General features: G+C 72.2%; 102 protein-coding genes, 1 tRNA gene and 2 riboswitches (1 of these 105 only partly in view). Of the genes, 70 read left to right on the forward strand and 33 right to left on the reverse strand.

Features of this window, described 5'->3' with window-relative positions; translation table 11 throughout:
* Both ABTZ99_RS01985 and ABTZ99_RS01990 read right to left on the reverse strand, forming a co-directional pair.
* Window positions 1-164, reverse strand: the 5' end (the start) of a protein-coding gene (locus tag ABTZ99_RS01985; RefSeq protein ID WP_498784396.1) for a PPOX class F420-dependent oxidoreductase. Its footprint begins 202 nt before the window's first position; 164 of the gene's 366 nt are visible here — the first part of the coding sequence; the start codon lies at window positions 162-164; the stop codon falls past the left edge of the window.
* Between the two features lie 79 nt (window positions 165-243).
* Entirely contained in the window at window positions 244-447 is a 204-nt protein-coding gene (locus ABTZ99_RS01990) for a cold-shock protein (RefSeq protein ID WP_033437808.1), read from the reverse strand.
* A gap of 330 nt (window positions 448-777) precedes the next feature.
* Between ABTZ99_RS01990 and hisF the strand changes: the two genes are divergently transcribed.
* From hisF to hisI, 3 genes are read left to right on the forward strand one after another with little or no spacing between them, the layout of a single operon-like run.
* Complete coding sequence (hisF, locus tag ABTZ99_RS01995; protein ID WP_498784395.1) at window positions 778-1,551, forward strand: imidazole glycerol phosphate synthase subunit HisF; 774 nt, start codon at window positions 778-780, stop codon at window positions 1,549-1,551.
* On the forward strand, window positions 1,551-1,928 hold the full coding sequence (locus ABTZ99_RS02000) for a hypothetical protein (protein WP_498784394.1): 378 nt from the start codon (window positions 1,551-1,553) through the stop codon (window positions 1,926-1,928). Before hisF ends, ABTZ99_RS02000 begins: the two co-directional genes overlap by 1 nt.
* Window positions 1,925-2,278, forward strand: a complete 354-nt coding sequence (gene hisI, locus ABTZ99_RS02005) for a phosphoribosyl-AMP cyclohydrolase (protein WP_498784393.1) — start codon at window positions 1,925-1,927, stop codon at window positions 2,276-2,278. Before ABTZ99_RS02000 ends, hisI begins: the two co-directional genes overlap by 4 nt.
* Before the next feature lie 4 nt (window positions 2,279-2,282).
* Here hisI and ABTZ99_RS02010 read toward each other — a convergent pair whose 3' ends face one another.
* Entirely contained in the window at window positions 2,283-2,897 is a 615-nt protein-coding gene (locus tag ABTZ99_RS02010) for a TetR/AcrR family transcriptional regulator (protein WP_498784392.1), read from the reverse strand.
* 96 nt (window positions 2,898-2,993) lie between these two features.
* On the opposite strand from ABTZ99_RS02010, the gene ABTZ99_RS02015 reads away from it, so the two are divergent.
* The 8 genes from ABTZ99_RS02015 (at window position 2,994) to ABTZ99_RS02050 (ending at window position 10,500) form a co-directional block, all read left to right on the forward strand.
* Complete coding sequence (locus tag ABTZ99_RS02015; RefSeq protein WP_498784391.1) at window positions 2,994-4,535, forward strand: anthranilate synthase component I; 1,542 nt, start codon at window positions 2,994-2,996, stop codon at window positions 4,533-4,535.
* Window positions 4,528-5,007, forward strand: a complete 480-nt coding sequence (locus tag ABTZ99_RS02020; RefSeq protein ID WP_499607411.1) for a Trp biosynthesis-associated membrane protein — start codon at window positions 4,528-4,530, stop codon at window positions 5,005-5,007. Before ABTZ99_RS02015 ends, ABTZ99_RS02020 begins: the two co-directional genes overlap by 8 nt.
* Window positions 5,008-5,217: 210 nt before the next feature.
* The gene (trpC, locus tag ABTZ99_RS02025; protein WP_498784389.1) at window positions 5,218-6,027 is read left to right on the forward strand and encodes an indole-3-glycerol phosphate synthase TrpC; all 810 of its coding nucleotides are present in this window, start codon (window positions 5,218-5,220) and stop codon (window positions 6,025-6,027) included.
* 20 nt (window positions 6,028-6,047) lie between these two features.
* Window positions 6,048-7,271, forward strand: coding sequence for a tryptophan synthase subunit beta (trpB, locus tag ABTZ99_RS02030; protein WP_498784388.1), 1,224 nt, complete (start codon window positions 6,048-6,050; stop codon window positions 7,269-7,271).
* The gene (gene trpA, locus ABTZ99_RS02035) at window positions 7,268-8,053 is read left to right on the forward strand and encodes a tryptophan synthase subunit alpha (RefSeq protein WP_499607415.1); all 786 of its coding nucleotides are present in this window, start codon (window positions 7,268-7,270) and stop codon (window positions 8,051-8,053) included. The genes trpB and trpA overlap by 4 nt, the downstream gene beginning before the upstream one ends.
* A 150-nt stretch (window positions 8,054-8,203) precedes the next feature.
* Window positions 8,204-8,788 carry a Uma2 family endonuclease gene (locus ABTZ99_RS02040; protein ID WP_498784386.1) on the forward strand — a complete coding sequence of 195 codons (585 nt, stop codon included), beginning with the start codon at window positions 8,204-8,206 and terminating at the stop codon, window positions 8,786-8,788.
* Between the two features lie 5 nt (window positions 8,789-8,793).
* Window positions 8,794-9,828, forward strand: a complete 1,035-nt coding sequence (gene lgt, locus ABTZ99_RS02045; protein WP_498784384.1) for a prolipoprotein diacylglyceryl transferase — start codon at window positions 8,794-8,796, stop codon at window positions 9,826-9,828.
* Between the two features lie 6 nt (window positions 9,829-9,834).
* On the forward strand, window positions 9,835-10,500 hold the full coding sequence (locus ABTZ99_RS02050) for a response regulator transcription factor (RefSeq protein ID WP_498784382.1): 666 nt from the start codon (window positions 9,835-9,837) through the stop codon (window positions 10,498-10,500).
* 7 nt (window positions 10,501-10,507) lie between these two features.
* On the opposite strand, the gene ABTZ99_RS02055 is transcribed toward ABTZ99_RS02050, so the two are convergent.
* Entirely contained in the window at window positions 10,508-11,008 is a 501-nt protein-coding gene (locus tag ABTZ99_RS02055) for an AMIN-like domain-containing (lipo)protein (protein ID WP_499607419.1), read from the reverse strand.
* Between the two features lie 109 nt (window positions 11,009-11,117).
* Here ABTZ99_RS02055 and ABTZ99_RS02060 point away from each other — a divergent pair, with 109 nt between their 5' ends.
* Window positions 11,118-12,485: a sensor histidine kinase gene (locus ABTZ99_RS02060; RefSeq protein ID WP_499607421.1), complete on the forward strand. Its 1,368-nt coding sequence runs from the start codon at window positions 11,118-11,120 to the stop codon at window positions 12,483-12,485.
* Between the two features lie 781 nt (window positions 12,486-13,266).
* Here the strand turns inward: ABTZ99_RS02060 and ABTZ99_RS02065 are convergent.
* Window positions 13,267-14,211 carry a TAXI family TRAP transporter solute-binding subunit gene (locus ABTZ99_RS02065; protein ID WP_498784376.1) on the reverse strand — a complete coding sequence of 315 codons (945 nt, stop codon included), beginning with the start codon at window positions 14,209-14,211 and terminating at the stop codon, window positions 13,267-13,269.
* A gap of 156 nt (window positions 14,212-14,367) precedes the next feature.
* Here ABTZ99_RS02065 and dctA point away from each other — a divergent pair, with 156 nt between their 5' ends.
* From dctA to ABTZ99_RS02090, 5 genes are all read left to right on the forward strand, one after another.
* Window positions 14,368-15,738: a C4-dicarboxylate transporter DctA gene (gene dctA / locus ABTZ99_RS02070; protein WP_499607424.1), complete on the forward strand. Its 1,371-nt coding sequence runs from the start codon at window positions 14,368-14,370 to the stop codon at window positions 15,736-15,738.
* Between the two features lie 360 nt (window positions 15,739-16,098).
* A complete protein-coding gene (gene gltB / locus ABTZ99_RS02075) occupies window positions 16,099-20,637 on the forward strand; it encodes a glutamate synthase large subunit (RefSeq protein ID WP_499607426.1) in 4,539 nt (1,512 codons plus the stop codon).
* Window positions 20,630-22,135 carry a glutamate synthase subunit beta gene (locus tag ABTZ99_RS02080; RefSeq protein WP_498784370.1) on the forward strand — a complete coding sequence of 502 codons (1,506 nt, stop codon included), beginning with the start codon at window positions 20,630-20,632 and terminating at the stop codon, window positions 22,133-22,135. Before gltB ends, ABTZ99_RS02080 begins: the two co-directional genes overlap by 8 nt.
* Before the next feature lie 86 nt (window positions 22,136-22,221).
* Window positions 22,222-22,467, forward strand: coding sequence for a hypothetical protein (locus ABTZ99_RS02085; RefSeq protein ID WP_499607429.1), 246 nt, complete (start codon window positions 22,222-22,224; stop codon window positions 22,465-22,467).
* Entirely contained in the window at window positions 22,445-22,729 is a 285-nt protein-coding gene (locus ABTZ99_RS02090; RefSeq protein ID WP_499607432.1) for a hypothetical protein, read from the forward strand. The genes ABTZ99_RS02085 and ABTZ99_RS02090 overlap by 23 nt, the downstream gene beginning before the upstream one ends.
* 44 nt (window positions 22,730-22,773) lie before the next feature.
* On the opposite strand, the gene ABTZ99_RS02095 is transcribed toward ABTZ99_RS02090, so the two are convergent.
* On the reverse strand, window positions 22,774-24,726 hold the full coding sequence (locus ABTZ99_RS02095) for a helicase-associated domain-containing protein (protein WP_499607434.1): 1,953 nt from the start codon (window positions 24,724-24,726) through the stop codon (window positions 22,774-22,776).
* A 68-nt stretch (window positions 24,727-24,794) separates the two neighbouring features.
* Between ABTZ99_RS02095 and ABTZ99_RS02100 the strand changes: the two genes are divergently transcribed.
* Window positions 24,795-25,475: a DUF2461 domain-containing protein gene (locus tag ABTZ99_RS02100; RefSeq protein WP_498784364.1), complete on the forward strand. Its 681-nt coding sequence runs from the start codon at window positions 24,795-24,797 to the stop codon at window positions 25,473-25,475.
* A gap of 398 nt (window positions 25,476-25,873) precedes the next feature.
* Here ABTZ99_RS02100 and ABTZ99_RS02105 read toward each other — a convergent pair whose 3' ends face one another.
* Complete coding sequence (locus tag ABTZ99_RS02105) at window positions 25,874-26,224, reverse strand: VanZ family protein (RefSeq protein ID WP_498784362.1); 351 nt, start codon at window positions 26,222-26,224, stop codon at window positions 25,874-25,876.
* Between the two features lie 82 nt (window positions 26,225-26,306).
* Between ABTZ99_RS02105 and pyk the strand changes: the two genes are divergently transcribed.
* From pyk to ABTZ99_RS02120, 3 genes are read left to right on the forward strand one after another with little or no spacing between them, the layout of a single operon-like run.
* A complete protein-coding gene (gene pyk, locus ABTZ99_RS02110; RefSeq protein ID WP_230567130.1) occupies window positions 26,307-27,731 on the forward strand; it encodes a pyruvate kinase in 1,425 nt (474 codons plus the stop codon).
* A gap of 8 nt (window positions 27,732-27,739) precedes the next feature.
* A complete protein-coding gene (tesB, locus tag ABTZ99_RS02115) occupies window positions 27,740-28,663 on the forward strand; it encodes an acyl-CoA thioesterase II (RefSeq protein WP_498784360.1) in 924 nt (307 codons plus the stop codon).
* A gap of 47 nt (window positions 28,664-28,710) precedes the next feature.
* Complete coding sequence (locus ABTZ99_RS02120) at window positions 28,711-29,271, forward strand: Uma2 family endonuclease (protein ID WP_498784415.1); 561 nt, start codon at window positions 28,711-28,713, stop codon at window positions 29,269-29,271.
* On the opposite strand, the gene ABTZ99_RS02125 is transcribed toward ABTZ99_RS02120, so the two are convergent.
* Window positions 29,261-30,646 carry a pyridoxal phosphate-dependent decarboxylase family protein gene (locus ABTZ99_RS02125; RefSeq protein WP_499607439.1) on the reverse strand — a complete coding sequence of 462 codons (1,386 nt, stop codon included), beginning with the start codon at window positions 30,644-30,646 and terminating at the stop codon, window positions 29,261-29,263. The two genes, ABTZ99_RS02120 and ABTZ99_RS02125, sit on opposite strands and share 11 nt — an antisense overlap.
* Before the next feature lie 9 nt (window positions 30,647-30,655).
* Window positions 30,656-31,162, reverse strand: coding sequence for an Lrp/AsnC family transcriptional regulator (locus ABTZ99_RS02130; RefSeq protein ID WP_461122022.1), 507 nt, complete (start codon window positions 31,160-31,162; stop codon window positions 30,656-30,658).
* A gap of 59 nt (window positions 31,163-31,221) precedes the next feature.
* On the opposite strand from ABTZ99_RS02130, the gene ABTZ99_RS02135 reads away from it, so the two are divergent.
* Both ABTZ99_RS02135 and ABTZ99_RS02140 read left to right on the forward strand, forming a co-directional pair.
* Window positions 31,222-31,824 carry a LysE family translocator gene (locus ABTZ99_RS02135; protein WP_498784356.1) on the forward strand — a complete coding sequence of 201 codons (603 nt, stop codon included), beginning with the start codon at window positions 31,222-31,224 and terminating at the stop codon, window positions 31,822-31,824.
* A gap of 67 nt (window positions 31,825-31,891) precedes the next feature.
* Window positions 31,892-33,661 (forward strand): sigma-70 family RNA polymerase sigma factor, encoded by a 1,770-nt coding sequence (locus tag ABTZ99_RS02140; RefSeq protein WP_499607443.1) that lies wholly within the window; start codon window positions 31,892-31,894, stop codon window positions 33,659-33,661.
* An 86-nt stretch (window positions 33,662-33,747) separates the two neighbouring features.
* Here ABTZ99_RS02140 and ABTZ99_RS02145 read toward each other — a convergent pair whose 3' ends face one another.
* From ABTZ99_RS02145 to ABTZ99_RS02155, 3 genes are all read right to left on the reverse strand, one after another.
* Window positions 33,748-35,133, reverse strand: coding sequence for a hypothetical protein (locus ABTZ99_RS02145; protein ID WP_499607446.1), 1,386 nt, complete (start codon window positions 35,131-35,133; stop codon window positions 33,748-33,750).
* Window positions 35,134-35,304: 171 nt separating this feature from the next.
* On the reverse strand, window positions 35,305-37,185 hold the full coding sequence (locus ABTZ99_RS02150) for a ricin-type beta-trefoil lectin domain protein (RefSeq protein ID WP_499607449.1): 1,881 nt from the start codon (window positions 37,183-37,185) through the stop codon (window positions 35,305-35,307).
* 167 nt (window positions 37,186-37,352) lie between these two features.
* Entirely contained in the window at window positions 37,353-38,360 is a 1,008-nt protein-coding gene (locus ABTZ99_RS02155; protein ID WP_499607451.1) for a LacI family DNA-binding transcriptional regulator, read from the reverse strand.
* Between the two features lie 123 nt (window positions 38,361-38,483).
* On the opposite strand from ABTZ99_RS02155, the gene gnd reads away from it, so the two are divergent.
* The 3 genes from gnd to ABTZ99_RS02170 all read left to right on the forward strand — a co-directional run bounded on the left by gnd (window position 38,484) and on the right by ABTZ99_RS02170 (window position 43,084).
* Window positions 38,484-39,923 (forward strand): NADP-dependent phosphogluconate dehydrogenase, encoded by a 1,440-nt coding sequence (gene gnd / locus ABTZ99_RS02160; protein ID WP_498785789.1) that lies wholly within the window; start codon window positions 38,484-38,486, stop codon window positions 39,921-39,923.
* 25 nt (window positions 39,924-39,948) lie between these two features.
* Window positions 39,949-40,566 (forward strand): rhomboid-like protein, encoded by a 618-nt coding sequence (locus ABTZ99_RS02165; RefSeq protein WP_498785792.1) that lies wholly within the window; start codon window positions 39,949-39,951, stop codon window positions 40,564-40,566.
* A gap of 313 nt (window positions 40,567-40,879) precedes the next feature.
* The gene (locus ABTZ99_RS02170; protein WP_499607454.1) at window positions 40,880-43,084 is read left to right on the forward strand and encodes a SulP family inorganic anion transporter; all 2,205 of its coding nucleotides are present in this window, start codon (window positions 40,880-40,882) and stop codon (window positions 43,082-43,084) included.
* Between the two features lie 412 nt (window positions 43,085-43,496).
* On the opposite strand, the gene ABTZ99_RS02175 is transcribed toward ABTZ99_RS02170, so the two are convergent.
* A complete protein-coding gene (locus ABTZ99_RS02175) occupies window positions 43,497-43,820 on the reverse strand; it encodes a hypothetical protein (RefSeq protein ID WP_499607457.1) in 324 nt (107 codons plus the stop codon).
* Window positions 43,821-43,988: 168 nt separating this feature from the next.
* On the opposite strand from ABTZ99_RS02175, the gene ABTZ99_RS02180 reads away from it, so the two are divergent.
* The 4 genes from ABTZ99_RS02180 (at window position 43,989) to ABTZ99_RS02195 (ending at window position 49,461) form a co-directional block, all read left to right on the forward strand.
* Window positions 43,989-44,837, forward strand: coding sequence for a helix-turn-helix domain-containing protein (locus ABTZ99_RS02180; RefSeq protein WP_498785801.1), 849 nt, complete (start codon window positions 43,989-43,991; stop codon window positions 44,835-44,837).
* 17 nt (window positions 44,838-44,854) lie between these two features.
* On the forward strand, window positions 44,855-45,046 hold the full coding sequence (locus ABTZ99_RS02185) for a DUF397 domain-containing protein (RefSeq protein ID WP_498785803.1): 192 nt from the start codon (window positions 44,855-44,857) through the stop codon (window positions 45,044-45,046).
* Window positions 45,047-45,231: 185 nt separating this feature from the next.
* The gene (locus tag ABTZ99_RS02190; protein WP_498785805.1) at window positions 45,232-45,882 is read left to right on the forward strand and encodes a DedA family protein; all 651 of its coding nucleotides are present in this window, start codon (window positions 45,232-45,234) and stop codon (window positions 45,880-45,882) included.
* Window positions 45,883-46,605: 723 nt separating this feature from the next.
* On the forward strand, window positions 46,606-49,461 hold the full coding sequence (locus ABTZ99_RS02195; RefSeq protein ID WP_498785807.1) for an AfsR/SARP family transcriptional regulator: 2,856 nt from the start codon (window positions 46,606-46,608) through the stop codon (window positions 49,459-49,461).
* Between the two features lie 10 nt (window positions 49,462-49,471).
* On the opposite strand, the gene ABTZ99_RS02200 is transcribed toward ABTZ99_RS02195, so the two are convergent.
* Window positions 49,472-50,140: a hypothetical protein gene (locus tag ABTZ99_RS02200; RefSeq protein WP_498785809.1), complete on the reverse strand. Its 669-nt coding sequence runs from the start codon at window positions 50,138-50,140 to the stop codon at window positions 49,472-49,474.
* A 275-nt stretch (window positions 50,141-50,415) separates the two neighbouring features.
* Here ABTZ99_RS02200 and ABTZ99_RS02205 point away from each other — a divergent pair, with 275 nt between their 5' ends.
* The 11 genes from ABTZ99_RS02205 (at window position 50,416) to ABTZ99_RS02255 (ending at window position 66,738) form a co-directional block, all read left to right on the forward strand.
* The gene (locus tag ABTZ99_RS02205) at window positions 50,416-52,743 is read left to right on the forward strand and encodes a chitinase C-terminal domain-containing protein (protein ID WP_499607462.1); all 2,328 of its coding nucleotides are present in this window, start codon (window positions 50,416-50,418) and stop codon (window positions 52,741-52,743) included.
* Window positions 52,744-52,925: 182 nt separating this feature from the next.
* A complete protein-coding gene (locus tag ABTZ99_RS02210) occupies window positions 52,926-53,114 on the forward strand; it encodes a hypothetical protein (RefSeq protein ID WP_498785813.1) in 189 nt (62 codons plus the stop codon).
* 11 nt (window positions 53,115-53,125) lie between these two features.
* The gene (locus ABTZ99_RS02215) at window positions 53,126-56,161 is read left to right on the forward strand and encodes a helix-turn-helix transcriptional regulator (protein WP_499607465.1); all 3,036 of its coding nucleotides are present in this window, start codon (window positions 53,126-53,128) and stop codon (window positions 56,159-56,161) included.
* A gap of 89 nt (window positions 56,162-56,250) precedes the next feature.
* Entirely contained in the window at window positions 56,251-57,003 is a 753-nt protein-coding gene (locus ABTZ99_RS02220; protein WP_498785817.1) for an ABC transporter ATP-binding protein, read from the forward strand.
* Window positions 56,996-59,533 carry an ABC transporter permease gene (locus ABTZ99_RS02225; RefSeq protein WP_499607468.1) on the forward strand — a complete coding sequence of 846 codons (2,538 nt, stop codon included), beginning with the start codon at window positions 56,996-56,998 and terminating at the stop codon, window positions 59,531-59,533. Before ABTZ99_RS02220 ends, ABTZ99_RS02225 begins: the two co-directional genes overlap by 8 nt.
* Before the next feature lie 216 nt (window positions 59,534-59,749).
* Window positions 59,750-61,165 carry a hypothetical protein gene (locus ABTZ99_RS02230; RefSeq protein WP_499607471.1) on the forward strand — a complete coding sequence of 472 codons (1,416 nt, stop codon included), beginning with the start codon at window positions 59,750-59,752 and terminating at the stop codon, window positions 61,163-61,165.
* Window positions 61,162-61,842, forward strand: coding sequence for a hypothetical protein (locus ABTZ99_RS02235; RefSeq protein WP_499607473.1), 681 nt, complete (start codon window positions 61,162-61,164; stop codon window positions 61,840-61,842). Before ABTZ99_RS02230 ends, ABTZ99_RS02235 begins: the two co-directional genes overlap by 4 nt.
* Window positions 61,843-62,208: 366 nt before the next feature.
* Window positions 62,209-63,492, forward strand: coding sequence for an extracellular solute-binding protein (locus tag ABTZ99_RS02240; RefSeq protein ID WP_499607475.1), 1,284 nt, complete (start codon window positions 62,209-62,211; stop codon window positions 63,490-63,492).
* Window positions 63,493-63,557: 65 nt separating this feature from the next.
* Window positions 63,558-64,472, forward strand: a complete 915-nt coding sequence (locus ABTZ99_RS02245) for a carbohydrate ABC transporter permease (protein ID WP_498785833.1) — start codon at window positions 63,558-63,560, stop codon at window positions 64,470-64,472.
* Between the two features lie 5 nt (window positions 64,473-64,477).
* The gene (locus ABTZ99_RS02250) at window positions 64,478-65,311 is read left to right on the forward strand and encodes a carbohydrate ABC transporter permease (RefSeq protein WP_498785825.1); all 834 of its coding nucleotides are present in this window, start codon (window positions 64,478-64,480) and stop codon (window positions 65,309-65,311) included.
* A gap of 8 nt (window positions 65,312-65,319) precedes the next feature.
* Complete coding sequence (locus tag ABTZ99_RS02255) at window positions 65,320-66,738, forward strand: GH1 family beta-glucosidase (RefSeq protein ID WP_499607479.1); 1,419 nt, start codon at window positions 65,320-65,322, stop codon at window positions 66,736-66,738.
* Between the two features lie 97 nt (window positions 66,739-66,835).
* On the opposite strand, the gene ABTZ99_RS02260 is transcribed toward ABTZ99_RS02255, so the two are convergent.
* Together ABTZ99_RS02260 and ABTZ99_RS02265 are read right to left on the reverse strand one after the other, a co-directional pair.
* On the reverse strand, window positions 66,836-67,867 hold the full coding sequence (locus ABTZ99_RS02260; RefSeq protein WP_498785829.1) for a LacI family DNA-binding transcriptional regulator: 1,032 nt from the start codon (window positions 67,865-67,867) through the stop codon (window positions 66,836-66,838).
* 38 nt (window positions 67,868-67,905) lie between these two features.
* A complete protein-coding gene (locus tag ABTZ99_RS02265) occupies window positions 67,906-69,084 on the reverse strand; it encodes a GNAT family N-acetyltransferase (protein ID WP_499607482.1) in 1,179 nt (392 codons plus the stop codon).
* A gap of 108 nt (window positions 69,085-69,192) precedes the next feature.
* Between ABTZ99_RS02265 and ABTZ99_RS02270 the strand changes: the two genes are divergently transcribed.
* Window positions 69,193-69,447 (forward strand): hypothetical protein, encoded by a 255-nt coding sequence (locus ABTZ99_RS02270; RefSeq protein ID WP_498782936.1) that lies wholly within the window; start codon window positions 69,193-69,195, stop codon window positions 69,445-69,447.
* A gap of 168 nt (window positions 69,448-69,615) precedes the next feature.
* On the opposite strand, the gene ABTZ99_RS02275 is transcribed toward ABTZ99_RS02270, so the two are convergent.
* Window positions 69,616-70,716, reverse strand: coding sequence for a winged helix DNA-binding domain-containing protein (locus tag ABTZ99_RS02275; protein ID WP_499607484.1), 1,101 nt, complete (start codon window positions 70,714-70,716; stop codon window positions 69,616-69,618).
* A complete protein-coding gene (locus ABTZ99_RS02280; protein WP_498782940.1) occupies window positions 70,713-71,108 on the reverse strand; it encodes a hypothetical protein in 396 nt (131 codons plus the stop codon). Before ABTZ99_RS02280 ends, ABTZ99_RS02275 begins: the two co-directional genes overlap by 4 nt.
* Before the next feature lie 124 nt (window positions 71,109-71,232).
* Here ABTZ99_RS02280 and ABTZ99_RS02285 point away from each other — a divergent pair, with 124 nt between their 5' ends.
* From ABTZ99_RS02285 to ABTZ99_RS02295, 3 genes are all read left to right on the forward strand, one after another.
* Window positions 71,233-71,787: a DM13 domain-containing protein gene (locus ABTZ99_RS02285; RefSeq protein WP_499607488.1), complete on the forward strand. Its 555-nt coding sequence runs from the start codon at window positions 71,233-71,235 to the stop codon at window positions 71,785-71,787.
* A gap of 248 nt (window positions 71,788-72,035) precedes the next feature.
* Window positions 72,036-73,028 (forward strand): AraC family transcriptional regulator, encoded by a 993-nt coding sequence (locus ABTZ99_RS02290; protein ID WP_499607492.1) that lies wholly within the window; start codon window positions 72,036-72,038, stop codon window positions 73,026-73,028.
* Between the two features lie 116 nt (window positions 73,029-73,144).
* Window positions 73,145-76,528, forward strand: coding sequence for a phosphodiester glycosidase family protein (locus tag ABTZ99_RS02295; protein WP_499607495.1), 3,384 nt, complete (start codon window positions 73,145-73,147; stop codon window positions 76,526-76,528).
* A 48-nt stretch (window positions 76,529-76,576) separates the two neighbouring features.
* Here ABTZ99_RS02295 and ABTZ99_RS02300 read toward each other — a convergent pair whose 3' ends face one another.
* From ABTZ99_RS02300 to ABTZ99_RS02310, 3 genes are read right to left on the reverse strand one after another with little or no spacing between them, the layout of a single operon-like run.
* Window positions 76,577-78,640, reverse strand: a complete 2,064-nt coding sequence (locus ABTZ99_RS02300) for a 3-hydroxyacyl-CoA dehydrogenase NAD-binding domain-containing protein (RefSeq protein WP_498782945.1) — start codon at window positions 78,638-78,640, stop codon at window positions 76,577-76,579.
* A complete protein-coding gene (locus ABTZ99_RS02305) occupies window positions 78,640-79,842 on the reverse strand; it encodes an acetyl-CoA C-acetyltransferase (RefSeq protein WP_498782947.1) in 1,203 nt (400 codons plus the stop codon). Before ABTZ99_RS02305 ends, ABTZ99_RS02300 begins: the two co-directional genes overlap by 1 nt.
* 56 nt (window positions 79,843-79,898) lie before the next feature.
* Window positions 79,899-80,351, reverse strand: coding sequence for a GNAT family N-acetyltransferase (locus ABTZ99_RS02310; protein WP_499607499.1), 453 nt, complete (start codon window positions 80,349-80,351; stop codon window positions 79,899-79,901).
* A 239-nt stretch (window positions 80,352-80,590) separates the two neighbouring features.
* Here ABTZ99_RS02310 and ABTZ99_RS02315 point away from each other — a divergent pair, with 239 nt between their 5' ends.
* The 9 genes from ABTZ99_RS02315 to ABTZ99_RS02355 all read left to right on the forward strand — a co-directional run bounded on the left by ABTZ99_RS02315 (window position 80,591) and on the right by ABTZ99_RS02355 (window position 88,400).
* Window positions 80,591-81,739, forward strand: coding sequence for an acyl-CoA dehydrogenase family protein (locus ABTZ99_RS02315; protein WP_498782950.1), 1,149 nt, complete (start codon window positions 80,591-80,593; stop codon window positions 81,737-81,739).
* Complete coding sequence (locus ABTZ99_RS02320) at window positions 81,739-82,863, forward strand: CaiB/BaiF CoA transferase family protein (protein WP_499607503.1); 1,125 nt, start codon at window positions 81,739-81,741, stop codon at window positions 82,861-82,863. The genes ABTZ99_RS02315 and ABTZ99_RS02320 overlap by 1 nt, the downstream gene beginning before the upstream one ends.
* A gap of 416 nt (window positions 82,864-83,279) precedes the next feature.
* Complete coding sequence (locus ABTZ99_RS02325) at window positions 83,280-83,441, forward strand: hypothetical protein (RefSeq protein WP_181319924.1); 162 nt, start codon at window positions 83,280-83,282, stop codon at window positions 83,439-83,441.
* A gap of 202 nt (window positions 83,442-83,643) precedes the next feature.
* Complete coding sequence (locus ABTZ99_RS02330; RefSeq protein WP_123746208.1) at window positions 83,644-84,132, forward strand: helix-turn-helix transcriptional regulator; 489 nt, start codon at window positions 83,644-83,646, stop codon at window positions 84,130-84,132.
* Between the two features lie 110 nt (window positions 84,133-84,242).
* A complete protein-coding gene (locus tag ABTZ99_RS02335; protein WP_498782954.1) occupies window positions 84,243-84,641 on the forward strand; it encodes a hypothetical protein in 399 nt (132 codons plus the stop codon).
* Window positions 84,642-84,655: 14 nt separating this feature from the next.
* Entirely contained in the window at window positions 84,656-84,958 is a 303-nt protein-coding gene (locus tag ABTZ99_RS02340; protein WP_498782955.1) for a DUF3817 domain-containing protein, read from the forward strand.
* Between the two features lie 63 nt (window positions 84,959-85,021).
* Window positions 85,022-85,109: riboswitch (glycine riboswitch) on the forward strand.
* Window position 85,110: 1 nt separating this feature from the next.
* Window positions 85,111-85,206, forward strand: a riboswitch (glycine riboswitch).
* A 128-nt stretch (window positions 85,207-85,334) separates the two neighbouring features.
* Window positions 85,335-86,435 carry a glycine cleavage system aminomethyltransferase GcvT gene (gene gcvT, locus ABTZ99_RS02345; RefSeq protein WP_499607507.1) on the forward strand — a complete coding sequence of 367 codons (1,101 nt, stop codon included), beginning with the start codon at window positions 85,335-85,337 and terminating at the stop codon, window positions 86,433-86,435.
* Window positions 86,436-86,449: 14 nt separating this feature from the next.
* Entirely contained in the window at window positions 86,450-87,715 is a 1,266-nt protein-coding gene (glyA, locus tag ABTZ99_RS02350; RefSeq protein ID WP_499607510.1) for a serine hydroxymethyltransferase, read from the forward strand.
* A gap of 79 nt (window positions 87,716-87,794) precedes the next feature.
* A complete protein-coding gene (locus tag ABTZ99_RS02355; RefSeq protein WP_499607513.1) occupies window positions 87,795-88,400 on the forward strand; it encodes a malonic semialdehyde reductase in 606 nt (201 codons plus the stop codon).
* Between the two features lie 87 nt (window positions 88,401-88,487).
* Here ABTZ99_RS02355 and ABTZ99_RS02360 read toward each other — a convergent pair whose 3' ends face one another.
* Complete coding sequence (locus ABTZ99_RS02360) at window positions 88,488-89,138, reverse strand: hypothetical protein (protein ID WP_498782963.1); 651 nt, start codon at window positions 89,136-89,138, stop codon at window positions 88,488-88,490.
* 239 nt (window positions 89,139-89,377) lie between these two features.
* Here ABTZ99_RS02360 and ABTZ99_RS02365 point away from each other — a divergent pair, with 239 nt between their 5' ends.
* Window positions 89,378-91,438 carry a S9 family peptidase gene (locus ABTZ99_RS02365; protein WP_498782965.1) on the forward strand — a complete coding sequence of 687 codons (2,061 nt, stop codon included), beginning with the start codon at window positions 89,378-89,380 and terminating at the stop codon, window positions 91,436-91,438.
* Between the two features lie 53 nt (window positions 91,439-91,491).
* Here ABTZ99_RS02365 and ABTZ99_RS02370 read toward each other — a convergent pair whose 3' ends face one another.
* The 4 genes from ABTZ99_RS02370 to ABTZ99_RS02385 all read right to left on the reverse strand — a co-directional run bounded on the left by ABTZ99_RS02370 (window position 91,492) and on the right by ABTZ99_RS02385 (window position 95,297).
* On the reverse strand, window positions 91,492-92,334 hold the full coding sequence (locus ABTZ99_RS02370) for a spermidine synthase (protein ID WP_498782967.1): 843 nt from the start codon (window positions 92,332-92,334) through the stop codon (window positions 91,492-91,494).
* Window positions 92,331-92,744, reverse strand: coding sequence for an adenosylmethionine decarboxylase (speD, locus tag ABTZ99_RS02375; protein ID WP_498782968.1), 414 nt, complete (start codon window positions 92,742-92,744; stop codon window positions 92,331-92,333). The genes ABTZ99_RS02370 and speD overlap by 4 nt, the downstream gene beginning before the upstream one ends.
* Before the next feature lie 55 nt (window positions 92,745-92,799).
* Entirely contained in the window at window positions 92,800-93,945 is a 1,146-nt protein-coding gene (locus ABTZ99_RS02380) for a type III PLP-dependent enzyme (protein ID WP_499607517.1), read from the reverse strand.
* Window positions 93,946-94,082: 137 nt separating this feature from the next.
* Window positions 94,083-95,297 carry a metallophosphoesterase gene (locus ABTZ99_RS02385; protein ID WP_499607521.1) on the reverse strand — a complete coding sequence of 405 codons (1,215 nt, stop codon included), beginning with the start codon at window positions 95,295-95,297 and terminating at the stop codon, window positions 94,083-94,085.
* A 118-nt stretch (window positions 95,298-95,415) separates the two neighbouring features.
* Between ABTZ99_RS02385 and ABTZ99_RS02390 the strand changes: the two genes are divergently transcribed.
* From ABTZ99_RS02390 to pabB, 3 genes are all read left to right on the forward strand, one after another.
* Window positions 95,416-95,919, forward strand: a complete 504-nt coding sequence (locus ABTZ99_RS02390) for a SigE family RNA polymerase sigma factor (protein ID WP_498782973.1) — start codon at window positions 95,416-95,418, stop codon at window positions 95,917-95,919.
* A complete protein-coding gene (locus tag ABTZ99_RS02395) occupies window positions 95,916-96,857 on the forward strand; it encodes a hypothetical protein (protein ID WP_499607524.1) in 942 nt (313 codons plus the stop codon). Before ABTZ99_RS02390 ends, ABTZ99_RS02395 begins: the two co-directional genes overlap by 4 nt.
* Before the next feature lie 139 nt (window positions 96,858-96,996).
* Window positions 96,997-99,021, forward strand: coding sequence for an aminodeoxychorismate synthase component I (gene pabB / locus ABTZ99_RS02400; protein WP_499607526.1), 2,025 nt, complete (start codon window positions 96,997-96,999; stop codon window positions 99,019-99,021).
* A 65-nt stretch (window positions 99,022-99,086) separates the two neighbouring features.
* Here pabB and ABTZ99_RS02405 read toward each other — a convergent pair whose 3' ends face one another.
* Window positions 99,087-99,428, reverse strand: coding sequence for a histone-like nucleoid-structuring protein Lsr2 (locus tag ABTZ99_RS02405; RefSeq protein ID WP_015104119.1), 342 nt, complete (start codon window positions 99,426-99,428; stop codon window positions 99,087-99,089).
* A gap of 273 nt (window positions 99,429-99,701) precedes the next feature.
* Between ABTZ99_RS02405 and ABTZ99_RS02410 the strand changes: the two genes are divergently transcribed.
* Both ABTZ99_RS02410 and ABTZ99_RS02415 read left to right on the forward strand, forming a co-directional pair.
* Window positions 99,702-99,983 (forward strand): metal-sensitive transcriptional regulator, encoded by a 282-nt coding sequence (locus ABTZ99_RS02410; protein WP_053722042.1) that lies wholly within the window; start codon window positions 99,702-99,704, stop codon window positions 99,981-99,983.
* A 68-nt stretch (window positions 99,984-100,051) separates the two neighbouring features.
* Window positions 100,052-100,125 (forward strand) — tRNA-Leu (locus ABTZ99_RS02415).
* 319 nt (window positions 100,126-100,444) lie between these two features.
* Here ABTZ99_RS02415 and ABTZ99_RS02420 read toward each other — a convergent pair.
* Both ABTZ99_RS02420 and ABTZ99_RS02425 read right to left on the reverse strand, forming a co-directional pair.
* On the reverse strand, window positions 100,445-101,326 hold the full coding sequence (locus ABTZ99_RS02420) for a sigma-70 family RNA polymerase sigma factor (RefSeq protein WP_499607530.1): 882 nt from the start codon (window positions 101,324-101,326) through the stop codon (window positions 100,445-100,447).
* Window positions 101,323-101,718: a VOC family protein gene (locus ABTZ99_RS02425; protein ID WP_498782981.1), complete on the reverse strand. Its 396-nt coding sequence runs from the start codon at window positions 101,716-101,718 to the stop codon at window positions 101,323-101,325. Before ABTZ99_RS02425 ends, ABTZ99_RS02420 begins: the two co-directional genes overlap by 4 nt.
* Window positions 101,719-101,899: 181 nt before the next feature.
* Here ABTZ99_RS02425 and ABTZ99_RS02430 point away from each other — a divergent pair, with 181 nt between their 5' ends.
* From ABTZ99_RS02430 to ABTZ99_RS02440, 3 genes are all read left to right on the forward strand, one after another.
* Window positions 101,900-103,273, forward strand: a complete 1,374-nt coding sequence (locus ABTZ99_RS02430) for a hypothetical protein (RefSeq protein WP_499607533.1) — start codon at window positions 101,900-101,902, stop codon at window positions 103,271-103,273.
* 68 nt (window positions 103,274-103,341) lie between these two features.
* Window positions 103,342-104,571 (forward strand): AAA family ATPase, encoded by a 1,230-nt coding sequence (locus ABTZ99_RS02435; RefSeq protein ID WP_498782985.1) that lies wholly within the window; start codon window positions 103,342-103,344, stop codon window positions 104,569-104,571.
* A complete protein-coding gene (locus ABTZ99_RS02440) occupies window positions 104,568-105,791 on the forward strand; it encodes a vWA domain-containing protein (protein ID WP_499607536.1) in 1,224 nt (407 codons plus the stop codon). Before ABTZ99_RS02435 ends, ABTZ99_RS02440 begins: the two co-directional genes overlap by 4 nt.
* Window positions 105,792-105,831: 40 nt before the next feature.
* On the opposite strand, the gene ABTZ99_RS02445 is transcribed toward ABTZ99_RS02440, so the two are convergent.
* Window positions 105,832-106,152, reverse strand: a complete 321-nt coding sequence (locus ABTZ99_RS02445) for a hypothetical protein (RefSeq protein WP_499607539.1) — start codon at window positions 106,150-106,152, stop codon at window positions 105,832-105,834.
* Between the two features lie 98 nt (window positions 106,153-106,250).
* Between ABTZ99_RS02445 and ABTZ99_RS02450 the strand changes: the two genes are divergently transcribed.
* Entirely contained in the window at window positions 106,251-106,820 is a 570-nt protein-coding gene (locus ABTZ99_RS02450; RefSeq protein ID WP_499607542.1) for a TetR/AcrR family transcriptional regulator, read from the forward strand.
* A gap of 5 nt (window positions 106,821-106,825) precedes the next feature.
* Window positions 106,826-108,982 (forward strand): MMPL family transporter, encoded by a 2,157-nt coding sequence (locus tag ABTZ99_RS02455; RefSeq protein WP_499607545.1) that lies wholly within the window; start codon window positions 106,826-106,828, stop codon window positions 108,980-108,982.
* A gap of 46 nt (window positions 108,983-109,028) precedes the next feature.
* On the opposite strand, the gene ABTZ99_RS02460 is transcribed toward ABTZ99_RS02455, so the two are convergent.
* Complete coding sequence (locus ABTZ99_RS02460; protein WP_498782994.1) at window positions 109,029-109,772, reverse strand: SDR family oxidoreductase; 744 nt, start codon at window positions 109,770-109,772, stop codon at window positions 109,029-109,031.
* A gap of 85 nt (window positions 109,773-109,857) precedes the next feature.
* Between ABTZ99_RS02460 and ABTZ99_RS02465 the strand changes: the two genes are divergently transcribed.
* The 5 genes from ABTZ99_RS02465 (at window position 109,858) to ABTZ99_RS02485 (ending at window position 113,152) form a co-directional block, all read left to right on the forward strand.
* Window positions 109,858-110,352, forward strand: coding sequence for an RrF2 family transcriptional regulator (locus tag ABTZ99_RS02465; RefSeq protein ID WP_498782996.1), 495 nt, complete (start codon window positions 109,858-109,860; stop codon window positions 110,350-110,352).
* 154 nt (window positions 110,353-110,506) lie between these two features.
* On the forward strand, window positions 110,507-110,806 hold the full coding sequence (locus ABTZ99_RS02470; RefSeq protein ID WP_499607548.1) for a hypothetical protein: 300 nt from the start codon (window positions 110,507-110,509) through the stop codon (window positions 110,804-110,806).
* Window positions 110,806-112,167, forward strand: coding sequence for a putative T7SS-secreted protein (locus tag ABTZ99_RS02475; protein ID WP_498782999.1), 1,362 nt, complete (start codon window positions 110,806-110,808; stop codon window positions 112,165-112,167). Before ABTZ99_RS02470 ends, ABTZ99_RS02475 begins: the two co-directional genes overlap by 1 nt.
* Before the next feature lie 23 nt (window positions 112,168-112,190).
* The gene (locus tag ABTZ99_RS02480; RefSeq protein WP_499607551.1) at window positions 112,191-112,676 is read left to right on the forward strand and encodes a hypothetical protein; all 486 of its coding nucleotides are present in this window, start codon (window positions 112,191-112,193) and stop codon (window positions 112,674-112,676) included.
* Window positions 112,673-113,152, forward strand: coding sequence for a YbaB/EbfC family nucleoid-associated protein (locus ABTZ99_RS02485; RefSeq protein WP_498783003.1), 480 nt, complete (start codon window positions 112,673-112,675; stop codon window positions 113,150-113,152). Before ABTZ99_RS02480 ends, ABTZ99_RS02485 begins: the two co-directional genes overlap by 4 nt.
* Window position 113,153: 1 nt before the next feature.
* Here the strand turns inward: ABTZ99_RS02485 and ABTZ99_RS02490 are convergent, their stop codons facing one another.
* Together ABTZ99_RS02490 and ABTZ99_RS02495 are read right to left on the reverse strand one after the other, a co-directional pair.
* Window positions 113,154-113,330 carry an RGCVC family protein gene (locus ABTZ99_RS02490; RefSeq protein WP_498783005.1) on the reverse strand — a complete coding sequence of 59 codons (177 nt, stop codon included), beginning with the start codon at window positions 113,328-113,330 and terminating at the stop codon, window positions 113,154-113,156.
* A 491-nt stretch (window positions 113,331-113,821) separates the two neighbouring features.
* Complete coding sequence (locus ABTZ99_RS02495) at window positions 113,822-114,022, reverse strand: cold-shock protein (protein WP_230566948.1); 201 nt, start codon at window positions 114,020-114,022, stop codon at window positions 113,822-113,824.
* Window positions 114,023-114,162 lie beyond the last annotated feature (140 nt).

Below are 114,162 nucleotides of genomic sequence, written 5' to 3' on the forward strand. Positions count from 1 at the left end.
CGCACGTCGCCGCTGCGGCGGATGCGCTTGACCTTGCCCGCGTCGGCGGCGGACCACACGTACAGCGCGCCGTCGGCGCCGGCCGCCCAGACGGGTGTCGGCACGGCGGTGCCGTCCTTGCGGAAGGTGGTCAACAAGAGGTACTTGCCGGCAGCGAGGTCCATGACCGGCAACGTTAGCCGCGAAATGCGGAAGAGCCCCGCTCCCACGAGGGGAACGGGGCTCTTCACGAGCAACGCCAGGTCAGATGACCGTCACGTTCGTCGCCTGGGGGCCCTTGGCGCCCTGGCCGACATCGAAGCTCACCCGCTGGTTCTCTTCCAGGCTGCGGTAGCCGCCGCTCTGGATCTCCGAGTAGTGCACGAACACGTCCGCGCCGCCATCCTCGGGGGAGATGAAGCCGAAGCCCTTCTCCGAGTTGAACCACTTCACGGTGCCCTGCGCCATCTTTGTACTCCTCATACAGCTACCAACGGGGCGAACGCACCCGCTGGGGCCGGTCCAAACGCTGACCCTGAGGAATCACACGCTCAAACAATGTTTCGCGAGCGTGGATGACACGAACACAAAACTTGCGACCTCCACAAGTGAACCACACTTTTCCCGCCGCGTCGCCCACCAGCGGCCGTGAATCCCACGTTCAGGTGTCGTGCGTCCCACGTTTGGGACCCGCGTGTCCCGCGTCCGGGTCGCGCGTGTCCTGCGTCCGGAACACCCGAGTCGAGCGCTCCGGCACCGGAAGTCGGCCGCTCAGGGCGTCCACGTAGGCTTTTGGCCATGTCAGTCGCGGTGCGCGTGATCCCCTGCCTGGACGTCGACCGGGGCAGGGTCGTGAAGGGTGTGAACTTCACCAACCTCGTCGACGCGGGCGACCCGGTCGAGCTGGCGCGGGCCTACGACGCGGAGGGCGCGGACGAGCTGACGTTCCTCGACGTGACGGCGTCCTCCAGCGACCGCGAGACCACCTTCGACGTGGTCCGCCGCACGGCGGAGCAGGTGTTCATCCCGCTCACGGTGGGCGGCGGCGTGCGCGCCGCGGACGACGTGGACAAGCTGCTGCGGGCGGGCGCGGACAAGGTGAGCGTGAACACGGCCGCGATCGCCCGGCCCGAGCTGCTCGGCGAGCTCTCCCGCCGGTTCGGCGCCCAGTGCATCGTGCTGTCGGTGGACGCGCGGCGCGTGCCCGAGGGCGAGCCGCCCACCCCGTCCGGGTTCGAGGTCACCACGCACGGCGGCCGCAAGGGCACCGGCATCGACGCGGTCGAGTGGGCCGCGCGGGGCCAGGAGCTGGGCGTCGGCGAGATCCTGCTGAACTCGATGGACGCCGACGGCACCAAGGCCGGGTTCGACCTGGAGCTGATCCGGCTCACCCGCGCGGTGGTCGACGTGCCGTTGATCGCCAGCGGCGGCGCGGGCGCGGTGGAGCACTTCCCGCCGGCCGTGGCCGAGGGCGCGGACGCGGTGCTCGCGGCCAGCGTGTTCCACTTCGGCACGCTGCGCATCGGCGACGTGAAGCAGAGCCTGCGCGACGCGGGCGTGGTGGTGCGCTGATGCCGAACCCGCGCAACGCGCCCGTCGAGGTGTTCCTCGCGACCCTGATCGGCGCGGCCGGCGGCCTGGCGTTCGTGCTCATGGGCCTGGTCCAGTGGCAGGTCGAGAACGACTCGAGCTGGGTCAGGTTCCCGGTGATCGTCGCCGTGCTGGAGCTGCTCGCGGTCGGCGGCCTGGTGGCGGGCCTGCGCCCGGCCCGGCTGACGGCGGCGCTCGTCTTCGGCCTGGTCGCGCTGATCCACCTGCTCGCGGTGCTCAACCAGGGGCCGGTGTGGCTCCGCGTGCTCTCCGGCCTGCTGTCCGCGGCCCACGTCTTCGGCGTGGTCATGCTCAACACCAAGCCCGCCCGGATCCACTTCTTCGGAGGACAGCGTTGACCAGCGCGCTCGACCCGTCCATCGCCTCACGGCTCAAGCGCACCGCCGACGGCCTGGTGTGCGCCGTGGCGCAGCGGCGCGGCACCGGGGAGGTGCTGATGGTGGCGTGGATGGACGACGAGGCCCTGCACCGCACGCTCACCACCCGCCGCGCCACGTACTACTCGCGCAGCCGGCAGCAGCTGTGGGTGAAGGGCGAGACGTCCGGGCACGCGCAGCACGTGCACGAGGTGCGGCTGGACTGCGACGGCGACACGGTGCTGCTGGTCGTGGACCAGGTGGGCGCCGCCTGCCACACCGGTGACGCGACGTGCTTCGACGCCACCGTGCTGCTCGGCCCCGAGGGCTGACCGCTCAGCCGATGTCCCCGGTCAGGTAGCGCTGGAGGTTGGGCGCGATGGCCTTGACCATCGTCTCCACGTCCGCCGAGGCGATCGGCTCGAACCTGAGCACGTACCGCACCATGCCCATGCCGAAGATCTGGCTGGCCACCAGCGTCGCGCGCAGCTCGCCGTCCGGCACGTCGAGGTGCGCGACGACCCGCTTGAGCAGGGTGCCCACGAAGAAGGCGCGCAGCACGTCGGCCACCTGGTCGTGCGACGTCACGCTGCGCACCATCGCGGCGAACTGGCCGCCGCCGATGGGGTCCCAGATGCCGAGGAAGTTGCGCACGATCCGCTCGCCGATCTCCTCGTCCGGGCCGTCGAGGATGCGGTCGACCAGCGCGTGGATGTCGACCGGCACCTGGAGCACGGCCTTGGCGAACAGGGCTTCCTTGCCGCCGAACCAGTGGTTGACCATGGCCGCGTCCACACCGGCCCGCGCCGCGATGGACCGGACGGTGGCGCCCTCGTAGCCGCGTTCGACGAAGATCTCGCGCGCGGCGGCCAGCAGCGCGGCCTTGGTGTCCTCGCCGCCCGCCCGTCGACCGCGGCGCTTGGGTTCGGTTTGGTTCGAGCCGGTGTTCACGCCATCATCATGCGGTAAGCCCCACCGTTTTTCAACGTGCGTTGAAATAGGGCCCGGCCGAACATCCGTATAGGCGCAACCGGCACAATGTCGCCCATGGTGAGCGTCATCGGTGCAGGTGCGGGTCTGGGCGAGGTCAGCCCGACGCGCGAGGAGTTCCGCGAGCTCGCCGCCCAGCGGCGGGTCATCCCGGTGGTGCGGCGGCTGCTGGCGGACGCGGAGACGCCCGTCGGGCTGTACCGCAAGCTCGCGGCGGACCGACCGGGCACGTTCCTGTTCGAGTCGGCCGAGAACGGCCGCTCCTGGTCGCGCTGGTCGTTCGTCGGCGCGCGCAGCGCGGGGGCGTTGACCGCGACCGGCGGCGAGGCGTTCTGGCTCGGGCCGCACCCCGTCGGCCTGCCCGAGGGCGGCGACCCGCTGGTGGCGCTGCGCGAGACCATCGAGGTGCTGCGCACCGACCCGCTGCCCGGCCTGCCGCCGCTGACCGGCGGGATGGTCGGCTACATCGGCTACGACGCCGTGCGGCGGCTGGAGCGGCTGCCGTCGCTGGCCGAGGACGACCTGAAGGTGCCGGAGCTGGTGATGCTGCTGGCCACCGACCTGGCCGCGCTGGACCACCACGAGGGCACCGTCACGCTCATCGCCAACGCCATCAACTGGGACGACTCGCCGGAACGCGTCGACGCGGCCTACGACGACGCGGTGGCCAGGCTCGACGCGATGACCCAGGACCTGCAGAGCCCCGCGCCGCCCACCGCCGCGGTGTTCGCCCGGCCCAAGCCGGAGTTCGTGCGCCGCCGCTCCCAGCAGGAGCACTACGCGGTCGTGGAGAAGGCCAAGGAGGCCATCCGGGCCGGTGAGGCGTTCCAGGTCGTGCTGTCGCAGCGGTTCGAGATGCGCACCACCGCCGACCCGCTCGACATCTACCGCGTGCTGCGCACGTCCAACCCGAGCCCGTACATGTACCTGCTGCGGCTGGACGACTTCGACATCGTCGGGTGCAGCCCGGAGTCGTTGGTGACGGTGCGCGACGGCAAGGCCACCACTCACCCGATCGCGGGCACCCGGTGGAGGGGCGTCGACGACGAGGAAGACGCCCTGCTGGAGAAGGACCTGCTGGCCGACCACAAGGAACGCGCCGAGCACCTGATGCTGGTCGACCTGGGCCGCAACGACCTGGGCCGGGTGTGCAAGCCCGGCTCGGTGACCGTGGTCGACTTCTTCAAGGTCGAGCGGTACAGCCACGTCATGCACATCGTGTCCACGGTGACCGGCGAGCTCGCGGAGGGCCGGACGGCGTTCGACGCGGTCGCGGCGTGCTTCCCGGCGGGCACCCTGTCCGGCGCGCCCAAGCCGCGCGCGATGGAGCTGATCGAGGAGCTGGAACCCACCCGCCGCGGCCTGTACGGCGGTGTCGTCGGCTACCTGGACTTCGCCGGCGACGCGGACACCGCCATCGCCATCCGCACCGCCCTGGTGCGCGACGGCGTGGCGTACGTGCAGGCGGGCGGCGGCATCGTGGCCGACTCGGACCCGGTCGCCGAGGACAACGAGTGCCTGAACAAGGCAGGCGCCGTGCTCTCGGCGATCGCGACCGCGCAGACCATGGCCCCGGCGGTGGACCCGGCCCGTGTCTGAGCGGTCCGCGGCCCGGCGTCCACTGTGGATCGTGGTGGCGCTCCTGCTGCTCGCCGCGGTGGCGTTGTGGGGCGCCTCCGCCCTGTCCTGGGACGCTTCGGCGGACCGAAGGGGCGGCGACGTCGTGCCCGCGCTGACCCCGTTGGCGCTGCTGTGCCTGGCCGCGATCGCCGCCGTGGTGGCGTTGAGCGGCTGGGTGCGGCGCGTGCTCGGCGTCGTGGTGCTGCTGGCGGGCGCGGCGGCGGCGTTCCAAGGAGTGGACGCCGAGGGGCCGGTGACCGGTCGCGGTCTCGTGCTGCTCGGCGCGGCGCTCGCGGTCGCGGCGGGAGTGCTGCTCGTCGTGCGCGGTTCGGCCATGCCCCGCTTGGGCGGCGGCTACCAGACGCCCGGCGCGGCCAAGCGGACCACCGACCCCGAGCGGGAGCTGTGGAACGCGCTGGAGCGCGGCGACGATCCCACGGACCGGGACTGACCTCGTGCTGACGGCCGGCTGACGCGCCGGCTCCGCACGTTTGCGCACGTCGGCTCGCAAGGGCCCTGGTCAACTGCGCGAACGGGCCTACCCCGGTGGCCGGACGGGGTTCGCTGCGGGGTTAGCATCCTCGTGGCGGGAAGGGGAGCATGACGTGCGGGAGCTTGCGACTGAACCGGAAGGTCTGACGGAGTCGAGCGAGGTGCGCGGATGACCGTGCTCGAGTCGATCATCGAAGGCGTCCGCGAGGACCTCGCCGAGCGCGAGGCGGCACTGCCCTTCGACGTGCTCAGGGAGAAGGCGACGAAGGTGCCGCCGCCGCAGGACGTGATGTCGATCCTGCGCGGACCGGGCGTCGGCGTGATCGCCGAGGTCAAGCGGCGCAGCCCGTCCAAGGGGCAGCTGGCCGACATCCCGGAGCCCGCGGAACTCGCCGCGCAGTACGAGCTCGGCGGCGCGCGGGCGATCAGCGTGCTGACCGAGGGCCGCCGGTTCGGCGGGTCGCTGGCGGACTTCGACGCGGTGCGCGCGGCGGTGGGCGTCCCCCTGTTGCGCAAGGACTTCATCGTCAGCCCGTACCAGGTGCACGAGGCGCGCCTGCACGGCGCGGACCTGGTGCTGCTGATCGTGGCGGCGCTGGAGCAGAACGCGCTGGTGTCGCTGCTCGACCGGGTGGAGTCGCTCGGCATGACGGCCCTGGTCGAGGTGCACACGGCCGAGGAGGCCGACCGCGCGCTGGAGGCGGGTGCGAGCGTCATCGGCGTGAACGCGCGCAACCTGCACACCCTGGAAGTGGACAAGGACGTGTTCGGGCGGATCGCGCCCGGCCTGCCCTTCGACACCATCAAGATCGCCGAGTCCGGCGTCACCGGACCGGGCGACCTGATGGCGTACGCGGGCGCGGGCGCCGACGCGGTGCTGGTCGGCGAGAGCCTGGTGACGAGCGGCGACCCCAAGGTCGCGGTGAACAAGCTGGTGACGGCGGGGTCGCACCCCGCCTGTCCCCGGCCGAGCCGGTAAGACCCGTAGGAGGAGAGCGCATGGCGCGCGGCCAGTTGGCTCCGACACCCCACGACCCGGATGAGCGGGGCCACTTCGGGCCGTGGGGCGGCCGGTTCATGCCGGAAGCGCTCATCGCCGCGGTGGACGAGCTCGCCGCCTTCTACGAGAAGGCGCGGGTCGACCCCGAGTTCCTCGACGAGTTCGCGCGCCTGCTGCGCGACTTCGCCGGACGGCCGTCGCTGCTCACGGAGGCGCCGAAGTTCGCCGCCCACGCGGGCGGCGCGCGGATCTTCCTCAAGCGCGAGGACCTCAACCACACCGGCTCGCACAAGATCAACAACGTGCTGGGCCAGGCGCTGCTGACCAAGCGGATGGGCAAGAAGCGGGTCATCGCCGAGACCGGCGCCGGCCAGCACGGCGTGGCCACGGCCACCGCCTGCGCCCTGATGGGCCTGGACTGCGTCGTCTACATGGGCGAGGTCGACACCGAGCGGCAGGCGCTCAACGTGGCCCGGATGCGGCTGCTCGGCGCGAAGGTCGTCCCGGTGAAGACCGGCTCGCGCACGTTGAAGGACGCCATCAACGAGGCGCTGCGCGACTGGGTCGCCAACGTCGACGACACGCACTACCTGCTCGGCACGGCCGCCGGGCCGCACCCGTTCCCGGTGCTCGTGCGCGACTTCCACCGGATCATCGGCATCGAGGCGCGCGAGCAGATCCTGGACAAGGCGGGCCGGCTGCCCGACGTGGTGGCCGCGTGCGTCGGCGGCGGGTCCAACGCCATCGGCATCTTCCACGGCTTCATCGACGACCCGTCCGTGCGGCTGGTCGGCCTGGAGCCCGGCGGCGACGGCATCGAGACCGCCCGGCACGGCGCGACGTTGACCGCGGGCACGCCCGGGTCGCTGCACGGGGCCATGTCGTACGTGCTGCAGGACGAAGACGGGCAGATCGCCGAGGCGCACTCCATCTCGGCCGGTCTGGACTACCCCGGCGTCGGCCCCGAGCACGCGTTCCTGAAGGACAGCGGGCGGGCCGAGTACCGGCCGGTGACCGACGCCCAGGCGATGGAGGCGTTCGCGCTGCTGTCGCGGGAGGAGGGCATCATCCCGGCGGTCGAGTCGGCGCACGCCCTGGCCGGCGCGCTGGTGCTCGGCCGCGAGCTGGGGCCGGACGGGCTGATCCTGGTCAACCTGTCCGGGCGCGGCGACAAGGACATGGACACCGCGATCAAGTGGTTCGGGCTGGGGGTGGAGTCGTGAGCAGGCTTGATCCGGTTTTCTCGGCTTGTCGGGCGGAGTCGCGGGCGGCCCTGATCGGGTACCTGCCCGCCGGGTACCCCACGCTCGAGGGCTCGAAGGACGTGCTGCGGACGATGGTGTCGTCCGGGTGCGACCTGGTGGAGGTCGGTCTGCCGTTCTCCGATCCCGTGATGGACGGCGTCACCATCCAACGTGCGGCCGAGCAGGCGTTGCGCGGCGGGTTCCGGGTGCGTGACCTGTTCGGCGTGGTCGAGTCGGTGGCGGCGGCCGGTGGGCGTGCGGTCGTGATGACGTACTGGAACCCGGTGCTGGCCTACGGGGTGGACCGGTTCGCCCGCGACCTGGCGTCGGCAGGCGGGCTCGGCGTCATCACGCCCGACCTCGTGCCGGACGAGGGCGCTTCGTGGATCGAGGCGACGGACGCCCACGACCTGGACCGGATCTTCCTGGTGGCGCCGTCGTCCACGGAGGAGCGGATCTCGCTGACGGCGCGGTCGTCGCGCGGGTTCTTGTACGCGACGTCCGTGATGGGCGTGACGGGTGCGCGCGACGTGGTGTCGTCGGCGGCTCCGGCGCTGGTCAAGCGGGTGCGTGAGCACACGGACATGCCGATCGGGGTCGGGTTGGGCGTGCGCAACGGCGCTCAGGCGGCGGAGCTGGCGGCGTTCGCGGACGGGGTCATCGTGGGCTCGGCGTTCGTGTCGGCCGTGCAGGACGACACCGTGGCGGCGTTGACCGAGGAGTTGGCCGGCGGGGTGCGCCAAGCGGCAGCGGCCGTCTAGCACGCACGTTCGAGTGAACTAATCCATTCGGCGTCTTTTGGGCGTCGGAATTGTCAGTGCGCGTCGGCATCCTGGGCTCGTGATCAAGCTCATCCACAACCCGACGTGCGACACTGGCGTGCGTCGGGCTGCCACCGGAGGTGATGTCGCATGGCTCTGCCGGCGGACCACGGATCGACACTCGCCGACTACGAGTACTCCCACCCACTGCTGGCACACGACGGACCCTGGACGCTGGACGAAGTCATGGCGCTCCCGGAGGACTCGTCGCAGCGGGTCGAACTCGTCGACGGGTCGCTGATCATGAGCCCGATCGGCAACCTCCGCCACCAGCGCTTGCTCTTCCGCATCGCCACGGCTTTCGACGCTGCCTGCCCGCCGGGCTTGGAGGCACTCCCAGGACTCAACCTCGAGATTTCCGGCACTCGGATGCTCATTCCGGACTTCACCGTCAACGTGGCAGGTGAAGAGGGCTTGCTTCTCCCGGCGGCGCACCTGGTAGTGGCAGGGGAGGTGCTGTCACCCAGTAACCGGGTCAACGACCTGGTGCTGAAGCGGAAGCTCTACGCCGATGCCGGTATTCCGTTCTACCTGGTCGTGGATCCGGAAGGCGGCGACGTCACCGCGACGATGTTCGAGTTGCGGGCAGGGGAGTACGTGGAGGCGGCGCGCAGCGAGGGCGGCGTGCTGAAGCTCGAACGACCCTTCCCGGTAACAATCGAGCTGTCGCCGTAGGACGGATGGCCGCACCCACTACGGTGGTGGCCGTGGTGACGACTTACCTCGCGACGATCCCCAGCCCCGACCAGGGCGTGTGGCAACTGGGACCGATCCCGATCCGCGCCTACGCGCTGTGCATCATCCTCGGCATCATCCTGGCCATCTGGTGGGGTGAGCGCCGCTGGGTGGCACGCGGCGGCCTGAAGGGCGAGGTCACCGACATCGCGGTCTTCGCGGTGCCGTTCGGCCTGATCGGCGGTCGGCTCTACCACGTGGCGACGGACAACGACAAGTACTTCGGGGAGGGCCGCAACCCGCTCGAAGCCCTGGCCATCTGGAACGGCGGCCTCGGCATCTGGGGCGCCATCGCGCTCGGCGGCGTCGGCGCGTGGATCGCGTGCCGCCGCAAGGGCATCCCGCTGCCCGCGATGGCGGACGCGCTCGCGCCCGGCATCCTCGCCGCGCAGGCCGTCGGCCGCCTCGGCAACTACTTCAACCAGGAGCTCTACGGCGGTCCCACCACGCTGCCGTGGGGTCTGGAGATCTACCGGCGGGAAGACCCGGCGACCGGCTTCGAGGACGACCTCGGCGGCGTGGCGGTGGACAACACGCCGATCGAGATCGTGCACCCGACGTTCCTCTACGAGATGCTGTGGAGCCTCGGCGTCGTGCTGATCATCGTGTGGGCGGACCGGAAGTTCCGGCTCGGCCACGGCCGGGTGTTCGCGCTGTACGTCGCGGGCTACACGGCCGGCCGGTTCTGGATCGAGCAGATGCGTACCGACCCCGCCACCCAGGTGTTCGGGCTGCGGATCAACGTCATCACCTCGGTCGTGGTGTTCCTCGGCGCGGTCGTCTACTTCGTGCTCGCCGGGAAGAAGGGCGACCGCGAGGTCATCGTGCGCGAGGAGCCCGCCGCCGCCGAACCGCCCGAGTCCGGCTACGCGAGCACGGACGAGGACAAGCCGGCGGCGGACGCCGAGGAGACGACGGTCCCCGACACGAAGGCCGCGTCCGACAAGCCCGCGGACACCGGCGACAAGCCGGAGCAGTAGGCCGCCGTGCGCATCCTCGTCGTCGAAGATGACGACCGGGTGGCGCGAGGACTGCTCACGGCGCTGCGGCACGCGGGCTACGAGGTGCACCGGGTGGGCACGGCCGCCGCGGCGCTCACCGCGCCACCGGCGGACGTCGTGCTGCTCGACCTCGGCCTGCCCGACGGCGACGGCCTCGACGTGCTGCGCGAACTCCGCCACCGCACCGGCACCGCGATCATCACCGTCACCGCGCGCGGCGAGGAGCGGGAACGGGTGCTCGGCCTGCGGCTGGGCGCGGACGACTACGTGGTGAAGCCGTTCGGCACCGCCGAGCTGCTGGCCCGCATCGAAGCCGTCCTCCGCCGCACCCGCGCGGCCCGTGCCGCCGCCCGCGAGCACGAGATCACCCTCGGCCCGCTCACCCTGGACCCGGCCGGCCGCGAGGCCAGGATCAACGGCGAACCGGTGCCGCTGACCCGCAAGGAGTTCGACCTGCTCGCCCTGCTCGTCGGCCGCGCGGGCACCGTCGTCAGCCGCGACCTGATCGTGGACCAGGTGTGGCAGGCGCACTGGGAGGCGCCGTCACGCACCCTGGACACCCACATCGCCGCTCTGCGCGGCAAGCTCGGCGACGCGTTGCGCATCGAGACGATCCGCGGTGTGGGCTACCGGGTGGCAGCCCACACCTGACCGGTGGTCACCACACGTGGGCGACGTCCACCACGACCCGGCCGGGGAGCGTGAACACCCGGAACGGGAGCAGGGCGCGCACTCCCAGACCGACCGTCGTCTGCCCCTCGAACGACCCGGCCCACGCGACCTGGCGGAACGTCTGGTAGCCCGTGACGTCCACCAGTTCGGACCCGTTCGGGTAGGTGTAGGTCGGGTTGCCGTCCTGGTCGTAGGACGGCGAGTTCACCGTGATCTGCAGCTTGCCCGCGCCGCGCAACGGCACTGGCTTGCCCGACCCCTCGTGGGTCACCTCGGGCACGTACTGCACGGTGTAGCCGTCGTTCTCGCCGCCGGCGAAGTCGAACACCAGCCGGTCGTAGCACTCCTGCTGACCGGCCCGGATGTTCGCCAGCAGCCCGGTCGTGGTCTGGGACGCGACCTTCGGCCCCGAACCCCAGTCGACGGGCGTGCAGGCCGTGGGCGCCGCGGACGCGGTCACCGGCGCGACCACCGCGAGCGCCGTCATCGCCGCGATTAACAACGCAACCTTGCGTAGCATGCTGATTCCCCCTTCGTCGGGCCGGAACAGCCCGCAGCCAACATGACGCACGTCACCCACGGGAGGTTGCCTCCGCGTGCTGCGCCGACTGCTGGTCCTCATCGTGCCGCTGCTGGTCGCCCTGGTCGCGGCCCTCGGCGTGCCGCTCGCGTTCGCCGTCGTGCAGCGCGAGAGCCAGGAGACCTACCTCGACCGGCTGGGTGACGCGAGCCGGTTCGCGTCGCTGGCCGAGAGCGCCCTGGCGTCGGACCGCCTGACCGCGCTGCGGGAGGAACTGGTCCGGTACGACCAGCTCTACGGCATCTCGGCCGCCCTCGTCGGCACCGACGGCACGGTGCTGGAATCGTCACGCCGCCCGTTCGCCCTGGACGACCCGCACGTCGAGGTGGGCCTGAACGCGGCCTTCGGCGGGTACCGCGGCGAGACCGACCAGTCGGTGTGGCCGTGGGAACGCGTGAACCTCGTCGTGGTCGAGCCGGTCGGGCGGGACAGCGAGGTGGTGGCCGCCGTGGTGACGATCTCCCCGACCGACGGCCTCAGGTCGGCGATCCTCCGCCAGTGGGGCGTGCTGGCGCTGCTCGGTCTGGTGCCGATGCTGGGCGTGGTGGCGGTCGCGTGGCCGATGTCGCGCTGGGTCCTGCGCCCGGTCCGCACCCTGGACGAGGCGACCGCCGCCGTCGCGGGCGGCCGGCTGGATGCCCGTGCGGACGACCTCGGCGGGCCCCCTGAGCTGCGCAGACTCGCCGCGAGCTTCAACGCGATGGTCGACGTGGTCGGCCGCGCCCTACGCCGGCAGCGGGCGTTCGTGGCGGACGCCTCCCACCAACTCCGCAACCCGCTGGCCAGCCTCCGCCTGGCCGTGGACAACCTGGAACCCCACGTCACCGACGCCGCGGGTCGTGAGGCGCAACGCATCGCCGTGGACGAGGCCGAGGAGATGGGCCGCGTCCTGGACACCCTGCTGGCCGCCACGCGTCTCGACAGCACCTCCGCCGCCGAACCGGTCGACGTGGACACCCTGCTGGCCACGCACGCCCCCGGCTGGCGCGCGCTGGCGGGCGACATGCGCCTGGAGGTGGCAGTACCACCGGGCCTGCGCGCCCTGGAACCGCCCGGTGGCCTCGGCAGCGTGCTGGACGAACTCGTCGGCAACGCGATCCGCCTCTCCGGCGGCACCCGCGTGAAGGTCTGGGGCCGGACCGCGGACGGCGGCGTGGAACTGCACGTGACCGACGACGGCACGGGCCTGACGGACGACGAGCGAGCCGACGCACTGAGCCGGTTCTGGCGCGCGCCACGCCACCAGAACATCGCGGGCACCGGCCTGGGACTCGCCATCTGCGCCGAGCTGATCGAATCGGCCGGCGGCGAACTAACCCTCCACCCCGTCGAACCACACGGCCTGGACGCCCTGATCCGCCTCCGCGCCCGCCCCACCACCTGACCCGCCCCGCGACCTAACCCACCCCGCGACCTGACCCGCTCCGCCACCTGCCGCGACCGCCTGCTGCCACAAGTCCCGCTTGCCGCAAATCGCGCCTGCCGCAGACTCCACCTGCTGCAACCCCGCCTGCCCCAAATCCCTGCCCCAAATCCCGCCTGGCACGAGCCGGCCCCTGATGCGAACTCCGTCCGCGCCGGTTGCTGCCCGCGGCGTCGGGTGCCTGGCGCGAACCCGCCAGCCGCCTCCATCCGCCTGACGGGCCGAGCCCGTCGCCTGGTGCTGCCTGTTGGCGCCGGACCGCCTGCCCGCCCGCGTACCCGCCCGGCCGCGTGGTGCTTATTCGCCACTGCCCGGTGCCTGCTCGGTGCGTGACAGCGTCTGCCCGTGCCCGTGCCCGTGCCCGTGCCCGTGCCCGTGCCCGTGCCCGCGTCTGCCCGTGCCCGCGCGCCGCCCGCCCGGTGCCGCCCGCCCGCCTGGCGCGCCCGCCCGGTGCCTGTTCGCCCGCGCAGTGGCGGGTGCGTGATCGCGTCCGCCCCGTGTGCCCCTGAACGCGCCCCTGTGCCCAGGTGGTGGCCTGTCTGCTGCCCGACCGTCTCCCTGGCGTTCGCCTCACCGTCGGCCTGGTCCGCTGACGCTCGCCGTGGGTGCCGCCTCCTTCTATCCCGGCAACGTCAATGGTGTGCCGAAAGTTTCTCCATTGACGCCCGGTTCGCTCCATTGGGTGATCAGAGGGAGCTGGGGGCATCCTCGGCCATCGGCAACAGCATGCAGTATGGGCTGGTCAGCGCTTCGTCGCTCGGAACCAGCGCTCGGCGCCCTTGTGCAGTGGGACCTGACCAGTGGAGATTCCTGTTCTCACGTTGATCCGGCTGGCTTCCGGGTGGCCGGCGGCGATCCGGGCCGATTGCGTGAACACGGTCCGCGTCACGACCTCGACCACGTCCTCGTCCAACGACGTCCGCGCCAGCAGCAGGTTCGGCACGGCGAACGTGCGGCACGGCCCGAGGTTGCCGTAGGTCGTGGCCGGGATGGTGGCCGGCACGTACGGGCCCGGGTAGGCCTCGGCCAGGCGTTCCGCCTCGGCGGGCAGGTCGAGCAGGCGCAGCGGGAACGCGTCGAGCGTGTCGGCGATCGCCGGGGTCGGGATGCCGGTCAGCGCGAGGAACGCGTCCAACGAGCCCTTCGTCAGCTCCTCAGCCGCGTCGGCGTGCGCCATCCGGCGCGCGTCCACCTCGATCCCCAGCAACGACAGCAGCCGGGTCGCGGTGAACTCCGTCCCCGACTCCGAAGGCCCGAACGACACCGTCCGCCCGGCCAGGTCCGACAACGTCCGCAACGGCGAGTCGGCGGGCACGGCGATCTGCATGAAGCTGTCGTAGAGCCGCCCCACCGCGCTGATCCCGCCCGGGTCCTCGGCGCTGAGCAACGCACCCGCCACCAGCGGATCCAAAGAGGACAGTCCAAGGTGGACCTCGCCCTCGCGGAGCAGGCGGACGTTCTCCACCGACGCACCGGTGTGGCGCTCCACCACCCGGGTCGCGGGCAGCTCGTCGGCCAGCGCCGCCGCCAGCGCGCCGCCGATCTCGCGGAACACCGCGCCGTCCGGCCCGGTCGCGAGCACCAGCTCGTCGAGGGCGGGCGGGCTGCTCGACGTGCACGCCGACAGCCACGCCGGCACGCCCGCCACCAGGGCGGCTCGCAGCACCGAACGCCGGGACACCCGCACGACCAGCAGCGTAACCCCGCACGACCGGGTGAACGGAGTGTTACGTCAGAGGGATCTGAAGTTTCCGGCGGGCTCCTTGTCGTGGTCGCGCCCTGTGCTCAGGATCACCAACCAACCCCCTTCCCGCCGGCAGGCGATGGTCCCCTTGGAGGAGACGTGGTCAGCGCGCAGGCACGTGAGCGCAAACCGATCTACAAGCACCTCTACTTCTGGGTGCTGGTGTCGATCGTGCTCGGCGTGATCGTCGGGTACGCCTTCCCGGCGCAGGCGTCGGGCATGAAGTGGATGGCCGACTTCTTCATCGCGCTGGTCAAGGTGGTCATCGCACCGACGATCTTCTGCACGGTCGTGGTCGGCATCGCGGGCCTCGGCAACCTCGCCAAGGCGGGCGGCCTGGCGCTGCGGACCATCCTGTACTTCACCGCGATGACGACGGTGGCGCTGGCGATCGGCCTGATCGTGGTCAACCTGGTGCAGCCGGGCCACCACGGCGCGTCCATCCCGATCAACGACGGCGCGGCGGAGAAGACGCTCGCCGACGCCAAGACCGCCGAGACCGGTGTGACGGGCTTCATCCTGGGCCTGGTGCCGAAGTCGTTCCTCGGCGCGTTCACCGACGGCCAGCTGATCCAGGTGCTGGTGGTCGCGATCCTGGTCGCGGTGGCCGTGGCGGGCATGGGCAAGCGCGGCGAGAAGGTCGTGTCCGCGTTGGACACCACGGCCAAGGTGATGTTCGGCGTCATCAAGATCGTCATGTACGCGGCGCCGATCGGCGCGTTCGGCGGCATCGCCTACACGATCGGCAAGTTCGGCGGCTCGATCCTGGGCAAGCTGGCGTGGCTGATGGGCTCGTTCTACGCGACGTGCCTGCTGTTCATCCTGGTGGTGCTGGGCGGCGTGGCGCTGTACGCCGGGTTCTCGATCTTCAAGTTCCTCCGGTACATCAAGGACGAGCTGCTGATCGTGCTCGGCACGTCCTCGTCGGAGACGGTGCTGCCGCGCATGCTGGTGAAGCTGGAGGCGGCGGGCGCGGACAAGTCGGTGGTGGGCCTCACGATCCCGACCGGCTACTCGTTCAACCTGGACGGCACGTGCATCTACCTGACCATGGGCGCGATCTTCATCGCCCAGGCGACGGGCACGGACGTGGGCCTGGGCACGCAGGTCGGGCTGCTGCTGTTCATGCTGCTGGCCAGCAAGGGTGCGGCGGGCGTCACGGGCGCCGGCCTGGTCACGCTGGCGGCGTCGCTGAGCGCGTTCGAGGGCAACAGCGCGATCCCGGCGGTCGGCATCGCGCTGATCGTGGGCATCGACCGGTTCATGTCCGAGGCGCGGGCGATCACGAACGTCATCGGCAACGGCGTCGGCACCCTCGTGGTGGCGCGGTGGCAGGGCCAGTTGGACCGCGACCGGTTGCGCGAGGTGATGGACAACCCCGGGCAGGTGGACGTGGACGCCCTGATGGAACAGCAGCACGGTGACGACGACGTCACGGAGCGTGAACCGGTGGGCGCCGGCACCCGCTGAGACGCGCGGGTGAGCCCCGGTCGTCGCCCACGAGGCGGCGGCACGGGGGCTCACCTGCGAGTTCACCCGGGATCGCGGCGGCGGGGGAAGTGTCGGCCGGCTCTCACCAGCGCGCGCGAGGGCGGTCGCTCCGTTATGCTTAACAACGCGTAACAAGGCCGGCCGAGGTATCGCTCGGACCGGCCGAATCGTTACCAGTCGCCGACGAAGATCACCCGAAGGATGGTGTGGATCCGTTTCGCGACTGTTAAAGTCTCGTCAACACGCGGGCCATCGTCGTCCCGTGCCCAGCACCCGGATTCCAGGACCTGGACACGAGGACTCGTTCTTTCACCAAGGACGACGAAGGAGGTCTGCGCAGTGATCTTCTCCGCCATCCCGTCCCCGCAGGGGCTCTACGACCCCGCCGCGGAACGTGACGCTTGCGGTGTGGCGATGGTCGCCGACATCAAGGGCCGGCGCTCGCACGACATCGTCGTCGACGCGCTCACCGCGCTGGCCAACCTGGAGCACCGGGGCGCCGCGGGCGCCGAGCCGACCAGCGGCGACGGCGCCGGGATCCTCCTGCAACTGCCGGACGCGTTCCTGCGGCAGGTGCTGGACTTCGAGCTGCCGGAGCCGGGCGCGTACGCGGCGGGCATCGCGTTCCTGCCCGCCGACGAGGAGCCGCGCGCCAAGGCCGTCGAGCTGACCGAGCGCATCGCCGCCGAAGAGGGCCTGGTGGTCCTGGGCTGGCGCGACGTGCCGACCGCGCCCGAGCACGCCGGCGTTGGCCCGACCGCCCGGTCGGTGATGCCGCACTTCGCGATGCTGCTCGTCAAGGGCGAGACCGACCGGCGCGACGTCGCCCTGGACCGCCTCACGTTCGCCCTGCGCAAGCGGGTGGAGCACGAGAGCGCGGCGGCGGACGTCGGCACGTACTTCCCGTCGCTGTCGTCCCGGACGATCGTCTACAAGGGCATGCTGACCACGGGCCAGCTGCCCGCGTTCTTCCCCGACCTGCGCGACGAGCGGCTGGCCAGCGCGATCGCCCTGGTCCACTCCCGCTTCTCCACCAACACGTTCCCGTCGTGGCCGCTGGCGCACCCGTTCCGGTACGTCGCCCACAACGGTGAGATCAACACGGTCCGCGGCAACCGCAACCGGATGCGGGCCCGCGAGGCGCTGCTGGCCTCCGACCTGATCCCGGGCGACCTGACCAGGCTGTTCCCGATCTGCCACCCGGAGGGCTCGGACTCGGCGAGCTTCGACGAGGTGCTGGAGCTGCTGCACCTGGGCGGCCGGAGCCTGCCGCACGCGGTGCTGATGATGATCCCGGAGGCGTGGGAGAACCACACCTCGATGGACCCCAAGCGCCGCGCGTTCTACGAGTTCCACGCGAGCCTGATGGAGCCGTGGGACGGCCCGGCGTGCGTGACGTTCACCGACGGCTCGCTGGTCGGCGCGGTGCTCGACCGCAACGGCCTGCGCCCGGCCCGCTGGTGGCAGACCGCCGACGGCCGCGTGGTGCTGGCCTCGGAGACCGGTGTGCTGGACGTGCCCGCGGACCAGGTCGTGGCCAAGGGCCGGTTGCAGCCCGGGAAGATGTTCCTGGTCGACACGGTCGAGGGTCGCCTGGTCGAGGACGACGAGGTCAAGTCGAAGCTGGCCGACGAGCTGCCCTACGACGAGTGGCTGCACGCGGGCCTGCTGGAGCTGGCCGACCTGGCCGACCGCGAGCACGTGGTGCAGAGCCACGAGTCCGTGGTGCGGCGGCAGCTGACGTTCGGCTACACCGAGGAAGAGCTGCGGATCCTGCTCGCCCCGATGTCCACCAACGGCGCGGAGCCGCTCGGCTCGATGGGCACCGACACGCCGGTCGCGGCGCTGTCGCAGCGCTCCCGGCTGCTCTACGACTACTTCGTGCAGAACTTCGCCCAGGTCACGAACCCGCCGCTGGACGCGATCCGCGAGGAGATCGTCACCAGCGTGTCGCGGGTGATGGGCCCGGAGCAGAACCTGCTGGAGCCCGGCCCGGTCAGCTGCCGGCACATCAAGCTGACCTACCCGGTGATCGACAACGACGAGCTGGCCAAGCTCATCCACATCAACGACGACGGCGACCTGCCGGGCTTCGCGTGCACCGTCCTGTCCGGACTGTACGAAGTGGACGGTGGTGGCGCGGCGCTGGCGGCGGCGATCGAGCGGGTGCGCCGCGAGGCGTCCGAGGCGATCGCGAACGGCGCCCGCACGCTCGTGCTGTCCGACCGCGACTCCGACCACCGGATGGCGCCGATCCCGTCGCTGCTGCTGGTCTCCGCGGTGCACCACCACCTGGTGCGCACCAAGGAGCGGCTGCGCGTGGCGCTGGTCGTGGAGACCGGTGACGCCCGCGAGGTGCACCACATCGCCGCGCTGCTGAGCTACGGCGCCGCCGCGGTGAACCCGTACCTGGCGTTCGAGACGATCGAAGACATGATCAGCACCGGCGCGGTGACCGGCATCGAGCCGCGCAAGGCCGTGCGGAACTACGTGACCGCGCTGGTCAAGGGCACGTTGAAGATCATGTCGAAGATGGGCATCTCGACCGTAGGCGCGTACACGGCGGCGCAGGTGTTCGAGGCCGTCGGCCTGTCCGAGGAACTGCTGGGCGAGTACTTCACCGGCACGGTGTCGAAGCTCGGCGGCGCGGGCCTGGACGTGCTGGCGGAGGAGGTGGCGCTGCGCCACCGCCGCGCGCACCCGGACAACCCGACCGACCGCGTGCACCGCAGGCTCGAGGTCGGCGGCGAGTACGCCTACCGCCGCGAGGGCGAGCTGCACCTGTTCACGCCCGAGACGGTCTTCCTGCTCCAGCACGCCACCAAGACCGGCAAGCAGGACGTGTACAAGCGCTACACCGACGAGGTGGAGCGGCTGTCCCGGCAGGGCGGCACGCTGCGCGGCCTGTTCTCGTTCGACGCCGCCGGCCGCACGCCGGTCCCGATCGACGAGGTCGAGCCGGTCTCCTCGATCGTCAAGCGGTTCAACACCGGCGCCATGTCCTACGGGTCGATCTCGGCCGAGGCGCACGAGACGCTGGCCATCGCGATGAACCGGCTCGGCGGCCGGTCCAACAGCGGCGAGGGCGGCGAGGACCCCGAGCGCCTGTACGACCCGGAGCGGCGCAGCGCGGTCAAGCAGGTCGCGTCCGGCCGGTTCGGCGTCACCTCCGAGTACCTGGTCAACGCCAGCGACATCCAGATCAAGATGGCGCAGGGCGCGAAGCCGGGCGAGGGCGGCCAGCTGCCCGGTTACAAGGTGTACCCGTGGATCGCGCGGACCCGGCACTCCACGCCGGGCGTGGGCCTGATCTCCCCGCCGCCGCACCACGACATCTACTCGATCGAGGACCTGGCGCAGCTGATCCACGACCTGAAGAACGCCAACGAGCAGGCCCGCGTGCATGTGAAGCTGGTCAGCGAGGTCGGCGTCGGCACGGTCGCGGCGGGCGTGGCGAAGGCGCACGCGGACGTGGTGCTGATCTCCGGCCACGACGGCGGCACCGGCGCGTCGCCGCTGAACTCGCTCAAGCACGCGGGCACGCCGTGGGAGATCGGCCTCGCCGAGACCCAGCAGACGTTGCTGCTCAACGGTTTGCGGGACCGGATCACCGTGCAGGTCGACGGCGCGATGCGCACCGGCCGCGACGTGGTGGTGGCCGCGCTGCTCGGCGCGGAGGAGTTCGGCTTCGCGACCGCGCCGCTCATCGTCGAGGGCTGCGTGATGATGCGCGTCTGCCACCTCGACACCTGCCCGGTCGGCATCGCCACGCAGAACCCGGAGCTGCGCAAGCGCTTCACGGGCCAGGCCGACCACGTGGTGAACTTCTTCCACTTCATCGCCCAGGAAGTCCGGGAACTGCTGGCGTCGCTCGGTTTCCGCACGATCGACGAGGCCGTCGGCCACGCCGAGCTGCTCAAGACCGACGAGGCCGTCGAGCACTGGAAGGCGGCCGGGCTGGACCTGACGCCGGTGTTCGAGGTGCCCGAGACGCCCTACCGCACGGCCAAGCGCAAGGTCCGCGAGCAGGACCACGGCCTGGCGCAGGCATTGGACCGCACGCTGCTCCAGCTCGCCGACGCGGCGCTCAACGACGCCCGCCCGGTGCGGCTGGAACTGCCGCTGCGCAACGTCAACCGGACCGTCGGCACGCTGCTCGGCGCGGAGGTCACGCGCCGGTTCGGCGGCGACGGCCTGCCCGACGACACGATCCACGTGACGTTCACCGGCTCGGCCGGCCAGTCGCTGGGCGCGTTCATCCCGCGCGGCGTCACGCTGGAGATGATCGGCGACGCCAACGACTACGTCGGCAAGGGCCTGTCCGGCGGCCGGATCGTCGTGCGGCCGCACCCCGACGCGCCGTTCGCGGCCGAGCAGCAGGTCATCGCGGGCAACGTGATCGGCTACGGCGCCACGTCCGGCGAGATCTTCCTGCGCGGACGGGTCGGCGAGCGGTTCTGCGTGCGCAACTCGGGCGCGCTGGCCGTGGCCGAGGGCGTGGGCGACCACGCGTTCGAGTACATGACCGGCGGCCGGGCCGTGGTGCTCGGGCCGACCGGCCGCAACCTCGCCGCGGGCATGTCCGGCGGCATCGCGTACGTGCTGGAGCTCGACCCGGCGGCGGTCAACACCGCCATGGTCGAGTTGCAGCGGCCCGGTGCGGAAGACCTGCGCTGGCTGCGCGAAGTGGTGGAACGCCACCACCAGCTCACCGGTTCGGCGGTGGCCGCGTCGCTGCTCGGCGACTGGCCCCGGCGTTCCGCGTCGTTCACCAAGGTCATGCCCGGTGACTACCAGCGCGTGCTCGAAGCGATGAGGCTCGCCCGCGCGGAAGGCAGGGACGTCGACCAGGCGATCATGGAGGCCTCCCGTGGCTGACCCGTACGGTTTCCTCAAGCACTCCCGCTCCGAGCCGAAGAAGCGGCCCGCCGCCGAGCGGCTGAGCGACTGGGACGAGGTGTACCTCGACGTCCCCGCCGAGCAGCGCGACGCGGAGGTGCGCACGCAGGCGACGCGGTGCATGGACTGCGGCATCCCGTTCTGCCACTCCGGGTCGGCCGGGTGCCCGCTGGGCAACCTGATCCCCGAGTGGAACGACCTGGTGCGCCGGGGCGACTGGGAGTCGGCGTCGGACCGGCTGCACGCGACGAACAACTTCCCGGAGTTCACCGGCCGGTTGTGCCCCGCGCCGTGCGAGGCGGCGTGCGTGCTGTCGATCAGCCACGACGCGGGCGGCGCGGTCGCGATCAAGCGGGTCGAGCAGGCGATCGCCGACGTGTCCTGGGACCAGGGGCTCGTGGGGCCCACGCAGGCACAGGTGTCGTCGGGCAAGGCGGTCGCGGTGGTCGGGTCCGGCCCGGCCGGGTTGGCGGCGGCGCAGCAGCTCACGCGGGCGGGCCACGAGGTCACCGTGTTCGAGCGGGACGACCGGCTCGGCGGGCTGCTCCGCTACGGCATCCCCGAGTTCAAGATGGAGAAGAAGGTCCTCGACCGGCGGCTCGCGCAGCTGCGCAAGGAGGGCACGAAGTTCGTCACCGGCTGCGAGGTCGGCGTCGACCTGACCGTCGAGGAGCTGCGGTCGAAGTTCGACGCGGTGGTGCTCGCCGTGGGCGCGCTGCGCGGTCGTGACGACACGACGACGCCCGGCCGTTCGTTGCGGGGCATCCACTTGGCGATGGAGCACCTGGTGCCCGCCAACCGCGCGTGCGAGGGCGACGGCCCGCCGGCGATCGACGCGGCCGGCAAGCACGTCGTGATCATCGGCGGCGGCGACACCGGCGCCGACTGCTACGGCACGGCGTCCCGGCAGGGCGCGGCTTCCGTGCTGCAGCTGGACCAGTACCCGATGCCACCGTCCACTCGGGACGACGCCCGCTCGCCGTGGCCGGTGTGGCCGTGGATCCTGCGCACCTACCCCGCGCACGAGGAGGCGGGCGAGCGGAAGTTCGCGGTCGCGGTGGAGAAGTTCGTCGGCGACGAGGACGGGCACGTGCGCCAGATCCAGCTGCGCAAGGTGCGGGTGGAGAAGGACGCCTCCGGCCGCCGCCAGGTCGTGCCGACGTCCGAGGAGGTCGAGCTGCTGCCGGCGGACCTGGTGCTGCTGGCGATCGGCTTCGAGGGCGTCGAGCACATGCCGCTGCTGGACGGGCTGGGCATCCAGCTCACCTCGCGCGGCACGATCTCGTGCGGCTCGGACTGGCAGACCCAGTCGCCCGGCGTGTTCGTCTGCGGTGACGCGCACCGGGGCGCTTCGCTGGTCGTGTGGGCGATCGCCGAGGGCCGCTCGGTGGCCAACGCGGTGGACCGCTACCTGACCGGCTCGTCCGACCTGCCGTCACCGGTGATCCCCAACATGCTGCCGCTGGCCGTGGTGTGACCCCTTAGACCCGCCGTTCGCTGGGTACCCGGCCGCCCCGACAATGACGTCGGGGCGGCCTTTTGCTTTCTTCGGAGAGGATGCGAATGGGCAGCGGGATTCCGGACAACGACACGTTACGGTCGTTCGGGATCACGTTCGGGCAGCTCCTGGCGTGGGACGACGAGGAACGGCGGCGTTGGCTGGTGGAGTCGCAGCCCGACGGCGAGCACCGGACGAACTGGTGGCTGTCGATCATCCAGCCGTTGAACGGCCTGACGACCCGTTTCGGGGACGTGAGCGGGCAGGAGGTCGCCCAACCGCTTGGCCATGCTCGCCTCCGCCGTCAGTGAGTACCCGGAACTCGCCGACGTGCCGCCCGAGCTGACCCCCGACGGTGCGGCGAGGCGCAACCTGGGCAACATCCGGCTGTCCCGCGAGGAGGCCCTCCGGATGGCGGAGAACCGGACCGACCGCCCGATCGAGGAGATCCGGGAGCTGCGCGAGGTGCGGACCCTCGTCCGCCGGCTCGGCAACCTGGTCGACCGCATCCGCGACGATCACCTCCGGCACGAGGTGCGGGAGTGGCCGGCGGTCCAGGGACGGTTGCCCTGACGCACGCTGCCCCGACCCGAAGAGGGCCGGGTCGGGCCCGCCGGTCAGACGCCGGTCACCGCGCGCACCGAGCGGATGCGGCTGACCAGGAACTCGCGGTGCTCGCCGCGCGGGGCGCAGTTGGCCTTGAGGTTGCCCGCCGCGTGGTCGACGGGGGTGATCACGTGCTTCACCGTGCTCCGCGGGCCGTTCGCCACCGCGATCTCCACGGACGTGCGGCTGACCAGCGCGTCCGCCAGCAGCACGACCTCCGAATCGCGCAGCACCAGCGACTGGTCGCGCAGCAGCCGCACCGTGCCGATCCGCTGCGACTCCACCGGCGGCAGCACGAACTGCGGCCTCGGCCGCTCCCGCTCCACCAGCGCCGCCGCCAGCTTCGCCACCTCGTGCCCGGTCAACGGCGTGCGCCACCCGCCCGTCGCCGCGCGCACCGGCGGCGGCTCGACGCGCCGTCGCGGCACCCGCTCCACCACGGCCATGCCGTCCACCGTGGCCGTCGTCGGCGCGTAACCGGCCGCCCGCAGCAACGCCAACGTCTCCGCCGCGGGCTTCGCCGACGCCAGCACCGTCGGCCCCAACGGCTGCAACGACAGCGGTGCCAACGACGGGTGCGCGGCGATCTCGCCCAGCAGCACCGGGTCCTCGGTGCGCACGCAGCACGCCACCGGCGTCACCGTGATCCGCCCGTGCTGCCGCGCCACCTCGCGCACCAGGTGCGCCAACGTCGGCGGCACGCCGTGCTCGGCCACCGACGCCAACCGGGCCAGCAACGCGTCCGGCTCGTGCCCCGCGTCCAACGCCCGCCGCACGCTCGCGCCGCTGAACCGCCACCCGCCCGCCGCGCCGTCCGCCGCCAGCTCCAGCACCGCGCTCAGCTCGCGCGACGGCAGCCCGGCCACCACGGCGCTCAGGTCCGGCCGCAGGTGCGCGGTGACCGCCTCCGGCGGCACGAACCGACCCGCCACCTCGTCCACCCCGCCCGCCAGCACCGCCCGGCCCAGCGCGGTCGCCGCGCCCAGCGCCACCAACCCCACCGACTCGGCCTCCACCAACGCCGCCTCGGTCGCCGCGCGCCCGTGCACGGCGGGCCGCGTCCACACCAGCTCGGCCACCACCTCGTGCCGGTGCTCGAACGCCTCGTCCTCGTCCAACCGCGCGTACCGCTCCAGCAGGCCGCGCCTGGTCCGGTCGCCCGAGTCCGTCGAGGACGGTTCCGCCGACGCGGGCCGCTGCTTGCCCGGCGTCCACGTCAGCCGCGGCCAGGCGCGCGCCAACGCGGTCAACCGCTCCGCGGGCGACGCGGCCCGCCACGCGTCCGCGCCGACCGTCGGCACCAGCCTGCCGTCGTCCACCGCGAGCAACCGCGCCTCGACGGCCAACCCCACCCACAACCGGGTCCGGCCCTCGTCGGACCGCAGCACGCCCGCGAGCCGCCTCAGCTCCCGCAACCCCATCACCGCGCGGCACGCCACCTGCTCGACGTCGCACAGGTCGACCAGCCGCGTCACCCCGTCCACAGTGGACGTCGCGGGCGTGATCGCGGCCCGGTCCGCGAATCCCCGGTTCTGCGGCGCGCGGCGGGGCGTGCGCGGCGCGGGCGTGATGCGGCGCGCGGGTTCTTCCTCCAGCAGCCGCAACCCCGGCGAGCTCGCCAACCGCCCGGCCGCCGGCCACACCAACGCCCTCGCGCGCAACTGGCCCAACGCCCGCTTCAGCTCCGCCCGCGACGCCTTCCCGTTGCAGCGCAACCGTTCCGCCAGCACCTCCACGCCCGCCTCGTCACCCAGCCGCAGCACGGTGTCCAGCACGTCCCGGCACGCCTGGTCGAGCCCGTCGACCGCCGCGCGCAGCGACGCCGTCGAGGTCAGCTCGTCCGCCAGCGCCCGCAGCGAGTGGGGCCTGCGATCGGCGGCGTCCTTGCGCAGCGCCAAGATGTCCCGGATCTCCACCGCGTCGAGCTCGCGCAGCCATCCGGCCAGCGCCGTTTTCCTACCCACCCGGCGATTATGCACAGAACGTGACGGCTCGGTGATGCGTTGCGATAGAGCGTTCGAATGAGCCACGAATGGACGAACGTAAGCTGGGCGCCGTGGAATTCACCGGGTTCGGCGAACACGCCATCGACTTCTACGACGGACTCGTCGCCGACAACTCCAAGGCCTACTGGGACGACCACAAGCACGTCTACCAGCGCGATGTGCGCACGCCCATGGAGACGTTGCTCGCCGTGCTCGAGCCCGAGTTCGGCAAGGGAAAGGTCTTTCGGCCCTATCGGGACGTGCGGTTCAGCAAGGACAAGACGCCGTACAAAGACCACTGCGGCGGAGTGGTCGAACTCGGCCGCGGCGGCGGCGCGCACTACGTGCAGATCGGGACCGAAGGGCTGTTCGTGGCCGGTGGGTCGTTCGCGATGGCGTCCGACCAGCTCGCGCGCTACCGCGAATCGGTGGCTGACGACGTGCGGGGGCGTGCGCTGGAGAAGCTGCTCGCGAAGCTCGCCAAGTCCGGCTGGGAGCTGCGCGGGGACAAGCTCAAGCGGGCGCCGCGCGGCCTGGACCCGGAACACCCCCGGATCGAGCTGCTCAAGCACAAGCGCCTCTACGTGGCCAAGGTGTGGCCGCCCGACGACGTGCTGCACGAGCCCGGCTGCCTGGACCGGGTCCGCGAAGCCTGGCACCAGGTCACACCGCTCGTAGACTGGTGCGCCGACCACATCGGCCTGACCGAAATCGGCTTCCGCCGCTGACGGCCGCTCCGCCTGCGCCGCTGACGGCCGGGCTGCTTCCGCCACCACCGCCGCCGCTGGCCGGGCCTGCTTGCGCCGTGACGGCTGCCTCGGCTTGCGCCGCCGACGGCCCCGGGGTCGGCTTGCGCCACTCACCGGCGGTCACGGGCTGGGCTGGTTCGCGCCGCTCACCGACGCTGACGGGGCCGCACCGGCTTCCGCCGCTCACGGGTGCTGGCGGGCGCTGGAGGACTGGGTCGGCTTCCGCCGCTGATGGCTGGACCGGCTTCCTTCGCCGACGGGTTGCCCCGCCCTGCGTCGCCGACGGTTGCCTCGCCTTGCACCGCCGACGGGCGGCACCGGCGGCACCGGCGGCGGTGATGGCTGCGCAGGCGTCGCCCGCCAGGGGACCCCTGTTCTTATTCTCCCAGAGGGGTACGACGTTTTCGGGCGGTCGATCGTGCGAGCAGGGCGCCGAAGCCCACGCCGGCGACGTCCACAAGGGCGTCCAGGACGTCCCCGCCGCGGTTCAGCGCGGTGATGAGCCACTGCAACACTTCCGAGACCGCGGCGTAACCCAAGAGGCCGATGACCAGTGGTCCGGACGGCAGTCGCGCGTACCTCCCAGCGCCCATGAGCAGGGCGAACAGCACGAAGTGCACCACCTTGTCGGTGCCCGGGGGCGCGGTGGGCACACCTGACGCCGGGGTGAACAGCACGATGACGCTGAGCAACGCCGCGACCACGAACGGAAGGATTCTGGGGCCCACGGTGCAGATTCTGCCTGTTTCGCGGAGATTACTTCCCGGTACATCCTGATCGGTCCAGTGACAGGGACTACTCTGACTAGACGTGAGTCGACGCGCGAAGATCGTCTGTACGATGGGTCCTGCCACCGCGACCGAGGACAAGGTCAACGAGCTGGTGGCGGCCGGTATGGACGTTGCCCGGATGAACTTCAGCCACGGCAGCCATGCCGACCACAAGCAGGTCTACGACCTCGTCCGCAACGCGGCCGAAGCGTCGGGCCGCGCGGTCGGCATCCTGGCCGACCTCCAGGGTCCGAAGATCCGCCTCGGGCGGTTCGCCCACGGCCCCGTCGAGTGGCGCACCGGTGACATCGTCCGGGTGACCGTCGAGGACGTCGAGGGCACCCACGACCGCGTCTCCACCACCTACAAGCAGCTGGCGCAGGACGCCAAGGCGGGCGACCGGCTGCTGGTGGACGACGGCAAGGTGGGCCTGACCGTCACCGAGGTCGACGGGCCGGACGTGGTCTGCGAGGTCACCGAGGGCGGCCCCGTCAGCAACAACAAGGGCCTCTCGCTGCCCGGCATGGACGTGTCCGTGCCCGCGCTGTCCGAGAAGGACATCGAGGACCTGGAGTTCGCCCTCAACCTGGGCGTGGACTTCATCGCCCTGTCGTTCGTGCGCTCGCCGGCGGACATCGACCTGGTCCACCAGGTGATGGACCGCGTGGGCCACGGCCGCAAGCCGGTCATCGCCAAGATCGAGAAGCCCGAGGCGGTCGACAACCTCGAAGCGATCGTGCTCGCCTTCGACGGCGTCATGGTCGCCCGCGGCGACCTGGGCGTGGAGCTGCCGCTGGAGCACGTGCCGCTGGTGCAGAAGCGGGCCATCCAGATCGCCCGCGAGAACGCCAAGCCGGTGATCGTGGCCACCCAGATGCTCGACTCCATGATCACGAACTCCCGGCCGACCCGCGCCGAGACCTCGGACGTCGCGAACGCCGTGCTCGACGGCGCCGACGCGCTGATGCTGTCCGGCGAGACGTCGGTCGGCCGCTACGCCATCGAGTCGGTCAAGACCATGAGCCGCATCATCGTGGCCGTCGAGACCGAGTCCACCGTGGTCCCGCCGCTGACGCACGTCCCGCGCACCAAGCGCGGCGTGATCTCGTACGCGGCGCGCGACATCGGCGAGCGGCTGAACGCGAAGGCGCTGGTCGCGTTCACCCAGTCCGGCGACACCGTGCGGCGGCTCGCCCGCCTGCACACCCCGCTGCCGCTGCTGGCGTTCACGCCGGAGCCCAGCGTGCGCAGTCAGCTTTCTCTCACCTGGGGCACCGAGACGTTCCTGGTGCCTAAGGTGGACTCGACGGACGAGATGGTCCGCCAGGTGGACCTGTCGATGATCGACATCGGCCGGTACCAGCCGGGCGACCTCGTCGTGGTCGTGGCAGGCTCGCCGCCTGGCACCATCGGCTCGACGAACCTCATCCGGGTGCACCGCCTGGGGGAGGACGACCACGCTTAGGAGATGACGTGACCGAGGCTGCCCGTGCCGCGGCGACCGCCGAGTTCTCGGACGTTCCACTGGACGCCGACGGCGTGCCCCACGGGCAGCCCGTGCTCGACCGACTCGTCGCGCTGCTCGACCTGGAGCGCGTCGAGGAGAACATCTTCCGCGGTGTGTCACCCGCCGAGTCGCCCGTTCGGGTGTTCGGCGGGCAGGTCGCCGGTCAGGCCCTGGTAGCCGCCGGCCGCACCGTGCCCCGTGAGCGCCGGGTGCACTCGCTGCACTCGTACTTCATCCGCGGTGGCGACCCGACCGTGCCGATCGTGTACGAGGTCGACCGGATCCGCGACGGGCGCTCGTTCACCACCCGGCGCGTGGTCGCGGTCCAGCACGGCAAGGCGATCTTCGCCCTGTCGGCGTCGTTCCAGCTGGACGAGCCGGGCCTGGACCACCAGGAGCCGATGCCCGCCGTGCCGCCGCCGTCCTCGCTGCCCACCTACGCCGAGTCGGCGGCCGGGTACCTGGAGAAGGTCGGCATGGCGCGGCTGCCGAGGCCGATCGACATCCGGTACGTGACCGAGCCGCCGTGGCGGGCGCGGGAGGACGGGCCGGGCGAGGCGCGCAGCCAGGTGTGGATGAGGGCCGACGGCAAGCTGCCGGACGACGACCTGCTGCACGTGTGCGTGCTGGCGTACGCGTCGGACATGACGTTGCTCGACTCGGTGCTCGTCAGGCACGGCGTGTACTGGGGAACCGACAAGGTGCTGGGCGCGAGCCTGGACCACGCCATGTGGTTCCACCGCCGGTTCCGGGCGGACGAGTGGTTCCTCTACGACTGCGCCTCGCCTTCCGCGTCCGGGGCGCGCGGCCTCGCCACGGGCCGCTTCTACAGCCACGACGGCCAGCTGGTGGCTACCGTGGTCCAGGAGGGCCTGCTTCGGGTCCTGTAGTCGATCGGCTACGCTGCGCGATCAATGGAGCAAGAGAGGTGGCCGCGATGAGCACGTTGCCCTGGCCTGACCACTTGTTCACGCTTGAGGAGTGGGACGCGCTTCCAGAGGACAAGTCGCGCCACTTCGAGCTGGTCGAAGGAGTCTTGCTGGTGGCGCCAAGGCCGGCACCGAAGCACCAAGTGGCGATGGCGAACCTCCGGAGCTGCCTCAAAGAGCAACTGCCCGCCGGGGTGGTGGCGGTCCAGGACGTCGACGTCGTGATCGACCCGGGGCCTCCGCTCTCATTGCGCGCACCCGACGTCGTAGTGGTGCCTGCCGAGCGCTACTGGGAGCACCCGAGCCGGTTCAACCCCGATGACCTGCACTTGGCAGTGGAGATCGTGTCGCCGGGAACGGGTCGGACAGACCGCGTGTTCAAGCCGATCGAGTACGCCAAGGTGGGAATCCCGCACTACTGGGTGGTGGAGCTGGACGAGCCGGCCACGCTCATCGCGTTCAGCCTGGTCGCCGGCAGGTACAAGCAGATCGCGCAAGGCACCGGGGAGGTCGAGGTCCCCGAGCCCTTCCCGGTGACCATCGACCTCACCACGCTGATCAACCCCTGATCCGCAGGGCGTCCCAGAGCGCCCGCACGTGGTGCTCCTTGGTCGCTTCCGCGCCGATCGCCACGCGGATGGCGAAGCGGCCGTCGACGACGGTGTGGGTGATGAAGGCGTCGCCGCTGGCGTTGACGCGGTCCATCGCGGCACGGGTCGCCGCGTCGCCGGAGCGGTGGGCGAGGGTGACCAGGGACAGGGAGCGCGGCACGACCAGGTCCCAGTCGTCGGACGCGTCCACCCACGATTCGAGCAGGGCCGCCAGCTCCACGTGGCCGCGCAGGTGCTCCCGGATGCCCTCCAGGCCGTACCAGCGCAGCACCGACCACAGCTTCAGCGCCCGGAACCGCCGGCCCAGGGGGATCTGCCAGTCGCGGTAGTCCACGACCGCGCCCGACTCGGTGGCCGTGTTGCGCAGGTACTCCGGCAGGATCGTGAGGGCGTCGACCAGCACGTCCGGGTGGGCGGTCCAGAACAGGGACAGGTCGAACGCGGTCAGCATCCACTTGTGCGCGTTCGCGGTGAACGAGTCGGCCAGGTCCACGCCGTCGAACAGGTGCCGGAACTCCGGGCACAGCGCCGCCGGGCCCGCCCACGCCGCGTCCACGTGCAGCCAGATCCCGTGCTCGGCGCACACGGCGGCGATCTCGCGCACCGGGTCGACCGCGCCGGTGCCCGTGGTGCCGACGGTCGCGCACACCATCACCGGCCGCCGGCCCGCCGCCACGTCGGACCTGATCCGGTCGGCCAGGTCGTCCACCCGCATGGCCAGCCGCGAGTCCACCCGGACCGATCGCACGGCCTGCTCGCCGAGCCCGGCCATCCGCGCGGCCCGTTCGAGCGACGAGTGCGTCTGGGACGACACGTACACGGTCTCGGACCCGTCCACACCGGACTGCCGCCACTTCCCACCCGACGACCGGTGCAGCGCGGCGAGGACCGCGACCAGCGCGGCGGACGACGCGGTGTCCTGGATGACCCCACCGCCGACGAACGACGACGGCAGGCCGAGCGCCCCGACCAGCTCGTCCATCAGGTGCTGCTCGACCTCGGTCGCGGCGGGGGAGGTGGACCACAACATGCCCTGCACGCCCAGCCCCGACGACAGCAGGTCGCCGAGCACCGACGGCAGCGAGGCGTTCGACGGGAAGTAGGCGAAGAACCCGGGGTGCTGCCAGTGCGTCGTCCCCGGCAGCACGACCCGGTCCAGGTCCGCGAGCAGCCCGTCGAACCCCTCGCCGCGCTCGGGCAGCCCGGCCAGCTGCCCACGCACCCAGCCGGGCTCGACGGGTGAGGAGACCGGGAAGTCCTCGACGCGCGAGCGGTAGTCGGCGATCCAGTCGATCACCTCGTGGCCGATCCGGCGGAACTCGTCAGGGTCCATGCCCGAAATCTATACGCGTCGCCTGCGGTGGGTGGGCCGTTGATCGTCGGGCGGGGTCAGGGCCCGGGTCTCGACCCGTTCCAGCACCACCGAGCTGGTCAGGTTCCGCACCTCCGTCCGCGAGGCGATCTTGTCCATCAGGAACGCCTGCAGGTGCGTGCTGTCGGCCACCGCGATGTGCACCAGGAAGTCCGCCTGGCCGCTGACGTGGAACAACGACCGCGTCTCGGGCTGCGCCATCACGAACCGCCGGAACGCCGCCACCACCGGCCTGGTGTGCGGCCGCACGTTGACCGACACGACGGCCTCCAGCGGCAGGCCCGTGGTCCGCGGGTCGACCACGGCGTGGAACCCGGTGATCACCCCGAGGTCGCGCAGCCGGCGCACCCGCTGCAGGCAGGTCGACGGCGCGATGCCGACCAGCTCGGCCAGGCTCCGGTTCGGCAGCGTCGCGTCGTTCTGCAACGCCTCCAGGATCAGCCAGTCGACCGAATCCAGTTCGGCTGTCTCGCTCACAACCGAACACTGTAATCGTCAGGTGGAATACACCCGAACGGATCGCCCAGGATGCGGCCGTGCACATCGCCTGGACCTCGTTCCTGCTCGCCCTGGTCGTCATCACCGTCGTGCCCGGACCGGACTTCGTGCTGGTCACCGGCAACGCCGTGCGCGGCGTGCGGTACGGCGCGCTGACGGCGGCGGGCGTGGTGACCGGGTTGCTCGTGCACGCCCTGCTGGCCACGGTGGGGCTGTCCGCGCTGGTCGCGGCGGCGCCGGCGGCGTTGCTGGCGGTCAAGGCGGTGGGCGCGCTGTACCTGGTGCACCTGGGCATCGCCACGCTGCTGGCGGCCCGGCGCGGCGGGCCGATCAGGCAGGCGCCGAGGTCGGACCGGTCGCTGTTCCTGCGCGGCCTGCTGTGCGACCTGCTCAACCCGAAGGTGATGCTGACGTTCCTCAGCCTCGTGCCGCAGGCCATGGACCCGGCGTCGCCGCCGCTGCCGCAGGCCGCGCTGCTGTCGGCGGTCGCGGTGGGCGTGTTCGCGTGCTTCTGGGCCGTGGTGGTGCCGTTGGCGGGCCGGCTGGCGGCGCTGCTGTCGCGGCCGAAGGTGAGGCCGGTGTTCGAGCGGCTGTGCGGCACGGCGCTGATCGGCATGGCGGCTTCGGTGCTCGCCGCGTAATTGTCGTTATCGTGTCGCGGCCGAGGGGTCTCCGGTGAGGTAAGACCGACTCGGCCGAGAGAACGGCATGCGCACACCAGAGGACGCCGCGGCGGTGACGGCCGCGCAGCGGGGCGAGCCGGGCGCGTTGGACGCGCTGGTGGCCGCCTACCTGCCGCTGGTCTACAACGTGGTGGGACGCGCCCTGGCGGGCCACCCGGACACCGACGACGTGGTGCAGGAGACCATGCTCCGCGCGCTGAACGGGCTGCCGAAGCTGCGCGAGCCCGAGGCGTTCCGGTCGTGGCTGCTGGCCATCGCGCTGAACCAGGTCCGTGACCACCACAAGGCCCGGCCGCCGCTCGCCGACGCCGAACCGGCCGACCTCGCCGACCCCGGCGCGGACTTCGCCGACCTGGCCATCACCCGGCTCCAGCTCACCGGCCAACGCCGCGAGGTCGTCGCGGCCACCCGGTGGATCGGTGACGACGAGCGCGAGCTGCTGTCGCTGTGGTGGATGGAGCAGGTCGGCCGGATCACCCGCGCCGAGCTGGCCGAGGCGCTCGACCTCACGCCGCAGCACGCGGCGGTGCGGGTGCAGCGGATGAAGGCTCAGCTCGACGGGGCGCGGGTGGTCGTCCGGGTGCTCGCCCTGCCGCGCTGCGGGGACCTGGCCGAGGTGATCGCGGACTGGGACGGGCAGCCGAACGCGTTGTGGCGCAAGCGGATCGTGCGGCACGCGCGGGAGTGCGCCCGCTGCGCCCGCGGGTTCGACGACCTGGCCGCGGTGGACGGCCTGCTGGCCAGGATCCCGCTCGTGCCGCTGCCCGCCGGGTTCGACCTGGCCGCCGCCGAGCCCGTGATCGCGGTGGCGAAGAAGGGCTTCTGGGCGCACGCGGCCACCAAACCGCTGATCGCGGCGGCGGCCGTCGCGGCGGTGGCGGGCGCGGTCGTGCTGCTGCCCCTGGAACGGACGCCACCGCCCGCGGCCGCCCCGGTCGCCGTGACGACCAGCCGGGTGCCCTCGACCATCCCGTCCACGACGACCACTACGACGACGACAACAACGACCACCACCACCAGCACGACCACGGCAGCACCGGCGCCGGTCGTGCAGCAGGTCGCCAGGTCGGTGAAGAAGGGTGTCGGCACCTGGCACTTCGACGGCGTGACCGCGGCGTTGTCCGACGTGGGCGCGGGCTGGTTCTACAACTGGGCCCCGACCAGGGAGGACGTGCAGCCGCCGCCCGGCGTCGAGTACGTGCCCATGATCTGGGGCGCGAAGACGGTGACCCCGGCGAACCTCCAGGCGGTCCGGGGCCAGGGCACCACCCTGCTCGGCTTCAACGAGCCGGACCTCGCCGAGCAGTCGAACCTGACCGTGGAGCAGGCGCTGGACCTCTGGCCGCAGCTCCAGGCGACCGGGATGCGCCTGGGCAGCCCGGCCGTCGCGCACAGCGGCGACCGGGCGGGCGGCTGGCTCGACCGGTTCCTGGCCGGGGCGCGGCAGCGCGGCCTGCGGGTCGACTTCATCACCCTGCACTGGTACGGCTCGGACTTCGGCCCGGCCGCCGTCGGCCACCTGAAGAACTACCTGGACGCCGTGCACGCGCGCTACGGCCTGCCGATCTGGCTGACCGAGTACTCGCTGATGGACTTCGCCGGCGGTGGCGTGCGCTACCCGGACGCGCAGCAGTTGGCCGACTTCGCCGGCGCGTCGTCCCGGATGCTCGAAGACCTGCCCTACCTGGAGCGCTACGCGTGGTTCGCGCTCCCCGCCGACAAACCGGGCACGGGGCTGTACGTGCCGGGAGGGACGCCGAACCGGGCCGGCGAGGCCTACCGCGCCACCGGTTAGGCGAGCGCCCGGAGCCGGTCGTGCGGCGACGGGCGCTCCGCGGTACCGGCCCGCCGCTGGTCGAGCAGCGGCGGGCCGGGTACCCCTCAGGCGGCGGGCCGGTCGTCGAACAGCGGCTGCCACCGGCCGTCGAAGCCGCCGTTCGCGGCCAGGTGCCAGCCCGGCGGCAACCACACGCCCACCTCGCGGCTCGTGCTGTCGTCGATCCCGCCCGAGTGCACGAAGTACTCGTGCTGCCGCCAGTACGCTCCGTGCGACGCCAGGTCGCCGCTCACCGCGCCTCGGCTGCGGCCCGAGCTGTCCAGGCCGGTGCCCGCGAACCCGCCGAAGTCGTCGGACCCGGACGGCGTGTCCTCGTCCAGCTCCGCCGAGTACGCGCCGAAGAACCACGCCTTCGACAGGTAGCCCTCGCGGCCGTCGGTGAGGTCCGACGCGGCGTCGTCGCGGGACTGGTTGTAGAACCGCTGCACTCCCGTGCCGATGCCCAGCGCGGGCGTCTCGAACCGGACGTCCACCACGTCGGTCGCCAGCCAGTGCCGCTGCCACGCCGACTGCGACCAGTGCGTGGGCACGATGTCGGCCAGGTCCTGCAACTCGTAGGTCAGCCGCTTGACCCGCGGCCACGTCACCTTGGTGCCGTTGTCGACCCGGCTGGCCTGCGCGGAGGCGTTGGCCCAGGTCAGCGGCACCGCGCCGAACGCCGCCACCGCGCCCGTGGCGCCCTCCGGCACGAACGCGTAGTGCACGTTGCGCCGGTCGTCCGCGCCGGAGATGCGCACCTCGGCGTTGCCGGCCGCCGCCATGCGACCGGAGATGACGGCCCACGTGTCGGTGACGAACCGCAGCTCGTGGGCGTGCGGCCCGGCGCTCGGCAGGTCGAAGTCGCTCTCGTCCGCCTGCCACAGCAGCAAGTGCTTGCCGGTGGGCGTCTGGAGGAAGTTCACGTCGGGGTCGTAGGACCGCCGCATGACGTGGTCCTTGTGGTGCGTCACGGTGGCGTTGCCGAACGACTCGCCCGCGCCGCCCGGCGTGCCGGTCACCCCGCGCACCACGATCTCCACGCGTTCCCAGTCGTGGATCTCGTCGCCGTCCTTGTCGGCCGCGTTGTACACGTGGTACAGCAGCACCAACGACTTGCTGCCGTTCTCGGTGAACTCCAGCAGCGCGGTGTAGAGGGTGGGCCGGATCCGCCAGCGGTCGTAGCCGGCGGCGTTGGCGACGTACTGGGGGACGAGCTTCCAGTTCGCCCGGTTGGTGGCGTAGACGCCGTCCCGGTCGAAGTCGAAGTTCGCGAGCCAGTCGCGGCCCTGCTTGCCGTCGTTCTCGTCACCCCGCTTGAGGATGACCGGTGCGTAGTGGTTCAGGTAGGCCTGCCGCTGCGCGGTGGTCAGCGTCCACGAGGCCTGTGCCGCCGCCGGTGCGGTCAGGGAGGCCGCGAACACGGCCGCGACGAGCACGAGTAATCGGGTCATTCCCCCGACTCTCGCCCCGTCGCGGCCGGCTGTCAGCGGTGGCCCGCCCCGGTGGAGCGGGATCCCGCAGCGGTCGGAGACCGCGATCGGACAACAGCGGTCGGCGACACCGGCCGTGACCGTGATCGGGCGACGGCGGTTGTTCGGACGACAGCGGTCAGGCGGCAGCGGTCAGGCGATGGTCCACTTCTGGTTGGCCGCGCCCGTGCAGGTCCAGATCTGGAGCCTGGTGCCGTCGGCGCTGGTGTTGCCGGTGACGTCCACGCACTTGCCGGTCGCCGGGTTCACCAGGTCGCGGCCGGAGGTGTAGGTCCACTGCTGGTTCGCGCCGCCCGCGCAGCTCCACAGCTGCAACTGCGCGCCGTCGGCGGTGCCGCGGTCCTTGATGTCCAGGCACTTGCCCAGCGCGCGCAGCGTGCCGTCACCGGGCCGCGACCACTGCTGCGCCGCCGTGCCGTTGCACGTGTAGAGCTGGACGGCCGCGCCGTCCGCGCTGCTCGCGCCCGCCACGTCGACGCACTTGCCCGCCAGCCCGGTGATCGCGCCGCCGCTGCCGCCGGGGTTGCCGGAGCCCGGCGTGCCCTGCCAGGTGAACGTCGCCGAGGTGCGGGCGGGCAGGGTGTAGGTGAACGACTGGTTGCCCCAGTTCACCCGGATGGACTGGGACGACGTGCCGCCGTTGTGCGCGATCAGGGCCTTGGAGCCGTCCGGGTTGCGGTAGGCCACGTTCTGCACCGTGCCGTTCGCGGTCGAGTCGATCCGGTACGCGCCCGGCCGGACGAACTTCGTCAGGTGACCCGTCGTGTAGTACTCGACGGTGTAGTCGACCTGACCGGCGCGCGACCCGCCCTCCTGCACGGTGATCAGGCCGGTGCACGTGCCGCAGCCGCCGTTGTGCGGGCCCATGTTCTGGTTCAGCGCCAGGCTCCACTTCACCAGGCTGGAGCTGTAGTTGCGGGCGTAGTTGACGATGTCGGCCATGTCCTCGTTGTGCTGGTTCGAGATCCACGTGCCGCCGGAGTGCTCGGTGCTGAACTGCTTGACGTTCGGGTACTGGTTGCGCACCTGAGTGCCGACCGCCGGGTCGCCGAAGTAGCCGTGCCACGCGATGCCGCCGAACAGCGGGTCGTTTCGCACGCCCGCGTCGTTGAGGACGCCGGAGCCGAAGTTGGCGTAGTCGCCGTAGTTCCAGTCGTGCACCAGCACCTTGGTGTTGATGCCCGCCGCGCGGAACGCCGGGTAGAGGTTGTTCTTGGTGAACTCGACCAGGCCCGCCGGGTTCCAGCTCATGCCGGGGTAGTTCATCGCGGTCGGGTTGGACGCCTGGCAGCAGTTCGGCTCGTTCTGCACCGACACGTAGTCGACCGGGATGCCCGCGGCCTGGTAGCTCTGCACGTACTTCACGAAGTACTGCGCGTACATCGGCGCGTACTCCCACTTGAGCCAGCCCATCTGGTCCATGCGGCCGTTGTCCTTCATCCAGCCCGGCGCGCTCCACGGCACGCCCTTGACCCGCAGCTGCGGGTTGAGCTGCTTGGCCTGCTGCGTCAGCAGCCGCACGTTGGTGTCGTAGCCGTTCGCGCCCCAGTCGTCGAGGTCGCAGCACGTGTCGTCGAGCGAGACGTGGCCCGGCCGGGACAGGTCCGACGCGCCGATCGGGTTGCGCACGAACGACAGGCCGATGCCGTCGACCGGGTGGAACAGCTTGCGCATCACCGCGTCCCGGGTGGCCGCCGAGACGGGACCGCCGCGCAGCAGGTAGGCGGTGGTGTCGGTGATCGACGCTCCGCCGCCCTCGAACTGCTGGTAGGTCGTGCCCTCGTTGACGGTGATGGTGTGGGTCGCGCTGCCGCCGTTGGAACCGAAGGCGATGGAGGGCTGCTGGGCCAGGCCGCGGGTGACGACCCGGCCGCCGCTGTCGGAGGTGGTGGTCAGGTACACGTTGACCGTCTCGCCGGCGGCCGCGGCCGGCTGCGAGACGGCGAGTGCGGCTGCGACGGTGATCACGGCTATGCCGGCGCTGACGAAAGCCCGACGGTGGGAAGAGGGCACCCCGGACTCCTTTCACGACGTTGTGGGCAGGGGTCGGCAGTCTGTAACAAACTGGAACATTTATGGAACTTGTCCGCAGGTGAAAGGAAACAATGCTGCCGAACCCGTGTCAAGGTCGTGCAATACCCACCGGTGGATACCGGTAAAGACCGTGAAGGGTGCCGGCGTCAGCCGCGCGGCACGGGCCCGGTGGACGCCCTGACCACCAGTTCCGTGGCCAGTTCGACGTGCAGCGCCTCCAGCTCGTGCCGGTCGAGCAACCGCATCAGCAGGGTCACGGCCAGTCGGCCCATTTCCTGCAACGGCTGCCGCACGGTGGTCAGCTCCGGCCGCGTGGCACGGCTGAGGTCGAGGTCGTCGAACCCGGCGACGGACACGTCGCCCGGCACGTCGAGGCCCTGTTCGCGGGCCGCCCGCAGCGCGCCGACGGCCATCTTGTCGTTGAACGCGACCAGCGCCGTCGGCCGGTCCGCGAGGCCGAGCAGGTCGCGGGCGACCAGGAAGCCGTTCTCCTCGGTCGGCTCGTCCACGTGCCGCAGCAGCTCCGCCGACGGCAGCACGCCGACGTCGGACAACGCCGCCGCGTACCCGGCGAGCCTGCCGTCACTGGCCAGCCAGTCGCCGGGGCCGCCGATGATCCCGATCCTCCGGTGGCCCAGCTCCACCAGGTGCGCCATCAGCCGCCGCGCGCCCGAGAAGTGCGCCGCCGACACCGACGCCACGTCGCGCGGCAGCTCGGTGCGCGGGTCGACCACCACGAACGGGAACCGGCGGTCCCGCAGCCGGACCAGCTCCTCGGCCGGCTCCGGCGGCAGGATCAGGATCGCGCCGCCCACGTCCGCGCGGGCCGCCAATCCGGGCAGCACGGCTTCCCGCTGCGCCGACACGCCCGCGCTCAGCACGACCTGGCGGTGGTGCAGGGCCAACGTCTCGGCGACGCTGGAGACGATCAGCCCGAAGTAGTCGGTCAGCAGGTACGGGCAGCGCACGTAGATGGGGCCGGCCGGCTTCGCGCCCCGGGCTCGCGGCGCCTCCGCGCCCAACCCGGCCACGGCGCGCAGCACCAGCTCGCGGGTGTGCTCGGCGACGTTGGCCTGACCGTTGAGCACTCGCGACACCGTGGCGATGGAAAGCCCGGTCGCCCGCGCCACGTCCCGCACCGTCGCCCTGGCCATCCGCGCCCTCCTGTTCCACTGGTGTTTCACGATGTTACAGCGCGGTCGGCCGAGTTCGGCACCGTGGGCATTGAGGGGTGTCACACAGGTGCGCGCGGGCGCGGATTTCGGCAGGCTGTGCAGATGACCACCTCCGAGGCACCCGCGCGGATCGCCGTCACCGGGCTCGCCGTCATGGGCAGCAACCTGGCGCGCAACCTCGCCCGGCACGGCTACCGCGTCGCCGTGCACAACCGCAGCCACGCCCGCACCAAAGCGCTGATCGCCGACCACGGCCACGAGGGCGACTTCGTGCCCGCCGAGACGCTGGAGGAGCTCGTCGCGAGCCTCCAGACGCCCCGCCAGATCATCATCATGGTCAAGGCGGGCGGCCCCACCGACGCCGTCATCGACGAGCTCGTGCCCCTGCTGGAGCCCGGCGACATGGTGATCGACGGCGGCAACGCCCACTACGCCGACACCCGCCGCCGCGAGGCCGCGCTGAAGGAGGCCGGGCTGCACTTCGTCGGCACCGGCATCTCCGGCGGCGAGGAAGGCGCGCTCAACGGCCCGTCGATCATGCCCGGCGGTTCGAAGGAGTCCTACCAGCACCTCGGGCCGGTGCTGGAGGACATCGCGGCCAAGGTCGACGGCGTGCCGTGCTGCGTGCACGTCGGGCCGGACGGCGCCGGGCACTTCGTGAAGATGGTGCACAACGGCATCGAGTACGCCGACATGCAGCTCATCGCCGAGGCCTACGACCTGCTGCACCGGGTCGGCGGCCTGGCGCCCGCCGAGGTCGCCGAGGTGTTCCGCGGCTGGAACACCGGCGACCTGGAGTCCTACCTGGTCGAGATCACCGCCGAGGTGCTCGGCCACGTGGACGTCGAGACCGGCGCCGCCCTGGTGGACGTGATCGCGGACGAGGCCGAGCAGAAGGGCACCGGCCGCTGGACCGTGCAGGAGGCGCTGGAGCTCGGCGTGCCGGTGACCGGCATCGCGGAGGCGGTGTTCGCCCGGTCGCTGTCGGGGCGGGCGGGTCAGCGGCAGGCGGTGCGGTCGGCGTTCGGGCCAGCCGAGGTCGCGGGCGACGCGGACGGCTCGCTGGTCGAGGACGTGCGGCAGGCGCTGTACGCCTCGAAGGTCGTGGCGTACGCGCAGGGCTTCGACCAGATGCGGGCGGCGAGCGCCGAGTACGGCTGGGACCTCGACCTGGGCGCGATGGCCACGATCTGGCGCGGCGGCTGCATCATCCGGGCCCGGTTCCTCGACCGCATCCGCGAGGCCTACGACAAGGCGCCGGAGCTGGCGTCCCTGCTCGTGGACGACTACTTCCGCGACGCGGTGAAGTCGGCCGAGGCGGCGTGGCGGCGCGTCGTGGTGAAGGCGGTGACCGCGGGCGTGCCCGCGCCCGGCTTCGTCTCCGCGCTGGCGTACTACGACGGGTTGCGGTCCGAGCGGCTGCCCGCGTCGCTGATCCAGGGGCTGCGCGACTTCTTCGGCGCGCACACCTACCGCCGCACCGACCGCGAGGGCAGCTTCCACACCCTCTGGTCGGGTGACAGGTCTCAAGTGGACGCCTGAGACCACCGGCGGAGATCATGGCCGGGTGCGTGAACGCTTCCGCCGCCACCCCGTCACGGCCGGCTACCTGTCGGCCGTGGCGGTGCTCGCGCTGCTGACGCGGTTCGTCTTCGCCGACGGGATGTCGGCCCAGGTGCGGGAATCGCTGAGCACGAACGCGACGAACCTCGACGACCACCCGGTCAACGCGTTGCTGGGCAGCGCGTTCGTGCTCGACCCCGCGGGCGACGGCCTGGTGGCCACCGGTCTGGCCCTGGTCGCCGTGGCGGTCTGCCTCGGCGTGCTGGAGCGCGAGGCGGGGCCGTGGCGCGCGGTGGCGGTGGTCCTCATAGGACACGTCGGCGCGACGCTCGTGACGGCGTTCGTCATCTCTTCGGGTGTCTACCCGACCGATCTCACCGACGTGGTCGACGTCGGTCCCGGTTACGTGGCGTGCGCCGCGGCCGGAGGCATCACCGTGTTGGGGCCGGTGGTGCTGCGCGTGCCGTGGCTGGCGCTGCTCCTCGCGTACCCGTTGGCGGGCGCGGAGTGGTTCGGCGCCGTGCCCGAGTTCACCGCCGTGGGCCAGGTCGCGGCCGTCCTCATCGGACTGTGCGGCGGCACGGTCGCGGTCGGCCGCGCCTACGCCGCCGTCGGCCGGTAGGTCCGTCACCAGGCGTGACGCCCGCTCGTGATCAACACGACCGGGTGGATCCGCTGTCAGACCGCCCACTTCCTCAGTCATCATGGTGTGGACGCGACCTGTGCGACGCGGGCTGTGCCGACACGTTCCCCTGTGCCGACACGGAGGTGCCACCGTGGCGAACCCTCACCACCGCGCCGGGGCCGAGTTCCGACTCGACGCCTTCTGGCCGCGCCTGCTGCCGCCCTTAGCACGGCGCTAGACCCCCTCTGCGATCGACGACACCCCGCGCGCCGCGTGGGGCGAGGACCCCTTGCGCTCGAAAGGACCCGACATGAACCGACCGCGCCCCAACAAGTCCCACGCGGGCGAGCACACCACGGCAGGCCCTCCGGGCGGTGTCGCCGCCGTGCTGCGCCACGACCTGCCCGCCTCGCTGGTGGTGTTCCTGATCTCCGTGCCGCTCTCGCTCGGCGTCGCCGCCGCGACCGGCGCGCCGCTGATGGCCGGGCTGATCTCCGCCGTCGTCGGCGGCATCGTGGCCGGCGCGCTGTCCGGCACGCCGGTGCAGGTCAGCGGACCCGCGACCGGCTCGGTGGTGATCATCGCGGGCGTCATCGCCGAGTACGGCTGGGCCGCGACCGCCGCCATCACGCTCGCCGCCGGCGCGGTGCAGGTCGCGTTCGGCCTCGGCCGGCTCGGCCGGGTCGCGCTGTCCCTGTCGCCCGCGGTGGTGCACGGCATGCTGGCCGGCATCGGCCTGAGCATCGCGCTGGGGCAGCTGTCCGTCGTGCTCGGCGGCTCGGCGGCCACGTCCGTGTTCGACAACCTGGCCAAGGTGTTCACCACCGACGTGGGGTGGTCGGCCCTGCTGGTCGGCGCGCTCGCCGTGCTGGCGCTGCTGCTGTGGCCGCGCGTGCCGCGTGCCGGGTTCGTGCCCGCGCCGCTGGTGGCGGTGCTGGCCGCGACGCTGGCCACGGTCGGGCTCGACGTGGCGAGGGTCGACCTGCCCGGCGACCCGTTCGGCCAGGTCGTGCTGCCGCAGATGCCGTCCGGCAGCTTCGGCGCGGTCGCGTTCGCCGTGCTGACCGTGGCCGTGGTGGCCAGCGTCGAGTCGCTGCTGTCCGCCGTGGCCGTCGACAAGCTGCACGACGGCCCGCGCGCGGACCTCGACCGGGAGCTGATCGCGCAGGGCGCGGCCAACGTGGTGGCCGGTGCGCTGGGCGGGCTGCCCATCGCCGGTGGGATCGCGCGCAGCTCGACCAACGTGGTCGCCGGCGCGCGCACCCGCGCGTCGACCGTGCTGCACGGCTTGTGGATCGCGGTGTTCGTGCTCGCGCTCGGCTGGGTGCTCGAGCTGATCCCGTTGGCGGCGTTGGCGGGTGTGCTGTTCGTGGTGGGCGTGCGGCTGGTGAGCGTGCGCCGGATGCGGGCGTTGTGGCGGCACGGCGAGTTCTCCGCGTACGCGGTCACGTTGGTGGGCGTGCTCGTGCTCGGGCTGGTGGAAGGCGTGCTGCTGGGGGTCGCGGCGGCGGTGCTGCGGTCGTTGTACCGGCTGACCCGCTCGTCGGTGCGGATCGAGGAGGAGCCGGACGCCTGGCGGGTGACGATCCGCGGCTCGCTCGTGTTCCTGGGCGCCGGGCGGCTGGTGCGCGGGCTGCGCGCCATCCCGCTGGGGCAGCGCGTGGTGCTGGAGCTGCACATCGACTTCCTCGACCACGGCGCGTACGAGGCGATCGACGACTGGCGCGTCGGCTACGAGCGGCTGGGCGGCCACGTCGAGGTGGACGAGGTGCACGACACGTGGTTCAGCAAGGCCAGGAAGGGCATCCCCGCGCTGCGCAAGACACCGCTGTCGCCGTTGCCGAGGTGGTTCGCGCCGTGGTCGCACTGGCAGCGCCACCGGCACGTCACCCTGCCCCGGCCGCGCGCCGACGTCGACCCGATGATCCGCGGCATGCGCGAGTTCGAGCGCACCACCGCGCCGTTGGTCCGCCCGTTCCTGGCGGAGCTGGCCGCGCGAGGCCAACGCCCGCGGCAGCTGTTCATCACGTGCGCCGACTCCCGCGTGGTGCCCAACCTGATCACCACGAGCGGGCCGGGCGACCTGTTCTGCGTGCGCAACATCGGCAACCTGGTGCCGCTGGACGGCGACGACTCCGTGGGCGCGGCGATCGAGTACGCGGTGGAGGTGCTGGCGGTCGAGACGATCGCGGTGTGCGGGCACTCGGACTGCGGCGCGATGAAGGCGGTGGTGCAGGGCTCGACGCGGCCGGGCACGCAGCTGCACGCGTGGCTGAAGGCGGTCGAACCGAGCCTGATCCGGTTCCACGCCACCGAGTCCGACCTGCCGGTGGTGGAACGGCTGTCGGTGGCGAACGTGGCGCAACAACTGGACAACCTCATGGCCTACCCGAGCGTGCGCGAGGCGGTGGCCACCGGATCACTGCGCCTGGTCGGCATGTACTTCGACATCTCCGCCGCCCGCGTCTACCTGATCGACCCCGACCGCGACGGCCTCCAACCGGTCTACGCCTAACCCCCACGCCACCCCCTCCCCACCCCCCTCCCCACCGCCCCCACCACCCACCGCCCCAACGCCACGCACTCCACCCTTGCCACCGCCCCACCTCACCTGACGGTCACACCGACCCGCGAGGTCGCGTCGATCGTTCGCGTCCTCGTTCCCGGCGATCACGCTTTTCGATCGTCGGGAATCAGGGCGCGAACGGTCGACTTCCCGGCGACCTCGCCCGCCGCCTGCGGAGCAGCGGCAATCCAACACAGGGTGGTCGGCCCCCTCACCGGACCGACCACCCCGTGCCGAGCCTCGTCGGCGGACCGGCCTCGGTCGGGGGTGCGTGGCCGGTCCGTCGGCGGGCTCGGATCAGGTCGGGCGGCGCTGGTGGGGCTCGATCTGCGGGGAAGGCGCGTCGCCCGACCGAGCTGGGCTAGCCGACGCTGCGCAGGTGCCTGCGGTGGTTGCCGGACGGCTCGTCGCCGCCCACGGTCAGCGCCAGCTGCGCGCCGAGGTACGCCCGGCAGGGCGAGGGCAGGCGGCGGCGGAAGCGGCGGGTCCGGCAGGTCGGGCAGCGGCCGTGCTCGTCGGGCGTGTGCTCGTCGAGCAGCCCCTTGATCGCGGTCACCACCCTGGGCAGTTCGCAGCGGGCCAGTTCGACCGCCGTCTCGTCGTCGCCGGTCGACGCGAGGCGGACCAGCGTGGCCAGGTGTTCTCGGAGGGACCGGTCGAGCTGGCTGAAGACGGTGGTGGACACCTTCAGCGCTCCTTCCCTGGGGGCGGTGTGCTGCACGCAGCCTGTTACCGCGTCCGGCCCTCTGCAAGTTGCAGTACACGAATGGATGACGTCACTTTGCTCCGTTCGCGGCCGCGCACAGACTGGACCGCGGCCCCTGGGTCGGGGCCGTCGACGAAAGGTGTCCGGATGCCACGGGGCAGCAGCCCGACGCTGCGCAAGCGACGGCTGGTCAGCGAGCTGCGGAGGCTGCGCGAGGCGGCCGACCTCACCATCGAGGACGTCGCCGAGCGGCTGGAGTGCTCGGCGTCCAAGATCAGCCGCATCGAGACCGGACGCGTCGGCGTCACCCCGCGCGACGTCCGCGACATGCTCTCGGCCTACGGCGCCGACCGGGCCACGTCGGAAGAGCTCGTGCAGCTGGCCCGTGACGCGCGGCGCCGGGCGTGGTGGGACGAGTTCGGCGACATCGCGCCCGGCCGGTACGTCGGGTTCGAGGCCGACGCCGAGTGGGTGCGCACCTACCAGGGCCTCATGGTGCCCGGCCTGCTCCAGACCGAGGCGTACACCAGGGCGTTGATCCGGGCCGTGCTGCCGGACGCCGCGCCGGCCGAGGTGGACCGCCGGGTGGAGCTGCGCAAGGCGCGCCAGGCGCTGCTGCTGGAGGACGACCCGCTGTGCCTGCACGTGGTCGTGGACGAGGCAGCCTTGCGGAGGTTGGTAGGCGGCCCGGAGGTGATGGCCGAGCAGCTGGCGCGACTCAACGAGGTCGGAGAACTGTCGAACATCACTCTCCAGGTGGCCTCTTTCGAGGCGGGCGGTCACGCTGCGATGGACGGTCCGTTCGTCATCCTGTCGTTTCCCGAGCAGTCGGATCCGGCCGTGGTATACATCGAAAGCCCGAGGGGCGACTTCTATTGGGAACAGCCCTCGGACGTCGCCCGGTATTCCGACATGTTCGCACGGCTCAGCGCCGAATCGCTCGACCCGGCCGCCTCGTCCGCGCTGATCGGGCGGGTGGCGCGCGAGCTCGCCTGAATCCGAGGTGAACTGCCATGCAACGCCAGTGGCGCAAGAGCACGTGGTCGTCCGCGGGTGGTCCGGAGTGCGTGGAAATCGCGCTCGGCCAGAACGGCGCCGGTCTGCGTGATTCGAAGAACCGGACCGGTGGCGAGTTGGGCTTCGGATTCGCGCAGTGGTCCCGATTCGTGGTCGGCGCGAAGGGCGGCGCATTCGACAGCCGGTGACCCACCGGCCCGTTCACCTCGGGGACGTGCCTTAAGGCGCGTCCCCGACTTTCGGCCACCCACCCGTACGACCTTGGTCTGGCGGTCGGTCAGACCCCGGTCCGATGCGCCCGCCGGCGTCGTTGCGGTGGACTCCCCTTAGCCTGCACGCCGAGTGCTCGTCATGATCCACAGGGGGATGAACCATGGCCTTGCTGACCGACGCCCTGGAAGGGCTCGCCGGTCTGCCGCAGCCCGCCGTGCTCGCGGTGACGGGCGCGTTGACGTTGGCGGAGTGCACGTTGGGCGTCGGCTTCATCGCGCCGGGTGAGAGCGCGCTGCTGCTGGCCGCCACGACGGTCACCAGCGTGCCCCGGTTCCTGGTCATGTGGCTGGTCGTGTCGGTGTGCGCGGTGGCCGGTGACAGCATCGGCTACTTCCTCGGCCGCCGGTACGGCGACCGGTTGCGGGACAGCAAGGTGGTGCGCAAGCTCGGCCAGGAGCACTGGGACAAGGCCGGCGCGCTGCTGCGCAGGCGTGGCGCGTGGGCGGTGTTCTTCGCCCGCTTCATGCCGGTGGTGCGGACCCTGGTGCCCGCGTCGGCGGGCGCGTCGAAGCTGGAGTACCGCCGCTTCCTGCCCGCGTCGATCGCCGGCGCGGTGAGCTGGTCGGCGCTGCACATCGGCATCGGCTCGGCCGCGGGCGCGTCGGCGAAGTACATCGAGTCGGTGTTCAACGGGGCGATGTGGGGCCTGATGGGCCTCGCCGCCGTGGTCGGTGTCGTGGTGTTCCTGCGCAAGCGGCGCAAGGCGGCCAACGCCGGCAGCGAGCCGCGCGAGCTGGAAGAGGTCGCCTGAGCCTGTCCTCACCGCGCTGGTGACCGGGCGGCGCGACCGTCGGCCCGGCGCGAGCCTTCGGGCAGGTGCTCGGGCACCGCGGCGAGGAGGGCCTGGATCGTCCGGTGGCCGAAACCGCAGCACCATGGCCGTCTTGCCCGCCCCCGTCTCGCCCGGCACCACCATCCGGCCGAGCGCCAAGGACCGGTAGTAGGCGGCGACCTCCCCGAGCGGCCCGGCCGCCGCGCCGCCGACCAGCGCGCTGCCGACCACCCACCGCGCGCGACCCGAACCGGCCATCACCCGATCTTCCTCAACTCGAGGACCGCGGCGCCCGCAGAACTGCGGTGGCGCCGCCGGTCGAGGTCACGGGAGGCCGCGCAACGCCGAAGGGGCCGTGCCCGGGGGTTCGGTCCCGGACACGGCCCCTTCGACTGGGGGGAGGGCAATGGAGATGGGCCATCCCCTACCGGATGACCCGTCTCCGGTGGAGAAGGGGACGAGGGCGGGCCGGCGTTCCGCCGCCGCGGGCTGGATGCCCCTTGCACGCCGGCCTGCCCTCGTCGTTCAGGGAGAGCAGCGGATGTTCCGCTGTCTGGTCCAACCTCGCTCACCGGGGTTCGCCCTGTGTGGTTGATCGGACACGCTTAGCGTAAGAATGCGGCTACAGGACGACTGGAGCCGGACTGAAGTGATCTCCTAGGCTCGGTCGGGGTTCTCAACGTTTCGGCGAAGGATCGGTCGGTGGCAGACGGCGGCGGCGAGCGCTTGCGGTTCGAGGTGCTCGGCCTGCTCCGGGCGGTGCGCGGTGGCGGGGAGGTCGACCTCGGCGCCGCCAAGCAGCGTGCCGTGCTGGCGGTGCTGCTGCTGGCCCGCAACGCGCCGGTCAGCCGCGACCAGATCATCGAGGCCGTCTGGGGCGACAACACGCCGACCAGCGCGGTCAACCTCGTGCAGACCTACGTGGCCGGGCTGCGCCGCGCGCTGGAGCCCAGCCGCGCCCGCCGCGCCCCGGCCGAGCTGCTGACCTCGGTCGGCGACGGCTACCTGCTCCGGGTGGACCCCCAGCAGGTCGACCTGGACGAGTTCGAGCGCGGCGTGGTGTCGGCGGCCCGGCTGCGCGCCTCCGGCGACCTGATCGCGGCGGCCACCGCCCTGGACGAGGCGCTCGGCCTGTGGCGCGGCGAGCCGCTCGGCGGTGTCGCGGGCCTGTTCGCCGAGGTCGAGCGCGGTCGGCTGGTCGAACGCCGGCTCGCGGTGCTGGAGGAGCGGGCCGAGCTGCTGCTGCTGATCGGCCGCGGCGCGGAGCTGGTGCCGTCCCTGACCACGCTGGTCGGCGAGCACCCCCTCCGGGAACGAGGGCACGGCCTGCTGATGCGCGCGCTGTGCCAGGCGGGGCGGCAGGCCGAGGCGCTGGCCGTCTACCGCGAGGCGCGCCGGGTGCTGGTCGAGGAGCTCGGCGTCGAGCCGGGCCCGGAGCTGCGCAAGCTCCAGCAGGCCGTGCTGGCGGGGGAGAACCCCGAGCCCGAGCGCCCGACCAGGCCGATGGACGTGCGCCCGGTCGCCGAGTCCTCGCCCGCCATCACGCCCGCGCAGCTGCCGCGCGTCTCGGCGTCGCTGATCGGCCGCGACGACGAGCTCAAGCGCCTGGACGGCCTGCTGGCCTCCTACCCGGAGGGCGGGCTGGTCCTCGTCGTCACGGGCCCCGCCGGCGTGGGCAAGACCGCGCTCGCCCTGCACTGGGCGCAACGCGTGCGCGAGGACTTCCCGGACGGCCAGCTGTACGTCGACCTGCACGGCTACGACCCGAACCAGGAGCCGCTGGGCGCGGGCGAGGTGCTGAGCCGGTTCCTGCGCACGCTGGGCGTGCCGTCGGCGGACATCCCGGTCACCGTCGAGGAGCGGTCGGCGCTGTTCCGCACGCTCATCGCGGACCGGCGCATGGTGGTGATGCTGGACAACGCGCGCGGCTCGACCGAACTGCTGCCGCTGCTGCCCGGACCGCCGTCGTGCGTGCTGGTCACGTCCCGCCGGCGGTTGGTCGGGCTGGTCGCGCACGCCGAGGCCCGGCTGGTCGAGCTGGACATGCTGGACCCGGACGCGTCGGTGGCCGTGGTCAGCCGGGTCGCCGGCCGGGACGGCACGGAGGCCGCCGCGCTGCGCCGGTTGGCCGTGCTGTGCGACGGGCTGCCGCTGGCGCTGCGGATCGCGGCGGCCCGCCTCGCCGTCGCGCCGACGTTGCGCGTGGCCGAGCTGGTCGCCGAGCTGGACGACGAGCACGGCCGGCTGGCGGCCCTCGGCCTGGAGGACGAGGACTCCACGGTGCGCGCGGCGCTGGACGCGTCACGCCGGGCGCTGTCGCCGCTGCCCGCGCGGCTGCTGGCGCTGCTCGGCCTGCACCCCGGCCCGGACGTCACGGCGTTCGTGGTGGCCGCCATGGCGCAGGTGCGGGTCGGCGACGCGCAGCGCGCGCTGGACGCGTTGACGGCGGCCAACCTGCTGTCGGTCAACGAGCCCGGCCGGTACGGGGCGCACGACCTGGTGCGCGTCTACATGCGGACGCTGGCCGCCGAACTGCCCGCGCCCGTGCGGCACGAGGCGACCAGCCGGATGCTCGACTTCTACCTGCACTGCGCGGACCTGGCCGACGGCCGGCTGCCGGTGACGCGCGGCAGCAGCGTGCGGGTCGCGCCCGAGCACGTGCCGCTGGAGGTGCCGAAGCTGCACGGCTCCGCCGAGGCGAGCGCCTGGCTGGACGCCGAGCAGGGCAACATCATCGCCGCCGCCGAGCTGGCCGCCGCGCCGGGCTCGGACCCGGGCTGGCTGGTGCACGCCTGGCAGCTGCCGTACACGCTGTCGCGGTTCCTCTGGCTGCGCGCGGACCGGACGACGTGGCTGCGCACCACGGAGGCCGCGCTGGAGGCGGCCACCACCCTCGGCGACCCCGAGGCGAAGTTCGTGATGCTGTTCAACCTGGGCATCGCGCTGGCCCAGTTCCAGCGGATGGACGAGTCCCTGGCCCGGCATCGCGAGGCGTTGGAGGTGGCGCGGGCGTCCGGCGACGTGAACGCGCAGGCCAGAGCCCTGACGGCGGTCGCGGACATGCTCGCGTTCCTGGGCCGGGTCGACGAGTCGGAGACCTCCTACCGGGAGGCGCTGGAGGTCAGCCGGGCGGCCGGCTCGCGGTGGGCCGAGGCGAACGCCCACCACAACCTCGGGCTGCTGCACCTGGCGTCCCGCCGCTACGACGAGGCCAAGACGTGGCTGCGGGCGGCGGTGACGATGTACCGCGAGGTCGGCGAGCAGTGCGGTGAGTCGACCTGCCACACCGACCTCGCGATGGTGCTGCTGGAGTCGGGCGAGGGCGGTGAGGCCGTCACGTCGGCGCGCACGGCGCTGTCGGTGGCCTCCGCCGCGGCCAGCCCGTACCACCAGGCGATGGCGCACGACCGGCTGGCCACGGTGTTCGACCGCCAGGGCCTGCCCGGCGCGGTGGCGCACTGGCAGCGGGCGCTGGCGCTGTTCACCGAGCTCGGCACCCCGGAGTCCGACCAGGTCCGGGAACGCCTGGCGCGCGCCCGGGCCACCACGACCGTCTGACCGCTGCCGCTCAGACCGGCTCGGCCAGGTCCGCTTCCGCTTCCGCGCGACGGGGCAGCGGTGGCCGCGGTCGGCTCGGGTGGTTCGCGATCAGCACCGGGGCGGGTGGGGCGCCGTCCTGGGCGACGGGCTCGGGGAGCGGCTGGTGCTCGTACCAGGTGTAGCCGAGGAGGCCGAGGGCGCTCCAGGTGGCCGGGCTGGACGCGTAGAGGGCCAAGCCACTGCCGAAGCCGAACTTGGTGAAGCCGTTGGCGACGGGTGGTCCGTCCGGCCCGATGCCGAAGACCAGCGGGAGCGGGTAGAACTTCCGCGAGCCGTAGAAGCCGAGGACGTCGACGAACTTCTGGACGTCCTGGGTGCAGCCGGTCGCCAGGGCGTTGAGGTCCGGGTTGCACTTCCACTCGGTCAGGATGAGCGGCGTGGCGGGCGTGACCGAGTTGGCGTTGAACGCGAGGTCCACCCGCACCTGCGTCCCCCCTGTCCGCTGCGCGGGGAACTCACGCCGGTAGTCGAAGTCCCCGTAGCGGTACTTCAGGTAGCGCAGGAAGTTCACGAGCGCCCAGTTCTCGTAACCGCCGCCGCCGACGAGGTTGTTGGCGGCGGCGAAGTCCGGGTACTGGTAGTCGAACACGTCCTTCATGCAGGTGTCGAGGGCGTCCGGCGTGAGCGGGAAGGGCATCGGTGTCCTCCGACGGTGACGGCGGGCGAGGTGCGCACCGCGCTTGACTGGGCGATGGCCACCGTCCCACGCGAATCCGGTCCGGAAGCGGAACGTCCCACTTCCGAGAGGGTGTCACCCGGCGGGAGTGGGATCCGGGGTGCGCGGACCTCACGGCGGGTGGTCGTCCGACGGTTCCGGTTGGTGGTCTGGACCTATTGACAGAGAGGTCTAGACCTATTTACGGTTCGGTGGCTGCGTCGTGGCCGCCGCCTCGTGCAGGAGGTGTGCCGGTCGTGCCCAAGAGAACCAGGTTGTCGCCGCTCGTGGCGTTGTTCGCCGCGGTGGCCGGACTCGTCGTCGCCGTCGTGTCCCCGACACCGCCCAGCGCCGCCGCCGCGGGGGAGGAGTGCCGTCCCGACGGCCTCTACCAGACCCCCGGCGTCGCCGTGCCCTACTGCTCCGTCTACGACACCGAGGGCCGGGAGTCGTTGGGTGCCGCCCACTCCCGCCGCGTCATCGGCTACTTCACCAGTTGGCGCACGGGCCGCAACGGCACGCCCGCCTACCTGGCGTCCGACATCCCGTGGACCAAGGTCACGCACCTCAACTACGCGTTCGCGCACGTCGACGCGCAGAACCGGGTCTCCGTCGGCCCCGACGGCCCGGACAACGCCTCCACCGGCATGACCTGGCCGGGCGTCGAGCTCGACCCGTCGCTGCCGTACAAGGGTCACTTCAACCTGCTCAACAAGTACAAGAAGCAGCACCCGAACGTGAAGACGCTGATCTCGGTCGGCGGTTGGGCGGAGACCGGCGGCTTCCTCAACCCGGACGGCACGCGCAACGCCTCCGGCGGGTTCTACCGGCTCGGCGCCCAGCCTCAGTCCACTGTGGACGCGTTCGCCGACTCGGCCGTCGACTTCATCCGCAAGTACGGGTTCAACGGCGTCGACATCGACTACGAGTACGCCACGTCGAACAACCACGCGGGCAACCCGGACGACTTCTGGATCTCCAACGCCAACCGCGGCACGCTGTGGGCGGGCTACGAGAAGATCATGAAGACGCTGCGGGAGAAGCTGGACCGCGCCTCGGCGCAGGACGGCAGGCACTACCTGCTCACCGCCGCCGTGCCCGCGTCCGGCTGGCTGCTGCGCGGGCAGGAGGCCTACCAGGTCACCCGCTACCTCGACTACCTGAACGTGATGAGCTACGACCTGCACGGGTCGTGGAACCACTTCGTCGGCCCGAACGCCGCGCTCTACGACGACGGCAAGGACGGCGAGCTGGCCGCCGGCGGCGTCTACACCGCGCCGCAGTACGAGGGCATGGGCTACCTGAACACCGACTGGGCCTACCACTACTACCGCGGCGCGATGCAGGCCGGCCGGATCAACATCGGCGTCCCGTTCTACAGCCGCGGCTGGCAGGGCGTCACCGGCGGCACGAACGGGTTGTGGGGCCGCGCCGCGCTGCCGGACCAGGCGAAGTGCCCGCCCGGCACGGGTTCGAGCGTCGGCTCGACCACCCCGTGCGGCAACGGCGCGGTCGGCATCGACAACCTGTGGCACGACTCCACGGCGGGCGGCGCGGAGGTGCCGTCGGGCGTGAACCCCATGTGGCACGCCAAGAACCTGGAGAACGAGATCACGCCGGACTACCTGGCGCAGCACGGCCTGGACCCGGCCAACGACCCGACCGACCGGGTCTCCGGCTCCTACACCAGGTTCTACGACAGCACGCTCACCTCGCCGTGGCTGTGGAACGCGGACAAGAAGGTCTTCCTGTCCACTGAGGACGAGCAGTCCATCGCGGCCAAGGCGAAGTACGTGGCGGACAAGGGCATCGGCGGCATCATGATCTGGGAGCTGGCGGGCGACTACCGCTTCGACAGCGCCAAGGGCCAGTACACGGTCGGCGACACCCTGCTCACCAAGATCAACGAAGGGTTGCGCGGCGCGGCGCCGTACGGGGCGCGCAAGGCCGCCGGCACCATGCCGAACCAGGTGCTGGACGTGAGCGCCACCGTCTCCGGGTTCGCGCTCGGCGACAGCAACTACCCGATCACGCCCAAGCTGAAGCTGACCAACCGCTCGACCACCACCCTGCCGGGCGGCACGAAGATCGAGTTCGACTACGGCACCAGCGCGCCGGGCAGCATGGCCGACCAGTCCGGCTTCGGGCTGCGGGTCACCGCCAAGGGGCACTCCGGCAGCAACGTCGGCGGCCTGAGGGGCGACTTCCAGCACGTCGAGCTGACGCTGCCCACCTGGCAGTCGCTCGCGCCCGGCGCGTCGGTGGACGTGGCGCTGAGCTACCAGCTGCCGATCGCGTCGCCGTCGAACGTCAAGCTCACGTTCGACGGCCGGTCCTACGCCATCGCCTCCGACCACCCGCGTGGCGGCGGCGGCACGGACCCGACCAGCAGCACGACCACCACCACCACCACGACCGACCAGCCCAGCTGCACCGTGCCCGCGTGGGACCGCGCCAAGGTCTACAACGGCGGCAACGAGGTCTCCCACCGGGGCAAGCGCTGGCAGGCCAAGTGGTGGACGCAGGGCGAGGAGCCGGGCACGACCGGCGAGTGGGGCGTCTGGCGCGACCAAGGCGCCTGCTGAGGGGCGTCCGACCTGCCCTGACGTGCCGCTGAGGCATCCCTTACCCGCCGTCTGCCACCCCTTACGGCGGCGGGTAAGGGGACCAGCGCCGCAACCCACGTGAACGCCCGATGCCCGCACCCCCGCCTCAGGACGACTCTTCGTGTCACCAGAGAGAAGCGAAACGACACGAGGAGCAAGTCATGGAGTGGACGCCCGAGTCCTTGAAGGCGGAGATCGACTACCGGCAGGCTGCCCTGCGCGCGGACGCGGCGCACTACCGCGTCGGCCGGCAGACCCACGCGGCCAGGCGGTCCTGGTGGCGGCGGCTCGGCCACCAATCCGGCCCGGACGTGCCAGGCGCCGGAAATGGCCACCGCGACGCCGCCTGAGGTGTGACAGCATGCCTGGTGTGGCACGCATCGGTTCCGGAATCCCCTTGGTGGCGCGTAGCCGGGAGATGACCAGGCTGCGCGCCGCCCTCGACGCCGCCGCGCGCGGCGAGGCGGGTGCGATCCTCCTCGCCGGCGACGCGGGCGTCGGCAAGACGCGGCTGGTGGACGAGCTGGCCGCGACGGCGGGCGACGCCCTCGTGCTCAACGGCCGCTGCCTCGACGTCGGCGAGACCGGCCTGCCGTACCTGCCCTTCACCGAGGCGTTGGGGCAGGTGCGGGAGGCCGGTCTGCTCGACGTCGCGGCCCGGCCCGCGCTGGGCCTGCTGCTGCCGGAGCTCGCCCTGCCCGCGGGCCACGACGGCAGCACGTCGGTGTCCGGCCTGCCGTCGCACCTGGTCGGGCGGCGTCCCGAGCAGGACGTCGGCCAGCTCCAGCTGTTCGACGCGGTGCACGGCCTGCTCGGCGAGCTGGCCGAGGAGCGGCCCGTGCTGCTGGTGCTCGAAGACCTGCACTGGGCCGACGCCTCCACCCGCTACCTGCTGTCGTTCCTGTTCTCCCGGTTGCGCGCGCAGCGGCTGCTCGTCGTCGGCACCTACCGGTCCGACGACCTGCACCGCAGCCACCCGCTGCGACCCCTGCTCAACGAGCTGGTGCGGCTGCCCGCCGTGCAGCGGCTCGACCTGACCCCGTTGAGCGCGATCGACGCGCGCTCGTTCGTCGCCGCGCTGGCCGACGACCTGCCCGACGACGTGGTGCTCGAGGTCGCCGAGCGCTCGGACGGCAACCCGTTCTTCGCCGAGGAGCTGATCGCGGTCGCCTGCTGCGGTGACCGCGAGGTGCCGTGGACGCTGGCCGAGGTGCTCCTGGCGCGCATCGAGGGCCTTTCCCCGGACGCGCAGCGCCTGGTCCGGGTGGCGTCGGTCGGTGGCCGGTCCGTGCGCCACGGCCTGCTGCGCGACGTGGCCGGGATGGACGACGTCGGCCTGGACGGCGTGCTGCGCGAGGCCGTGCAGCACCACGTGCTGGTGGTCGACGGCGCCGAGGTGTACACGTTCCGGCACGCCCTGCTGCGCGAGGCCGTCTACCACGACCTGCTGCCCGGTGAACGCGTGCGGCTGCACTCCGCCTACGCGGACCGGCTGGCGTCGTCCGACGACCGCGGCGCCGCCGCCGCGCTGGCCCACCACAGCCTGGAGTCCCACGACCTGCCCCGCGCGCTGCGGGCGTCGGTCGACGCCGGGCAGGAGGCGCGGGCCGCCGGGGCGCCCGCCGAGTCGCTGCGGCACCTGGAGCAGGCGCTGAAGCTGTGGCACGCGGTGCCCGCCGACCAGCGGCCACCGGGCCTGACCGAGCTGTCGTTGCTGCGCAGCGCGTCGTGGGCGGCGGGCACGGCGGGCCAGCCCGAGCGGGCCATCGCGTTCGCCCGCACCGGCACCACCGTCATCGACGAGTCCGACCCCGAAGAGGCCGCCGTGATGTGGCGGCGCTTCGCGCAGGCGTTGCAGGTGCTCGACGGCACCGACGAGGAGAAGTACCACGCGGTGGAGGAGGCGTGGCGGCTGGTCCGGGACCGGCCCGCGAGCCCGGCCCGAGCGTGGGTTCTGGCGGTGTGGGCGGCGTGCCTGCGGCACGACCGCAAGTACGTCGAGGCACGTGAGCGCGCCGAGATGGCGGTGGCGGACGGCCGCGCGGTGTGCGCGGAGTCGGCCGTGGCCGACGCGTTGACCACGTTGGGCCTGCTCGACGAGCCCGAGGGCCAGGTGTCGCGGGCGCACGAGCACCTGACGGCCGCGGTCGAGTGCGCGATGCAGGCGGACGCGGTCAGCACCGAGCTGCGCGCCCGGTACTTCCTCGGCCTGCACCACTACGACCTCGGCGAGCTGGCCGAGGCCGGGCGGGTGTTCGACGAGGGCGTGGCGCGGGCCAAGGCGACCGGCCTCACGTGGAGCTCGTTCGGCCTGGAGCTGCGCATCCTCCAGGTGCTGACCAGGTACTACCGCGGCGAGTGGGACGGCGCGGCGACCGCGGCCGAACCGCCCGGCCTGCGGGTCTCCAGCACGGTGTCGGCGCGGCTGGCCGCGGCGGGCACGCACGTGGCCGTCAGCCGGGGCGAGTTCGAGCAGGCCGAGCGGATGATCCGGGAGCTGCGCGCGGACTGGCACCGCGACCTGCAGATCGCCCTGATCACCGGCGGCACGGGCGCGGAGCTGGCGTTGTGGCGCGGCCGGCCGGAGCTGGCCGTGGACCGGGTCGCGGACGCGATCAGCTGGTCGCGCAAGGAGGGCGAGTGGATGCTGGCCGGCATCCGGCTGGCCGCCCTGGGCGTGGCGGGGCACGTGGAGATCGCCGCGCGGGCACGGCGGCGCAAGGACCACGCGGCCGAGGAGCAGGCCGTGCTGGCCGGCCGGGAGCTGGCCGAGTACGCCCGCGCGACGGCCGAGATGGGCAGCCCCCGGTCGGGCGAGCTCGGCCCCGAGGGGCGGGCGTGGCTGGCGCGCGCCGCGGCCGAGGAGTCGCGGTTGACCGGCGCGGGCGAGGTGGACCTGTGGCGGCGCGCGGTCGACGGCTTCGGCTTCGGGTCGGTGTTCGAGCAGGCCGTGTGCCGGTGGCGGCTGGCCGAGGCGCTGCTGGGCGCGGACCGGCGCGACGAGGCCGCGGCGGAGTTGCGGCTGGCGAGCGCGGTGGCCGACGAGCTGGGCGCGGCGCCGTTGCGCGAGGCGTTGGACCTGGTCGCGCGGCGGGCCAGGGTGGCGTTGCGCGACGTCGGCCCGCGTGACCGGGTCGACCCGTTCACGCCGCGTGAGCGGTCCGTGCTGGAGCTGGTGGCGCTCGGCCGCACCAACCGCCAGGTCGGCGAGGAGCTCTACATCTCGGAGAAGACGGTCAGCGTCCACCTGAGCCGGATCATGTCCAAGCTCGGCGCGAGCCGACGGGCCGAGGCGGTGGCCAACGCGTTCGACCGCGGCCTGCTCGACCTGCCCGGACACCCCGTCGGGCAGGAGCCGTCAGACCTCGGGACTAGTGCCCGTCATCCCGCCGGCTGACCTCCGGTTCCGCCGCCGAGGTGACGCCTGCCGATCCGCGTGCCCCCTAGCTTTCTCGACGTCAGCCAGACCCGAGGAATTGAGGGAGCATGTCCGCACTGGTGTCCGATGTCGGAACCCGCACCGCCGTAGCCGCCGCGAACCTGGTGAAGGTCTACGGCAAGGGCGACACCGCCGTGCGGGCGCTCGACGGTGTCAGCGTCGAGTTCGCGGCGGGCCGCTTCACCGCCATCATGGGGCCGTCCGGGTCCGGCAAGTCCACGCTGATGCACTGCCTGGCGGGCCTGGACAACGTCGACGGCGGGAGCGTGCACATCGGCGGCACCGAGATCACCTCGCTGGGTGACAAGGAGCTGACCCGGCTGCGCCGCGACCGGGTCGGGTTCGTGTTCCAGGCGTTCAACCTGCTGCCCACGCTCACCGCCGAGGCCAACATCCTGCTCGGCCTCGAACTGGCGGGCCGCAAGCCCGACCGCGAGTGGTTCGACACCATCGTGGACGTGCTCGGCCTGCGCGACCGGCTCAAGCACAAGCCGACCGAGCTGTCCGGCGGCCAGCAGCAGCGCGTGGCCTGCGCCCGTGCCCTGGTCGCCCGGCCCGACGTGGTGTTCGCCGACGAGCCGACCGGCAACCTCGACTCGCGCTCCGGCGCCGAGGTGCTCGACTTCCTGCGCATGTCCGTGCGCAAGCTCGGCCAGACCGTGATCATGGTGACGCACGACCCGGTCGCCGCCTCCTACGCCGACCGCGTGGTGCTGATGGCCGACGGCCACCTCGCCGGCGAGATCGACAACCCGACCGCCGACTCCGTGCTGTCCGCCCTCAAGCACCTGGGTGCGTGAGGGGATGCTGCGCACGATCATCGCGGGCCTCAAGGCCCGCACCGCGCGGCTCGTGCTGTCCTCGGTGGCGATCGCCCTCGGCGTCGCCTTCGTGACCGGCACGCTGGTGCTGGGCGACGCCATGAACGCGAGCATGCGCGACGAGTTCGCCAAGGACGCGCGCAACGTCGACGTCTCGGTGACCGTGGACGGCAGCGCGTCGTCCGGCGAGTCGTCCACCGAGGTCCCGGGCATCTCCCCGGAGACGCTCGCGAAGATCCGGCAGGCCCCCGGCGTCGCGGGCGCCGACCCGCGCGACTTCCAGCAGGTGCCGCTGGTCGCCGCCAACGGCAAGGCGAAGCCCGCGTGGGCCGTTCCGCTGGCGAGCAACGAGAAGCTGCGCGAGTTCGACCTGGCCGACGGTCGCTACCCGACCGCGGCCGACGAGATCGCGGTCGACAAGCGCACCGCCACCACCGCCAAGCTGACGATCGGGCAGCCGGTCGTGTTGCTGGGCAAGGAGGACGTGCGGCACACGTACACGCTCGTCGGCACCTACCAGCAGGGCACGAACCAGCTGTCGCTGGCGGGCTACGACCACGTCGGGCTGACGCCGGAGGCGTTCCAGGCGCTGGAGCCCGAACGCCCGCCGTACCAGGTGGTCGCCACCGCCGCGCCCGGCTTCACGCAGCAGCAGGTGGTGGACAACGTCCGCAAGGCCATCGGCAGCACCGGGTTCAAGGTCCAGAGCGGCGAGGAGCTGACGAAGGAGACGCTGGAGCGGGTCGAGTCCCGGTCGGGCGAGTTCACCACGCTGCTCCTGGCGTTCGCGATCATCGCGCTCGTCGTGGCGGCCATGGTCATCTACAACACGTTCACCATCCTGGTGGCCCAGCGCACCCGTGAGCTGGCGCTGATGCGCTGCGTGGGCGCCAGTCGGGGCCAGGTGTTCCGGGGCGTGCTGGCCGAGGCGCTGGTGATGGGCCTGACGGCGTCGGTGATCGGCCTGTTCTGCGGCATCGGCGTGTCCGCCCTGCTGCAACGGGTGATGTTCTCGTTCAGCGGCGGCGAGGGCACCGTGCTGCTGCCCGTGACGGTGACGACCGTGCTCGCCGCGTTCGCGGTCGGCACGCTGGTGACCGTGCTCGCCGCCGTGCTGCCCGCCCGCAAGGCGACCAGGGTCGCGCCGGTGGCGGCGCTGCGCAGCCAGCCCGACAGCGGCGAGGAGGTCTCCCGCACCGGTGTGGTGCGCGTGCTGACCGCCGTGCTGTTCGGGGTGATCGGTGTGGGCGCGGTGGTGTTCGGCATGAGCCTGGAGGACGAGGAAGCGGCCATGCTCACCAGCGGCGCGGGCACGATGGCGTTGCTGGCCGCGGTGCTCGTGCTGGGTCCGCTGCTGGTCGGCCCGGTCAACCGGGTGCTGGGCGCCCTGCCTCGGGCGTTGCTCGGCGTGCCGGCCAAGCTGGCGTCGGCCAACGCCGGCCGCAACCCCAAGCGCACCGCCGCGACCACCGCGGCGTTGATGATCGGCGTGACGATCGTGTCGCTGGTGACCGTGGTCGCCAACAGCGCCAAGGAGACCGCGAACGCCGAGATCGACGAGCGGATGCCCGCCGACTACACGGTCACCTCCGCGGTCTACGACCGGCCGCTGCCCAAGGAGCTGGCCGAGCAGCTGGCCGCCGTGCCGGAGGTGGCGCAGGTCGCGCCGACCACCGTCGTCTACGGGGAGCGCGAGTACTTCACCGGCATCCCGCGCGACGCGCTCGGCACCCTGTTCCGGCCGACGGTGACCAGCGGGTCGCTCGACGACCTCGGCGACGGCACGGTCGCGGTGAACGCGCAGTACGCCAAGCGGCAGGGCGTGTCGGTCGGCCAGGTGGTGACGGTCGAGACGGGCCGGGACGCGTCCCAGCAGCTCAAGGTCGTCGCGGTGGTCGAGGGCCAGCGGCTGTCCGACGGGATCATGACGATCGAGACGTCGATGCGGTTCGAGCAGGCCGCCGAGGGCTACGACAGCATCCTGGTCAAGCTCAAGGGCGGCGTGGCCAACGGGCGCGCGGCGGTCGAGAAGGTCACCGACCCCTCGCCGCTGGCGGTGCTGGACAGCGCGGCGGAGACCAAGGAACAGCTGAACCAGCAGCTCAACCAGGTGCTGGCGTTCATCTGGGCGTTGATCGGGTTGGCCGTGGTGATCGCGTTGTTCGGCATCGCCAACACGTTGACGCTGTCGGTGCTGGAGCGCACGCGCGAGTCGGCGTTGCTGCGGGCGCTGGGGCTGACGCGCGGCCAGCTGCGGCTGATGCTGGTGGTCGAGTCGGTGCTGATGGCGTTGATGGGCGCGGCGATCGGGCTGCTGCTCGGCATCGGGTTCGGCTGGGTGATCACCGGCGCGTTGTCCAACGACACCATCTCGGTCGACCTCGTGGTGCCGTTCGGGCAGATCGGCGTGATGCTGGCCGGCGCCGTGGTGGCCGCGGTCGTGGCCGCCGCGCTGCCCGCCCGGCGTGCCGCCAGGACCTCGGTCGTCGCGGGGATGGCCGAGGCGTGAAAGACCCGGTGGCCCGCTCTTCTTCGGGGGAGGAGCGGGCCACCGGGTCCTCGGTGCGAGGGTGTGATTCGAGGGCGGTGGCCGGGACGAGGGGCAGCCGGTCGGGTGAGGCTCGCCGTCGTCCGGGTGCCTTTTGCGCCGTCTGACGCACAACCACGGTCAACCGGCCGGTACAACTGGATACACCAACACGCCCCGGGTGGATTCGAGGTGGCGATGAGTTCGCGGACGACGGTCGACCGCACGGTCGTCGTGGTCGACGTCGAGGGCTTCGGCGGCCCGGCTCGCCCACCGGGCATTCCCGCAGACCTCGGTGAGGTGGTCGCCGGCGCCTTCCGGACCGCCGGTGTGCCCTGGCACGCCTGTCGTCACGAGGACCGCGGTGGCGGTCTGCTCGTGCTCGTTCCACCGGAGGTTCCCAAGGCGCCGCTGGTCGAGGTGGTGCCGAACGCGGTGGCGCGGGCGCTGCGCGCGCACGACCGCACCGGGTCCGTCCGGGTGCGCGTGGCCGTGCACAGCGGCGAGGTCGTCCTCGACGAGGACCCGATCACCTCCGGCGCTGTGACCACCGCGTTCCGGCTCCTGGACGCGACACCACCACGAACGGCGCCCGCCGACTCCTCGGGCCTGGTCGCGCTCATCGTGTCCGAACCGGTCTTCGACGAGGTCGTCCGTCGCTCGGAGGTGCTCGACCCGGCGGCGTTCCGACCGGTGCCGGTGAGGGTGGGCGGAGGCGGGGTCACCGCGTGGGTCGCGCTGCCCGACACCTCCCGCCTCCCGGACCCCGTGGACGGCCGCTCCACCGACAACCGGACGAGGGACGTCGTCGGGAACGTCATCCAGGCGGGGACGATCGGTCAGGTCACGCACCAGTCCCCGGCGCTCACCCGGTGGCAGGTCCTGATCGCCACCGGCGTGGCGGTCCTGCTGGTCGCGGCAGTTGTCGTCGCGGCGATGAACGGCGGTGACGTGACGATCAACAACACCAACAGCAACAACGTCGTGATCCCTGAGACCTCGCAGCCGGCACCGGACTCGTCGGTGGCGTTCCAAGGTGGGTTCGACGGCTGCGCGACGTTCTACTACTCCCCGTCGCAGGCGGACAAGGCGCTCGTCACCGCGGACGTCGACGAACTCGCCGACTCGGCGGAGGGACGTGAAGTGATGCCCATCCGCATCACCGCCCAGGCCAAAGGCGAGGAAGACGTCCTGCTGACGGGGATGCGACTGGTGGAGTCGACCGTGTCGCCGCCGCCCACCACCGGTGTCCTGCTGACCCCGAACTGCGGCGGCAGTTCGGTCACGCCGCGCAACTTCGAAGCCGACCTCGACCGGCCCTACCCCGTCGTCAAGCCCATCCCGATGATCGGCGACGAACCCGGCGAGGACGACAGTCCCGCGGTGCCGTTCCCGTTCAAGATCTCGGCTCACGACCCCGAGGTCTTCGACCTGCACCTCGTCCGGGCGCAACCGTGCGACTGCCGGTTCGCGGTGGAGGTGGACTGGGTCGTGCACGGTCGACGCGGCACCAGCCGGGTGGACGACGGTGGCACCGCGTTCCGCTTCATCGCGGGCGACACCGTGCCGCGGTACACGCAGGACGCGACGACGCGGGCCTGGGTGCGGGAATGATCCGGGCCGGGGTGTTCCTCGCGGCGGGCGCCGCCCTCTGCCTGACCGCCTGCGGCGTCCAAGGCCCTCCGGCCCCGTCCGGCCTCGTGGAGACCCCCGGCGCGCCCACCGCGAGTTCCGGCCCGCCGAGCGTGCCCGCCGACCTCCTCCTGCCGATCGAGGGCGTCGGAGTCATCGTCGACAACGGCTTCTACGCCGAGTGGATCCCGGCGAGGACCTGCCCGCTGGACGCGGACGACGCGCATCGCGCTTCCATGGACACCGACGCGCTCCGCACGGCGTTCCGCACCGCGACGAAGATCGCCGACACCACGCAGGCCTGGCAGCTGGGCGTGTACCCCGACGCCGGAACGGCCCACCGCGCGTTCACCGAGCTCCACGCGGCGATCGACCGCTGCCGGACCGGGGCTCAGACGGATCGCCACCCCCGCGACGACCTGGGAGCCGATGAGGCGTTCATCAAGGTCTTCCACAACCCGGCCGGCCTGCCCGGCGACCACGCGTTCGGGCACTACACCCACGTGGTGGCCCGCGTCGACAACGCCTTGGTCGCACATGAGCTCACGGAGGAGGACACCCCGATCCGGGATCCTCGCGCCCCTGACGAGCCCGCGGCGGCAGCCACCCGGAACTACCTCGCCGAGCTGTGCGAACGCCACCGGTGGTGCCGCGGGTAGTGGTCCGGCACGCCGCCTCGGCTGGATGACGGGTCGAGGCGATGACGGCCCGCCGCCGTGCGACGCGGGTCACAGGAATTCTCGCGAGCGCGCGTCACATCCGGCCGCGAAACGCCTCTAACAGGGTGCCGGGTGGCCCGGGCGAGGGCCGGGCCACCCGGCTTCGCCATTGCCGCCGCCGGGCTCACGGAACGTGCGCGACCGTCACGATCGCCGCACGAGAGCGCTTCAGATTGTTGCGGAACGGTGTCGACCGGTCCTTCCCGGGTTGACAGCGGGGACCGGGACTCACAAGTGTGAGAGCGCTCTCATGAGAGCGCTCTCACGGCGTCGGGTCGTACCCGGCGAGTGCGTCGAGGAGGACGGATGAGCAGGACTCTGGCCGGTCGGGCGACGTCGATCACCGCGGTGGCACTGGCGGCCACGCTGGTGGCGGCCTGTGGTGGCGGGGGAGGTGACGCGGGCGACGGCAAGATCAAGCTGTCGATCGGGGTCTTCTCCGACTTCGGCTACACCAACCTGATCAAGGAGTACCAGGCGTCGCACCCGAACGTCGAGATCGAGCAGCGCACGGTCAAGATGGAGCAGCACCACACGCAGCTCGCCACGCAGCTCGCGGGTGGTCGGGGCGCCGCCGACATCGTGGCGATCGAGGAAGGCAACATCACCCAGTTCCGCCAGTCCAAGGACAAGTTCGTCAACCTCGCGGACCACGGCGCCAAGGAGCTGGAGAGCCAGTGGGCCGCCTGGAAGTGGAACCAGGGCACCACCGACGGCGGGAACTTCGTGCTCGGCCTCGGCACCGACATGGGCAGCCTCGCCCTGTGCTACCGGCGTGACCTGTTCGAGGCGGCCGGCCTGCCGACCGACCGCGAGCAGGTCGGCGCGCTGTGGCCGACCTGGGAGAAGTACCTGGAGGTCGCGGACACCTTCACCCGGAAGCTGCCGGACAAGAAGTTCGTCGACACCGCGCAGAACGTCTACAAGGCGATCCTCGACCAGACCGAGGAGGGCTACTTCGCCAAGGCCGACGACTCGTTCATCGGCGACCGGAACGACAAGGTGAAGCAGGCCTTCACGCTCGCCGCGAGCCTCGGCGAGAAGAAGCAGACCGGCGCGCTGGCCCCGTTCAGCCAGGACTGGAACGTCGCGCTCAAGCAGGCGTCCTTCGCCACCACCACCTGCCCGGCCTGGGCGCTCGCGCTGATCAAGGCGGGCGCCGGCGACGAGGCCTCGGGCAAGTGGGACGTGGCCGCGGCGCCCGGTGGCGGCGGCAACTGGGGCGGCTCGTTCCTGGCCGTGCCCAAGCAGACCAAGCACCCCGAGGAAGCCTACGAGCTGGCCAAGTGGCTGACCGCGCCGGAGCAGCAGAAGCGGATCTTCAAGGAGACCGGCAACCTGCCCAGCGAGCCCGCCGCGTACAAGGACCCCGAGGTCACCGCGACGACCAACGAGTACTTCAACTCCGCGCCCGTCGGCCAGATCTTCGGCAACTCCGCCGAGAGCCTCAAGCCCACCTACCGCGGCACCAAGGACTCCAAGGTGACCCCGGTCTTCGGCAACGCCCTCTCTCGCGTGGAGACCGGCAAGCAGTCCACTTCGGACGCTTTCGACCAGGCCGTCCAGGAAGCGCGGGACGCCGCCAAGTGACGGTCGCACCGGAACGGGCGACGGCGGGGCGGGGCTCCGGTCCCGTCCCGCCGTCGGCGCAACGCCTGTCGTGGCGGGACAAGCTGGGTCGGCTCGACGCGAAGTACACGCCGTACGTCATCATCGCGCCGTTCTTCGTGGTGTTCGGCATCTTCGGCCTCTACCCGCTGCTGTACACCGCGTGGGTGTCGCTGCACGAGTGGCAGCTCATCGACGGCGACCAGGGCTTCACCGGCCTGGCCAACTACACCGAACTGCTGTCGGACAAGAACTTCTGGAACGCGCTGGGCAACACGGTCAGCCTGTTCCTGCTCTCCACGATCCCGCAGCTGTTCGCCGCGCTCGGCCTGGCCGCCCTGCTGGACCGGGGCCTGCGCGGGCGGGCGTTCTGGCGCGCGGGCGTGCTGCTGCCGAACGTGATCTCGGTGGCGGCGGTGGCGCTGGTGTTCGCGCAGCTGTTCGGCCGCGACTTCGGCATCGTCAACGCCCTGCTCGGCTTCGTCGGGATCGACCCGGTGGACTGGCGCGCGCAGACGTGGGCCTCGCATTTGGCGATCAGCTCGATGGTGGTGTGGCGCTGGACCGGCTACAACGCGCTGATCTACCTGGCCGCGATGCAGTCGGTGCCCAAGGACATGTACGAGTCCGCGATGCTGGACGGCGCGTCCCGCTGGAGGGTGTTCTGGTCGATCACCGTGCCGAGCATCCGGCCCACGATCCTGTTCACCGTCATCGTGTCGACCATCGGCGGCATGCAGCTGTTCGTGGAGCCGCAGCTGTTCGACCCGGGCGGCACGGCCACCGGCACCGGCGGCGACGACCGGCAGTTCCAGACCTTGGTGATGTACCTGTACGAGAAGGGCTTCCGGTTGTTCGACGCGGGCTACTCCTCGGCCATCGCGTGGGTGCTGTTCCTGGTGATCCTGGTGGTCGCGGTCGTCAACTTCACGGTGGCGCGGCGCATCGCGTCGAAGGGGTGAGGCCGGTGACCACGAAGCGACTCACCCGCTCGGGGCCGATCGCGTACGCGTTGCTGGTGGTGGTCCTGCTCGCGTCGGTGTTCCCGCTGTACTACTCGTTCCTCATCGCCAGCAAGGACAACTCGGCGCTGGGCGACGCGGTGCCGTCCTTGGTGCCGGGCGGCAACCTGATCGACAACCTGACCAGGGTGTTCGACACCGTCGACTTCTGGCTCGCCATGCAGAACTCGATGGTCGTGGCGGGCACGGTGGCGATCAGCAACGTCGTGCTGGGCACGCTGGCCGGGTTCGCGTTCGCCCGCTTGCGGTTCCGGGGCGGCAACTCGCTGTTCCTGATCGTGGTCGGCACGTCGATGGTGCCGACGCAGCTGGGCGTCATCCCGCTCTACATGCTGATGTCGGACCTCGACTGGTACGGCACGCTGCAGGCGGTGGTCGTGCCCGCGCTGATCGGCGCGTTCTCGGTGTTCTGGATGCGGCAGGCGTGCGAGGAGTCCGTGCCGTACGAGCTGATCGAGGCGGCGCGGGTGGACGGCTGCTCGGTGCTGAAGACGTTCTGGCACGTGGCGTTCCCGGCCGTGCGGCCGCAGGCGGCCGTGATGGGCATGTTCACGTTCATGACCGCGTGGAACGACTTCTTCTGGCCGCTGATCGTGCTGGATCCCAACGACAGCCCCACGGTCCAGGTGGCATTGTCGACGCTGGCAAGCGGTTACTACACGGACTACTCGCTCATGCTGTCCGGCGCGTCGCTCGCGGTGCTGCCGGTGGTGGGGATCTTCATCCTGCTGGCGCGGCAGATCGTCGGCGGGATCATGCAGGGCGCTGTGAAGGGGTGAACTCGGAGATGACGACAACGGACCCGGATACCGGGGTCCGGCGGGACGTGCTGCGCTTCCCACCGGACTTCCGGTGGGGCGCGGCGACGGCGTCCTTCCAGATCGAGGGTGCGACGACGGTGGACGGTCGTGGTCCTTCCATCTGGGACGCGTTCGCGGCCAAGCCGGGCGCGGTGTTCGGCGGCCACACCGGCGAACCGGCGTGCGACCACTACCACCGCTACCCGTCCGACGTGGAGCTGATGTCGGAGCTGGGCCTGGGCTCGTACCGGTTCTCGCTGGCGTGGCCGCGCATCCAGCCGGTCGGCGCGGGCCGCGTCGAGCCGAGGGGACTGGCGTTCTACGACCGGCTGGTCGACGAGCTGATGGGGCGCGGGATCGAGCCGGTGGTCACGCTGTACCACTGGGACCTGCCGCAGGCGTTGGAGGAGGACGGCGGGTGGCGCAACCGTGACACCGCCTACCGGTTCGCCGAGTACGCGGCGCTGGCGCACGAGCACCTGGGCGACCGGGTGCGGCAGTGGACCACGCTGAACGAGCCGTGGTGCTCGGCGTTCCTCGGCTACGCCAACGGCGTCCACGCGCCCGGCGTGGTCGACCCGAAGGCGTCGCTGGAGGCCGCGCACCACCTCCTGCTCGGGCACGGCCTGGCCGTGCAGGTGATGCGGGACCAGGCGCCGGACGACCACGAGCTCTCCATCGTGCTGAACTTCTGCGCGCTGGCCGTCGACGACGACTCGCAGCTGGACGCGGCGCGCAAGGTCGACGGCCTGCAGAACCGCCTGTTCCTCGACCCGCTGGGCGGCCGGGGCTACCCCCGGGACGTCGTCGAGGACACCGCGTGGCTGGGCGACTGGACCGCCGTGGTGCGCGACGGGGACCTGGACGTGATCGCCTCGCCGATCGACTGGATGGGCGTGAACTACTACAGCCCGACCCGCGTCGCCGCCGCGGCCGACCCGCTCGTGGTGACCGAGGGGCCGTTCCCGGGCCTGCGGGGCGTGGAGCTGCTGCCGCCGCGCGGCGAGCTGACCGGGATGGGCTGGGAGGTCGACGCGAGCGGCCTCACCGAGCTGCTGGAACGCCTCCAGCGCGACGTCGGCCTGCCGCTGGTCGTCACGGAGAACGGCTCGGCGTTCCCGGACGTGGTCGAGGACGGCGAGGTGGTGGACGAGCAGCGGACCCGGTACCTGGTCGACCACCTGCGCGCGGTGCACCGGGCCATCGAGGCGGGCGTCGACGTGCGCGGGTACTTCGCGTGGTCGCTGCTGGACAACTTCGAGTGGGCGGAGGGGTACAGCCAGCGGTTCGGCATCGTGCACGTGGACTACGACACGCAGGTGCGCACGGTGAAGCGGAGCGGTAGGACGCTGGCCGGGGTGATCGGCGCCAACGCCGTCCCGGCCGCCGGCCACGACCTGCCGTGACCTGTCGGTCGGGGGCCGCATGTCGCCGCGGCGGCCCCCGCCCGGCTCTCATGCCGCAGATCACGCGCACCGCGCGACTTGGGCCGAACCTCGCGAACTACGCGGACTCGCGGCGGACCAGGGTCGTGGGCAGGACCTCGCGCCGCGCGCGGATCGTCTCGCCGCGCAGCAGCCGCAGCAGGTGGGTCACCATGTGGCGGACCTGCGCGCTGGTGTCCTGCCGCACGCTGGTCAACGACGGCGTGGTGTGCGGCGCGATCATCGGGTGGTCGTCGAACCCCACGACGGCCACGTCCTGCGGCACCCGCTTGCCCGCCTCGCGCAACGCGTCCAGCACGCCCGCCGCCATGTGGTCCGACGCCACGAACACCGCGTCCAGGTCCGGGACCCGGGCCAGCAGCGACTCCATCGCCTTCTTGCCGCCCTCGCGGGAGAAGCCGCCGTCCGCCGTCATCAACGCCGTGGTCTCGTCGTCCGCGCCGACCGCCGTGCGCCACCCGGCCAGCCGGTCCATCGCCGAGTGCTCGTCCAACGGCCCCGTCACCGAGACGATCTTCTTGCGCCCCAACGAGATCAGGTGCTCGGTGGCGAGCAGGCCACCGCCCTCGTTGTCGTGGTCGACGGTGTGCAGCCCGCGCAGCGAGCCCCACGGCCGACCCGCGTACACCACCGGCAGCGGCAGCTTGCGCGCCACCGCCGGCAGCTGGTCGCCCTTGTGCGGCACGAACAACAACGCGCCGTCCACGTGCCCGCCCGCCAGGAACCGCTCCGCGCGGGCCTGGTCCTGCGGCGAGTGCACGAGCATGAGCACCATCTGCACGTCCGCGTCGGCCAGCGACCGCGCCGCCGAGCGGATCAGCCACGCGAAGTGGGGGTCGTCGAAGATCTTCGGCTCGGGCTCGGAGAACACCACCGCCACCGCGCCGGAACGCCTGGTCACGAGCGCCCGCGCGGCCTGGTTCGGCTGGTAGCCCAACTCCATCACCGCCGCCGTGACCGCCTCGTGCGCCTCCGGGCTCACCCTGGGCGACGCGTTGAGCACCCGCGACGCCGTCGCACGGGAGACGCCGGCCTTGGCCGCCACGTCCTCCAACGTGGGCCGCGCGCCTGAGTGCGATTGAACCGACACGAGCACCACTCCTCGACGATCGCCCTACGAATCCCAGCTTAGCCGGAGGCGACCTGCCGGGAAGCGCTCTCAAGACGACCCGGACCGGTGACGCGCGGCCCGTCGGTGGCGATCGACACCCGCAGCAACCCGTCCTCGCGGCGCACCGAGGTCGGCAGCCCGGCGCGCGCCGCCGTGCGGACCAGTCCCGTCTCGGCGGGCAGGCACCAGCCGACCAGCTCCCGGTGCCCGGCCGCCCGCGCCGCGCCGGCCAGCGAACCGAGCAGCGCGGTGCCCACACCGCGCCCCTGCCACCCGTCCTCGACCAGCAACGACACCTCGGCGCTGGCGGGCGTGGACATCGGGATGAGCTGGCCCATGGCGACCACCCGGTCCGCGCACTGCGCCACCACCGTGCTGCCGCGCGGCGGGCTGAGCAGCCGGTGCAGCCACCGCCTCGGCACGGTCCGCATGCCCGAGTGGTAGCGCTGGAACAGGGTGCCCATCGAGCAGCGGGAGTGCAGCTCGGCGACCGCCTCCTCGTCGCCCGCGCGACCGGGCCGCAGCACGAGCGCCATGCCGTCGTCGGTCAGCAGCGCGGTCGGCTGGGGCGTGGCCGCGCCGGCGGCGGACAGCAGGTCGATCAACGCCTGCCCGCGGGCCAGCTCGACCTGCGTGAACGGCGCCCAGCCTCGTTTGATTGCCGCTGCTCCGCAGACGGCGGGCGAGGTCGCCTCGAAGTCGGGCGTTCGCGCCTGACTTTCCGGCAATCGAAAAACGTGATTGCCGGAAAGTGAGGCGCGAACGCCCGACGCGACCTCGCGGTCGTGGTCGGGTCGGGTGGGGGAGGTGGCCTCGGGGTCGGCGGGGGTGATGACCACCGAGTCGGCGCCCATGACGATGCGCAGGGCCTCACCGATGGCGTTGGGGTCGTGCAGCCCGAGGGCGGCGGCGCGCAGCGCGGCCGTCGGCGCGTCGACCAGGTCGCGCAGGTCGGCGGCCGTGATGCCGACGCACCGGCCGCCCTCGGCGCGCACCGCGTCCACCAGGTCCGCGGGCAGCAGGCCCGGCGCGGCCTGGACCACGAGCTCGTCCAGCACGCCGCCGGGCACCGGGATCACGGACAGCGCCAGCACGTTGCAGTCCTGGTGCGCCAGCCGGACGGTCACCCGGGCCAGGGCGCCCGGGCTGTCGTCCAGCTCGACGCGCAGTCGCCAGGTCTTCGGTGTGGTGTCCATGCGACCAGGCTGGACGGCCCACGTTGCGGTGGGGCGACGTGGGCGTTTCGGCGACGTGAGGACTGACCCCCGCGCGCTCAGTCCCGGCAGTGCGGCGGCGGCAGCGGGTTGAGCGGGCTGCACGGCCACTCGGTGTTCTTCACCGTGGTGGTCGTGGTGGTCGTCGTCGGCGCCTCGGTCGAGGTGTCCGGCGGTGGCGGCGGCGCGGCCGGTGGCGGCGTCGTCGTGGTGGTCCGGACCGCGGTGGTCGAACTCGGCGCCGCCGAGATGGCGTCCGTGGTGACGGAGCTCGGTGGCGTGGTGACGCTGCTGGTCGACGGCCGACCGGTGATCCACGTCGAGGCGGGGGTGTCGGCCTGCTGATCGTCGTTCACCCCGTCGAGGTACACCCCGATGAGGACACCGGTCAGCGCCGACGCCGCCACGGCCAAGCCGCACGTGGCCCACAGCACCCGCACAGCAAGCCTCCTAACAGAACGCACTTGTGGCGCAACGGTGAGCGGCTGAACAGTACCGCCCGCCGGACCGACCTCACCCGACCCAGTGCACCTCGGTCGGCCCGGTCATCCGGTCCACCTCGTTGAGCACGGCTTTCCGCGCCGCAGCGGACAACGAGCGGAACGGCTCGAGGGTGACGGCCACCCGGCCGCCCTTGCGCTCCTGCGACCACACGCCGGCCAGCATCCCGTCCACCATGAGTACCGGTGACAGCCATCCCTGCGGTCGGTACACCTTTTCGGGGGTCCCACCATCGAGAAGGTGCGTGGCGTGGCGTGTCGCCGCGACGACGTACTGGTCGAACGCCGGCAGCAGCCGCACCGTCCGCACCGGCTCCGCCTCGCGCAAGCTCTCGACGTCCTCCGCCCGTGCCCAAAAGGCCGCGCCCTCGACGTCGACGGGCTCGATCCGGTCGCCGAGCGCCTTGAACACCCGCCCGCCGTCGGCCGGCGTGACACCCCACCAGCGCGCGAAGTCCTCCCTGGTCGCGGGCCCCTGCTGGGCCAGGAACCGCAGCGCGATCTCCTCGACCGCGCCCTCCCGCGCCGCCAGGTCGACCCCGAGCCACGTGCGCGGGGCGGTGAACCGGACGAACTGGCCCTCGCCGGGCCCGAACACCAGCCTGCCCTGGAACGACGCGGGCTTGAGGTACGCGCCCCAGCTCTCCCGCAGCTTCTCGCCGATGTGCGCGGACGTGCGCGCGGCGACCTCGTCGGCCAGCTCGGCGCGGGTCAGCACGCGGTCGGCCAGCACCTCGCCGACCGCGTCGACCAGCGTGGTCAGCTCCTCGGCGGTGATGTGGAAGTTCCGCAGCCACACCGGCTTCAGGTAGTGCCGGTAGGTGGCGAACCCGGCCTGCCACAGCGGGTACTCGGCGGCGGGCAGCAGGTGCAGCGTGCCGCGCATCGACCACGTCTTGACCAGCGCGCGGTCGGTCCACAGCGCCCGTTCGACGGCGTCGTCCGCGAGCCCGTCGACGCGTGCGCGCAACGTCGCCTCGGCCGAGGACATGAGCTGGGCGTGCAGCCCGCACAGCCGCGAGACCACCGCCGCGGCCTCGTCGGCCGGTCGTCGGGCGTCGAGGTGGTGCCTGCGGGTGCGCCAGGCCGCGACCTGCCGCCACGTCACGCTCACCGGCGCTCACCCCGGTTCGGCCCGGCCGAGAGCCTGCGTTCCAGCACCGCCGTGCCGAGCACGCGGGCCAGCACGAGGCCCGCGCCGGCCAGCCCCGCCACGAGCACCGCGCCGGTCATGTGCCAGGTCGGTGAGTCACCCGTGCAGGTGAACACGTCCGTGAACTTCTCCGAGGAGCAGGTCACGTACGGCACGGAGGCCAGGCCGATGCTCGCCGCCGCGACCCCGCCGAGCAGCGCGGACCCGAACGTGCGCATCAACGGGAACGCGGCGTTGGCGGCCCCGACCGCGGCGATCAGGAACAGCAGCGGGACCGGGTGCGGGAACGGGCCGAACGCGGCGCAGCCCACCATGAGCGCGCACACGATCGCCAACCCGGCCCGTTCACCCACCCGGCGACCCTAACAACGCCGGACGGCAGACGTCAGAACTTCGTAATCGGGTTTTGCCCGCAGACCGGCGTCCGGTTCGCCAGAGTTGTCCGGTAGGGACGGGTCGACTTCCGGAAGGCGTGAGATGTCCAAGCGGGTAGTGGTGATCGGGGTGGCCGGCGTGCTGGCGGTCGCCCTGGTGGTGGGGCTGGCCCTGTTCCAGCCGTGGCGGCTGGTCACCGACCGGACGGCTGACGAGGCGTTGCTGCTGCCGGCCACGACGACGGTCGGGTCGACGACGACGGCTCCCACGACGACGACGGCTCCGGTGACCACGACGCCCGCACCGCCCGCGGGCCCGGTCGCGCTGGCCTCCGGACCGTTCCGCTCGCTGGAGCACGCGACGACCGGCAGCGCGACGCTGGTCCGGTTGCCCGACGGCGGCCACGCGGTGCAGTTCGAGGCATTGGACACCAGCGACGGGCCGGACCTGTACGTGTACCTCTCGGACAAGGCATCCGACTCGCCCGAAGCGGCATTCGGCTCCGGTTTCACGAACCTCGGTGAACTGAAGGCGAATCGGGGCAACCAGGTCTACCAGGTGCCCGCCGGCACCGACCTGACCGCGGTGCGCAGCGTCGTGATCTGGTGCAAGAGGTTTTCCGCCGGTTTCGCGGTAGCGCCGTTGGAACAGGGCTGACACATAGGCGAAACAAATACGGGGTGGTCTGGGCCACTTATAGCCTTTTCGCAGTATTGACGTATCTGGTCTAGACCACATACAGTGGTAGCACCACAACGTCCCTCGTTGGTGGGCGGGCGGATGCCCCATCGACGAGGAGCCGGCTCACTGGGGTGGGCCACCGTTGGCGGCGGCGCGGCGCTCTCTCTCCCCGTTCCGCGCCGCCGCACACGGCCTGCGGACCACCGTGATGCACACTGTGAGTGATGCTCACCAGGACCATCGCCATCCACTACGTCAACGCCGCGCTGCGCGGCGCCGTGCGGCGTGGTCACGACGTCGCGCGGCTGCTGGCGACCGCGGGCATCGGCGAGGCCCTGCTCTCCGATGAGCGCGCGCGCGTCACCCCGGCCCAGTACACCAAGCTCATCCAGGCCTTGTGGGACGCGCTGGACGACGAGTTCATGGGCCTCGGGCCGCGACCGAGCAAGCGCGGCACGTTCCCGACGATGTGCCTGCTCGCCGTGCACTGCGCGTCACTGGAGGACGCCCTGCGGCGCGGTCTGGCGTTCTACGAGCTGTTCGACGTGCGGCCGGCGATGGCGTTGGGGGAGCATGACGGCGTCGCCGCGTTCACCCTGTCCACGGAGGGCGTGGACGACCCGGACCGGTTCCTGGTCGAGTCGCTGCTGGTGCTGTGGCACCGGTTCTCGTCGTGGCTGATCGGCCGGCGGATCCCGTTGCGCGGGGTCGATCTCGACTATCCGGAACCGCCGCACGGCGCGGAATACCACCTGATCTTCGGCGCTCCGCTGCGGTTTTCCGCACCCGCCACCACGTTGACTTTCGACGCGCGGTTTCTGCGGATGCCGGTCGTGCAGGACGAAGCCGCATTAAGGCGGTTTCTGCGGAATTCACCCGCCGAGTTGCTGTCCCGGCGCGATTACGGCGCGGACGCGTCCAGCCAGGTGCGGCGGATGCTCGGCGGCGGCGTGGTGGGGCTGGAGAACGTGGCCGCGCGGCTGGGCGTGAGCGCGCCGACGTTGCGGCGGAAGCTGGCGGCCGAGGGCACGTCGTTCCGCGAGGTGCGCGAGCAGCTGCTGCGCGACCAGGCCGTCGCGAGCCTGGTGCGCGGCGGCGAGTCCGTGGAGGAACTGGCGCTGCGGCTGGGTTTCTCCGAGGCGAGCGCATTTCACCGGGCGTTCAAGAGGTGGACGGGCGCCAGTCCTGGAACCTACCGGGGTGGTGGGGTTGGCTGACGTCGCCGGACGGCCGATCGGGTCGTCAACTGCGGCCGAACGGCCGTGTCCGGCGAATCGTCAACACGGTGGACTTACATCGCGTAAGTTCCTCACCCATCCCTGCGGGAGTGCCCGTGTTCCCTCGCCCTCGCTCCGCCGCCCTGGCCGCGTCGCTGGTCCTCGCACTGGCGGCGGCCACGCCCGCGGCCCACGCCGACCCGCCGACCGCTCCTCCCTCGCCGTCCGTCGTCGACCTGCCGGGCGTCGCCGTCGCGCCCGCGGTCGACCCCGCCCGCCGCATCGAGACCGCCCGCACCACCCGGCCGGTCGCGCCGGGCGTGTCGCTGAGCTCGTTCGACTGGTACGAGCCGGGCGGCGCGGGCGGGTGGATCCGCGGCGACGCGCTCACCGTCGACCTCACCGCCGGGACGAAGGTCGACTACCTGCACCCCGGGCAGGTCGCCGCCGCCGAACCGCTGTCCGCGCAGGCGAACCGGACCCGCGCGGTCGCCGCCGTCAACGGCGACTTCTTCGACATCAACAACTCCAACGCGCCGCGCGGCGTCGGCGTCCAGGACGGCCGCACGGTCAAGTCGCCCGTCGCCGGGCACCGCCGCGCGGTCGGCTTCGACGCCGCGGGCGTCGGCCGGGTGATGGAGGTGTTCTTCGACGGGAAGATCACCCGCGCGGACGGCACGTCCATCGGGCTGGACCAGCTCAACAGCGCCGCCGTCGAGCCCGGCGGCGTGGGGCTGTTCGACCCGATCTGGGGTTCCTACAGCCGGGCGCGGGCCGTGCAGGGCGCCACCCGCGTGACCGAGGTCGTGGTGCGCGCGGGCGTGGTCGCCGAACGGCGCGACCGGGCGGGTGACGACCCCGTGCCCGCCGACGGCCAGGTGCTCGTCGGCCGGGAGGCGGGCGCCGACGCGCTCGCGAGGCTGGCCGTGGGGGAGCGGGTCGCCGTCGAGCACACGACGAAGGCCGACGACGGCAGCGCGTTGCGCGCCGCGATCGGCGGGAACCAGTTGCTGCTCGAGGACGGCGAGGTCGTCGCGCCCACCGATCCGCTGCACCCGCGCACGGCGGTCGGGTTCTCGGCGGACGGCAAGAAGATGTTCCTGCTCACCGTGGACGGCCGCCAGGGCGCCTACCTGCTCGGGCTGAACCTCCAGGACGTGGCCGCGATCCTGAAGGAGATGGGCGCGCACAACGCGCTCAACCTCGACGGCGGCGGCTCGTCCACCCTGGTGGCACGCACGCCCGGTGCGGAGACCGTGACGGTGGAGAACACGCCGTCCGACGGCGGCGAGCGGCCCGTGCCGAACGGGCTCGCGCTCTACGCGCCGACCGGCAGCGGGCAGCTCACGGGCTTCTGGGTGCGCACCGCGATCGACCCGCGGGCCGCGCCGGGGTCGGACACCGTGCCGGGCGGTCACCCGGAGCGCGTGTTCCCCGGCCTGACCCGGCGGCTGGTGGCCGACGGGCACGACGAGACGTACGGCCCGGCGCGGGACGACGAGCACCGGTGGCGGACGGCGCGCGCCGACGTGGGACGGGTGGACGACGACGGCGTGTTCCACGCGCGCCGGCCCGGCACGACGACGGCCGTGGCGCAACGCGGCGGCGTGACCGGCGAGGTGGAGCTGACCGTGCTGGGCGCGTTGGCCGGGCTGTCGGCGACCACGAGCCGGCTGAGCCTGCCCGAGGTGGGCGGCACGAGCGGGTTCGGCGTGGTCGGGCGGGACGGCGACGGGTTCACCGCGCCGGTCGAGCCCGCGGACGTGTCGCTGGACTACGACCGCTCGGTGATCGGCGTCGCGCCGGGCGCCGACGGCTCGCTGCGGGTCACCGCGCTGAAGCCGGGTGCCACGACGGTCGTCGCGCGGGTCGGGTCGCACGTGGTGCGCGTGCCCGTGACCGTGGGGCTGGAGGAGCGGCTGATCGCCGGTTTCGACGACGGCGCGGCGTGGACGTTCGGCTCGGCGCGGGGCTCCGGCTCGGTCGCGCCGGTGGCCGAGGGGCGCACCGGGGCCGGGCTGCGGATGACGTACGACTTCTCGAAGTCCACCGGCACGCGGACGGCCTACGCGATCCCGCCGAAGCCGATCGAGGTGCCGGGGCAGCCGCTGGCGTTGGGCGCGTGGGTCTACGGGCACGGTCGCGGCGAGTGGACGGCGTTCACCGTCACCGACTCCTCGGGGCTCAGCCGGTCGCTCTACGGGCCGTACATCACCTGGACGGGGTGGCGCCACCTTGAGGTGCCGGTGCCGTCGGGGCTCGCGTTCCCGTTGCGGGTGAACAGGTTCTACACGATCGAGACCAAGGCGGACCGGCAGTACACCGGCGAGGTGCTCGTGGACGACATCGTGGCCAAGGTGCCGCCCGCGGTGGACCTGCCGGTGGTGGACGAGCCGGCCGACCGGTTCGTGGTGCAGGACGGCACGGTGGCCGACCGGCCGTGGCGGTTCGCGGTGATGTCGGACGCGCAGTTCGTGGCGCGCAACCCGGACAGCGAGCTGGTGCGCGCGGCGCGGCGGACGTTGCGGGAGATCAAGGCTCAGCGGCCGGACTTCGTGGTGGTCAACGGCGACTTCGTGGACGAGGCGTCGCCCGCGGACCTGACGTTGGCGCGTCGGGTGCTGACCGAGGAGCTGGGCGACGAGCTGCCCTGGTACTACGTGCCGGGCAACCACGAGATCATGGGTCCGGGCACGATCGACAACTTCCGGCGCGAGTTCGGGTCGACCAGCCGGGTGTTCGACCACAAGGGCACGCGGTTCGTGCTGCTGGACTCGTCGACCGGGACGGTGCGCGGCGGTGGGTTCGACCAGGCCGTGATGCTGCGCGACGCGTTGCGCGACCACGGTTCGGTGGACTCCGTCGTGGTGATGGAGCACCACCCGCCGCGCGACCCGACGCCGACCAAGGGCAGCCAGCTGTCCGACCGGATGGAGGCCGACGTGGTCGAGGACTGGCTGGCGGCGTTCCGGCGTGACACCGGGAAGGGCGCGGCGTTCATCGGGGCGCACGTGGGCCTGTTCCACGCCTCGCGGGTGGACGGCGTGCCGTACCTGGTCAACGGCAACTCGGGCAAGGCGCCCGCGGGCGAGGTGGGCCGGGGCGGCTTCACCGGCTGGACCATGCTGGGCGTCGACCCGCGGCGCGGCGACACCTGGCTGGCCGCCGAGATCCGCCCGCACGTGGACGGCCTGACCCTGACCGCCGAGCCCACCACCCGCATCGGCAGCCCGACCGAGGTGAGCGCGTCGATCACCCAGGGTTCCCGCCGAGTCCCGGTCGCCTACCCGGTGACGGCGGACTGGTCCGGCTCACCGAACCTGCACCTCGGCCAGGCCTCCGGCCTGCGCCCGTGGCACGTCGCGTGGCTCGACCCCGACACCGGCGCCCTGACCGCGCTGCGCCCCGGCCAGGTGACCGTCGCCGTCACCGTCAACGGCGTGACCCAACGCGCCGAGGTAGCCACGGCGTTCCCCGAACGGGGCCGCGCCACCGCCTGACCTGCGGCGACAGGCCCCTGGGATCGTTGCCCAGGGGCCTGTTCCCGGTCAGAACTTCTCGCCGCGGGTGGCGCGGTCGCGCAGCGAGGCCGGTGGGCGGAAGCGCTCGCCGTAGGTGTCGGCCAGGTAGTCCGCGCGCTCCACGAACTCCGTCAACCCGTAGGAGTTGACGAACTGGAGGGTGCCGCCGCTCCACGGCGCGAAGCCGAACCCGAACACGCTGCCCACGTTCGCGTCACCGACCGACGTCAGCACGCCCTCGTCCAGGCACCGCACCGTCTCCAACGACTGGATGAACAGCAACCGGTCCTCGACGTCCTGCTCCGTCACGCCCGCGTCGGCCCGCGCGTACCGCGCCAGGCCCGGCCACAGGAACTTCTTCCCGCCCTCGGGGTACTCGTAGAACCCCGCACCGCCGGACTTGCCCGTGCGCCCCTCCGCGACCAGCTCCTCCAGCACGCGGAACGCCGGGTGATCGCCCAGGGCGCCCGCCACCGCCGGGTCGTCGGCCAACGTCTGGTCGCGGATCTTCAGCTGCAACGTCAACGTGACCTCGTCGGACACCGCCAGCGGACCCACCGCCATGCCCGCGCGGCGAGCCACGTTCTCGATCAGCGCCGGCGACACGCCCTCCGCCACCATCGACACCGCCTCGGTGACGTACGTGCCGAACGTCCGCGACGTGTAGAAGCCCCGGCTGTCGTTCACCACGATCGGCGTCTTCCCGATCCGCAGCACGTAGTCGAACGCCCGCGCCAACGTCTCGTCCGACGTCTTCTCCCCGCGGATGATCTCCACCAGCCGCATCTTCGGCACCGGCGAGAAGAAGTGCAACCCGATGAACCGCGACGGATCGCCCACCGCCGACGCCAACCCGGTGATCGGCAACGTGGAGGTGTTCGACGCGATCACCGCGTCGGGCAGCGCGGAGGCCTCCGCCGCCGGCAGCACCTTGTTCTTCAGCTCGCGGTTCTCGAACACCGCCTCGATCACGAGGTCGCAGCCCGCCAGGTCGGCGTCGGAGTCGGTCGGCGTGATGCCCGGCGTGTCACCGGCGCCGCGCCGCGCCGCCTCCAGCGTCACGTCCTTCAGCACGACCTCGATCCCGGCCTTGGCCGTGACCTCGGCGATGCCCGCGCCCATCATGCCCGCGCCGAGCACGCCGACCTTGGCCACCTTCGACCGCTCGACCCCGGCCGGCCGCGACCCGCCCGCGTTGATCTCGTTGAGCTGGAACCAGAACGTGTTGATCATGTTCTTGGAGACCTGACCCGCGGCCAGCTCCACGAAGTACCGGGCCTCGACCTTGAGCGCCGTGTCGAAGTCCACCAGCGCGCCCTCGACCGCGGCGGCCAGGACCTTCTCCGGCGCCGGGTACACGCCGTGCGTCTTCTTCCGCAGCACGGCGGGCGCGGCGGCGAGCAGCCCGTACAGGTTCGGGTCGCCGACCCGCACGTCCGGCACGGTGTACCCCGGCCGGTCCCACGGCTGCTGCGGCGCCGGGTTCTCCTTGATCCACGCCCGCGCCTTGGCGATCAGCTCCTCGGGCGAGGACGCCAGCTCGTGCACGATCCCGGCCTGCAACGCCCGCGCCGGCCGCAGCTGCTTGCCCTCCATCAGCAGCGGCAACGCCGGCTGCACGCCCAGCAGCCGCACCATCCGGGTCACGCCGCCACCGCCGGGCAGCAGGCCGAGCGTCGCCTCGGGCAGCCCCAGCTTGATCTTGTCGTCGTCCAGGACCACCCGGTGGTGGCACGCCAGCGCGATCTCCAGGCCGCCGCCCAGCGCGCTGCCGTTGATCGCCGCGACGACCGGCTTGCCCAGCAGCTCCAACCGCCGCAGCTGGCCCTTGATCTCCTCCAGGAACCCGAGCGCCTCGGCCGCGTTCTCGGGCGTGATCCGGATCAGCACGTTCAGGTCGCCACCGGCGAAGAACGTCTTCTTGGCCGACGTCAGCACCACGCCGGTGATGTCGTCGCGCTCCGCCTCCAGCCGCGCGACCGCGTCCCCCATGTCCTTGTGGTACTCGGCGTTCATCACGTTCGCCGAGCCGGACATGTCCATCGTGAGGGTGACGACGCCCTCGTCGTCCCGCTCGAAGTGGATAGCCATCAGACCCTCTCGATGATCGTCGCGATGCCCATGCCGCCGCCCACGCACAGCGTGGCCAGACCCCGTCGCAGGTCCCGGCGCTCCAGCTCGTCGAGCAGGGTGCCGAGGATCATGCAGCCGGTCGCGCCGAGCGGGTGGCCCATGGCGATCGCGCCGCCGTTGACGTTGACCTTGTCGTCGGGCAGGTCCAGCTCCCGCTGGAACTTCAGCACCACCGACGAGAACGCCTCGTTGATCTCGAACAGGTCGATGTCCTCGACGGTCAGCCTGGCCTTGTCCAGCGCCTTGCGCGCGGCCGGCGCCGGGCCGGTCAGCATGATCGTGGGCTCGGAGCCGACGACCGCCGTCGCGATGATCCGCGCGCGGGGCGTGAGGCCCAGCTCCTGCCCGGTGCGGGCGTTGCCGATCAGCATCGCCGCCGCGCCGTCCACGATCTGCGACGAGTTGCCCGGCGTGTGGACGTGGTCGATGCGCTCCACGGTCGGGTAGCGGTCGATGGCGACGGCGTCGAAGCCCAGGTCGCCGTGGAACGCGAAGCTCGGCTTGAGCTTGCCGAGCCCGTCCAGCGTGGTCTCCGGGCGGATCGCCTCGTCGTGGTCGAGCACGACCGAGCCGTTCTGGTCGACCACGGCCACCAGCGACCGGTCGAAGTAGCCCTTGTCGCGCGCCAGCGTGGCCCGCTGCTGCGAGCGCAGCGCGAAGGCGTCCACGTCCTCGCGGGTGAAGCCCTCCAGCGTGGCGATGAGGTCCGCGCTCACGCCCTGCGGCACGAAGTTGGTCGCCATGTTGGTCTCCGGGTCGGCCATCCACGCGCCGCCGTCCGAGCCCATCGGCACCCGCGACATCGACTCGACGCCGCCCGCCACCACCAGGTCCTCGAACCCGGACGCGACCTTGGCCGCGGCCAGGTTCACCGACTCCAGGCCCGACGCGCAGAACCGGTTGAGCTGCACGCCGGCGGGCCGCAGGTCCCACCCGGCCGCCAGCACCGCCGTGCGGGCGATGTCCGCGCCCTGCTCGCCGACCGGCGACACGACGCCGAACACCACGTCGTCCACGGCGGAGGTGTCCAGGTCGTTGCGCCGCGCCAGCGCCGCGAGCACCCCGGAGGCGAGGGTGATCGGCTTGACGCTGTGCAGCGAACCGCGCTTTCCCCGGCCACGCGGTGTGCGCACCGCGTCGAAGATCAAGGCTTCGCTCATGCACCCCACGGTAGGGAGCACGCCGGCGGTTGCCCATGACCTCCCGAGGTGACTTATTAGCTCACCGGCGTGAGCGGGTAGTCCATGATCTCGCCCTCGCCGACGAACCCCAGCCGCGCGTACAGCCGCCGGGCGGTCTCGTTGTCCTGGAACACGCGCAGCTGCACCCGCGCCCACCCGTGCTCACGCGCCCACGCCAGCACGTCGGCGATCAACGCCGCGCCGACGCCGCGCCGCCGGAACTCCGGCATGACCCACATGGAGTACAGGTACAACACGTCCGGGTCGACTTCGTGCGGCACCCCGGCGACGAGCCCGATCGGCTCCGGGTCCTCGGCGACGACCTTCACCCCGCGCCCGGGCGTCACCAGCTCGCGCCACCGCTTCTCGTCGAACGTCCGCTCCAGCGCCAACGTGGAGCCGAACTCCCCGGGATCGCTGCTCAGCGCGGTCAACCGGATGTCACGCCAGGTCGCCCAGTCCTCGGGCCCGAGCCGCCGCAGTCGCATACTCCCAGTGTCCCGCCAACCCCCCGCGAGGTCGCGTCGATCGTTCGCGTCCTCATTCGCCGGCGATCACGCTTTTCGATCGTCGGAGAATCAGGACGCGAACGGTCGACTTCCCGGCGACCTCGCCCGCCGTCTGCGGAGCAGCGGCCATCCAACACTGACTTTTGCGCTCACGATCAACCCCCACGCAGCGCGCTGCGGTCATGGCGGCGCGGGCCGGCCGGTGGGACCGTCGAGGCATGCCGACTCGCCGTTCCGCATGGATGACCGAGGACCTGGACCAGTTGCGCAAGCTGGCCCGCACGTTCTTCGAGAGGGAAGCGGTCCCGAACCAGGAGCGCTGGGCCGCGCAGAAGCAGGTGGACCGGGACTTCTGGCGCCAGGCCGGCGAGGTGGGCCTGCTCTGCCTGTCCATCCCCGAGGAGTACGGCGGTGGCGGCGGCACGTTCGCGCACGAGGCCGTGCTGCTGGAGGAGCAGGCCCGGTGCGGCGACACCGCGTGGGGCAACAGCGTGCACAGCGGGATCGTCGCCCACTACCTCAACGCCTACGGCACCGAGGAGCAGAAGCTGCGCTGGCTGCCGAAGATGGCCTCCGGCGAGTACGTCGGCGCGATCGCCATGTCCGAGCCCGGCGGTGGCTCCGACCTGCAGAACATCAAGACGCGCGCGCTGCGGCGCGGTGACGAGTACGTGCTGTCGGGCTCGAAGACGTTCATCACCAACGGCGCGCAGGCCGACCTGGTGGTCGTGGTCGCCAAGACCGACCCCAGCCAGGGCGCGACGGGCATCTCGCTGCTGGTCGTGGAGACCGCGCAGGCGTCGGGCTTCCGCCGCGGCCGGGTGCTGGACAAGATCGGGATGCACGGCCAGGACACCGCCGAGCTGTTCTTCGACGACGTCCGCGTGCCCGCGGCGAACCTGCTCGGCACCGGCGAGGGCCAGGGGTTCATCCAGCTGATGCAGCAGCTGCCCCAGGAGCGGCTGATCATCGCGGTGGCGTCGGTCGCGGGCATCGAGGCGGCGGTCGACCTCACGCTCGCCTACGTCAAGGACCGCACGGCGTTCGGCCGGGAGCTGATCAAGTTCCAGAACACCCGGTTCAAGCTCGCCGAGTGCGCCACCGAGGCCCGCGTGACCAGGGCTTTCGTGGACGAGTGCGTGCAGGAGCACCTGGCGGGCCGCCTCGACGTGCCCACCGCGGCGATGGCCAAGTGGTGGGCCACCGAACGGCTGTGCCAGGTCGTGGACGAGTGCGTGCAGCTGTTCGGCGGCTACGGCTACATGGCCGAGTACCCGATCGCGCGCGCGTGGGCGGACGCGCGCGTGCAGAAGATCTACGGCGGGACGAACGAGATCATGAAGGAAATCATCGCGAGGTCGCTCTAGTGCCGGGGCCGCTGGAGGGGTTGAAGGTCGTCGAGCTGGCCGGCCTCGCGCCCGCGCCGTTCGGCTGCATGGTGCTGGCCGACCTCGGCGCGTCCGTGGTCCGGGTGGACCGCGTCGGCGGCGGCACGGAGGTGCCCCTGCTCGGCCGCGGCCGGCGCTCGATCGGGGTGGACGTGCGCCGACCCGAGGGCGCCGAGCTGGTGCTGCGCCTGGTCGCGGAGTCGGACGTGCTGGTCGAGGGCTTCCGGCCGGGCGTGACCGAACGGCTGGGCATCGGCCCGGCGCAGTGCCTGGCCCGCAACCCGCGCCTGGTCTACGGGCGGATGACCGGCTGGGGCCAGGACGGGCCGCTGGCCGACCGCGCCGGGCACGACATCAACTACATCGCGGTGGCGGGCGCGCTGGAGCCGATCGGCCGGGCGGGCGCGCCGCCGACCGTGCCGCTCAACGTCGTCGGCGACTTCGGCGGTGGCGGGCTGCTGCTGGCGCTCGGCGTGCTGGCCGCGCTGTACGAGCGGGAGCGGTCCGGGCGGGGGCAGGTGGTGGACGCGGCGATGGTCGACGGCGCGGCGCTGCTGACCACGTTCCTGCACGGGATGTCGTCGGTGGGCGCCTGGTCGGGCGCGCGCGGGACGAACCTGCTCGACGGCGGCGCGCCGTTCTACGACGTGTACGAGGCGGCCGACGGCCGGTTCGTCGGCATCGGGGCGCTGGAGGAGAAGTTCTACGCCGAGCTGCTGGCCGTGCTCGGGCTCGCCGACGCCGGGCTGCCCGGGCGGCACGACCCGGCGAACTGGCCGGAGCTGCGGGCCCGCATCGCCGCGGCGGTGGCGACCCGGACCAGGGACGAGTGGGCCGCGCTCGCTGAGGGCACCGACGCGTGCCTCGCGCCCGTGCTGGCGCCCGGTGAGGCGCCGAAGCACGGGCACAACGCCGAGCGGGGGACGTTCGTCGAGGTGGACGGGGTGGCGCAGCCCGCGCCCGCGCCGCGGTTCGGGCGGACGCCCGCGGCCACGCCCGGTCCGCCGCCCGCCGTCGGCGAGCACACGGCCGAGGTGCTGGCCGGGCTGGGGCTGGGCGAGGACGAGATCGCCGGGCTCCGGCGGTCCGGCGTGATCGGGTGACGGACCCGCGGGCGCGGACCCGATCGGGCCGGAAAAAGGCAAGGGAAATCACCTGAAGGGGTACCGGAAATGAGTGGCAGCCGCGAGCGGCCTTTGTCACGCTCGGTGCGTGCGTCGGCGCAATCAGGTGATGGGCTGTGCAGAGGTGGCAGTGTCTGAAGAACCTCGGTGTCCGTGCCAGGGGGGTGGGCGAGCGCCCGTACCTTGGTGATCGGCGGGACCACCGGTCCCCTTGATCGTCCGTTCGGGTGACTCTCCGTGCGACCCAGGCGTGGTTGCGTGGTGTTCGTGCGACCGGTCGAGGGATGGCGGCGGGTTCGATCGTCATCATCCGGGTGAATGAGGGACCATGGCCGTTGACACGACCGGAGCGGCGCTCGGCCGCCCTGCCCAGTGACACGGACGGAGACCGATCAGTGAACGTCAAGAAGGTGGTGACGCTGGCGGCGGTCGCGCTGGTGCTGTTCCTCCTGATCACCCAGCCGAACGAGTCCGCCGAGGCGGTGAGGACCGCGCTCGGGTGGCTCCAGTCCGGCGCCGAGTCGATCATCACCTTCGTCCGCAGCCTGTTCGCCTAGAGGTCCCGCGGTAACCCCGCGTACTCCCGCTCAATGCGGTCACGATCGGTGACTATGCGCCCCGAACGTTGCACCGTACGGGTGGAATGAGGGCTATAACGCCCTGGTAACAGGGTTTTAGACAAACCAGGGTCTAGCGGTTGTCGGTACCCGCTAATACGGTGCGTCGCATTGGCTGATCTTCGACCGATGAGGAGGCAGAATGGTCGAGGACTCCGGAGTCGACGAGCTGTTGCGGCAGTGGGCGGCTGAGCGCTCGGACGACGCCGAGCTGCAGGAGGTGAACCGGATCAAGGACGCGTGGCTCGCGGAAGCCCCGCCGTCCGCGCCGGGGATCCCGGTGCAGCGGGCGAATGGCGGTCCCCGCGGCCTGGTGAAGGTCGAGTCCGCGGATCCGGCGTACGTGGCGGCGATGCGGAAGCGGGCGCCCGAGGTGCCCGAGCCCCTGCTCGCCGCGGCCGCCAGCTACTGGCAGCTGGTCGGCGACCTGTCCGAGGCGGAGCAGTGGTGGGACGCGGGCATCAGCCCGTTGGACCAGCGCGCTCTGGACTACCGGGCGGCCGGGCTCTCGCCCGCCGACCTCGGTCGTCGCCTCGGCCCGATGACGGTGCTCCAGCACCTGCGTCGGGGTAGTGCGGCGGCCTGGTGCGTGGCCAGGTTGCAGAGGCAACGCCGGGACGGCGTGGCCTAGGTCCGACGAGTCGGGGCGGGCTCCTGCGGTCGAGGAGCCCTTGCCGTCGAGGTGCGGGCTCCCGTGCGGGGAGCCCCAGCCTCGTGCGACGCACGAAGTACTCTTGAGGCGTGCGAGGCCTCATCACCCCCCAGCGCCTGGCCATCGCGGCCGTCTGCCTGGCGTCGCTGGTCGTGTGCTGCGGCCTGGCCTACTGGCAGTGGGAGCGGTTCTCCGAGGCCGGTGGCACGTTCCAGAACCTCGGCTACGTGTTCCAGTGGCCGCTGTTCGGCCTCTTCCCCGCGTTCATGGTGTGGCGCATCCGCAGGCTGGACGCCCGCCGCAAGGCCGAGGCCGCCGCCGGGACGGCGGACGCCGCCGCCGAGGCCGCGCCGGAGCCGGTGGCCGCGCCGCCGCGGCCGGTAGTTACCGTTGAGCCCGTCAGAGCGCCCGTGCGGGACGACGAGGACGAAGAGCTCGCGGCCTACAACCGCATGCTCGCCGAACTCAACGCGCGGGACCAGCGGTGAGCGAAGGTAGGGCGATGAGCGGCGCGTTGACCAGGTTCCGGTTCATGGCTTACGTGGTCGGTGTCGGCCTGCTGCTGCTCGTGGTCGCGATGATCGCCAAGTACGCGGGCGACAGCGAGGGCATGATGCAGGTCGTCGGCCCGGTGCACGGCTTCCTCTACGCGGTCTACCTGGTGCTCACCGTCGACCTCGCGCTCAAGGCCCGCTGGTCGATCAAGGGCACGGTGCTGGTGCTGCTCGCGGGCACGATCCCGTTCGTGTCGTTCTACGCCGAGCGCAAGGTGGTCGAGAGCGTCCGGGCCGAGAAGAGCCTGTGACCGGGGTTGACCCCGCCCGCCGGGCACCCCTAGCGTCTGGCGGTACCAACTGAACACGGCCGTCGATGTCGCGCGGGAGAGTCCCCCAGCGGGGCGCCGAAGGAGCAACTCCTCCCCGGAATCTCTCAGGCACAGGTACCGCGCGACGAAGGCAACTCTGGAAAGCAGGCGCACCCCGGTGCGCCTCGCCCACGGTGCAAGCCGCCCCCACCGGGTGGTGAAGCTCTCAGGCTCATGGCAGAGGGGGAGGCTCACTCGACGAGGAGTCTCCGGTGGACCGTGTCATCCTTTCGCTCGTGAATCGCTCGGACGTGCCCGCCCGTCGACCCGACCGGTCGGCCCATCGGCATGTCCGCACCCAGGGAGGGCCCGCCTGATGGAAAGCCGCCGCACGCCCCTGCACGCCGAACACGAGGCGCTGGGCGCCATGTTCACCGACTTCGCGGGCTGGCGGATGCCGCTGCGCTACGACAGCGAGCTGGCCGAGCACCACGCGGTGCGCACGTCGGCGGGCCTGTTCGACCTGACCCACATGGGTGAGATCCTGCTCACCGGCCCGGAGGCGGGCGCCGCTCTCGACCACGCCCTGGTCGGCCACGCGTCCGCGATCGGCGTCGGCCGCGCCCGGTACACGATGATCTGCGAGGCCGACGGTGGCGTCATCGACGACCTGATCGTGTACCGCACGGGTGATGAGGAGTACCTCGTCGTCGCCAACGCCTCGAACGCCGCCGTCGTGCACGAGGCCCTGGTCGAGCGGGCGAAGGGCTTCGACGCGGTGGTCGCGGACAAGTCGACCGACTACGCGCTGCTCGCCGTGCAGGGCCCGAAGGCCACCGCCATCCTCGCCGGCCTCACGTCGACCGACCTGGCCGCGGTGAAGTACTACGCGTCGTACCCGACCGAGGTCGCGGGCAAGCCCGTGCTGCTGGCCCGCACCGGCTACACCGGCGAGGACGGCTTCGAGCTGTTCGTCGCGCCGGACGACGCCGCGCACGTCTGGCGGGCCCTGCTGGAGGCGGGCGCGCCGCACGACCTCAAGCCCGCCGGCCTCGGCTGCCGCGACACGCTGCGGCTGGAGGCGGGCATGCCGCTGTACGGCAACGAGCTCGGCCGCGACCGCACGCCGTTCCAGGCGAACCTCGGCCGCGTGGTGAAGCTGGACAAGCCGGGCGACTTCGTCGGCCGCGACGCGCTGGCCGCCGTCGCCGAGCGGGGCGTCGAGGAGGTCCTGGTCGGCCTGAAGACCGCCTCGCGCCGCGCGCCGCGGCACGGCTACCCCGTGCTGGACGCCTCGGGCGCCCGGATCGGCGAGGTGACCAGCGGCGCGTTGTCGCCGACCCTGGGCTACTCGGTGGCGATGGCGTACGTGGCCGTCGGCAACACCGAGCCCGGCACCCGGCTGTCGGTGGACGTCCGCGGCAAGCACGAGCCGGTCGAAGTCGTCGCACTGCCCTTCTACAAGCGCACCTCGTAAGGGAGACCCCACACATGTCCGAGCACTTCACCACCTCCCTCGCGGAGTTCGACCCGGAGGTCGCGAACGCCGTCGCCGCCGAGCTGCACCGGCAGCAGAGCACGCTGGAGATGATCGCCTCGGAGAACTTCACGCCGGTGTCGGTGCTCCAGGCGCAGGGGTCGGTGCTGACGAACAAGTACGCCGAGGGCTACCCCGGCCGGCGCTACTACGGCGGCTGCGAGCACGTCGACGTGATCGAGCGGCTGGCGATCGAGCGGGTGAAGGAGCTGTTCGGCGCCGGTTTCGCGAACGTGCAGCCGCACTCGGGCGCGCAGGCCAACGCGTGCGCGATGTTCGCCCTGCTCCAGCCGGGCGACACGATCCTGGGCCTGGACCTCGCGCACGGCGGCCACCTCACGCACGGCATGCGGATCAACTTCTCCGGCAAGCTCTACAACGTGGTGCCCTACCACGTGTCGGAGGCCGACGGCCGCGTCGACATGGCCGAGGTGGAGCGGCTGGCGACCGAGCACCGGCCGAAGCTGATCGTGGCCGGCTGGTCGGCGTACCCGCGCCAGCTGGACTTCGCCGAGTTCCGCCGGATCGCCGACTCGGTGGACGCCTACCTGATGGTGGACATGGCGCACTTCGCCGGCCTCGTGGCGGCGGGCCTGCACCCGAGCCCCGTGCCGCACGCGCACGTCGTGACCACGACCACGCACAAGACGCTCGGCGGCCCGCGCGGCGGCGTGATCCTGACCAACGAGGCCGACCTGGCGAAGAAGATCAACTCGGCGGTGTTCCCAGGTCAGCAGGGCGGCCCGCTGGAGCACGTGATCGCGGGCAAGGCGGTGGCGTTCAAGCACGCCGCGTCGCCCGAGTTCGCCGACCGCCAGCGGCGCACGGTCGAGGGCGCGAAGATCCTCGCCGAGCGCCTGTCGCAGGCCGACGCGGCGGCGGCCGGTGTGAAGGTGCTCACCGGCGGCACGGACGTGCACCTCGTGCTGGTGGACCTGGTGGCGTCCGAACTGGACGGCAAGCAGGCCGAGGACCGGCTGCACGAGGTGGGCATCACGGTCAACCGCAACGCGGTGCCGAACGACCCGCGGCCGCCGATGGTGACCTCCGGCCTGCGCATCGGCACGCCGGCGCTGGCCACGCGCGGTTTCGGCGCGGCCGACTTCACCGAGGTGGCGGAGATCATCGCGGCGGCGTTGCAGCCGTCACCGGACCTGGCCGAGCTGCGGGCGCGGGTCGAGGTGCTGGCCGCCAAGCACCCGCTGTACCCGTCCCTGTGAACGACGCCACGAAATAGCTCGCGCTTACTGGAGGTTGTCCCGTGCGCAACCCGCGTACGGGACAACCGAAAGAGGCACCATGACCGCCACCCTCGACACGCTGGCCCTCCCACGCGAAGCGCAGGACCTGCTGTTCCGCGAGGCCCGCACGGCGAACGCGTTCACCGACGAGCCGGTGACCGACGAGCAGCTCCGCGACGTCTACGACCTCGTGAAGTGGGGCCCGACCGCGATGAACAGCCAGCCGCTGCGCGTGCTGCTCATCCGGGGCGAGGACGCCAAGGCCCGGCTCGCGCCCCACATGGCGGAGGGCAACCGGGCCAAGACCCTGGCCGCGCCGGTGACCGCGATCCTGGCGGCCGACACCGACTTCCACGAGCACCTGGCCACGACGTTCCCGCACTACCCGGGCGCGAAGGCGGCGTTCGCGGACGACGCGGGGCGCACCGAGGCGGCGAAGACGAGCGCACTGCTCCAGGCCGGCTACTTCATCGTCGGCGTCCGCGCGGCGGGCCTCGCCGCCGGACCGATGAGCGGCTTCGACGCCGAGGGCGTGCGCGGCGAGTTCTTCGCCGGCACCAACCAGCTGCCCCTGGTGATCGTCAACATCGGTCACCCGGACCACTCCGGCACCCACCCGCGCAACCCGCGCCTGGACTTCGCCGAGGCCGTCCGCACCCTCTGACGCCACTTCGAGCCGCACGGTCCGCGATGCGACGCCCTGATCCCCCGGCCAACCCCGGGCCGGGGGATCAGGGCGAGGCACAGTGGACTAGGCGGCGGGCGGCGTCACCCCCGGCGGCAGGCACTCGACGTTGCGCTTGCCGTCGGGCTGCACCACGAACCACGTGCCGCCCACGCCCTGGCCCTTCCACTGGCCGGGCGCCTCGTCCTTCGCGTAGGTGTAGAGCGGCCAGCCGTCGAGCGTCACCTGGTCGGTGCCGTCGGCCCGCTTCACCGTCGACACGAGCGCCGGGTCGACGCCCTGCAGCTGCGGCTTGCCGTCGGACAGCACGGGGGGCCACGTCACGGCGCACTGACCCTCGCAGTTGGACTTCGCCGGGTCCGGCGTGTCCTTGTCGAACCGGTACAGCGTGCGGCCGTCACCGTCCTGCACGACCTCGCCCATCTTGGGCACGCTCTTGCCGACCAGCGTGACCTGCGGGCCGGACGGCGCGGGCGCGGCCTGGCCCTCCGGCGCGTCGGCGGCGGGCTCCTCGACAGGCGCCGCCTCTTCGCTGGTCGGAGGGGCCAAGGGCTCCTGAACGTCGCCGTAGTCGCCCTGGGCCGCGGCGCCGACCTGCTCGGTCTGCGCGACCGTCCTGCCCTGCAGGCCGGTGGCGTTGGAAGTCCACATGACCAGCGCGAGCACGGCGGCCATGCCACCCGCGACGGCGATGGCGATGCGGTTTCGTCGGATCACACTCAACTCCTCCTCGGTCCGTCGATCGCTCCACCCACGACTACGGCCCGTCCGCCGACGCGGTTCAGCCCGCCTCGACGACGCGGACCAAGACAGGGGTCGCCCACCGCCACGACCGGGCACCGCCGCCGCACCGCCGCACCGCCGGTCGGACGGTCGTCGCCTCGCCTGACCACAGCCAAGGCAGGGCACCGTCGCATCGCCTGACCGCCGGCCGGCCGGGGACATAGGGTGTCCGGGTGGGCAACGAGATCTCCTTCCCGCGCCAGCACGCGCGCACCCAGCGGTTCACCCTCGGCGCACCCCGGACGTTCACCGCGTCGCCGGACGGCGCGAAGGTGTACTTCCTCCGCACCGCCACGGCCACGAGCCGGGCGAACGGCCTGTGGGCGTTCGACACCGCGACCCGGTCCGAGACGCTGCTGGCCGACCCCGGCGTCCTGCTGACCGACCCCGAGGACCTGTCCCCGGAGGAACGGGCACGCCGCGAGCGCACCCGCGAGTCGGCCGCCGGGATCGTCGGCTACGCCACCGACGGCGACGCGCGGCAGGCGGTGTTCGCGTTGTCCGGCAGGCTCTTCGTGGTCGAACTCGCCACCGCCGCGGTCCGCGAGCTGCCGGTCGCGGGCCCGGTGGTCGACCCCCGGCTGGACCCGACCGGCCGCAAGGTCGGCTACGTGGCCGCGGGCGCGCTGCACGTGGTGGACCTGGAGTCCGGCGCGGACCGCGTGGTCGCGTCGCCGGACGGCCCGGACGTCACGTGGGGCCTCGCGGAGTTCATCGCGGCCGAGGAGATGGGCCGCCACCGGGGCTACTGGTTCTCCCCGGACGGCGAGCACGTGCTGGCGGCCAGGGTGGACAACGCACCCGTGCCGCGCTGGCACATCGCCGACCCGGCGAACCCGGGCACGCCCGCCGCCGAGATCGCCTACCCGGCCGCCGGCGAGGCCAACGCCGTGGTGGAGCTGGCCGTCCTCGGCGCCGGCCGGACCGACGTGACGTGGGACCGCGACGCCTTCCCGTACGTCAACGCGGTGTCGTGGACCTCGCACGGCAAGCCGCTGGTGCAGGTCCAGTCACGCGACCAGCGCCGCGTCCGGGTGCTCGCGGTCGACGTGGAGACCGGTGCCACCGAGGTGGTCGCCGACGACACCGACCCGCACTGGCTGGAGATCGTGCCGGGCGCGCCGCGCTGGACCCCGGACGGCGAACTGCTGCGCGTGCTGCCGATCGGCGACGCGAACCGGCTCGTCGTGGGCGACCGGCCGTGGACGCCGGACGGCTTCCAGGTCCGCGCGGTGCTCGACGTGGACGGCGACGGCGCGCTGGTCACCGCGTCCACCGACGACCCGACGCAGACGCACGTCTTCCTGGTCGGCCCCGAGGAGATCACCCGACTGTCCACTGAGGACGGCGTGCACGGCGCGACGCGCGCGGGCGGCGTGCTGGTGCTGTCCCGTTCGTCGATGGACCACTTCGGGCCGAAGGTCACCGTGTCGACCGGCGGTGAGATCGGCACGTTCGCCGAAACCCCCGTGCTGGCACCGGAAGTGCGGCTGCTGACCGTCGGCGAGCGCGACCTGAGGGCGGCGCTGCTGTTCCCGCGCGGCCACGTGCCGGGCACGAAGCTGCCGGTCCTGCTCGACCCGTACGGCGGTCCGCACGCGCAGCGCGTGGTGTCGGCGCGCAACGCCTACCTGGCCTCGCAGTGGCTGGCCGACCAGGGTTTCGCGGTCCTCGTCGTGGACGGCCGCGGCACGCCCGGTCGCGGTCCGGCGTGGGAGCGGGAGATCGCGTTCGACTTCGCCGGCGCCACCCTGGAGGACCAGGTGGACGCCCTGCACGCGGTCGCGAAGGGCGAACCCGACCTCGACCTGACCAGGGTCGGCATCCGGGGCTGGTCCTACGGCGGCTACCTGGCCGCGCTGGCCGTGCTGCGCCGACCGGACGTGTTCCACGCGGGCATCGCGGGCGCGCCGGTCACCGACTGGCGGCTCTACGACACCCACTACACCGAGCGCTACCTGGGCCACCCGGCCGAGAAGCCGCAGGTCTACGACGCCAACTCGCTCATCGCCGACGCGCCGAAGCTCGAGCGCCCGCTGATGATCGTGCACGGCCTGGCGGACGACAACGTGGTGGCCGCGCACACCCTGCGCCTGTCCTCGGCCCTGCTGGCCGCCGGCCGCCCGCACACCGTGCTGCCGCTGTCCGGCGTGACCCACATGACCCCGCAGGAACAGGTGGCCGAGAACCTGCTCCTGCTCCAGGTCGACTTCCTGCGCCGCGCCCTGGCCTGAACGCGGAACGGGGCCGTCCCCCGCGAGGAGGACGGCCCCGTTCGAGCCACGCGTCAGGCCAGCGAGTGGCGGACCTGGTACGGCGGGATCGAGTTGCCCACCAGCGCCAGGTCGTCGATCGACTCCGGCTGGTAGCCGCACGCGGGCAGCCGCTCGACCATCAGCGCGGTCGGGTCGGCCACCTCGTCGGCGCGCCCGAACAGGTACGCCCACTCGTGCTCGTCCGAGCCGTAGTACGCGACCGTGCCGAACACCTCGTTGAACCGCTCCCACATGCGGATCAGCGTGGTGTTGCGCCACATCGTCTGGCAGCCCGCCTGGGACACCACGACGCCGCCGGGGGTGAGCAGCGCCTTGCACATGGCCAGGAACTCGGCGCCGTACAAGCGGTTGTGCTGCGCCTCCTCCTCGCGCTCGTCCGGCAGGTCCACCAGGACGATGTCGTAGCGCTCCGACGTCGTCCGGATGTACTCGTAGCCGTCGATGTACCGGACGTGGATCGGGCCCTCGCCCTTCTCGGCCAGCGCGAGCTCGTCGAGCGTGTACCCGTAGGGCAGGTGCTCGGCGCACAGCCGCACGGCCTGGGCGTCGATGTCGATGTGGTCGACCACCGAAGCGCCGGCGGCCACCGCCATCTGGCACACCACGCCCTCCGACGACCCGATGACCAGCACCCGGTCGACGCGGTCGGCCAGCAGCAGCGCCGGGACCATCAGCGCCTCGTGGTAGGTCAGCTGGCTGAACTCGGTGCTCTGCCGGTCGTCGTCGCAGAACAGCGACAACCCCTGGGACGTGCGGGCGATCACCAGGTGCTGGAACTCGGTCCGGGTGTCGACCACGACCTCGTCGACGTCCCAGTGCCTGGTCATACCGGCCGCGAGCGGTTCGCGGATCAAGACGCCTTCTCCTCACCGACGAGCGCGGGGACGCGGTGGCCCCGGCTGATCATGTCCGTCCGTGCCGACACAGCTCCCAGCGCCTCGGCCAGCAACTGCACCGCGAGCGCGGGTTTGGCGCGCGTGCCGCAGGTGAACACGTCCACGAACACGGCCCCGACCTCGGGGTACGTGTGGATGGACGCGTGCGACTCCGACAACAGGGCCAGCACGGTGACCCCTTGCGGCTCGAACTGCTTGGAGACCACCTCCAACACCGTGGCATCAGCCTGGGTGAGCGCTTCACCGAGCGCGTGTCGCAGGAACCGCTCGTCGTCGAGCAGTTCCGGGCTCACGCCTTCGAGCTCGGCGAGCACGTGCTGTCCTGCGAACAAGCCAACCGGCTCGGATTCGCACGGGAGTTCGGACATCAATCACTCCAAACATCTTCAGGAGGGGCACAGCAGCGGACAGGCGGGGGCGCGCTCATCGCACGCAGTGGGTGGCCAACGGCGGGAAGCCGTTGAACGCCACCGACGAGTAGCTGGCCGTGTAGGCGCCCGCGCCGAGCAGGTCGACGTGGTCGCCCGCGCGCAGTTCCAGCGGCAGCTCGTAGCACGTGTTCTGGTACAGCACGTCGTCCGCGTCGCACGTGGGACCCGCCAGCACGACGGGGCCGACGGGCGCCCCGGTCTGCGGCACGCCCTCGCGGCTGGTGGCCAACGGGTACGCGATGGCCTCGCCCTCGGTCTCGGCGAGGCCGCCGTAGCGGCCGATGTCGAGGAAGACCCAGCGCCGTTCGTCCGAATAGGACTTCCGGGACACCAGCACCACTTCGGAGCGGATCACACCGGACTCCGCCACGATAGCGCGTCCCGGCTCGATCATCACCTCGGGCGCGAAGGCGCCGAAGTGGCGGGCGATCGACGCGGTGATGGCCGCGGCGTACTCGGCCAGCGGCGGCGGCTGCGTCAGGTAGCCCGCGGGCAGGCCGCCGCCGAGGTTGACCGTGGTCGGCGAGAGCCCCTCGGCGCGCAGCTTCCCGATGACGACGGCGGCGTCGGCGATCGCGCCGTCCCAGCCGTTCGGGTCGAGCTGCTGCGACCCCGCGTGGAAGGCCACGCCGAGCGGAACGAGTCCGAGTTCGGCGGCCAACCGCAGGAGATCCGTCGCCATCTCGGGCGAACAGCCGAACTTCTTGCCGAACGGGTAGGTGGAACCGTTGCTGTCGACCAAGATCCGCAGCAGCACGGACGAGCCGGGCGCGTGCTCGGCCAGCGCGCGCACGTCCTGCTCGCTGTCGGACACGAAGAGTCGCACACCGCGCCCGTAGGCGTAGGCGATGTCGCGCGCCTTCTTGATCGGGTTGCTGTAGGAGACGGCCTCGGGCGCGGCGCCCCGCGCCAGGCACAGGTCGATCTCGGCGGGGCTGGCGACGTCGAAGCTGGACCCCTCGGCGGCCAGCAGCTCGACCACCTCGGGCGTCGGGTTCGCCTTGACCGCGTAGAAGATCCCCACCCGCGGCAGCGCCGCGCGGATCGCCGTGAACCGGTCCCGCACCGTCGGCAGGTCGATGACGAGGCAGGGCGTGTCGGGGCGGTCGTGGTCCAGGAAACGACGAATACGAGCCATTGCCTCGTGAAGCCGTTCGTCGGCAAAGCTCGTCGTCATCTCGCTAGGGGTCCCCCTTCGCGACCGTGATCAGGCACGGTCCGACCGTGTTCGGGCACGGCGGTCCACTCTAGGTGGTGAAGGCGAAAAAAGCGCTATCAGCCGGCGAACTTGTGACGCAGCTCCACGATGGAGATGTCGGGCGCCGCGCCGACGCGCACCGGCGGACCCCAGAACCCGGCCCCGTTGCTGGTGTAGACCTGCGTGCCGTCGACGGTCTCCAGCCCGCTGCGCACCGGCTGCTGCAAGCCCACCGCGAGGTGGAACGGGAACATCTGCCCGCCGTGCGTGTGCCCGGACAGCTGCAGGTCCACCCCGTGCTTGGCGGCCTCGTGGACCTGCACCGGCTGGTGCGCCATCAGCACGACCGGCGTGGACGTGTCGCGGCCGTCCAGCGCGCGGGCGTAGTCGGGACCGTCCTGGACGTTCTTGCCGGTGACGTCGTTGACGCCCGCGAGGTCGAACGACGCGCCGGCCCGCTCGATCCGCAGCCGCTCGTTGCGCAGCGGGTTCACCCCGAGCCGCTCCAGCTCCGCCACCCACGGCTCCACGCCCGAGTAGTACTCGTGGTTGCCGGTGACGAAGAAGCTGCCGTGCGTGCTCACGAGGTCGCGCAGCGGAGCCGCCGCCTCGCCCAGCTCGGCCACCGTGCCGTCGACCAGGTCGCCGACGATGGCGACCAGGTCCACCTGCTGCTCGTTGATCATGCGCACGATCCGCTCGGTGTGCTCGCGGCCGAGCAGCGGCCCCAGGTGGATGTCGCTCACCACCGCGATCCGGTAGCCCGACAGCCGCTGGTCGAGCTTGCCCAGGGTCACCGGCACCCGCTTGACCACGGGGTCGCCCAGTGCCTGCGTGGTGCCGAAGCCGACGACGCCGACCGTGGCCACGCCGCCCGCGACGGCGAGCGACCGGGCGATGAACAGCCGTCGGCCCGGGTCGGCCGGCTGCCCGGCGAGCGTGGCCGCGGGCGCCTCCACCTCCGCGGTGGGCGCGCCGACCGCGGCCGGCACCTCGTGCTCGCGCATCGCGCGGTTCAGGACCAGCCGGGGGATCTCCAGCACGGCCAGGATCACCGCGAAGTAGAACGCGCACGCCAGCCAGATGAACCCCGGCCAGGCCAGGACCACGGCGAACCCCGACCCGCCGATCCCGGCCACCGACAGCGCCGTCATCACCAGCACGTAGAGGAAGAGCACCACCCCGGTGCCGATCCGACGGCCGCGCCCGGGTCGGGTCGTGGCCCGCACGGCACGCGTCCAGATGTAGTAGTGGGCGACGCCCATCACGACCGCGAACAGCACGAAGAACATCAAGGCCGGGCCTCCCCAGTGGTGGTGAGTCCAGTTTCCACGAATCCCCGAGCGGGGATGCAACCCCGTGGCCGCCCGTGAGCGTGATTACCTCGTACCGCAGCACGGGGGAGGACAGATGAGTGATCGGGACGCCGCGTTCGCCGAGTACTTCGCGGCGCGGTCCGAGGCCATGCGCGGCACGGCGTACCTGCTGTGCGGCGACTGGCACCGTGCCGAGGACCTGGTCCAGGCCACGTTCGCCAAGCTCTACGTGGCGTGGCGCCGGATCAACCGGCACGAGGCACTCGACGCCTACACCCGGCAGACGCTCGTCCGGACGTTCGTGTCCGACCTGCGCCGGGGCTGGTTCCGCAAGGAGCGGGTGAGCGAGACGACCGCCGACGTGGCGGCCGTCGCGCGCGGCTCGGCGGAGGACCGGCTGGTGCTGCTCGCGGCGCTGGCCCAGGTGCCGCCGAGGCAGCGCGCCGTGCTCGTGCTGCGGTACTGGGAAGACCTGTCGGTCGAGGAGACCGCCAGGGCGTTGGACTGCTCCGAAGGAACGGTGAAGAGCCAGGCCGCGCGGGGGCTGCAGACGCTGCGCGGCCTGATCACCCCCCAGCAGGGAGAAAAGGTGCGATGAACGAGCACGAGCTGAAGAGCGCGTTGCAGGAAGTGATGGTGGCGAGCAGCCCGCCGCCGCCCATGAGCCCCGAGGCCGCGCTGGAGGGCGGTCGACGTGCCCAGCGCCGGCGGAAGGCCACCTGGGGCGGCGCGGTCGCGGGCCTCGCGGTGGTGGCCATCGCGGTCGGCGCCGTGCTGGTGCCGACCCTGACCGGCGGCGGTGGCGACGTCGTCCAGGTGGCGGGAGGGCAGCCGTCGGAGTCCGGGCCGCGGGTCACGCCGACCGACCGGCCGCCGTCCGAGTCGCCGTCGGTGACCGTGATGCCGCCCAGCGGGTCACCGCCGCCGTCGGACACGAGCACCCGGTGGCCGAACGGGCAGAGCGACCGGACCTCGACCAGCGGGCCGCGCGCCGACAAGGGCGCCAAGCTGCTCAACGACCTGGCCTCGTCGCTGCCGCCCGGCGTGAAGGCCGAGGACCGGACCCGGATCGGGTTCGCCGACTACGGCCCCATGACCTGGCGCCAGGCGCAGTTCGCCGAGTACGTCGGCGACCTGGAGGTCTGGGACTACGAGGCGCGCACACCGGTCGTGATCACCGGTGAGTCGGGCGTCGGCGAGCTGTCCATCAAGGTCGAGACCAAGGGCAACACCCGGCTCGGCGACCTCGTCGGGTGCGAGGCGGCGACCAAGTACCCGTACCCGGTCACCGGCGGGACGTGCGAGGTGATCGACGTCGGCGGCAAGAAGGTCGGCGTCGTCACCGGCGCCGACCCGGACGCGGGCGGCAACACGATGGACGCCGGGGCGTTCTACCGGCACCCGGACGGCACGCTGGTGACCGTCGCGTACTCGAGCGAGTACCTGGAGTCCGGTCACCCGGCGCTGTCCCGGCCGGCGTTGACGGGCGCGCAGCTCGCGGCGATCGCCGCGGACCCGAAGTTCCACCTGGACTGAGCCACCGCCGGGGACGGGGAGGCCGGGCGCCACGACGCGCCCGGCCTCTTCGGCGTCCTGGGTCGTCTCCCGGTGTCGTCCCCTCCCTCGTCCGTGGGTACTCCGTCCGGGTGTTCGTGCAGGTACCGTGCTGTTTGCCATGCGGACGCTGCTCATCGACAACTACGACTCGTTCACGTTCAACCTCTTCCAGTACCTGGCTCAGGTGAACGGGCGGGAACCGGTCGTCATCACCAACGACGACCCGCGGTTCCGGCTGTCCGACCTGCGGCGGTTCGACAACGTGGTGATCTCGCCCGGACCGGGCCGGCCGCAGCGCGCCGCCGACTTCGGCCTGTGCCGGGCGGTGATCGAGCACGCCGACATCCCCCTTCTGGGTGTCTGCCTGGGTCACCAAGGGCTGTGCCTCGCGCACGGTGCGTCCGTGGGCTTGGTCACGCCGAGGCACGGCGTGGTGGACCACGTGCGGCACACGGGGGTGGACGTGTTCGCCGGCCTGCCGTCGCCGCTGCCCGTCGTGCGCTACCACTCGCTGGCCGTGTCGGACCTGCCGCCGTCGCTGGAGCCGATCGCCTGGGCGTCGTCCGACGACGTGCTGATGGGCGTGCGGCACCGGTCGCGGCCCGCCTGGGGTGTGCAGTTCCACCCCGAGTCGGTGTGCACGTCGCACGGCCACCAGCTGCTGGCCAACTTCCGCGACCTGACCGACGCCGCCGCCGTCGTGCCGGCGCTCCCCGAGCTCCCCGCGCCTCCCGTTCGGGCCCGTGAGCCGGTCCGTGAGGTGCTCGTGCGGCGGGTGGACGTGCACCCGTCGCCCGAGGACGTCCACGCGGCCCTGTACGGGTCGTCGCACGACGCGTTCTGGCTGGACAGCAGCCTCGTCGGGGAGCGTGGCCGGTTCTCCGTGATGGGCGACGCGTCCGGGCCGCTGGCGCGCGTGGCGACGTACGACGTGTGGACCGGCGAGGTGACGGTGGACGGGGTGACGCGTCCCGGGCCGTTCTTCGACTGGCTGGAGGCCGACCTGGCGGCGTGGCGGGTGGCGCCGCCGGACGTGCCGTTCGAGTTCGCGCTCGGCTGGGTGGGCTACCTCGGGTACGAGCTCAAGGCGGAATGCGGCGGTGCGGCGGCGCACCGTTCGGAGCAGCCGGACGCGGCATTCGTGTTCGCCGACCGGGCGCTGGTTTTCGACCACGATTCCCGGTGCGTCTACCTGTTGGCGTTGTCCGACGAGGACGGGTGGTTGGGCCGAACGGCCGATTTCCTGCGTCGGTTCACCGCGCCGCCGGCGGCGCCGCCGCGCCCGGCCCGCGCGGACTCGGTGCAGCCGCGACACGGCCGTTCGCACTACTTGAAGCTGGTCGCGGCTTGCCAGGAGGCCATCACGGCGGGCGAGACCTATGAGGTGTGTTTGACGAACACGGTGACGTGGCGCGGGCCGGTCGACCCGTGGGACGCCTACCGGTTCCTGCGCGCGGAAAGCCCCGCGCCGTTCGGGGCGTTGCTCCGTTTCGGTGCGCTCTCCGTGCTCAGCACTTCACCCGAGCGGTTCATCCGGGTCGACCGACAGGGTGTCGTCGAATCCGAGCCAATCAAGGGCACGCGCCCCCGCGGGGCGACCGCCGCCGAGGACGGGGCTTTGCGCAGGGCCTTGGCTGCCAGCGCGAAGGACCGCGCCGAGAACCTCATGATCGTGGACTTGGTCCGCAATGATCTGGGTCATTGCGCGGAAGTCGGCAGCGTCGAGGTGCCCAGGATCTTCGAGGTGGAGAGCTACGCGACAGTGCACCAGCTCGTCAGCACCGTTCGGGCTCGGCTGCGTTCCGGTAGTTCCGCCGCGCGGGTGGTTAGGGCGGCGTTCCCCGGCGGGTCCATGACGGGCGCGCCCAAGATCCGGACAATGCAGATCATCGACGGGCTGGAAGCCGGGCCCCGGGGTGTCTACTCCGGGGCGCTCGGTTACTTCTCACTCTCCGGAACGGCCGACTTCAGCATCGTCATCAGGACGCTGGTCGTGGACCGGGACAAGGTGAGTTTCGGGGTCGGGGGCGCGGTCATCGCGCTGTCCGACCCCGCGGAGGAATTCGAGGAGACCGCGGTCAAGGCGACCGCCCTGCTCAGCCTGGCCGGCGTGGAGTTCCCGGGGCGCACCTCGCCGGCCTGAGCGCTCCTGACCTGCTGTTTTCCCCTGCGGCAGGGGTGGTCCGCCGCAGGGGAAAACGACGTGGCTCAGGAAGCGTGGGCTTCCTGGAACTGCACGACCAGACCCTGGGGAATGCGGCCCCGGTCGGAGATCTGGTGGCCCTGCGCGCGAGCCCAGTCCCGAATGGCCTGGGCCTGCGCCTTGTCACCAGCCTTTACCGTGCTCTTGCCGGTGCCCTTGCGCTGCTTGCGGCCACCTGCGCGGCGCGCCTTGGCGACGAAGTCGGCCAGGGACTCGCGGAGCTTGTCCGCATTGTCCTTGGAGAGGTCGATGGAGTACTCCACACCGTCCAGCGCGAAGGTCACGGTCTCGGCGGCTTCGCTGCCGTCGAGGTCGTCGATGAGTTGGACGACGGTCTGCTGTGCCACTGTTCCTCCGTGTGTGCTCGCATAGCGCGTGCTGCCCTCGACTAGTTCTGCGCCACACGCTTAGGTCGACACCATAGTGCACGAGAGGAATATCGCCTAACCTTTCGCGGTGAAAATGTGAGTGATGCCCCCGGACGGGTCATTTCGCGACACAAACCGCACGGAGCCGAAATGTGCGGCCCGCGAGCCGTCACCCCGTGGTGCCGGTCACACCCGGTCGAGTGGCCTATCCTGGACTCGGATACCCGCCCAGGGTAGGGAAGGTCGGGAGCGATGCTCGGTTACACGGCGGACAAGGACGCGTACCTCAAGCGATTGCGCCGCATCGAGGGGCAGGTCCGCGGCCTCCAGCGGATGGTCGAGAACGACGAGTACTGCATCGACGTGCTGACCCAGATCTCCGCCGCGACGAAGGCGTTGCAGGCGGTCTCCTTGGGTCTGCTCGACGAGCACCTGAAGCACTGCGTGGCGCAGGCCGTGGCCGAGGGGGGCGAGGTGGCGGAGGAGAAGATCGCCGAAGCCTCCGCCGCGATCACCCGCCTGGTCCGCTCCTGACCGCCACGCGCCCGGCCGCCACCCCGTACGGCGGCCGGGCAACCTGATCGAGTACAGTGCTCCCGCCGGCCCCCGTAGCCCAATCGGCAGAGGCAGCGGACTCAAAATCCGTCCAGTGTGCGTTCGAGTCGCACCGGGGGCACATTCGCACTTCACCTGGCTCGGCCCCTGACCCGTGCTCTTCGGGTCAGGGGCCGATCTTGTTCCGGCTGGCCGGTTCGTCGGGTGTCGGGGTGGGTGCGTCCTCAGGGGTCAGAGCCGGGTCGTTTGGTCGGCGGTTGTCGGTCCGCCTCGGTGGAGGCGTGCAAGGCGGACGAGTCCTTTGTAGACGCGCTGTCTCGAACCTGTCCGCTAACCGCGTGGTAATGCTCGGCTGACCGTTGAGTTCCTGCGGCGACTGCGCGAGGTATGCGGCGGGTGTGTTCGGGTCGAGGCCGGGCCGCGCTGGAACACGCCCGCCCTCACGGTGGCTTCGGCAGGGTCGTCGACGCGAGCTTGGCCGGGTCGGTCACGATCGTGATCTCGGCGATCCGGCCGCCGACGACGGTGAAGGCCATGACGGCCAGAGGGGTGCCGTCGTCGTGCCAGGACAGCAGGCCCGGGCGCCCGTTGACGACTACTGCCCGACCGTGGCCGGCCGCGCCGGCGGACAGTCGGGCGCCAGTGGCGACCTTGGTGGCGCCGAGGACGACGACCTGGCCGTCGGGGGTGTCGGCGGTCAGCCGCACCTCGGGGTCGAGGACGCGCAGCAGCCCTTCGAAGTCGCCGTCGCGAGCGGCCGCCAGGAAGGCTTGGACGACTTCCCGCTGCTCCCGCCCGACGCCCGCCGGCCGGCCGGTCGCCCGCACCTTCCCGCGGGCGCGGCTGGCGAGCATCTTGGTGGCGTCGGTCGACTTGCCGAGGATCCGGCCGATCTCGTCGAACGGCACCGCGAACAGGTCGTGCAGCACGAACGCCAGCCGCTCGTTCGGCCGCAGCGACTCCAGCACGACGAGCAGCGCGAGCCCCACCGAGTCGGCCAGCGCCACGTCGTCCTCCGGCGCGCCGCCGCCGTCGTCGGCCGTCACCACGAGCTCGGGCGGCCCGCTGTCGTAGGACGCCTCGGGACGGGCCCGGCGCGCGCGCAGGACGTCCAGGCTGATCCGGCCGACCACCGTGGTCAGCCAGCCGGCCAGGTTCCCGATGGCCGCCGCGTCCTGGCGGGAGAGCCGCAGCCAGGCCTCCTGCACCACGTCCTCGGCGTCGGCGTCCGATCCGAGCACCCGGTGGGCGATCGCGCGCAACCGGTCCCGCTGCCCCTCGAACGCCTCGGCCACCGGGTCCCGCCGGCCGGGGTCGGTCACTTCCCGGTTCCGCGGGGCTGCTGGCGCAACGAGATCCGGTTGCCGTCGGGATCCACCGCCTCGACGCGCACGCCGAACGGGTAATCCACCGGTTCGGGCTCGACGAACGTCACGCCCCGCCGGCGGAACACCTCGAAGTCCGCCCTCAGGTCGTCCGACTCGAGGATGAGCGGACCGGGCGCGGCGCCCGGCTCGGCGGGGTGCCCCGCGGCCGGCGCGTGCGGCCACAGGATGATCTTGACCGGACTGCCGGGTGCGCCCACGGTGAGGAAGCGCCCGTCCGGGCCGGGGTAGTCGACGTGCTTCGCCAAGCCGAGCCCTTCGGTGTAGAACTCCAGCGCGCGGTCCTGGTCGGTGACGTAGACCGTCACGTACATGAGGTTGGTCAGCATCCTGCTCTCCGTCCACTCGGGTCCGACGACCGGTGGGTGCACCCGGTCGTCGCCGGTATGACGGGAGCCGGCGGGAAGAGGTAACAGAACCGGGTCCGCCCGTTGTCGATCCTGGTACGCTCGCGGCGATGGTTACCTACGTGAACGGATCGGAGGTTCTCTTCGCGCAAGGTGAGTGCTGATGCTCCCCTTGACCGCGAACGAGGACGACCGCCTCTTCTTCTGGGCGCACGTGCGCGAGTTCGCCGTGCCGCCGCCGATGATCGAGTCAGCGACCGCCCGCCGACTGGTGGGCGACTGGGCCGGCGCCTGCGCCGCCGCACGCGTCGACGTGGACCTGGACCTGAGAACCGCGGGTCGCGCCCACGGCCGGCTCCTCGCGGCCCGGGTCCGCGCCGACCTCCGTCACCTGGCTCCCGACCTGCTGCGCTGGCACTTCCCGAGGATCGCCCCGGACGGCCTGCTGCGGCCCGGCCTCACCGTTGCCCTGGCCCGTTATCCCGCGACGGCCGACAGCGGCGGCGAGCTGCACCTCGTCGCGCGCACCCCGCCGTCCTGGGCCGGCGCCGGCCAGCGGATCAGCCTTGCGCTGTGGGCGCCGTCCCGACCGGGGGACGGGGCCGGCCTGCACCCCCACCCCCGGCCCGACCGGCGGTTCCGCCTCGACCTGCACCGCCACCTGTGGGACGTGCGGAGGGCCGGTGAGCTGGGGGAGCGGTCCGGGCAACGGCCCACCGGCCGTGATCCCGCGCCACCCGTGATCCCGGACGGGGTGGCGGCGGAGCTGAGCGGCTTCGCCGTCGACCGGTGGCCGGCGGAGGCGGCGTTGCTGCTGCGCGCGGACGGACGTGCGGACGGACGTGCGGACGGCGTCGTCACCGTGCGGCTCGACAGCCGGCGCCGGCTGGTGCTGGACCCGGGCGCGGGGATCACGGTGGCTCCGCCGAGAGGTCGCGGCCGTGCGTGGCCGGTCCTGCCCGACGCCGCGACCCGGGTGCTACCCGACCTGGAGCTGCTCCGGACGGGGTTGATCGACGCCGACCGGCTGCACCCCCTTGTCGCGTCGGCACTCCTGCCCGATCACCGGCCCTCCCGCCCGTCACCGAGCCCCGACGGCCCGGAGCACGCACGCCTGGTCGAGTGCCGCGGCGCCACGCACCGCATCGGCGTGGTGGACGGGGTGCTCGTCCCGCTGGACCACGACCCCGACGAGATCCGCCGCGAGGAGCTGCTGGTCGCGTTGGGCGGCACGCCGTTGCCGTGCCTGCGGGTGATCGACGACGTGCACCGGCGCCCGGAATCCCTTGTGGACGTTCGCGCCCGGCTGGACCACGGCGACACCGCCGGCGCCCTCGCGATCGTCGAACGCCTGCTGGGCCCGGAGGTGCTGCTCCGCAGCGGTGCGTTGCGCGACGAGCTGGAGACGGCGGCGCGTCGTCGGGTGGCGCACGGGCTGTTCCGGGCCGGACTCGCCGGCGCCGGGCGTGCGCCGGTCGTCAAGGACGCCCGCCGCCGCGACGTCCGGTCCCACCCGCGCCACGCGATCAGTCGCTGACCTCGCACCCGGCTCCACCCACCGGCCGACCACGGCCCCCTTCGACTCGACCCCAAAGGTGATCCGACATGCCCACTTCCGTTGAAGCGGCCCACGTCCGACCCATGGACGCCGCCGCCGCCCTGCTCGCCCTGCTCCAGGACACGACCACCGAGCCGCGTCCCGACATCCAGCTGGAAGCCCTGACCCTGGCCGTGTCCGCCGACCTGCCCGTGCTGCTGTGGGGCGAGCCGGGCATCGGCAAGACCGCGGCGCTGAACCAGCTCGCCGACGCGCTGGACCTGCCGCTGACCACGGTGATCGCCAGCGTGCACGAGCCCTCGGACTTCTCCGGGCTGCCTGTGGTCGGTGACGACCCGGCCGTGCAAGGAGTCCCGATGGCCCCGCCCGACTGGGCCGTGCGCCTGGTCCGGGCGGGGCGAGGGCTCTTGTTCCTCGACGAGCTGTCCACCGCGCCGCCCGCGGTCCAGGCCGCGTTGCTGCGCGTGGTGCTCGAACGCCGGATCGGCGCGCTGCGGCTCCCGCCCGGTGTCCGGATCGTGGCCGCCGCCAACCCCCGTTCCTCCGCGGCCGACGGCTGGGAGCTCAGCCCACCGCTGGCCAACCGGTTCGTCCACCTGCGGTGGGCCCACGACCACGAGGTCGTGGTGCGCGGGCTGGGTGGGACGTGGCCGCGAGCGTCGCTGCCGCGGCTGGACCCGGGACGGCTGGCCGAGGCCGTGGCGTTCGCCCGACGGGCGGTGTGCGGACTCCTGGCCGCACGTCCCGGTTTGGTGCACCAGCTGCCGAAGAGCGAAGCGGGCCGCGGCGGTGCGTGGCCGTCGCCGCGCAGTTGGGAGATGGCGCTGCGGCTGATCGCCTTCGCCACGGCGGCGGACGCCTCCCGGGAGGTGCTGTCGATGCTGGTGCGGGCCACCGTGGGCGATGGGCCGGGCCTGGAGCTGTTGGCGAGCCTGGACCGGATGGACCTGCCGGATCCCGAGGCGCTGCTCGCGGATCCGGCGGCGGCCGTGCTGCCCGAGCGCGGCGACCTGCGCCAGACGGTGCTCGACGGCGTGGTGGAGGCGGTGCGCAGGCGGCCGGATCGGTCCCGTTGGGACGCCGCGTGGTCGTTGCTGGTGCTGGCCTTGGAGACCGGCGCGCCGGACCTGGTGGTCGTGCCGGCGTCCACGCTGGCCGCGCTGCGCCGCGAGGACTGGCAGGTGCCGGCGGCGATCGAGCGGCTGGTCGGTGTGGTGTCGCTGTCGCGGCGGGCGGACCGGGCAGCGGCGGTCGTCGGCGCGGGTGCCCGCCGATGACGCCGACGAGCCTGGACGAGGAGAAGCTTTTCGCCGCCCGGTTGCACGCGGTCCGCAGCCGGCCGTACCTGGCGACGGCGTTGTTCGCGTTGCACGTGGTGCGGTCGCGGCGAGTGCCGACGATGGCGGTGGACCGGCACTGGCGCTGCTACGTCTCGCCGGCGTTCGTGGACCGCACCCCGTTGGAGGAGTTGGCCGGGGTCTGGGTGCACGAGGTCGCCCACCTGCTGCGCGACCACCACGGGCGCGGCGACCGGTTCGCGGCCGAGCACGGGCTGACCGGGCCGGGGGAGCGGTTGCGGATGAACATCGCCGCGGACTGCGAGATCAACGACGACGTGTTCGGCGAGGGGTTGGCGAAGCCGGCGGGCGCCGTCGAGCCGGCCATGCTCAGGTTGCCCGAGGGGCAGTTGATGGAGGACTACCTGCGCCAGTTCCGGCTCGGGCCGCACACCGACCGGTACGGCTGGCTGGACTGCGGCAGCGGCGCCGACGGGCTGGAGCGGGAGTGGGACGTGGGGCCGGACGGCGCCGACGGGCTCACCGCGCAGGAGTGCGATGCCGTCCGGTTCCGGGTGGCGCAGGGCCTCACCGCCCGGCCGGGCAACGCGCCGAAGGGCTGGCGACGGTGGGCGCAGGAGGTGTTCCACCCGCCGCAGCCGTGGCGCGACCTGCTGGGCGCGGCGGTCCGCTCGGCGGTGTCCGGGCCGGGTGTGGGTGAGGACTACACCTACGGTCGGCCCTCGCGCAGGTCGGCCGGCCTGCCCGGGGTCGTGCTGCCGAGCCTGCGGCGGCGGCCGCCTCGCGTCTGCGTGATCGTCGACACCTCCGGGTCGGTGAGCGACGACGAGTTGGGCAGCGCGATCGTCGAGATCGCCGCGATCGTCCGCGCGGTGGGCGGCCGGCGCGACCTCGTCTCGGTGCTGTCGTGCGACGCCGCCGCCCACGTCACGCACCCGCTGTGCCGTGCCGAGGGGATCCCGCTGGTGGGCGGTGGCGGCACGGACCTGCGCAGCGGCTTCGCCAAGGCGTTGCGCGGCAGCCCCCGCCCCGACGTCGTCGTGGCCCTGACCGACGGGCAGACGCCCTGGCCCGGCGCCCGTCCACCGTGCCGGACGGTCGTGGGCCTGTTCTCCCGACCGCCTCGACCGCGCGAGGACGATCCCGACTACGTGCCGGACTCGCCACCGGCGTGGGCGCGGGTGGTCGCGATCGGTTGATCCCACGTGGGCGGGAGCGCCACCGCACGGCCGGTTGCGATCACCGATCCGGCGCGGTCTCGGCGTCACCGGGCCGGATCGCCGACTCGGCCATCTCCCGCAGGCGTTCGAGGTACTCGCGTGCGCCGCCGTCCTCGCCGATCGAGGGTATGACCTTCTCGACGGCCCCGAGGCACCTCACCAGGACCCGGTGACGCCGTTCGTCGAGGTGTCCCGACAACGCCGAAGAGACGCAGCCCGCGATGTCCGCGTCCAGCATCACCACGTCCTCTCCGGCGACGTCTCGACCGCGGAGGTGCGGCGGGAACGTCGCGCGCAGGTGTTGCTCCCACAGCAATGAGAGCCGGTCCGGTTCGCTCACGGTGCAGATCCTGCCCTGGGCGCGGGGTGACGGAAGCCACCTACCGGATCGGTCGGCTTACCGACCGGATCGGTCGGTAAGTACGTACCGTGGGAGGCATGGCACGCGCGCTGACCGAGGGCCAGTTGCTGGACCGCGTGGCAGGTCTGTTCGCCCGGCACGGGTTCGACCACACGTCGGTGAAGGACCTGGCCGACGCGGTCGGGTTGTCGAAGGCCGGCCTGCTGCACCACTACCCGAGCAAGCAGGCGCTGTTCGACGCCGCGCGGGACGTCGGGCGCACGCACAGCGGGGAGCTGTTCGCGCAGGCCGCGCAGGCGCCGGCCGGTCCGGCGCGGGACCGGCGGGCGGTGGAGCTGCTGGTCGACTTCGCCCTGGACCGGCCCGGCCTGATCGCGCTGGAGTCCCGCGCGATCAGCCTGCTGGGCGCCGAGGACGTGGAGGGCGACCTGGACGCCCTGTCCCAGCACGTGTTCGCGGTGTTCGGCGTCGAGCAGGACACGCGCGACACGGCACGGCTGGTCCGCGTGATCGGCATGCTCAGCGCCCTGGCCGTGCTCAGCCTGGCCGCCAACCACACGGGCGAGAAGACCGCGTGGCGGCCGCACATCATCGCCACCTGCCTCGACGCGCTCGGGCACCGAGACCCATCCCACCCGGAGGCCTGACTCCCATGGCACGTCTGCTCTACCGACTCGGCTTCGGCGCGCACCGGCGCCGCCTGGTCGTCGTCCTGCTGTGGCTGCTCGTGCTCGGCGGCACGGCGTTCGGCGCGGTCACGCTGGCCGGCACGACCTCCGGCTCCTTCTCCATCCCGGGGCAGGAGTCGACCACCGCGCTGGACAAGATCTCCGACGAGTTCGGCACGGGCGGCGGCGCGACCGCGCGGGTCGTCGTGCGGGCTCCGGACGGGCAGCAGGTCACCTCGCCCGAGAACGCCGCGAAGCTCGCCGGGCTGGTGCGGGAGCTGTCCGAGCTGCCCGGCGTGACGTCCGCGAGCAACCCGCTCGACCCGCGTGCGCCGACCGTGAACGCGGACCAGGACGTCGCCTACAGCACGGTCACCTACGAGGCCCAGGTCGGCGAGGTCACCGAGGAGCAGCGCACCGCGCTCTTCGACGCCACGCGCGAGGTGACCGGGCTGACCGTGGAGGCCACCGGCGAGGCCACGCAGGCCCCGCCGCACGTCGGCGGTCCGGCGGAGGTCATCGGCGTGGTCATCGCGCTGCTGGTCCTGGCCGTCACCTACGGCTCGCTCGTGCTGGCCGGCATGAACCTGCTGACCGCCTCCGTGGGCGTCGGCATCGGGGCGCTGGGCGTCACCATCGCCACCGGCTTCATGGACCTGCAGTCCACCACCCCGATCCTGGCCGCGATGCTCGGCCTGGCGGTCGGCATCGACTACGCCCTGTTCATCATCAACCGCTACCGGCAGGAGCTGCGCCGGGGCCGGGACGTGGGCGACGCGATCGGCACGGCCGTCGGCACCGCGGGCTCCGCCGTCGTGACCGCCGGTCTGACCGTGGTCATCGCGCTGGCGGGCCTGGCCGTGGTCGGCATCCCGTTCCTGACCCAGATGGGCGTCGCCGCCGCGTTGACGATCGTGGTCGCGGTGCTCGTCGCCGTCACGCTGGTGCCCGCCGTGCTCGGCTACCTCGGCCGCCGCGTGCTGCCGCGCAAGGAGCGCGACGCGCCCGCCGAGCCCGCCACGGACGCGCCCGAGCGCGGCTTCTTCCACGGCTGGATCGGCGCGGTCACCCGCAACCGGGTCGTGGCGCTGCTGCTGGCGGTCGTGGGCCTGGGCGCGGTCGCCGTGCCCGTGCTGTCGATGGAGACGACCCTGGTCGCGGCGCCGGCCGCCGAGTCGAGCCAGGCCCGCGCGGAACGGCTGCTCGCCGAGGGCTTCGGCGAGGGCTTCAACGGCCCGCTGGTCGTGCTGTTCGAGGGCGACGGCGCCGCCGCCACCGCCTCGGCCGCCGTCGCGACCATCCAGGGCGCGGGGGACATCGCGCTGGTCACGCCGCCGACGCCGAACGCCGACGGCACGGCCGCGATGCTCACCGTGATCCCGAAGTCCGGCCCGGCCACGCAGGCCACCGAGCAGCTGGTCACCGACCTGCGCGAACGGCTGGCCGACGTGGACGGCGCGACCACCTACGTCACCGGCGCCACCGCGGTGAGCGTGGACGTGGCCGTCGCCCTGGACGAGGCCATGCCGGTCTACCTGGCGCTGGTCGTCGGCCTCGCGCTGGTGCTGCTGGTGCTGGTGTTCCGGTCGATCCTGGTGCCGCTGGTCGGCGTGCTGGGCTTCCTGCTCACCATCGGCGCGTCGCTCGGCGCGACGGTCGCGGTGTTCCAGTGGGGCTGGCTGGCCGACGCGGTCAACCTCGACGGCACCGGCCCGCTGCTCAGCCTCACCCCGATCCTGATGGTGGGCATCCTGTTCGGCCTGGCGATGGACTACCAGATCTTCCTGGTGTCCCGGATGCACGAGGCGCACCACCACGGCAAGGCGCCGCTGGCCGCGATCGGCACCGGCTTCCGCCAAGCCGCGCCCGTGGTCGTGGCCGCCGCGCTGATCATGTTCTCGGTGTTCGCGGGCTTCGTGCCCGCGGGCGAGGGCCCGATGAAGTCCATCGCGTTCGCCCTGGCCATCGGCATCCTGTTCGACGCGTTCGTGGTCCGGATGGTCCTCGTGCCCGCCGCGCTGGCCCTGCTGGGGGAGAAGGCGTGGTGGCTGCCCAAGTGGCTGCGCCGCCTGCCGACCCTCGACGTGGAGGGCGCCGCGCTGGAGGAGGACCGCAAGGAGCTCGTCGACGCCACCCGCTGACCTCGACAGGTCCGGCGTCGAGCACCGGCGCCGGACCCGCTGGGGTTCACACCGACTTCGCGAGCCACTCGTCGAACGTGGTCGGCGCGATCCGGGCGCGCTCGCCGGGCAGCAGCGCGTTCCCGGCCATCTCCGGCCCGAACACGCCCGACCACGTCGGCACGAGGCGCACGTCCCGGCCACGCGCCTGGTGCGTGCGCCGTGCCATGTCGACCAGGTCCTGCGTCTCGGGGCCAGCGACGTCCGCGTAGCGCCCCTGCGGCTCGCCGACGGCGAGCTCGGCCAGGACGTCGGCCACGTCCTGCGGCGCGATCGGCTGCACGAGCAGCGGCGCGATGGTGGCGACGCCGTCCCGCTCGGTCCAGCCCGCGACCATCTCGGCGAAGTCGTGGAACTGCGTGGCCGGCACGATCGTCCACGGCACGGGGCTCGCCTCGACCAGGCGTTCCTGCTCGCGCTTGCCCGCGTAGTGCACGTTGCCCTCGATGTCCGCGATGCCCACGATCGACAGCAGCACGTGGTGCCGGACGCCGGCCCGCGCCTCGGCCGCGAGCAGGTTCCGGGTCATCGCGCCGAACAGGCCCACGGTCTCGGCGCGGTCCGCCGACGGCACGTTGACCGCGTCCACCACCGCGTCGACGCCGGCCAGCGCCGCGTCGAGCCCGTCGCCGGTCGACAGGTCCACGCCGTGCGACCGGCTGATGCGCACGACCTCGTGCCCGTCGCGCTCGAGGTTGGCGACGGTGAGGGAGCCGATGTTGCCGGTCGCGCCGGCGACTGCGATCCGCATGACGATCCTTCCGCTGCTGCTGGGCTGTGCCCCGAACCTATCTCGGACTAAACAGATCCGCAATATCTTGGATAGACTGGCCCGTGTGAAGCTGCCTGTGAGCACGGAGTGGGTCCTGCACTGCGCGACGACGCTGGCGCAGCTCGAACCGGGGACCACCGCGTCGGCGGCCCAGCTCGCGGCGTACTACGACCTGCCCGCGCCCTACCTCGCCAAGCAGTTGCAGGGGCTGGTCAAGGCGGGTGTGCTGACCGCGACGACCGGTCCGCGCGGCGGCTTCCGGCTGGCCAGGCCCGCCTCGGAGATCACGCTGCTGCACGTGGTGGAGGCCGTGGACGGCGCGTCCTCGCCGTACGAGTGCCAGGAGATCCGGCAGCGTGGCCGGGGCGCGCTGCCCGCCGAGGACTGCCGCAACGCGTGCCTGCTCGCCGCGAAGATGGCCACCGCGCACGACGCGTGGCGGCGCACGCTCGCCGCGGAGTCGTTGGCCGACGTCGTCGCCGAGTTGCCGCCGACGGCCGTCGCCCGCACCCGGTCGCTCATGGCGGCCACGGCTGCCGCGCTCCGCCGCACGCCGTGAGGCCCTGACGCGCCCCGGAGGCCCCGCGGCACGAACCCGATTCGGCCAAACGTCTGCGCGCGCACTGCGCCTGCCGATACAGCTGTACCCCTGGGAACGGCCGACGCGCCGGCGCCGTCTGACGGCGTGGTGTCGAGTGGACTGGTGGGCGGACATGAGTGGGTTCGGTGCGGTGCCCGAGGAGCTGCGGCGGGCGGCCGGGCAGATCGGTGACGTCGGCGACAGAACCGCGGGCATGGTGTGGTGCGGGCCGAGCGGTGAGTACGGGCACGCCGGGGTCGCCGGCGCGTGGGAGCTGTTCATCGAGGAGATGCGCGCCTACGTGGAGCGGCTGCGCCGGGAGGCCGACGAGCACTCCATCGGGCTGCGCGCGGCGGCATCGTCCTATGTGGACGTCGACGACGCGCGCGCAGACGTCTTCGGCCGGCTCAACCCGGAAGGGCCGGTGTCCTGATGGCGGCACGACTCGGCGAGACGACCGACCCCAAGGCGCTCGTCCCCGGTGAGCCCGAGCTGATCACCGGCGACCTGCGGCAGCTCGTGGGCACGTTGCGGCTGGTCGTGGCCGTGGGCGAGGACCTCGGCCGGATCGACCCCGGCGGCTGGAGCGGCGGCGCGGGCGACGCGTTCCGGTCGGCCTTCCGGGCCGAACCGCCCCGGTGGCTCCGGGCGGGCGAGGACCTCGGCGGCGGCGGGCAGCTGCTGGCCGACTACGGCGACGCGCTGGTCGCGAGCCAGCGCGAGGCGCAACGCGCCGTCGAGCTGCACCTGGCGGCGCAGGCGGCGACCCGGCTCGCCGCCGCCGAGCACGCCGCCGCCGCGCTCTCCGGTGGGCAGACCGCGCCGTTCCAGGACCCGGGCCAGGCGGGCGCGTCGGAGGCCCAGAAGGTGCTCGACGACGCCCGCAAGGGCCTGTCCGGCATCGGCGACGTGGTCGCGAAGGCGCTCGGCTGGGAGTCCGACGGCAAGGGCGGCTACAAGAAGACGTTCGGCAAGGAGAAGTACGGCGCGGCGCACCGCGAGACCGACGAGGAGGGCGAGGACACCGGCGGCTGGCAGTACGGCGTCAACGGGCGCTCGTACGAGAGCAAGTCCGGCAGCGAGTCCAAGCGCCTGCTCACCGACGCGCTCGGCGAGATCGCCGAGAAGATCGGCATCGACCTGCACGAGCGCGAGTGGGGCGACGACAAGCACGTCGACGTCAAGCACGGCGAGAAGGACGGCGACTTCCACGCGGGCCCGGTCACGGGCCAGGGCCGGATCGGCGGCTCCGTGCTCGGCGCGGACGCCGGGTACACCGCCACCGCGAGCTACGCGGGCGTGTCGGTCGGCGCGCACGCGGGCGCGTACCTGGCCAGCGGGTACGCCGACGGCGAGATCAAGGTCGGGCAGCACGCGAGCGTCTCGGGCAGCGCCGAGGGCACGATCGGCGCCGCCGCGGAGGCCAAGGGCTCCATCGGGATCCTCGGTGCGAAGGGCAACGCGGAGGCCTTCGCGGGCGCGAAGGTGTCCGGTGAGGCGGGCGCCGAGGTCGCCGGCATCGGCGCGGGCGTGAACGGCGAGGCCTGGGCCGGTGTCGGCGGGCACGCGAGCGGGCAGTTCGGCATGGGCGAGGACGGCAAGTTCCACATCGGAGGGTCGGTGGGGCTCGCGTTCGGCGTGGGTGGCAAGGTCGGTTTCGACGTCACCGTCGACCCGGTCGAGGTCGTGGAGACGGTGGTCGACGTCGCGGACGACGTCGGCGAGGTCGCCAAGGACGTCGGCCGCGGCGTGGAGAACGCCGGCCGCGCGATCGGCCGCCTGTTCGGCCGATGAGCTATCCCAGGAGGACACCAGGCATGGCCACCACCCTTCCGGTGCCGATCGAGTTCTCGCTGCCCGACGGGTGGCTCTCGGCGCCGCCCGACGAGGTCGGCGCCTCGCAGGCGGCGTTCGTCGCGCTGCACCCCGGTTCCAGCGCGGGGTTCACCGCGAACATCACCATCAGCGGCGAGGTCCGGGCCGACGACGCGACGCTGGCGCAGATCGCCGACCAGACCGCGGCGAGGCTGCGCCGCGACGTCGGCGCGGTGGAGGTGGGGCGGCGCAACGAGCTGGAGTCCGCCTACACGCAGGTGCTGCGGCTGACCGCGCCCGTCGGTGACCGCTCGGTGGACCTGGTGCAGCTGCAGGTGTTCCTGGCGATGGCGGACGTGCGCGACGAGCGCAGGCGCGCGGTGCTGGAGATCGTGCTCAGCGCGACGCCCGGCCAGTTCGAGGACCTGGTCGGCGACTTCCAGGCGTTCCTCAAGACCATCCGACCGGACGAGGGGGCATCCCGGTGACGGAGTCCGCCGACATCCTGCTGCGGCGCATCGAGGCCATCGACACCGCCGCGGCCGACAACCGGTTGCGCGCGGAGTCGTTCCAGCGCATGACCGAAGGGCTGCGGGACGTGGTCGGCACGGCGACGTCCGACGACGGCGTGGTGACCGTGGTCGCGGGGTCGGACGGCGCGGTCAAGTCGATCGCGTTCGGCCCGGCCGTGCGCACGACGGACCCGGCGGCGCTGTCGTCCGCCACCCTGCGCGTGATCGCGCTGGCCCGCGCGGACGCGGCGCGCAAGCAGGCCGAGGTGGTCCGCTCGGCGCTGGGCGACACCACGCTGCTGGACCGGGTGCTCGCCGAGGACCGGCGGGTGTTCGGCGACGAGCCGCCGCAGGAACCGCCCGCCACCGTGCCGCCCCGCGTGATCCGGAGGGTCGCGCCGGTGGAGGACGAGGAGCCGGAGCCCGCCTACCGGAGCCGCGACGCCTGGTGAGTCAGGAGCCGCAGACGCAACCCCGGTGGTGGTTCTCGCTGACGGTCGCGGTGCAGAAGCGCATCGCGATCCGGTCGTGGGACTTCCACGGGTGCGGGCACACGGCGCACTGAAGGGTGTCGGCGGCGTCGGTCTCGGTGACGTCGGTCGACTCGGTGGTCGGCATGACGTGGTTCATCGGATCTGTCCTGTCCGCACCCGCGGAGCGCGTCGATCTCCGGGCGGTGCGAGATGGGTCGGGACACCGGCAACTCATGACTGATGCTCGAACGGTTCCCGCCTGCACCCAAAGGTACACGCTGAGCCGGCATCGGCCGTCGGCCGGACGGCCTGGTCCCAGTGGCCCGCCATGGCGCACCCGTGGGCGTGCGCGGCGACCGTGCCGATGAACGTCCGCTACGGCTCGGGCTCGAAGCGCTCCAACGCGTGCTCGGGCCCTGCGCGGGCGACGCCTCCGAGCTCCATTGTGGAGCGACGCATTTCCTTCGGTGCGCCGGAAAATCACACCGGACGGGCGATCCGCGGGTGGTCTCCGGTGCCCGGGTCCCGCGCGACCGGTGCGGAGAAGCCCGGCGCCCCTCGGCCCAGGACTGGACCGAGGGGCGCCGGGTTTCGAGTCTCCGCCGGCGTCACCGCTGGTAGGAGCAAGTCGAACGGGCTGCGAAGTGATCAGATGGCGCGGACGCCGACGGCCTGGGGACCCTTGGGGCCCTGGTTGACGTCGAACTCGACGCGCTGGTTCTCCTCGAGGCTGCGGTAGCCGTTGCCCTCGATCTCGGAGTAGTGGACGAACACGTCCGGGCCGCCCTCCTGCGCGAGGAAGCCGAAGCCCTTCTCCGAGTTGAACCACTTCACGGTTCCCTGAGTCATGATCTCTCCTTGGCAGTGCCGGCTGCGGCGCCCCGGTCGGGGCTCCGGGTCGGATTCCAGACGACGACTTCTCCAGCTTGTCCTGCAAGGCAAAGGAAGAACTTCGTCCGCAACATCATTCCCGCGAGACTTCGATGGAA

Source organism: Actinosynnema sp. NPDC002837 (assembly GCF_040295345.1).
Taxonomy (GTDB): domain Bacteria; phylum Actinomycetota; class Actinomycetes; order Mycobacteriales; family Pseudonocardiaceae; genus Actinosynnema.

Bases quoted from the DNA above. Each gene is read 5' to 3' on its own strand.
- gcvT (WP_499607507.1), top strand. From the start codon at position 85,335: ATGGAAAGCCGCCGCACGCCCCTGCACGCCGAACACGAGGCGCTGGGC.
- ABTZ99_RS02090 (WP_499607432.1), top strand. From the start codon at position 22,445: ATGCTCGCCTCCGCCGTCAGTGAGTACCCGGAACTCGCCGACGTGCCG.
- ABTZ99_RS02125 (WP_499607439.1), bottom strand. From the start codon at position 30,646: ATGGACCCTGACGAGTTCCGCCGGATCGGCCACGAGGTGATCGACTGG.
- ABTZ99_RS02190 (WP_498785805.1), top strand. From the start codon at position 45,232: ATGGCCTTGCTGACCGACGCCCTGGAAGGGCTCGCCGGTCTGCCGCAG.
- ABTZ99_RS02315 (WP_498782950.1), top strand. From the start codon at position 80,591: ATGCCGACTCGCCGTTCCGCATGGATGACCGAGGACCTGGACCAGTTG.
- ABTZ99_RS02475 (WP_498782999.1), top strand. From the start codon at position 110,806: ATGGCGGCACGACTCGGCGAGACGACCGACCCCAAGGCGCTCGTCCCC.
- ABTZ99_RS02455 (WP_499607545.1), top strand. From the start codon at position 106,826: ATGGCACGTCTGCTCTACCGACTCGGCTTCGGCGCGCACCGGCGCCGC.
- hisF (WP_498784395.1), top strand. From the start codon at position 778: ATGTCAGTCGCGGTGCGCGTGATCCCCTGCCTGGACGTCGACCGGGGC.
- ABTZ99_RS02230 (WP_499607471.1), top strand. From the start codon at position 59,750: ATGAGTTCGCGGACGACGGTCGACCGCACGGTCGTCGTGGTCGACGTC.
- ABTZ99_RS02055 (WP_499607419.1), bottom strand. From the start codon at position 11,008: ATGACGGCGCTCGCGGTGGTCGCGCCGGTGACCGCGTCCGCGGCGCCC.
- ABTZ99_RS02430 (WP_499607533.1), top strand. From the start codon at position 101,900: ATGCTCCCCTTGACCGCGAACGAGGACGACCGCCTCTTCTTCTGGGCG.
- ABTZ99_RS02120 (WP_498784415.1), top strand. From the start codon at position 28,711: ATGAGCACGTTGCCCTGGCCTGACCACTTGTTCACGCTTGAGGAGTGG.
- ABTZ99_RS02470 (WP_499607548.1), top strand. From the start codon at position 110,507: ATGAGTGGGTTCGGTGCGGTGCCCGAGGAGCTGCGGCGGGCGGCCGGG.
- ABTZ99_RS02340 (WP_498782955.1), top strand. From the start codon at position 84,656: ATGAGCGGCGCGTTGACCAGGTTCCGGTTCATGGCTTACGTGGTCGGT.
- ABTZ99_RS02495 (WP_230566948.1), bottom strand. From the start codon at position 114,022: ATGACTCAGGGAACCGTGAAGTGGTTCAACTCGGAGAAGGGCTTCGGC.
- ABTZ99_RS02425 (WP_498782981.1), bottom strand. From the start codon at position 101,718: ATGCTGACCAACCTCATGTACGTGACGGTCTACGTCACCGACCAGGAC.
- ABTZ99_RS02240 (WP_499607475.1), top strand. From the start codon at position 62,209: ATGAGCAGGACTCTGGCCGGTCGGGCGACGTCGATCACCGCGGTGGCA.
- ABTZ99_RS02310 (WP_499607499.1), bottom strand. From the start codon at position 80,351: ATGCGACTGCGGCGGCTCGGGCCCGAGGACTGGGCGACCTGGCGTGAC.
- ABTZ99_RS02145 (WP_499607446.1), bottom strand. From the start codon at position 35,133: ATGACCCGATTACTCGTGCTCGTCGCGGCCGTGTTCGCGGCCTCCCTG.
- gnd (WP_498785789.1), top strand. From the start codon at position 38,484: ATGACCACCTCCGAGGCACCCGCGCGGATCGCCGTCACCGGGCTCGCC.
- ABTZ99_RS02305 (WP_498782947.1), bottom strand. From the start codon at position 79,842: ATGAGCGAAGCCTTGATCTTCGACGCGGTGCGCACACCGCGTGGCCGG.
- ABTZ99_RS02085 (WP_499607429.1), top strand. From the start codon at position 22,222: ATGGGCAGCGGGATTCCGGACAACGACACGTTACGGTCGTTCGGGATC.
- ABTZ99_RS02450 (WP_499607542.1), top strand. From the start codon at position 106,251: ATGGCACGCGCGCTGACCGAGGGCCAGTTGCTGGACCGCGTGGCAGGT.
- glyA (WP_499607510.1), top strand. From the start codon at position 86,450: ATGTCCGAGCACTTCACCACCTCCCTCGCGGAGTTCGACCCGGAGGTC.
- ABTZ99_RS02480 (WP_499607551.1), top strand. From the start codon at position 112,191: ATGGCCACCACCCTTCCGGTGCCGATCGAGTTCTCGCTGCCCGACGGG.
- ABTZ99_RS02210 (WP_498785813.1), top strand. From the start codon at position 52,926: ATGGAGTGGACGCCCGAGTCCTTGAAGGCGGAGATCGACTACCGGCAG.
- ABTZ99_RS02140 (WP_499607443.1), top strand. From the start codon at position 31,892: ATGCGCACACCAGAGGACGCCGCGGCGGTGACGGCCGCGCAGCGGGGC.
- ABTZ99_RS02220 (WP_498785817.1), top strand. From the start codon at position 56,251: ATGTCCGCACTGGTGTCCGATGTCGGAACCCGCACCGCCGTAGCCGCC.
- ABTZ99_RS02235 (WP_499607473.1), top strand. From the start codon at position 61,162: ATGATCCGGGCCGGGGTGTTCCTCGCGGCGGGCGCCGCCCTCTGCCTG.
- ABTZ99_RS02440 (WP_499607536.1), top strand. From the start codon at position 104,568: ATGACGCCGACGAGCCTGGACGAGGAGAAGCTTTTCGCCGCCCGGTTG.
- speD (WP_498782968.1), bottom strand. From the start codon at position 92,744: ATGTCCGAACTCCCGTGCGAATCCGAGCCGGTTGGCTTGTTCGCAGGA.
- ABTZ99_RS02000 (WP_498784394.1), top strand. From the start codon at position 1,551: ATGCCGAACCCGCGCAACGCGCCCGTCGAGGTGTTCCTCGCGACCCTG.
- ABTZ99_RS02300 (WP_498782945.1), bottom strand. From the start codon at position 78,640: ATGGCTATCCACTTCGAGCGGGACGACGAGGGCGTCGTCACCCTCACG.
- ABTZ99_RS02290 (WP_499607492.1), top strand. From the start codon at position 72,036: ATGCTCACCAGGACCATCGCCATCCACTACGTCAACGCCGCGCTGCGC.
- ABTZ99_RS02385 (WP_499607521.1), bottom strand. From the start codon at position 95,297: ATGTTCTTCGTGCTGTTCGCGGTCGTGATGGGCGTCGCCCACTACTAC.
- ABTZ99_RS02040 (WP_498784386.1), top strand. From the start codon at position 8,204: ATGGCTCTGCCGGCGGACCACGGATCGACACTCGCCGACTACGAGTAC.
- ABTZ99_RS02200 (WP_498785809.1), bottom strand. From the start codon at position 50,140: ATGCCCTTCCCGCTCACGCCGGACGCCCTCGACACCTGCATGAAGGAC.
- trpB (WP_498784388.1), top strand. From the start codon at position 6,048: ATGGCGCGCGGCCAGTTGGCTCCGACACCCCACGACCCGGATGAGCGG.
- ABTZ99_RS01990 (WP_033437808.1), bottom strand. From the start codon at position 447: ATGGCGCAGGGCACCGTGAAGTGGTTCAACTCGGAGAAGGGCTTCGGC.
- trpC (WP_498784389.1), top strand. From the start codon at position 5,218: ATGACCGTGCTCGAGTCGATCATCGAAGGCGTCCGCGAGGACCTCGCC.
- ABTZ99_RS02490 (WP_498783005.1), bottom strand. From the start codon at position 113,330: ATGAACCACGTCATGCCGACCACCGAGTCGACCGACGTCACCGAGACC.
- ABTZ99_RS02410 (WP_053722042.1), top strand. From the start codon at position 99,702: ATGCTCGGTTACACGGCGGACAAGGACGCGTACCTCAAGCGATTGCGC.
- lgt (WP_498784384.1), top strand. From the start codon at position 8,794: ATGGCCGCACCCACTACGGTGGTGGCCGTGGTGACGACTTACCTCGCG.
- pabB (WP_499607526.1), top strand. From the start codon at position 96,997: ATGCGGACGCTGCTCATCGACAACTACGACTCGTTCACGTTCAACCTC.
- ABTZ99_RS02215 (WP_499607465.1), top strand. From the start codon at position 53,126: ATGCCTGGTGTGGCACGCATCGGTTCCGGAATCCCCTTGGTGGCGCGT.
- ABTZ99_RS02390 (WP_498782973.1), top strand. From the start codon at position 95,416: ATGAGTGATCGGGACGCCGCGTTCGCCGAGTACTTCGCGGCGCGGTCC.
- ABTZ99_RS02460 (WP_498782994.1), bottom strand. From the start codon at position 109,772: ATGCGGATCGCAGTCGCCGGCGCGACCGGCAACATCGGCTCCCTCACC.
- ABTZ99_RS02355 (WP_499607513.1), top strand. From the start codon at position 87,795: ATGACCGCCACCCTCGACACGCTGGCCCTCCCACGCGAAGCGCAGGAC.
- ABTZ99_RS02265 (WP_499607482.1), bottom strand. From the start codon at position 69,084: ATGGACACCACACCGAAGACCTGGCGACTGCGCGTCGAGCTGGACGAC.
- ABTZ99_RS02155 (WP_499607451.1), bottom strand. From the start codon at position 38,360: ATGGCCAGGGCGACGGTGCGGGACGTGGCGCGGGCGACCGGGCTTTCC.
- ABTZ99_RS02015 (WP_498784391.1), top strand. From the start codon at position 2,994: ATGGTGAGCGTCATCGGTGCAGGTGCGGGTCTGGGCGAGGTCAGCCCG.
- ABTZ99_RS02180 (WP_498785801.1), top strand. From the start codon at position 43,989: ATGCCACGGGGCAGCAGCCCGACGCTGCGCAAGCGACGGCTGGTCAGC.
- ABTZ99_RS02100 (WP_498784364.1), top strand. From the start codon at position 24,795: ATGGACGAACGTAAGCTGGGCGCCGTGGAATTCACCGGGTTCGGCGAA.
- ABTZ99_RS02380 (WP_499607517.1), bottom strand. From the start codon at position 93,945: ATGGCTCGTATTCGTCGTTTCCTGGACCACGACCGCCCCGACACGCCC.
- ABTZ99_RS02435 (WP_498782985.1), top strand. From the start codon at position 103,342: ATGCCCACTTCCGTTGAAGCGGCCCACGTCCGACCCATGGACGCCGCC.
- ABTZ99_RS02170 (WP_499607454.1), top strand. From the start codon at position 40,880: ATGAACCGACCGCGCCCCAACAAGTCCCACGCGGGCGAGCACACCACG.
- ABTZ99_RS02255 (WP_499607479.1), top strand. From the start codon at position 65,320: ATGACGACAACGGACCCGGATACCGGGGTCCGGCGGGACGTGCTGCGC.
- ABTZ99_RS02285 (WP_499607488.1), top strand. From the start codon at position 71,233: ATGTCCAAGCGGGTAGTGGTGATCGGGGTGGCCGGCGTGCTGGCGGTC.
- ABTZ99_RS02185 (WP_498785803.1), top strand. From the start codon at position 44,855: ATGCAACGCCAGTGGCGCAAGAGCACGTGGTCGTCCGCGGGTGGTCCG.
- ABTZ99_RS02330 (WP_123746208.1), top strand. From the start codon at position 83,644: ATGGTCGAGGACTCCGGAGTCGACGAGCTGTTGCGGCAGTGGGCGGCT.
- ABTZ99_RS02395 (WP_499607524.1), top strand. From the start codon at position 95,916: ATGAACGAGCACGAGCTGAAGAGCGCGTTGCAGGAAGTGATGGTGGCG.